General features: G+C 30.3%; 82 protein-coding genes and 3 pseudogenes (2 of these 85 running past the window's edge). 37 read left to right on the plus strand and 48 right to left on the minus strand.

Going from position 1 to position 92,530, the window contains the following annotated elements:
• The 13 genes from murG to cysN form a co-directional block, all read left to right on the plus strand.
• Positions 1-928: the 3' portion of an undecaprenyldiphospho-muramoylpentapeptide beta-N-acetylglucosaminyltransferase gene (murG, locus tag IPK18_07965; GenBank protein ID QQR96853.1), read on the plus strand. The gene continues 179 nt to the left of window position 1, outside the view; 928 of the gene's 1,107 nt are visible here — the last part of the coding sequence; its start codon lies off the left edge, out of view; its stop codon occupies positions 926-928.
• Between the two features lie 18 nt (positions 929-946).
• Positions 947-2,302, plus strand: a complete 1,356-nt coding sequence (locus IPK18_07970; protein ID QQR99314.1) for a UDP-N-acetylmuramate--L-alanine ligase — start codon at positions 947-949, stop codon at positions 2,300-2,302.
• Between the two features lie 18 nt (positions 2,303-2,320).
• Positions 2,321-3,085 carry a hypothetical protein gene (locus IPK18_07975; GenBank protein QQR96854.1) on the plus strand — a complete coding sequence of 255 codons (765 nt, stop codon included), beginning with the start codon at positions 2,321-2,323 and terminating at the stop codon, positions 3,083-3,085.
• Positions 3,086-3,096: 11 nt separating this feature from the next.
• On the plus strand, positions 3,097-4,542 hold the full coding sequence (ftsA, locus tag IPK18_07980) for a cell division protein FtsA (GenBank protein ID QQR96855.1): 1,446 nt from the start codon (positions 3,097-3,099) through the stop codon (positions 4,540-4,542).
• 27 nt (positions 4,543-4,569) lie between these two features.
• On the plus strand, positions 4,570-6,102 hold the full coding sequence (gene ftsZ / locus IPK18_07985) for a cell division protein FtsZ (protein ID QQR96856.1): 1,533 nt from the start codon (positions 4,570-4,572) through the stop codon (positions 6,100-6,102).
• 93 nt (positions 6,103-6,195) lie between these two features.
• Positions 6,196-6,729, plus strand: a complete 534-nt coding sequence (locus tag IPK18_07990) for a dCTP deaminase (protein ID QQR96857.1) — start codon at positions 6,196-6,198, stop codon at positions 6,727-6,729.
• Between the two features lie 79 nt (positions 6,730-6,808).
• A complete protein-coding gene (locus IPK18_07995) occupies positions 6,809-8,194 on the plus strand; it encodes a S41 family peptidase (protein QQR96858.1) in 1,386 nt (461 codons plus the stop codon).
• Entirely contained in the window at positions 8,175-8,477 is a 303-nt protein-coding gene (locus IPK18_08000) for a hypothetical protein (protein QQR96859.1), read from the plus strand. Before IPK18_07995 ends, IPK18_08000 begins: the two co-directional genes overlap by 20 nt.
• Positions 8,456-9,634, plus strand: a complete 1,179-nt coding sequence (locus tag IPK18_08005; GenBank protein ID QQR96860.1) for a cation:proton antiporter — start codon at positions 8,456-8,458, stop codon at positions 9,632-9,634. Before IPK18_08000 ends, IPK18_08005 begins: the two co-directional genes overlap by 22 nt.
• A gap of 65 nt (positions 9,635-9,699) precedes the next feature.
• Complete coding sequence (gene cysC / locus IPK18_08010; GenBank protein QQR96861.1) at positions 9,700-10,308, plus strand: adenylyl-sulfate kinase; 609 nt, start codon at positions 9,700-9,702, stop codon at positions 10,306-10,308.
• Between the two features lie 4 nt (positions 10,309-10,312).
• Positions 10,313-10,834, plus strand: a complete 522-nt coding sequence (locus tag IPK18_08015; protein QQR96862.1) for a ferritin-like domain-containing protein — start codon at positions 10,313-10,315, stop codon at positions 10,832-10,834.
• Positions 10,835-10,849: 15 nt separating this feature from the next.
• Entirely contained in the window at positions 10,850-11,755 is a 906-nt protein-coding gene (cysD, locus tag IPK18_08020; protein ID QQR96863.1) for a sulfate adenylyltransferase subunit CysD, read from the plus strand.
• Positions 11,756-11,809: 54 nt separating this feature from the next.
• The gene (gene cysN / locus IPK18_08025) at positions 11,810-13,102 is read left to right on the plus strand and encodes a sulfate adenylyltransferase subunit CysN (GenBank protein QQR96864.1); all 1,293 of its coding nucleotides are present in this window, start codon (positions 11,810-11,812) and stop codon (positions 13,100-13,102) included.
• Between the two features lie 2 nt (positions 13,103-13,104).
• Here the strand turns inward: cysN and IPK18_08030 are convergent, their stop codons facing one another.
• Genes IPK18_08030 through IPK18_08045 form a run of 4 tightly spaced genes read right to left on the minus strand, consistent with a single transcriptional unit; the run spans position 13,105 to position 16,183 of the window.
• On the minus strand, positions 13,105-13,692 hold the full coding sequence (locus IPK18_08030) for a Zn-dependent protease (GenBank protein ID QQR96865.1): 588 nt from the start codon (positions 13,690-13,692) through the stop codon (positions 13,105-13,107).
• A 48-nt stretch (positions 13,693-13,740) separates the two neighbouring features.
• Positions 13,741-14,247: a metallophosphoesterase family protein gene (locus IPK18_08035; GenBank protein QQR96866.1), complete on the minus strand. Its 507-nt coding sequence runs from the start codon at positions 14,245-14,247 to the stop codon at positions 13,741-13,743.
• Positions 14,244-15,152, minus strand: coding sequence for a tRNA (adenosine(37)-N6)-dimethylallyltransferase MiaA (miaA, locus tag IPK18_08040; GenBank protein ID QQR96867.1), 909 nt, complete (start codon positions 15,150-15,152; stop codon positions 14,244-14,246). The genes IPK18_08035 and miaA overlap by 4 nt, the downstream gene beginning before the upstream one ends.
• The gene (locus IPK18_08045) at positions 15,149-16,183 is read right to left on the minus strand and encodes an SPASM domain-containing protein (protein QQR96868.1); all 1,035 of its coding nucleotides are present in this window, start codon (positions 16,181-16,183) and stop codon (positions 15,149-15,151) included. Before IPK18_08045 ends, miaA begins: the two co-directional genes overlap by 4 nt.
• 80 nt (positions 16,184-16,263) lie before the next feature.
• Between IPK18_08045 and IPK18_08050 the strand changes: the two genes are divergently transcribed.
• Complete coding sequence (locus IPK18_08050) at positions 16,264-17,343, plus strand: glycosyltransferase (protein ID QQR96869.1); 1,080 nt, start codon at positions 16,264-16,266, stop codon at positions 17,341-17,343.
• A gap of 19 nt (positions 17,344-17,362) precedes the next feature.
• On the opposite strand, the gene IPK18_08055 is transcribed toward IPK18_08050, so the two are convergent.
• The 4 genes from IPK18_08055 to recG form a co-directional block, all read right to left on the minus strand.
• Complete coding sequence (locus IPK18_08055; GenBank protein ID QQR96870.1) at positions 17,363-17,746, minus strand: PIN domain-containing protein; 384 nt, start codon at positions 17,744-17,746, stop codon at positions 17,363-17,365.
• A complete protein-coding gene (locus tag IPK18_08060; protein ID QQR96871.1) occupies positions 17,731-17,946 on the minus strand; it encodes a hypothetical protein in 216 nt (71 codons plus the stop codon). Before IPK18_08060 ends, IPK18_08055 begins: the two co-directional genes overlap by 16 nt.
• Positions 17,947-18,048: 102 nt before the next feature.
• The gene (gene lon / locus IPK18_08065; protein ID QQR96872.1) at positions 18,049-20,433 is read right to left on the minus strand and encodes an endopeptidase La; all 2,385 of its coding nucleotides are present in this window, start codon (positions 20,431-20,433) and stop codon (positions 18,049-18,051) included.
• A gap of 124 nt (positions 20,434-20,557) precedes the next feature.
• Complete coding sequence (gene recG, locus IPK18_08070) at positions 20,558-22,675, minus strand: ATP-dependent DNA helicase RecG (protein ID QQR99315.1); 2,118 nt, start codon at positions 22,673-22,675, stop codon at positions 20,558-20,560.
• A 45-nt stretch (positions 22,676-22,720) separates the two neighbouring features.
• Between recG and IPK18_08075 the strand changes: the two genes are divergently transcribed.
• The 3 genes from IPK18_08075 to IPK18_08085 are packed head-to-tail and all read left to right on the plus strand — an operon-like array spanning position 22,721 to position 25,561.
• Positions 22,721-23,296 carry an N-acetyltransferase gene (locus IPK18_08075; GenBank protein QQR96873.1) on the plus strand — a complete coding sequence of 192 codons (576 nt, stop codon included), beginning with the start codon at positions 22,721-22,723 and terminating at the stop codon, positions 23,294-23,296.
• A 5-nt stretch (positions 23,297-23,301) separates the two neighbouring features.
• On the plus strand, positions 23,302-24,720 hold the full coding sequence (locus IPK18_08080; protein ID QQR96874.1) for an ATP-binding cassette domain-containing protein: 1,419 nt from the start codon (positions 23,302-23,304) through the stop codon (positions 24,718-24,720).
• Positions 24,713-25,561 (plus strand): Gfo/Idh/MocA family oxidoreductase, encoded by an 849-nt coding sequence (locus IPK18_08085; GenBank protein QQR96875.1) that lies wholly within the window; start codon positions 24,713-24,715, stop codon positions 25,559-25,561. Before IPK18_08080 ends, IPK18_08085 begins: the two co-directional genes overlap by 8 nt.
• Here the strand turns inward: IPK18_08085 and IPK18_08090 are convergent.
• The 3 genes from IPK18_08090 to uvrA are packed head-to-tail and all read right to left on the minus strand — an operon-like array spanning position 25,548 to position 29,313.
• Complete coding sequence (locus IPK18_08090) at positions 25,548-26,120, minus strand: bifunctional precorrin-2 dehydrogenase/sirohydrochlorin ferrochelatase (protein ID QQR96876.1); 573 nt, start codon at positions 26,118-26,120, stop codon at positions 25,548-25,550. The genes IPK18_08085 and IPK18_08090 overlap by 14 nt on opposite strands.
• Position 26,121: 1 nt before the next feature.
• Positions 26,122-26,538 carry an OsmC family protein gene (locus IPK18_08095; GenBank protein ID QQR96877.1) on the minus strand — a complete coding sequence of 139 codons (417 nt, stop codon included), beginning with the start codon at positions 26,536-26,538 and terminating at the stop codon, positions 26,122-26,124.
• Positions 26,539-26,541: 3 nt separating this feature from the next.
• Positions 26,542-29,313 carry an excinuclease ABC subunit UvrA gene (uvrA, locus tag IPK18_08100; GenBank protein QQR96878.1) on the minus strand — a complete coding sequence of 924 codons (2,772 nt, stop codon included), beginning with the start codon at positions 29,311-29,313 and terminating at the stop codon, positions 26,542-26,544.
• A gap of 140 nt (positions 29,314-29,453) precedes the next feature.
• Here uvrA and IPK18_08105 point away from each other — a divergent pair, with 140 nt between their 5' ends.
• Positions 29,454-30,035, plus strand: coding sequence for an RNA polymerase sigma factor (locus tag IPK18_08105; GenBank protein QQR96879.1), 582 nt, complete (start codon positions 29,454-29,456; stop codon positions 30,033-30,035).
• A 56-nt stretch (positions 30,036-30,091) separates the two neighbouring features.
• On the opposite strand, the pseudogene IPK18_08110 reads toward IPK18_08105, so the two are convergent.
• Positions 30,092-32,803 (minus strand): annotated as a pseudogene (locus tag IPK18_08110) (sodium-translocating pyrophosphatase).
• 196 nt (positions 32,804-32,999) lie between these two features.
• On the opposite strand from IPK18_08110, the gene dnaN reads away from it, so the two are divergent.
• On the plus strand, positions 33,000-34,118 hold the full coding sequence (gene dnaN, locus IPK18_08115; protein ID QQR96880.1) for a DNA polymerase III subunit beta: 1,119 nt from the start codon (positions 33,000-33,002) through the stop codon (positions 34,116-34,118).
• Between the two features lie 4 nt (positions 34,119-34,122).
• Here dnaN and IPK18_08120 read toward each other — a convergent pair whose 3' ends face one another.
• The 5 genes from IPK18_08120 to IPK18_08140 form a co-directional block, all read right to left on the minus strand.
• Positions 34,123-34,536, minus strand: coding sequence for an SPOR domain-containing protein (locus tag IPK18_08120; GenBank protein ID QQR96881.1), 414 nt, complete (start codon positions 34,534-34,536; stop codon positions 34,123-34,125).
• Positions 34,537-34,629: 93 nt separating this feature from the next.
• The gene (locus IPK18_08125) at positions 34,630-36,999 is read right to left on the minus strand and encodes a Smr/MutS family protein (GenBank protein QQR96882.1); all 2,370 of its coding nucleotides are present in this window, start codon (positions 36,997-36,999) and stop codon (positions 34,630-34,632) included.
• A gap of 23 nt (positions 37,000-37,022) precedes the next feature.
• Positions 37,023-37,712 (minus strand): hypothetical protein, encoded by a 690-nt coding sequence (locus IPK18_08130; protein ID QQR96883.1) that lies wholly within the window; start codon positions 37,710-37,712, stop codon positions 37,023-37,025.
• A 5-nt stretch (positions 37,713-37,717) separates the two neighbouring features.
• Complete coding sequence (gene floA / locus IPK18_08135) at positions 37,718-38,677, minus strand: flotillin-like protein FloA (protein ID QQR96884.1); 960 nt, start codon at positions 38,675-38,677, stop codon at positions 37,718-37,720.
• 11 nt (positions 38,678-38,688) lie between these two features.
• Positions 38,689-39,153 (minus strand): hypothetical protein, encoded by a 465-nt coding sequence (locus IPK18_08140; GenBank protein ID QQR96885.1) that lies wholly within the window; start codon positions 39,151-39,153, stop codon positions 38,689-38,691.
• A 60-nt stretch (positions 39,154-39,213) separates the two neighbouring features.
• On the opposite strand from IPK18_08140, the gene IPK18_08145 reads away from it, so the two are divergent.
• Entirely contained in the window at positions 39,214-39,681 is a 468-nt protein-coding gene (locus IPK18_08145) for a 23S rRNA (pseudouridine(1915)-N(3))-methyltransferase RlmH (protein ID QQR96886.1), read from the plus strand.
• Between the two features lie 183 nt (positions 39,682-39,864).
• A complete protein-coding gene (locus IPK18_08150; protein QQR96887.1) occupies positions 39,865-44,148 on the plus strand; it encodes a PKD domain-containing protein in 4,284 nt (1,427 codons plus the stop codon).
• Here IPK18_08150 and IPK18_08155 read toward each other — a convergent pair.
• Positions 44,137-44,730 carry a MarC family protein gene (locus tag IPK18_08155; protein ID QQR96888.1) on the minus strand — a complete coding sequence of 198 codons (594 nt, stop codon included), beginning with the start codon at positions 44,728-44,730 and terminating at the stop codon, positions 44,137-44,139. The genes IPK18_08150 and IPK18_08155 overlap by 12 nt on opposite strands.
• Positions 44,731-44,902: 172 nt before the next feature.
• On the opposite strand from IPK18_08155, the gene IPK18_08160 reads away from it, so the two are divergent.
• Positions 44,903-46,363 (plus strand): OmpA family protein, encoded by a 1,461-nt coding sequence (locus IPK18_08160; protein ID QQR96889.1) that lies wholly within the window; start codon positions 44,903-44,905, stop codon positions 46,361-46,363.
• Between the two features lie 81 nt (positions 46,364-46,444).
• Positions 46,445-47,350 carry a helix-hairpin-helix domain-containing protein gene (locus IPK18_08165; GenBank protein ID QQR96890.1) on the plus strand — a complete coding sequence of 302 codons (906 nt, stop codon included), beginning with the start codon at positions 46,445-46,447 and terminating at the stop codon, positions 47,348-47,350.
• On the opposite strand, the gene IPK18_08170 is transcribed toward IPK18_08165, so the two are convergent.
• From IPK18_08170 to leuB, 7 genes are all read right to left on the minus strand, one after another.
• Positions 47,342-48,586 (minus strand): HAD-IIIA family hydrolase, encoded by a 1,245-nt coding sequence (locus tag IPK18_08170; protein QQR96891.1) that lies wholly within the window; start codon positions 48,584-48,586, stop codon positions 47,342-47,344. The genes IPK18_08165 and IPK18_08170 overlap by 9 nt on opposite strands.
• On the minus strand, positions 48,586-49,161 hold the full coding sequence (locus tag IPK18_08175) for a D-sedoheptulose 7-phosphate isomerase (GenBank protein QQR96892.1): 576 nt from the start codon (positions 49,159-49,161) through the stop codon (positions 48,586-48,588). The genes IPK18_08170 and IPK18_08175 overlap by 1 nt, the downstream gene beginning before the upstream one ends.
• A gap of 2 nt (positions 49,162-49,163) precedes the next feature.
• Positions 49,164-49,892, minus strand: coding sequence for a class I SAM-dependent methyltransferase (locus tag IPK18_08180; protein QQR96893.1), 729 nt, complete (start codon positions 49,890-49,892; stop codon positions 49,164-49,166).
• Positions 49,893-49,908: 16 nt separating this feature from the next.
• On the minus strand, positions 49,909-50,931 hold the full coding sequence (locus IPK18_08185) for a dehydrogenase (GenBank protein ID QQR96894.1): 1,023 nt from the start codon (positions 50,929-50,931) through the stop codon (positions 49,909-49,911).
• Positions 50,932-50,948: 17 nt separating this feature from the next.
• Positions 50,949-52,073, minus strand: coding sequence for a glycosyltransferase (locus IPK18_08190; protein ID QQR96895.1), 1,125 nt, complete (start codon positions 52,071-52,073; stop codon positions 50,949-50,951).
• Positions 52,070-53,062 (minus strand): alkaline phosphatase family protein, encoded by a 993-nt coding sequence (locus IPK18_08195; GenBank protein QQR96896.1) that lies wholly within the window; start codon positions 53,060-53,062, stop codon positions 52,070-52,072. Before IPK18_08195 ends, IPK18_08190 begins: the two co-directional genes overlap by 4 nt.
• Positions 53,063-53,149: 87 nt before the next feature.
• Positions 53,150-54,211: a 3-isopropylmalate dehydrogenase gene (leuB, locus tag IPK18_08200; GenBank protein ID QQR96897.1), complete on the minus strand. Its 1,062-nt coding sequence runs from the start codon at positions 54,209-54,211 to the stop codon at positions 53,150-53,152.
• Positions 54,212-54,335: 124 nt separating this feature from the next.
• Here leuB and IPK18_08205 point away from each other — a divergent pair, with 124 nt between their 5' ends.
• The 4 genes from IPK18_08205 to IPK18_08220 are packed head-to-tail and all read left to right on the plus strand — an operon-like array spanning position 54,336 to position 59,392.
• Positions 54,336-55,643, plus strand: coding sequence for a tetratricopeptide repeat protein (locus tag IPK18_08205; protein ID QQR96898.1), 1,308 nt, complete (start codon positions 54,336-54,338; stop codon positions 55,641-55,643).
• Positions 55,630-57,276: a CHAT domain-containing protein gene (locus tag IPK18_08210; protein ID QQR96899.1), complete on the plus strand. Its 1,647-nt coding sequence runs from the start codon at positions 55,630-55,632 to the stop codon at positions 57,274-57,276. The genes IPK18_08205 and IPK18_08210 overlap by 14 nt, the downstream gene beginning before the upstream one ends.
• Positions 57,277-58,380: a hypothetical protein gene (locus IPK18_08215; GenBank protein QQR96900.1), complete on the plus strand. Its 1,104-nt coding sequence runs from the start codon at positions 57,277-57,279 to the stop codon at positions 58,378-58,380.
• Positions 58,373-59,392: an AI-2E family transporter gene (locus IPK18_08220; GenBank protein ID QQR96901.1), complete on the plus strand. Its 1,020-nt coding sequence runs from the start codon at positions 58,373-58,375 to the stop codon at positions 59,390-59,392. Before IPK18_08215 ends, IPK18_08220 begins: the two co-directional genes overlap by 8 nt.
• Here the strand turns inward: IPK18_08220 and IPK18_08225 are convergent.
• The 5 genes from IPK18_08225 to IPK18_08245 all read right to left on the minus strand — a co-directional run bounded on the left by IPK18_08225 (position 59,389) and on the right by IPK18_08245 (position 63,518).
• Positions 59,389-60,759: an oligosaccharide flippase family protein gene (locus tag IPK18_08225; protein ID QQR96902.1), complete on the minus strand. Its 1,371-nt coding sequence runs from the start codon at positions 60,757-60,759 to the stop codon at positions 59,389-59,391. The genes IPK18_08220 and IPK18_08225 overlap by 4 nt on opposite strands.
• 46 nt (positions 60,760-60,805) lie before the next feature.
• Positions 60,806-61,216 carry a hypothetical protein gene (locus IPK18_08230; GenBank protein ID QQR96903.1) on the minus strand — a complete coding sequence of 137 codons (411 nt, stop codon included), beginning with the start codon at positions 61,214-61,216 and terminating at the stop codon, positions 60,806-60,808.
• 4 nt (positions 61,217-61,220) lie between these two features.
• The gene (locus tag IPK18_08235) at positions 61,221-62,408 is read right to left on the minus strand and encodes an aspartate aminotransferase family protein (protein QQR96904.1); all 1,188 of its coding nucleotides are present in this window, start codon (positions 62,406-62,408) and stop codon (positions 61,221-61,223) included.
• 1 nt (position 62,409) lies between these two features.
• Positions 62,410-63,027 carry a peptidylprolyl isomerase gene (locus IPK18_08240; protein QQR99316.1) on the minus strand — a complete coding sequence of 206 codons (618 nt, stop codon included), beginning with the start codon at positions 63,025-63,027 and terminating at the stop codon, positions 62,410-62,412.
• Between the two features lie 143 nt (positions 63,028-63,170).
• Positions 63,171-63,518 (minus strand): hypothetical protein, encoded by a 348-nt coding sequence (locus tag IPK18_08245; GenBank protein QQR96905.1) that lies wholly within the window; start codon positions 63,516-63,518, stop codon positions 63,171-63,173.
• A gap of 206 nt (positions 63,519-63,724) precedes the next feature.
• Here IPK18_08245 and IPK18_08250 point away from each other — a divergent pair, with 206 nt between their 5' ends.
• From IPK18_08250 to IPK18_08260, 3 genes are read left to right on the plus strand one after another with little or no spacing between them, the layout of a single operon-like run.
• Positions 63,725-63,970 (plus strand): hypothetical protein, encoded by a 246-nt coding sequence (locus IPK18_08250; GenBank protein ID QQR96906.1) that lies wholly within the window; start codon positions 63,725-63,727, stop codon positions 63,968-63,970.
• Complete coding sequence (locus IPK18_08255) at positions 63,967-64,365, plus strand: PIN domain-containing protein (GenBank protein ID QQR96907.1); 399 nt, start codon at positions 63,967-63,969, stop codon at positions 64,363-64,365. The genes IPK18_08250 and IPK18_08255 overlap by 4 nt, the downstream gene beginning before the upstream one ends.
• Before the next feature lie 59 nt (positions 64,366-64,424).
• A complete protein-coding gene (locus IPK18_08260; GenBank protein QQR96908.1) occupies positions 64,425-65,570 on the plus strand; it encodes an NAD-dependent epimerase/dehydratase family protein in 1,146 nt (381 codons plus the stop codon).
• Between the two features lie 49 nt (positions 65,571-65,619).
• Here the strand turns inward: IPK18_08260 and IPK18_08265 are convergent, their stop codons facing one another.
• From IPK18_08265 to IPK18_08280, 4 genes and pseudogenes are all read right to left on the minus strand, one after another.
• Positions 65,620-66,027, minus strand: coding sequence for a hypothetical protein (locus IPK18_08265; protein QQR96909.1), 408 nt, complete (start codon positions 66,025-66,027; stop codon positions 65,620-65,622).
• 138 nt (positions 66,028-66,165) lie between these two features.
• A pseudogene (gene ligA, locus IPK18_08270) lies at positions 66,166-68,288 on the minus strand (NAD-dependent DNA ligase LigA).
• Positions 68,289-68,321: 33 nt separating this feature from the next.
• Positions 68,322-70,565, minus strand: coding sequence for an SEC-C domain-containing protein (locus tag IPK18_08275; GenBank protein ID QQR96910.1), 2,244 nt, complete (start codon positions 70,563-70,565; stop codon positions 68,322-68,324).
• A complete protein-coding gene (locus tag IPK18_08280) occupies positions 70,531-71,640 on the minus strand; it encodes a hypothetical protein (GenBank protein ID QQR96911.1) in 1,110 nt (369 codons plus the stop codon). Before IPK18_08280 ends, IPK18_08275 begins: the two co-directional genes overlap by 35 nt.
• 282 nt (positions 71,641-71,922) lie before the next feature.
• Between IPK18_08280 and IPK18_08285 the strand changes: the two genes are divergently transcribed.
• The 4 genes from IPK18_08285 to IPK18_08300 all read left to right on the plus strand — a co-directional run bounded on the left by IPK18_08285 (position 71,923) and on the right by IPK18_08300 (position 74,616).
• Positions 71,923-72,630, plus strand: a complete 708-nt coding sequence (locus tag IPK18_08285; GenBank protein QQR96912.1) for a hypothetical protein — start codon at positions 71,923-71,925, stop codon at positions 72,628-72,630.
• 131 nt (positions 72,631-72,761) lie between these two features.
• Positions 72,762-73,424 (plus strand): hypothetical protein, encoded by a 663-nt coding sequence (locus IPK18_08290; GenBank protein QQR96913.1) that lies wholly within the window; start codon positions 72,762-72,764, stop codon positions 73,422-73,424.
• Positions 73,425-73,550: 126 nt separating this feature from the next.
• A complete protein-coding gene (locus IPK18_08295; protein ID QQR96914.1) occupies positions 73,551-74,033 on the plus strand; it encodes a hypothetical protein in 483 nt (160 codons plus the stop codon).
• A 10-nt stretch (positions 74,034-74,043) separates the two neighbouring features.
• The gene (locus IPK18_08300; GenBank protein QQR96915.1) at positions 74,044-74,616 is read left to right on the plus strand and encodes a T9SS type A sorting domain-containing protein; all 573 of its coding nucleotides are present in this window, start codon (positions 74,044-74,046) and stop codon (positions 74,614-74,616) included.
• A gap of 44 nt (positions 74,617-74,660) precedes the next feature.
• On the opposite strand, the gene IPK18_08305 is transcribed toward IPK18_08300, so the two are convergent.
• The 7 genes and pseudogenes from IPK18_08305 to IPK18_08335 all read right to left on the minus strand — a co-directional run bounded on the left by IPK18_08305 (position 74,661) and on the right by IPK18_08335 (position 83,969).
• Entirely contained in the window at positions 74,661-75,830 is a 1,170-nt protein-coding gene (locus IPK18_08305; GenBank protein QQR96916.1) for a DUF1343 domain-containing protein, read from the minus strand.
• Between the two features lie 59 nt (positions 75,831-75,889).
• A pseudogene (locus IPK18_08310) lies at positions 75,890-78,999 on the minus strand (efflux RND transporter permease subunit).
• 8 nt (positions 79,000-79,007) lie between these two features.
• A complete protein-coding gene (locus tag IPK18_08315; GenBank protein QQR96917.1) occupies positions 79,008-80,063 on the minus strand; it encodes an efflux RND transporter periplasmic adaptor subunit in 1,056 nt (351 codons plus the stop codon).
• 1 nt (position 80,064) lies between these two features.
• Positions 80,065-81,384, minus strand: coding sequence for a TolC family protein (locus IPK18_08320; protein ID QQR96918.1), 1,320 nt, complete (start codon positions 81,382-81,384; stop codon positions 80,065-80,067).
• Entirely contained in the window at positions 81,381-82,034 is a 654-nt protein-coding gene (locus tag IPK18_08325) for a TetR/AcrR family transcriptional regulator (GenBank protein ID QQR96919.1), read from the minus strand. Before IPK18_08325 ends, IPK18_08320 begins: the two co-directional genes overlap by 4 nt.
• Positions 82,035-82,129: 95 nt before the next feature.
• Positions 82,130-82,570, minus strand: a complete 441-nt coding sequence (locus IPK18_08330) for a hypothetical protein (GenBank protein ID QQR96920.1) — start codon at positions 82,568-82,570, stop codon at positions 82,130-82,132.
• Between the two features lie 55 nt (positions 82,571-82,625).
• Positions 82,626-83,969: a cytochrome P450 gene (locus tag IPK18_08335; GenBank protein QQR96921.1), complete on the minus strand. Its 1,344-nt coding sequence runs from the start codon at positions 83,967-83,969 to the stop codon at positions 82,626-82,628.
• A 74-nt stretch (positions 83,970-84,043) separates the two neighbouring features.
• Here IPK18_08335 and mtgA point away from each other — a divergent pair, with 74 nt between their 5' ends.
• From mtgA to IPK18_08350, 3 genes are all read left to right on the plus strand, one after another.
• Positions 84,044-84,718, plus strand: a complete 675-nt coding sequence (gene mtgA, locus IPK18_08340) for a monofunctional biosynthetic peptidoglycan transglycosylase (protein ID QQR96922.1) — start codon at positions 84,044-84,046, stop codon at positions 84,716-84,718.
• 99 nt (positions 84,719-84,817) lie between these two features.
• Entirely contained in the window at positions 84,818-85,168 is a 351-nt protein-coding gene (locus IPK18_08345) for a hypothetical protein (GenBank protein QQR96923.1), read from the plus strand.
• A 229-nt stretch (positions 85,169-85,397) separates the two neighbouring features.
• On the plus strand, positions 85,398-86,384 hold the full coding sequence (locus tag IPK18_08350) for a sulfotransferase (GenBank protein QQR96924.1): 987 nt from the start codon (positions 85,398-85,400) through the stop codon (positions 86,382-86,384).
• Here the strand turns inward: IPK18_08350 and IPK18_08355 are convergent.
• From IPK18_08355 to IPK18_08385, 7 genes are all read right to left on the minus strand, one after another.
• Positions 86,381-86,833: a MarR family transcriptional regulator gene (locus tag IPK18_08355; GenBank protein ID QQR96925.1), complete on the minus strand. Its 453-nt coding sequence runs from the start codon at positions 86,831-86,833 to the stop codon at positions 86,381-86,383. The two genes, IPK18_08350 and IPK18_08355, sit on opposite strands and share 4 nt — an antisense overlap.
• Positions 86,834-86,915: 82 nt before the next feature.
• Positions 86,916-87,272, minus strand: coding sequence for a preprotein translocase subunit SecG (gene secG / locus IPK18_08360; protein ID QQR96926.1), 357 nt, complete (start codon positions 87,270-87,272; stop codon positions 86,916-86,918).
• 1 nt (position 87,273) lies between these two features.
• Complete coding sequence (locus tag IPK18_08365) at positions 87,274-88,884, minus strand: hypothetical protein (GenBank protein QQR96927.1); 1,611 nt, start codon at positions 88,882-88,884, stop codon at positions 87,274-87,276.
• Positions 88,881-89,441, minus strand: coding sequence for a hypothetical protein (locus IPK18_08370; protein ID QQR96928.1), 561 nt, complete (start codon positions 89,439-89,441; stop codon positions 88,881-88,883). The genes IPK18_08365 and IPK18_08370 overlap by 4 nt, the downstream gene beginning before the upstream one ends.
• Positions 89,425-90,681: a sigma-54-dependent Fis family transcriptional regulator gene (locus IPK18_08375; protein ID QQR99317.1), complete on the minus strand. Its 1,257-nt coding sequence runs from the start codon at positions 90,679-90,681 to the stop codon at positions 89,425-89,427. The genes IPK18_08370 and IPK18_08375 overlap by 17 nt, the downstream gene beginning before the upstream one ends.
• A gap of 446 nt (positions 90,682-91,127) precedes the next feature.
• Positions 91,128-92,363 (minus strand): hypothetical protein, encoded by a 1,236-nt coding sequence (locus IPK18_08380; protein ID QQR96929.1) that lies wholly within the window; start codon positions 92,361-92,363, stop codon positions 91,128-91,130.
• Positions 92,364-92,439: 76 nt separating this feature from the next.
• Positions 92,440-92,530, minus strand: partial view of an SPFH domain-containing protein gene (locus tag IPK18_08385; protein ID QQR96930.1) — the final stretch only. It continues 989 nt past the right edge of the window; the window shows 91 of its 1,080 coding nt (coding positions 990-1,080); its start codon lies beyond the right edge, outside the window; the stop codon is at positions 92,440-92,442.

The raw sequence follows: 92,530 nt of genomic DNA on the forward strand, positions 1-92,530 counted from the left end.
TGGCTTAGAAGTAATAGGAATTCAAAGAAGTCTTACACCAAAAAATCTAAGCGTACCTTTTAAATTATTTAAAAGTTTATTTCAGGCATTTAAAATTATCAAAGCACAAAAGCCTAAAGCATGCATTGGTGTTGGAGGCTATGCATCTTTTCCAATACTGTTTGTTGCCATTTTATTGCGTATTCCAATCTATATTCAAGAACAAAATTCATACCCAGGAATTGCCAATAAAATATTATCAAAATTTGCAAAAAATATATTTGTTGCCTATGATAATCTAAGTCAATTCTTCAATCCTAATAAAATTATATTAACAGGAAATCCAGTTAGAAAAGACATTGCAAGCACACTTCCAGAAAAAATGAGCGCATTACAATTTTTTAGTTTAGAAGACAATAAACAAACAATATTGGTTGTTGGAGGAAGTTTAGGTGCAAGAACAATAAATCAAGCAGTAGAAAAAAATCTTTCATTAATTATCGAAAATAATTATCAATTGTTATGGCAAACAGGAAAAGGATATTATGATGATATTATTGAAAAGACAGAAAATGTAACAAACCAAAATATAAAAATTCATCAGTTTATTAAAGAAATGAATATGGCGTATGCATCAGCAGATGTAATAATTTCTAGAGCAGGAGCATTATCAATATCAGAATTGTGCATTATTGGTAAGCCATGTATTTTTATACCATCACCAAATGTTACAGAAGACCACCAAACAAAAAATGCAATGGCATTAGTAAATAAAAATGCAGCATTAATTATAAAAGACAGTGAAGCAAACGAAAAACTAGGTAATGTATTACTAGAATTATTGAACGATAAAATAAAACAAACAGAACTTAGTAACAACATCAAAGCATTAGCAAAAACTAATGCTGCGAACGAAATAGCAATTAAAATATTAAGCAATAACCAATAAGATATGCACAATACGAACATACAGATATCAAGTATAAAAAAAGTATATTTCTTAGGAATAGGAGGAATAGGTATGAGTGCATTAGCCAGATATTTTAATTTCCATGGCGTAATTGTAAAAGGATATGATAAAACAGCAACAGTATTAACACAGGAATTAGAAAAAGAAGGAATTGAAATTACATTCAATGATAGTGTTGATACATTAATGAAAGACGTAGATTTAGTAGTACTTACGCCAGCCATTCCAAAAGATAGTATTCAATTAGATTATTACAAACAAAGCAATATTCCATTGCTAAAACGTGCAGAAGTATTAGGATTAATAGCAAATAGTAGTTTTAATATTTCTATCGCTGGTTCTCACGGAAAAACATCAACATCATCTATTACAGCACACATTCTACATAGTGCACAAAAAAATGTAGCAGCATTTTTAGGTGGAATAGCATTAAACTATAATTCAAATTTTATCAATGGTACAGAATATGCCATAGCAGAAGCAGATGAATTTGATCGTTCTTTTTTAAATCTTTCACCAAATATTGCATTAATAACATCAGTAGATACAGACCACTTAGATATATATGGCAACCTTAGTGCTATTGAAGATGCATTTCATCAATTTTGTAATAAAATACAAAACGACGGAATTTGCATAGCGCACCAATCAGTAAAAGAGAATATTCTAAATCATAAAGTAAGAAATTTAAGATACAGTTTAGCAAATCAACAGAGTGATTACTATACAAAAAACTTAAGAATAGAAAATCAATCATACATTTTTGATGTTGTGCATCCAAATGGAATTGTTGAAAATGTAGTATCATATTATGGTGGAAAACACAATGTTGAAAATGCAGTAGGTGCCATCGCAATAGCATTAAATATTGGCATATCAGACAATGATATAAAACAAGCAATAGGTACTTTCAAAGGCGTAAAACGTAGATTTGAAACACATGTAAAAAATGATAAGTATGTATATATTGATGATTATGCACACCATCCAAGAGAGTTAGATGCAACAATTTCTGCGGCAAAAGAACTTTATCCAGATAAAAAAATTACAGTTGTATTTCAACCACATTTATTTTCTAGAACAAAAGATTTGGCAGAAGAATTTGCCACATCATTATCAAAAGTAGATGAGTTAATATTATTAGATATTTATCCAGCACGCGAAAAACCAATTGAAGGCGTAACAAGCAAAATTATTTTTGATAACGTTAGCTTGAACAACAAATACTTATTGTCAAAAGATGATTTAATAGCATTTATTGATAAAAATAAAAATAGCATAGAAGTAATACTTACAGTTGGCGCAGGAGATATTGATACAAAAATAACAGATATAAAAAGAATTCTAAACTAAGAATTATAAATAAGATAAATGAACAGAACCACAAAAAATATTATTCTAAATGTGTTGATGCTACTAATTATAGTAGTATTTGTGGTATTTGTTATATATGCAAAACAAAAAAGAAACGATTTTAAACCAAAAAGTATTAGTATAAATATTGATGAGTTAGAAGATAATTATCTTATTTCTAAAGATGATATATATTATTTAGTTACAAAGTATTTTACTTTAAATAATCAAGCAATTGATGATAATACACTTAGAAGTATTGAAAAAACTATATGCAATATTCCAGTTGTCGAAAGCGCAAATGCATATATAAATAATAAACAAATATTAAATATAGATGTAAAACAACGAAAACCATTATTTCGTGTGTACAATTCTTCTAATCAAAATTTTTATGTAGACTATGATGGCGTAAAATTTTTTCCTAAAAAAAATACAAGCATTAAAGTGCCAATAGTAACAGGAAATATAAGCGAGAAAAAAGTAAATAATGATACAATACAAACTGCAATACTAAATCAAGTATTGAACTTTTGTAAATACACGCAAAAAGTAGATGAATGGAAAGATAGCTTCGGACAAATAAATATCAACGATGCAAATGAAATAGAATTAATTCCACGTATAGGAAATAGTACCATTTTATTAGGTAATACTGATGTTATAGAAGAAAAAATGAATAAACTAAAAGTGTTTTACACGGAAGTTTTAGATAAGATAGGATGGGAAAGATATAGAGTTATCAACATAATGTACAAAGATCAGATTATTTGTTTAAAATAAATTTAAGAAATATGCATAATTTATTGGATGTAAAAATGGACGAGAATGTAATTGACATGGAAAAAGTTGTTTGTGCCATAGATATTGGTACATCAAAAGTGGCTGCACTAGTAGGCAAAAGAAATCAATTTGGTAAAATTGAAATCTTAGGTATAGGTATATGCTCATCATTTGGTGTGCAACGTGGAGTAGTTGTAAGTATTACTAAAACAGTAGACTCAATTAGAAAGGCAGTACAAAAAGCAGAAGAGCAATCTGGTGTTACTTTCACAAAAGTACATGTAGGTATTGCCGGACAACATATCAAAAGTATACAAAACAGAAGTCAAATCAATAGAGTTGATACCGACAGTTGGATTACACACGAAGATGTAAGAAAGTTAAAAAATGAATCATACAAAATAGCACTACCTCCAGGCGATAAAATTTTACACGTTTTACAACAAGAGTTTATCATCGATAATGAACCAGGAATACAAGATCCAGTTGGAATGATGGGCGTAAAAATGGAAGGCAATTTTCACATCATCACAGGCGGAGATAGCCATATCCAAAATATTGAAAGATGTGTGAGAGTAGCAGGACTGGAAGTTGCAAGTATAGAGTTAGAACCATTAGCATCAGCAGATGCCGTATTAAGCAAACAAGAACTAGAAGCAGGAGTTGCATTAGTAGATATTGGTGGAGGAACAACAGATATTGCAATCTTTGAAAATTATATAATCAGACACACAGCCGTTATTCCTTTGGGTGGCAATATTATTACTGAAGATTTGCAAGACTTTAGAATTCTAAAAGAGCAAGCAGAAGAAGTAAAAGTAAAGTTAGGTTCTGCAATTCCTACACAAGATTTAAGAAACCAACATGTAACGCTAAACGGAATACAACCTGGAGTAAAAAGAGATCTTAACTTAATGAGTATTGCAAAGGTAATTAGCGCAAGAATGATAGAAATCTTAGCTAATGTAGAACACCAAATAAAAATATCTGGATATTCAAAAAAATTAATTGGTGGTATTGTTCTAACTGGTGGAGGTTCTCAATTAAAGCACTTAGTACAACTTACAGAATTAGAAACAGGACAAAATGCTAGAATTGGATTACCACGTCAGCACTTAGCACCTACTAAAATTCACAATATTGATAGCCCAATTTTCGCAACAGGCATTGGTCTTCTAATCAGAGCATTCAAACTGCAAGATGAAGAAGAATTGATTGAAAAAGAACGCATAGAAAAATTAAGCATAAATTCAATCCAATCTCAGAAAGATGTACAAAATGTCAATCAACCAACTGTAACAGAAACAACAATTATTGAAGAAGAAAAATTGGAATCTGAATTTTCTAAAACAGAAGAGAAGAAACAACCAGCAACAAAAAAACCTTCTATTGTTTCTAGTTGGATGGAAAAAATAGGAAAATGGGCAAAAGAAGATAATGACTTCACAGATATATAAAGAATATAAAAATAATAATTATAATATATGGAATTTGAAATTTTTAATGAGAACAACTCTATTATCAAAGTACTAGGAGTTGGTGGCGGTGGTTGCAATGCAATCAATCACATGTTTTCAAGTGGAATTGCAGGAGTTAATTTTGCAGTATGCAATACAGACTATCAAGATTTACAAAAAAGTCCTGTGCCTACAAAAATACAATTAGGAAAAGAACTATTAGAAGGATTAGGAGCAGGTGCTGACCCAGAAGAAGGAAGAAGAGCAGCATTAGAAGCAGAAGAAGAAATTAGAATGTACCTTTCTAACAATACCAAGATGGTGTTTGTTACAGCTGGAATGGGTGGTGGTACAGGAACAGGTGGCGCACCAGTTATAGCAAAAATCTCAAAAGATTTAGGCATACTTACAGTAGGTATTGTTACAATTCCATTTTCTAACGAAGGAAAACCAAAAAGAGATAAGGCAGATAAAGGTATACAAAGCTTAAAAGAAAACGTAGATGCATTAATCGTTATATCAAATAATAAATTATACGAGTATTATCCAGATTTAGGTATTAGAGAAGCATTTTCCAAAGCTGATGATATTTTATCTACTGCAGCAAGAGGCGTAACTGAAATTATTACCAAAACAGGTGATATGAACGTAGACTTTAATGACGTTAAAAGAGTAATGAACAGCAGTGGCGTAGCGATTATAGGAATAGGAAACGGTTCTGGTAGCAAACGAGCAGAAGATGCTATTCTTTCAGCTATAAACTCACCATTACTAGAAGATGCAGATATATTAGGCGCAAAAGGTGTTGTACTAAATATTGCTTATGGCGATGATTTTAAAATGAAAGAATTAGATTTAATTATCAAGACAGTACAAGAGCAAACACAAACAGACTGCGAAGTAATTTGGGGTGTATGTAAAGATGATAGCTTAGGAGAAGATATAGCAATCACACTAATTGCTACTGGTTTTGAGTCTGGCGAAGGCAAGCAAGAAAAAAGAAGAATTGTTCAACAACAACAGAATAAAATTGTACATACACTAGATAATATCTCAACAAACAGACAACAAATAAACACATCTACAGATACTAAGAAAGATGAAAATAAATCAGTAAATAATGTAGAATATAAATCTAATATTGAAGCAAAAGAGATAGAATTAGAAATACAAGACTTATCAAAAGAAATAGACGATACATTCGAAATTAAGATAGTAGATAAACCAAGATTTTCTATCGATAATCACAATATATCAAACAATGCAAATAGCCAATTCAACTTATTTTCAATAGAAGATGTAGAAAAAAATAAATTAGCTGACGATCAACACCTAGAAAGAGATTTAATAAAAAAACGTGTTTCATTAGAAATGCAAAAAAATGAGATAAATCTTAATGAAATAGAAAAAGAGCCAGCTTACAAAAGATATGGTATTAATTTAGATGATGATATTCCAGCAGATAAATCAAATATATCTAATTATGTTTTTCAGTACAATGCAGAAGAAAATAAAACAGAAATCAAGCCAAATGCAATGAAAGACATTGGCCTAGATTAAGAATTACTTACTAACTTTTTTAATGACTGTCTTTTTAGGCAGTCATTTTTATTTTTGTCAATTAATTTGTTAATTTAGTGAAAAATATATTTAATGATACTTTCAGATACCGAGATATTAAACGAAATTCAAAAAAAGAATATCATCATTGAACCCTATGATAGAAAATTCTTAGGAACAAATTCTTACGATGTGCATCTATCAAAATATCTGGCAGTATATGAAGATGAGATTCTAGATGCAAAAAAGCATAATAAAATAAAAGAAATCATCATCCCAGAAGAAGGATTTGTATTACAACCAGGCACATTATATCTTGGCTCTACACTAGAATATACCGAAACACATGCACATGTTCCTTTCTTGGAAGGCAAATCAAGTATGGGAAGATTAGGCATAGATATACATGCAACAGCAGGAAAAGGAGATGTAGGTTTTTGCAATTACTGGACTTTAGAAATATCTTGCATCATACCAGTTCGTGTATATGCAGGAATGCCAGTTGGTCAGCTTATCTATTTTGAAGTGAGAGGAAGCATAGAAAATGCATATAATACCAAGCAAAACGCCAAATACAACGTGCGTTCGCCAAAACCAACAGAAAGCATGATGTGGAAGAATTTCTAGCATGTATTTTAACAACTTTTATAATTTACCTAACAAAATTGGTGCTTATTTTGTAATAATCATTCTTTAAATAAAACATATGAGAAAATTTCTTCTACTCATCATTACGCTAATATATTTTGGAAATAATTTAGATGCACAAACAAATCAGCAGAAAATGTCTGTATTTCTAAATCTATTAGAAAATTACTATGTAGAAAAAATAAATATGGATTCTATAGTTGAAATAGGCATTACACATATGCTCAAACAATTAGATCCACATTCTGTCTACTACTCAAAAGAAGAATATAAAAAAGCAAATGAGCCACTTGAAGGAAATTTTGAAGGCGTAGGTATTCAATTCCAAATTTTTGAAGATACTTTGATGGTCGTACACGTTATTCATGGTGGACCATCACAAAAAGTTGGCATCCAAGATGGCGATAAAATTATTTATGTAGATACAGCAAAAGTTGCAGGAATAGGATTGAAAAACGATGATGTTTTTAAATACCTAAGAGGCAAAAAAGGAACAAAAGTTAATGTAAAAATTAAAAGATTTGGGGAATCACAATTGTTAGATTTTGAAATCATAAGAGATAAAATTCCTATATATGCGATAGAAGCACAATATATGGCAACACCAGAAATTGGATATGTAAAGCTAAGTAGATTTTCTGCCACTGCAACAGAAGAAGTGACAGCAGCCATAGATTCATTAAAAAAATTAGGTGCAAAAAAATTAATTTTAGATTTAACAGGAAATGGTGGCGGATACTTAAATCAAGCACATGCATTGTCAGATATTTTTCTTCCAACAAACAAATTAGTGGTGTACTCAGAAGGACGCTCACAACCAAGAATAGATTTAGAATCTACTATAGAAGGAAATTTTGAAAATGGCGATGTTGTAATTATGGTAGACCAAAGCTCAGCATCAGCATCAGAAATAGTGGCAGGTGCTATACAAGATTGGGACAGAGGTTTGATTATTGGAAGAAGAACTTTTGGAAAAGGATTGGTACAAAAAGGATACAACTTGCCTGATGGTGCTGTGGTTAGACTAACAATGGCACACTATTATACACCAAGTGGAAGAAATATCCAAAAACCATTTGAAAAAGGCAAAGAAGAATACTACGAAGACATCAATGAACGATACGAAAGTGGCGAATTGTTTGATGAAGCTAAAACAAAAATTATAGATTCTACAAAATTCTATACTCAAAATAAAAGAATTGTATATGGTGGTGGAGGCATTATGCCAGATATTTTTGTTCCATTAGATACAAGTTGGACATCTAAATTTTATAGCAAATTAATACGTTCTGGTTCATTCAACCAATTTGCACTCAACTTTGTAGATAACAAAAGACAAGAATTTGCACAAAAATATCCAACAGAAAAAGCATTTATACAAAACTTCAAAATAGATGATGCATTGTTAGATGAATTTATAAATTTTGCAAAAGAAAAAAGCTGAACCAGATTCTGCTGAAGTGTACACAAACTCAATTCCAACAATAAAAAACCAACTAAAAGGTTTAATTGGTCAAAATTTATTTAATTATAATATCTATTACCAAATTACAAATCCACAGAATCCAATATATGCTAAAGCATTAGCAGATTTTCTGATGGTAGCTTTAAAAAATTCGGAATATTACAACCAGCAGAAATTAGAATCAATAATTCTAAAAGCCAAACCAAAGCACCAAAAACAAAAAAATAGTATATTAGTGCAATGTCTACAAACTTTGCACTAATAATTTTAAGTAGCATCATTATATTTTCTTACTTATTAGAGATAATATCTAAGAAAATTAGATTGCCATCAGTTATTCTACTATTAGTATCAGGTATTATTGCAAAGGTTATCTTGCAATCCTATCAAGTTGATATCTCATTCTTAGATAAATTTCTGCCAATTTTAGGAACCATTGGATTAATACTCATTGTTTTTGAAGGCGCATTAGAACTCAAATACGATAAGTCAAAAAATAAAATGATACTAAGTGCATTTTTTTCAGCAATAACTATTCTTTTATTTACTGTACTCACCATTGGGCTAATATTACACTATATTACATATTTGCCACTTCGTCTTTGTATTATCAATGCAATTCCATTTGGCATTATTAGTTCAGCAGTAGCCATACCATCAGCACAACTTTTCGGTAGCTACCACAAAGAATTTGTTGTCTACGAATCATCATTCTCAGATATTTTAGGAATTGTATTGTTTAATTTCTTTATTTATAATGATACAGTTTCTACAAACTCATTTTTAAATCTTGGTGCAGAAATATTAATTGTTTTGGTGCTTTCTCTTTCCTTTTGTTTTTTATTATTATTTATATTGCGCAATCTTAAGTTACAAGTAAGGTTTATATTAATCATTGCTGTACTATTTTTAATCTATGCATTAGGCAAAAACTATCATTTGTCATCACTTATTATTGTATTGTTTTTTGGTTTGTTTTTATCAAATATTGAGAAAATTAATGTTGGCTGGATACAAAAGCATTTTCTATATCCAAGTTTTGGTAATGATTTTACTCAACTACACCAAATCTCATTGGAAGGTGCATTCTTAATCAGAACATTCTTTTTTATCATCTTTGGTTTATCCATCAATATCGAAGACTTATATTCTATTAGGTTGATACAATTTGCCATCATCATCACAATTTCAATCGTTCTCATACGCTTTATATATCTGAAATTTATTACAAGAACAGACCTAAGTCCATTATTATACATGGCACCACGTGGGTTAATAAGTATTCTATTATACTTTAGCATTCCAGAGCAATACAAAATCTATGATTTAGAGAAAGGAATACTATTTTTGGTAGTATTAAGTACTTGTCTTTTTATGACATTTGGCATTCTAACATACAAAAATGATAAAAATACTTAAGAGTACTCTATAAAGTCAATATACTATTGGTGGATTAAAAAAAATGATTATCTTTGTCAATTCAAATGGCAGAAAATCATATACATCCAATATTTGATAAAATCTTAGCAAGAAAAGATAAAGAACAGTTGTTGCATCAAAATGCATTATGTATTTGGATGACAGGCTTGTCTGGCTCAGGAAAATCTACTATTGCGCAAGGCTTAGAACGCAAGCTACACGAGCAAGGAATTTTATGTATGATACTTGATGGCGATAACGTACGCACAGGCATCAATAACAACCTTGGATTTTCTGATGAAGATAGAATCGAAAATATTAGAAGAATAGCAGAAATTAATAAATTATTTCTAAGCTGTGGCATTGTAACTATCAATTCATTTGTATCACCTACAATTGAAATAAGAGAACAAGCAAAAAATATAATCGGGCAAAATGATTTTTACGAAGTATATGTAAATGCAAGTTTTGAAGAATGTGCCAAACGCGATGTAAAAGGATTGTATGCCAAAGCCATTAAAGGAGAAATTAAAAACTTTACAGGACTTGATGCACCATTCGAAGCACCAATAAATCCATTTTTAGAAATAAAAACAGCAGAACAAACTATTGAAGAAAGCATCAATACTATAACACAAACATTCTTAGAAAAAATAAAATCTTCAAATAAATAATACCATGCAATTGATACCAGAGTTGTCCAATCTTTTACAATTAGCCTATTCAGGCGAAAGAGCGGCGTCGTTTGCGTATCAAGGTCATGCTGCTGCAGTAAGTCTAAAAGAAGAAAAAGAAAGCATTAGACAGATAGAAATTGATGAATGGGAACACAGAGCAGAAGTATTAAAGATAATGCAACAATACAATATCAAACCATCAGCTTATTATGAAGCAAGATATTTTATTATTGGTAAAATTATTTGCTATAGTTGTTATATCATTGGTTGGTTTATTCCAATGTATTTTGCAGGCAGATTAGAAAGTGGCAATGTAAACGAATATTTTAGAATGAAAGAACTATTTAATTCAATCAACATATTTGAACATGATAGCATTTTAGAAGAAATGGGAATAAAAGAAAAAGAACATGAAATTTATTTTCTAAATAAAATAGCACAACACAAGTGGTTGCCTTTGTTTGAGAAAATTTTCTCATGGGGAAACAACAAAAGCTTTAATAATATTAATATCAATAAATAATACAATAAAAAATATATGACAGACTATCACTTAAATCACTTACGTGAACTCGAATCAGAATCAATCTATGTGCTAAGAGAAGTAGCAGCACAATTTGAGAATCCATGTATATTATTTTCAGGCGGAAAAGATTCTATTGTAGTTACACACTTAGCAATAAAAGCATTTTATCCAGCAGCAGTACCATTCACATTATTGCATGTAGATACTGGACACAATTTCCAAGAAGCATTAGACTATCGTGATAAATTGGTGCAAAAAAATAACTTACGTTTGCTAATTGGCTCAGTACAAGAAGCAATAGACAAAGGTTTGGTAAGAGAAGAAAAAGGCTATAACGCATCTCGAAATGCATTGCAAACAGTACCATTATTAGAAGCAATTGAAAATAATAAGTTTGATTGTGCAATTGGTGGCGCACGTCGTGATGAAGAAAAAGCACGTGCCAAAGAAAGATTTTTCTCACATAGAGATGAATTTGGACAATGGGATCCAAAAAATCAAAGGCCAGAATTGTGGAATATCTTTAATGGTAGAAAACACATGGGCGAACATTTTAGAGTATTTCCTATTTCAAATTGGACAGAAATGGATGTTTGGCAATATATATATCAAGAGCAAATAGAAATGCCAAGTTTATACTTTTCACACAAAAGAAAAGTATTTGAAAGAGATGGTGTTTGGTACACTGACAATGATATTATGCTTAGAAAAGAAAATGAAATTGCAGAAGAAAAAGTAGTAAGATTCAGAACTATTGGAGATATTACTTGTACAGGCGCAGTATTTTCTACAGCAGCAACATTAGAAGATATAATACAAGAAGTAGCAGCAAGCAGAACAACAGAGCGTGGCACACGTGCTGATGACAAACGCAGCGAAGCAGCAATGGAAGACAGAAAAAAAGCAGGATATTTTTAATTAAACAATTCATCAATTAGCTAATTAGCTAATTATTTCATTAACTAATTTAACATGACAACAACAACAGAAGAAACTTTCGACAGTAAAGCATACCTTGATATGGAACTTTTACGTTTTACTACTGCAGGTAGTGTAGACGATGGAAAATCTACTTTAATTGGTCGATTATTATATGATAGCAAATCTATTTTCGAAGATCAATTAGAAGCTATTGAATCGGCTTCGGAAAAACGTGGCGAAGAATACGTGAACTTAGCATTATTAACTGATGGTTTGCGTGCAGAACGTGAACAAGGCATTACAATTGATGTGGCGTATAGATATTTTTCTACACCAAAAAGAAAATTCATCATTGCAGATACACCAGGACATATTCAATACACAAGAAACATGGTTACTGGTGCGTCTACAGCCAATTTGGCAATTATCTTAGTAGATGCAAGAAAAGGAATTATAGAACAAACTTATCGTCACTCTTTCATTGCTTCATTATTGCAAATTCCACATATTGTTGTATGTATCAATAAAATGGATTTGGTAGATTGGGATGAAAAAACTTTTGAAAAAATAGTACACGATTACAAAGCATTTGCTTCAAAATTAGATATTCAAGATGTGCATTTTATTCCAATTTCTGCATTAGCTGGAGACAATGTAGTTGAGCGTAGCAAAAACATGACTTGGTACAATGGTCCAACTTTATTATATCTTTTAGAAAATATACATATTGGTTCAGACTTAAATCATATTGATGCACGTTTTCCTGTTCAGTATGTAATCAGACCAATGAAGAATGATTATCATGACTATCGTGGCTATGCAGGAAGAATTGCTGGTGGCGTGTTGCGTGTTGGCGATAGAGTAAAAGCATTGCCAAGTGGTTTTTCTTCTAAGATAAAAGCAATAAAAATAATGGATGATGATTTGCAAGAAGCATTTGCACCACAAAGCGTTACTATTTTATTAGAAGATGAAATTGATATTTCACGTGGCGATATGATTGTAAGAGAAAATAACTTACCAGAAGTAGAACAAGAATTTGATGTGATGATTTGCTGGATGAATGATAAAAAATTAATTCCACGTGGAAAATATATTTTAAGACATACATCAAAAGAATGTAAATGCTTAATTAAAGAAATAAAATACAAATTAGACATCAATACTTTAAACAGAATAGAAGGCGCAGATGTAGAAATAGGATTGAATGATATTGGTAGAATAACAATTAGAACAACAGTGCCATTATTCTTTGATAGTTATAGAAAAAACAGACAAACAGGAAGCATCATTTTAGTAGACGAAGCTACCAACGAAACTATAGCATCAGGAATGATAGTATAAGTTTAGTTGATTTTCTGACTACAATCTGAACATATATTTAATTTTGCATTGTCAATGGTCTTGATGCTTTTTTCAGCATCAGTCATTAAGCAATTTTTGTTAGGGCAATGTTTTAGTCCAAAGTTATGTCCAACTTCATGTAGACTAATTTTTAATAGACGACTAATAAAAACAGAATTATCTTGATGTTTTATTCTATGAGTTGATACAATACAACTTTTTCCTGGACAATAACCTAATCCAAAAATTCCAAAATCTTTTTGTTGGTGTACAGTTGTAGAAATGTCTTTGTTTGTAATACCTAAAATGTATTTTGCTTCTTTAGGTTTAATGCTTTTTAAGTATGCTAATAATTTGTCTGCTCTATATCTATTTCTTGGCTTGTAGTAGCACGTTTCTGGCAATTCTATATTATCCAAAATAATAGTTTCGATATTGTATTTTTCTTCTAACTTTTTTGCAATTGTGTTTAATAATGTGGTGTCTATATTTTCAAATGGCTGTATGGCAATCGTAGTTTTTGTAGATACAATACTTGAGCAAGCAAATGCACTCAATGTAATAGCAACATAGAAAATAGATTTTATCATATACAAGTATAATGAAAATTGATATTGATAAATAAAAACTAATATTATTTAACTAATTGCTGCTCTGCTACCCAATTCTATCAATTCCATATTTTGTGGTTTTCCATCATTTAGCTCAAATCTTAAGATAGTGCGCATTTTATGAAATCCATGTTTGCCAGCTGCACCAGTATTTATGTACAACAAATTATATTTTTGGTCGAATGCAATTTTTACAATATGGCTATGTCCACAAACTAAAATATCTGGCTTGTGTTCTAAAATTAATTTCTTTGTCTCGTCATTATATTTTCCAAATGCACCAGCAATATGAATCATCAATATAATACAACCTTCTATTTGTATAATTTCATGTTTTGGGAAAACTGCTCTTACTACGTGGCTATCTATATTTCCAAACACAGCACGTAGTTTTTTATGTTTCTCTATTTCGTTTGTCAATTCTAAATTGCCAATGTCGCCAGCATGCCAAATTTCATCAACATCTTTAAAATATTGAAAAACTTGTTGGTCTAAAAAGCTATGCGTATCTGAGATAATGCCAATTTTTTTCAATCTTTAGATTTTATATAGTCAATAATTTCATTCGTTTGCTCAGGCTCAAACCAAGTATAGTCTTTGTTTTTGTTGAAGAATGTCATCTGTCTTTTTGCATATTGTCTGGTGTGCAATTTTATCAATTCTATAGCTTCTTCCAAATTTGTATTTCCATCAAAATAGTCAAACAATTCTTTGTAGCCAACAGTTTGCAACGCATTATTTTTTCTATAGTTGTATAATTGCTGTGCTTCTGCCACAAATCCTTGCTTTATCATTTCATCTACACGATGGTTGATTTGTGCATGCAATTTTTCTTTAGGCAAATTCAATCCAATTTTTATTGGAATAAAATTTCTATTAATTTCTTTCTTTTGTTTAAATGATGAAAATGGAGCACCAGTACCAATGCAAACTTCTAAAGCTCTGATAACTCTTTGCGTATTGTTGATGTCCATGTTGTTGTATGTGTCAATATCCAATTCTTTTAGTTGTTCTTGTAGATGTATGATGCCTTTCTCATTGTACACATGAATTAGTTTTTCTCTTACTTGTTGTTCAATTTCTGGTATCGTATCAAAACCATACAGCACAGCATTGATGTAAAAACCAGTGCCACCACACAAAATCACAACATCATTTTTTTGAAATAAATTGTCCAAGATTTCCAACACTTCTTTTTCGTAAGTGCCAGCAGAAACATACTCTTCAATACTTTTATTGGCAATGAAATGATGTTTAGCCATTTCAAGCTCTTCAATACTTGGTCTAGCAACACCAATATTTAGTTCTTGATAGATTTGTCTTGAATCAGCAGAAATAATTTCTGTATTAAAATATTTTGCTAATGTTATTGCTGTCTTAGTTTTTCCAACAGCAGTTGGGCCGACCAATACAATCAAATATTTACGATTTGTTGTCAATCTATTTCTACATTAAAATTTACCTTACAACCTTCTGAGCAATTGCTACAGATGTCTATTTCTTTTCTACTTTTTGTCAGTAGTTTTCTAAATTGTTGGTAGGCATCACCACGCCAAATAGATTTAAAATCGTTGGTTTGTATATTGCCCAATTGATGCTGTGCATCTTTATCAAAACAACATGGAACAACAATGCCATTCCAAGTAATAACACAACTATGCCACAATTTCCAACATGCATTTTCTAAATTGTTTTTTATGGTATAAGTTCCATCACTTTGTTTTTTATACCTTGAGTATTTTTCATTTTTTGGTATCAAATCATTTCCATTTTTGTAATCGTACACTTGTGCAGTTTTTAGAATTACTTCATCTACACCAATCGTTTGAGCAATATTTTTTAAATCATCAATTTGATGTTCATTATGCCTAACAACTAAAAACTGAAAAATAACATATGGTGATTTGCTGTTTAGCTTTTGCTTCCATTCAATGATTTTTTTAGTACCATCTAATACTTTGTCTAGCTGACCACCAATTCTGTATTGTTCGTAAGTATCTTGTGTTGTGCCATCAATAGAAATAATTAGTCTGTCTAACCCAGATTCAATGGTGTTTTTTGCATTTTCATCATTCAAATAATGTGCATTGGTAGATGTTGATGTGTAGATTTTATTTTTCTTTGCAATAGCTACCATTTTTAAAAAATCTTTATTGAGATATGGCTCGCCTTGAAAATAAAATGTAAGGTAGACTAAGTGTGATTTGAGTTCTGAAATTATCTTCTCAAAAAAAACAGGATTGAGCATGCCTATGTTTCTTGTAAAAGAACGCAAACCACTTGGACATTCTGGGCAACGTAAATTGCAAGATGTTGTTGGTTCTATAGAAATTGAAAATGGTAAGCCAAATTGGATAGGTTTTCTTAGAAATTTACTTAAATAGAATGAAAAATACACAAGGCACATATTCCATATCTTACGCACAGATAGAACATTTATAATAGAAACAATATGTTGCCAAGATTTCATTGAATACGAAAATACGAATTTATGTTTATGTAATTTTTAGAAATATTGTATTTTACTGTTGAATACCATATGCAAATCATTTGAATGATAAACATTATATATTAGTTGCCTTTTTAGATTGGGGTTTAGGTCATGCTACACGTTGCATGCCAATTATAGATACATTATTAGCAAAACAATATGCTGTAATATTAGCAGGAAACGGGAAATCACTTCAATTTATGCAACAACAATATCCTAATCTTAAAACGTATGAATTGCCTGATTATAATATTCAATATGATGCAAATAAACATGCAGCTTGGCAAATACTGTGGCAATCTACCAAGATATACGATGCTATAAACAAAGAGTATGAATGTGTGAAAAATATTGTTGCACAAGAAAATATACAAACAATTATTTCTGACAATAGATATGGTGTGCATCACGAAAAATGTAAAAATATATTTGTAAGTCATCAAATAGCTATTCAAGCACCAAAACCTTTTAAGTTTGTTGAGCCATTTTTATTAAATAGATTATTGAAATTGATACATAAATTTGATGAGCTTTGGATTCCAGATATAGAAGAAATTGAGATAAGCTTAACAGGAAAATTATCACATAATTTTTCAACTAAAATCAGCAAAAAATATATTGGCATCTTATCAAGATTTACTAAAAATATACATTCATCGTATTATGACGATGAAAAATTTGATGTTGTTGCAATAATATCTGGAGTAGAACCACAGCGTACGCATTTTGAAGCAACATTGTTAGAAAAATTAAAACAAACAAATAAAAAATGCCTATTGATTTGTGGTAGAGTAGAAAATGAAATGACAAAGATTGTAGATGACAATGTAACAATCATTAATTTTTTGCATTCAGATGCATTGATGTATTATTTACAACAAGCAAAGGTTATTGTATGTCGTTCAGGTTATAGTACCATCATGGATTTGGTGGCATTAAACAAAAAAGCTATTCTGATACCTACACCAGGACAAACAGAACAAGAATATTTGGCAAAAATGCTATCAGAAAAAAAAATGACTATTATGCAAACGCAAGATAAAATTGACTTAGTACTTGCACTGCAACAAACTGAATCAATACAAGGTTTTAGTAATGTTTATACGAAAGATTTGAGTAAGGAAATTAGCTTACACTAAAGCAATATCCAACAAATTATTATAAGTTATTTGGATTAATGACTTCTAATCCTTCAATATTATTGAAATCATTATCACATGTAATCAAGATATAATTATGAATGATGGCAGTTGCAGCAATAATAGCATCAGGTGTTTTAATTTTTCTTGCACGTCTAATGCTAACACATTGTTTAACTATTGAAGATGAAATTGAAATAATATTTGCATCATTAATAAAATTAGATACAACAAGTTCTTTGCTCTTATCTGGATTTACCCATGATAGAGCTTCTATTTGCGTAATGACAGATATATTTGGAATTCTATCAATAACATCAGATAAAAATAGATTGGCACTTTTAGATATGCGACCAGAAAAGTATAATGAAATAATATTATTATCTATTAAATATTGTTCCATTCTTTACGCATATTCTGAGTATGTTCATCAAAACTCAAGGCATCTTCTTTAGAAAACACATTCTTATATTTTTCAGAAAGTTTAATATTCTCAACAGAAACATTGTCATCTATGACTTTGATTAAATCTAACTCTTCCATGTCACGTATTAGTTGTGCCGCTTTTTTATTAGTTAATTGTATGAGAATTGTATCTTGCATGATGTTTTTTGAATTAGATTATACACTATAAATGTATTCTACTCTTTATCTAAGTTAATGCATTTTATTCATTTTTACAAATATCATTATAGCATACATCATTTACACTAAAGCAATATCCAAAACTTCATTCATGTTTTCTACATAATGAAATTTCAATCCTTTGATAAATTCTGCTTGAATTTCTTCAACATCTTTTTCATTCTGAGCACACAAAATTATCTCTTTAATTCCCGCACGTTTTGCAGCTAATATTTTTTCTTTTATTCCACCAACTGGTAACACTTTGCCACGCAATGTAATTTCGCCACTTAATGCTGTGTATGCTTTTATTTTTTTGTTTGTGTATAATGATGCCAATGCTGTAAGCAGTGCAATTCCTGCAGATGGACCATCTTTTGGAATGGCACCTTCTGGTACATGAATATGCAAATTATTTTCTTCAAATATATTTTGGTCTAAATGTAGTTCATTAGCAATAGACTGTAAATAAGTTAATGCAGTTGTTGCAGATTCTTTCATTACATTGCCCAAATTTCCTGTTAATGTTAGTTTGCCTTTGCCTTTAGATAGTGTAGTCTCTAAGAATAAAATATCGCCACCCATTGGTGTCCAAGCCAAGCCAATAGCAACACCACAAGGTAGATTTTTTGTATATAAATCGTGGTTGTATTTTGGTTTTCCTAATATTTTACTTAAATCTTCTGTGCTAATATTGCTATTGTATTCTTCTTCTAGTGAAACAGATTTTGCAATGTTTCGCATGATAGATGCTAGCACTCTATCTAATTCTCTAACGCCACTTTCGTAAGTATATTTTGTAATAACTTGTTGTAATATAGTTGGAGAAATTTTTACTTGATTGGCTTTTAAACCATGTGCTTCTCTTTGTTTTTGCACTAAGTGTTTTTTTGCAATCTCTATTTTTTCTTCTACAGAATATCCACTCAATTGTATAATTTCCATTCTATCTCTGAGTGGTGGTGCTATTTCGCCAATATTGTTTGCAGTAGCAATAAACAATACTTTAGACAAATCAAATTCTTGTTCTAAGTAATTGTCATAGAAAGTGCTGTTTTGCTCTGGATCTAAAACTTCTAACAATGCTGAACTTGGATCGCCTCTATGGTCTTTTCCCAGTTTGTCTATTTCATCTAAGATAAAAACAGGATTTGCACTTTGTACTTTTTTTAATGATTGAATAATTCTGCCTGGCAACGCACCAATATATGTTTTTCTGTGTCCACGAATCTCACTTTCATCATGCAAGCCACCCAATGCCATACGCACATATTTTCTATCCAATGCTTTGGCAATACTCTTACCTAATGATGTTTTTCCAACACCTGGAGGACCAACAAAACAAAGAATCGGAGACTTTAAATCGCCTTTAAGTTTTAATACAGCTAAGTATTCTATAATTCTATCCTTAATTTTGTCTAATCCAAAATGGTCTTCATCTAATACTGTTTTTGCATGTTTTAGATTGAAGTTATCTTGTGTGTATTCATTCCAAGGAAGTTCTGCCATCCAGTCTAAATAATTTAGAATGACAGAATATTCTGCTGCTGCTGGATTGATGCGTTGTAGTTTGCCTATTTCTTTTTCAAAATGTTTGGCAACCACTTCGTTCCATTTTTTTTCTTTTGCTTTTTCTTTTAGTCTATTGATTTCTTCTTGGTACATGTCGCCACCCAATTCTTCTTGGATAGCTTTTATTTGTTGGTTAAGAAAATATTCACGTTGTTGTTTGTCAATATCAGTTCTTGTTTTTGTATGTATATTTGCTTTAATTTCTTGTACTTGCATTTCTTGTTGCAAATACTTTATCACTTGTTGTATAGACTGAACGATATCATTATTTTCTAAAAGTTCTTGCTTTAAGTTTGCTTCAATATTTAGATTTGATGTAATGAAATGTGCTAAATATTTTGGATTGTTGATATTGTTTAATACAATTTTTGCTTCATTTGGAATTTGAGGCGATAGCTCAATTATCTTATTGGCTAATTCCTTCATGGTATCCATTAATGCTTTTTCTTCTTGCACATCTGTGATAGTAGTATCTTCTATATATTCTATGTCAGATTCTATAAAAGGTTCTTCTTGTGTGCAATTGGTTATCTTTATTTTTCGTACACCTTGTAGTATTACAGTAATGCCACCATCAGGCATATTGATAAGTTTGATAACGCGAGCAATGGTACCAAAGTGGTATAAATCTTTAAATTCTGGTTCGTCATTATTTGTATCTCTTTGAGCAACTACACCAATAAATTTATCAGATTTATTTGCTTTTTTTATTGCCTTCATAGATTTTTCTCTGCCTACAGAAATTGGAATAACAACGCCTGGAAACAAAACATTATTTCTTAATGGAAGAATTGGTAATACTTTTGGTAGCAATTCTGTTTTTACAGAATCATCTTCATCTATAGATAAAATTGGTATCATCTCTACTTGGTCATCAGAAAACATATTACTCATTTAGTTTATATTAAATAAAAAATGCCAAATTGGCATTTCGGTGCCAATCATATTGCAATATACTATAAATGCAATTCATGTGCCGAAAAATAATATTGTTGAATGTATGAAAAAATGGCACTTTTTAGCTCACATTGCTCCATTTTCCGCTCCTATTTGTCCTATTATACAAGTACTGTTTGATGTTTTGATGTTGTGGCAACTGTAGTTGTTCGTCGTCTTCTAAAATTTTTAGAGCAACATTCCTAGCTTCTTCTAATATTCTTCCATCAGTGGCAAGATTTGCAATTAGCAAGTTTATATTTCCACTTTGTTGGGTACCTTCTAAGTTTCCTGGACCACGCAATTGCAAATCTACTTCAGAAATTTTAAAACCAGCATTTGTATCACACATTGTTTTTATTCGAGTTCTGGCATCATTAGAAAGTTTAAAATCTGTCATCAGAATACAGTAAGAGTGTTCTGCACCACGCCCAACTCTGCCACGCAATTGATGTAATTGTGATAATCCAAATCTGTCAGCATTTTCTATTATCATCACACTTGCATTTGGTACATTCACGCCAACTTCAATGACTGTGGTAGCAACCATAATTTGTGTTTCTCCTTTTACAAATCTTTCCATCTCAAAATTTTTGGCTTCAGCTTTCATCTTTCCATGTACAATACTTACATGGTATTCTGGTGTTGGAAACGCTCTGCAAATACTTTCGTAGCCATTGTTTAAGTCAATTAAATCTAATTTTTCACTTTCTTCAATCAATGGATAAACAATATAAATTTGCCTACCTTTTTTTATTTCATCTTTTATAAATTCAAAAACAGCCAATCTGTGTGTTTCTAAACGATGTACTGTTTTAATCTCTTTTCTTCCTGGTGGCAATTCATCAATGATAGAAATATCCAAATCACCATATAAAGTCATGGCAAGCGTTCTTGGTATTGGTGTTGCTGTCATTACCAAAATATGTGGTGCTATTGTGTTCTTCATCCAGAGTTTTGCTCTTTGTGCTACACCAAAACGATGTTGTTCATCAATAATAGCAATGCCCAAATTATTAAATTTTACTTCATCTTCTAATAATGCATGTGTACCAATGATTATTTTTAATGTACCAGCTTCTAAGTCATTTAGTATTGCCTTTCTTTGTTTAGATTTTGTAGAGCCAGTTAATAATTCTACTGAAATGTCTGAGCTAGACAATAATTCTTTGATATTGATAAAATGCTGCTGTGCTAATATTTCAGTAGGTGCCATTAAGGTTGCTTGGTAACCATTGTCTAATGCCATAAGCATAGAAAGCAATGCAATAATAGTTTTTCCAGAACCTACATCACCTTGCAATAGTCTGTTCATTTGCAAATATGAAAGCGTATCTTTTCTTATTTCTTTAAGTACTCTTTTTTGTGCATTTGTCAACTCAAATGGTAAGTTGTGATTATAGAATTGATTGAAATACGCTGAGACTTTTTCGAAAAATATGCCTTTGTTTTTTTTTCTGATGATTTTATTCTGTATCAATGATAATTGCACATAAAATAACTCTTCAAATTTTAATCTTTTTATGGCTGCATCTTGTATTGTTGAGTCTTTAGGTTGATGAATATTCTTATAGGCATCGTACCTTGAAACTAATTTATATTGTTGTAAAACAGTACTTGGAATATTTTCAAATATATGTGATGAATTGAGTTGAGCAATCAGATTTGAAATAAGTTTGGAAATTCCTTTGCTATCCAAGCCTTTATTCTTCATTTTTTCTGAAGTATTATATAGTGCTTTAAAACTTCCCAATTCAGCATTATTATAAGTACTTAGTAATTCTAATTCAGGATGTGGAATATTTAATTTCCCATTAAACCAATTTGGTTTTCCATACAACACATAAGTTTCATTAGGTTTGATGCCTGTTTTTATCCATTTTATGCCTTTAAACCAAACTAATTCAATATCACCATCATTATCATAGAATGTGGCTACAAGTCTTTTGCCTCTATTTTCGCCAAGTTCATGCAAGTCTTTTACTTTTCCTTTGAGCTGTATGTAGTTTGTAGAACTATCTATATGTTGCGTAGAGTAAAATTGAGTTCTATCAATATATTTGTAAGGAAATAGCTTTAGTAAATCGCCAAATGTATAAATATTTGCTTCATTCTTTAAGATAACAGCACGTTCTGGTCCAACACCTTTTAAATACTCTATAGGTGTTTGTAAGAAATCTTGATTATTTGGCAATGGCATCACAACAAAAATATAATTTTTATTACTTTTATGTAGATTGAATTTATGGAAAATTATTTTATACACGAAAGTGCTATTGTTGATGAAGGTGCGCAAATTGGAGAAAATACGAAAGTGTGGCATTTTTCTCATATCATGAAGTCTGCAATAGTTGGAGAAAATTGCATAATAGGACAAAATGTTTTTATTGCATCGAATGTGATAATTGCTAACAATGTAAAAATCCAAAATAATGTGTCTGTGTACGAAGGCGTGGAAATTGAAGACAATGTTTTTGTTGGACCAAGTGTTGTTTTTACCAATGTTATTAATCCACGAAGTTTTATAGAAAGAAAAGATGAGTATAAAAAAACAATTATTAAACATGGAGCAAGTATTGGTGCTAATGCAACAATAGTTTGTGGAAATTCTATTGGCGAATTTGCAATGGTTGGTGCTGGTTCTGTAATAACAAAAAATGTATTAGCGCATGCTTTGGTTGTCGGCAATCCTGGAAAACAAATTGCTTGGGTTTGCAAATGTGGTAATAAATTACATTTTGACGAAAATGGAAACGCAACTTGTACAATAGAAAATACACAGTATGTGCTTGAAAATAATATTGTTTCAATAAAAAAATAATTACTGTGTTATTATATCTAAAAATTCATCAATTTATAAAAGGAAAAGAATTGCTATTTAAAAATTTTGAATGGCAAATAGAAAAGAATGAGAGTTGGGCAATTGTTGGCAATATTGGAACTGGAAAAACAACTTTATTGAAATTAATTGCAGGTACAGAATATTTGCCATTGCATGATGGAAAATTAATTCTTGAAAATTCTCTATCTACAAATGAAATAGAATTTGTTTCTTTTTTAGATGAGAAAAAATGGATAGTTAGAAAAGATTTTTATTACCAACAACGATATTATACTTCATTTACTGATGAAGAAATGAAGCTAAAGGATTTTTTTGAATTATATACAATTGATAAAACTAAATATGAAAATATAATTCAACTCACGCAAAAATATAAATTAGATGTGTTGTATGATGTGCCATTCATTCAGCTATCAAACGGACAAAAAAACAAATCTATTCTAATAAAATCTATGCAATTAGATTGTAAGATGTTGTTGCTTGATAATCCATTTGTTGGTATTGATACAGAAAGTAGAATAGAAATTTTTAAGTTGATTGATGAAATTATAAGTAATAATAAGTTTGTTATTTATAGTACCAATTATCCAATTTTTACAACATCAACTACACATGTTTTAGAACTAAAAAATCAAGAAACATATAATTTGTATTTAAAAGAAGATTTTCCTAAAAAGACAAATTCTAATAAGAAATATGCTAATAATAGAACAGCAATAAAATCAAAAAGAAAAGTAATAGAACTAAATGATGTAAATATTAGTTATCATGAAAAGTCTATTCTGGAAAATATAAATTGGACAGTTTTTGAAGCTGAGAAATGGGCAGTTTTAGGAGAAAATGGCTCAGGGAAATCTACATTGCTGAGTTTGTTATACGCAGACCATCCACACGCATATAAAAATAATATTTTGTTGTTTGATGAACCACGCAACAATAAAAGTATTTGGGAAATAAAATCAAGGATTGGATATTTATCATCAGAGTTTCATTTGCACTTTATAGAACCACTTAATGTTTTTCAAACTGTTGCAACTGGTTTTACAGATACATTATACTTTTCTAATAATTTATCAGCAGCACAAAACAATAAAATTGAAGAATGTTTGAAAATTTTCAAAATAGAAAAATTAAAGGATAGATTGTTTTTAAATTTATCTTTTGGCGAACAACGTTTGGTATTGTTTGTGCGCGCTATCATTAAAAAACCAGAATTATTGATTTTAGATGAAGCATATCAAGGATTTGATAAGGCTACGATTGAGTTGTGCAATCATTATCTTAATAATATTTTGCCAGCAAGTACAACACTTATTTTTACAACGCATTATAAAGAAGAAATGCCAGAATGTATTGATAAATACTTATATTTAGAAAAAGGAAAAATTATAATGCATGACTAATTTTGCTATTATTGGAGTTGCTGGTTTTGTAGCACCAAAGCATTTGCAAGCCATAAAAAATATTGGTGGCAAAGTTGTATTAGCGCATGATGTTTCTGATGCTGTTGGAGTATTAGATTCTTATTTTCCTGAATGTTTTTTTTATACTAATCTTCAAGATTTTAGCACAGCAATACAACAACATAGTATAGATTTTTTAGTAGTATGCACGCCAAATTTTTTGCATGTTGAGCATTGTATTTTTGGCTTAATGCACAATCTTAATGTTATTTGCGAAAAACCATTAGTGTTGAATACAGAAGAAATTATTTTATTAAAAGAAAGAGAATTAGAGTATAATAAAAAAATATATACAATATTGCAATTGAGATTGCATGAGCAAGTTCAGTACATTAAAAATAGTATAGATAATGAAAAATACTATGTAGGACAATTAAGCTACTTTACGCCACGAGGAAATTGGTATCATCAAAGTTGGAAAGGAATAGAAACAAAATCTGGTGGCATAGCAACGAATATTGGCGTACATTTTTTTGATATGTTGTGTTGGTTTTTTGGCAAAATAAAACATATAGAATTGATTGAAAAAAATGATACAACATCAAAAGGAATGCTGCATTTTGAGAAAGCAAAAATACATTGGCATTTGTGTATAGATAGAAATTTAGAACCAACAAGAAAAATTATACTCAACGATGAAGAATATATTTTTACTGATGGATTCCATCATTTGCACACACAATGCTATAAAAATATTTTAGAAGGAAATGGATTTGGCATTGATGAAAATTATGCAGCAACACAAGTGATATATGAAATTAGAAATTCTAATCAGCCTTAAAATTCTTAGTAAGCTCATTGAGTTGATTGACTTTTTCTTCAAAATTTCCTTTTAGTTGTTGCCTATAATTTTGTAAGTTTTGCAATAGTTCATCAATATTTTCTGGTAAAATATTTTCAAACATTTCTCTTATTCTTTTTGCTAAGGTTGGCGATTTTCCATTGGTAGAAATAGCAATTTTCAAATCACCTTTGGTAACAATAGAACCTAAATAAAAATCGCATAAATCTGGTGTGTCGGCAACATTTATAAGTATGTTTTTAGATTTTGCAACATCGTAGATTGCCTTGTTTAATGTCTTGTCATTTGTTGCAGCAATAATGATTTGATGTTTTTGTACATCATCTGGCTCAAATTTTTTTTCTTGTATAATGATGTTTTTGTTGCTACTTGCGTATGCTTTTATTTCATCAGCAATATGTAGTGCAATAATGGTAATTTTTGCATCTGGTGAATTTTTTAGAATAAATGATAACTTTTCTGTGCCAACTATTCCTGCACCAACCATAAGTATATGTATGTTTTCGAGTTTTAGGAAAATTGGATAAAGCGTATTCATGTTATTCGTTAATTACTTCGTATGTGTGTGTTATTGTTGCTGTTTTGTTGAGAATATGCGTAGCACTACAATATTTTTCCATAGATAGATTTATTGCTTTCTCTATGTTTGCCGTTTTTATATCACCTTCAAAAATAAAATGAATATGAATTTTTGTAAATACCATGGGGTGTTCTTTTGCTCTTTCTGCATCAACCAATACTTTATACGATTTTACATCTTCACGCATTTTTTTGAGCATAGATAGAATATCCATAGATGTGCAACCACCCAAACCCATGAGTAATAATTGCATTGGTCGTGCGCCCAAATTTTGTCCACCAATTTCTGGCGAACCATCCATTTTTATTACGATGCCTTGTTCGTTTGTTGCTTCCAAATACACTGCATCGTTTTTTCTTTCTATTTCAACTTTCATTTTCTATTTCTTTAATTTCGATTTTAAATATTTTGCTGTAATGCTTTCTTTCGCATTTACAATATCATCAGTTACACCTTGAAAAATTAATTTGCCACCTTCTGCGCCACCTTTTGGGCCTAAGTCTATCAGCCAATCTGCACATTTTATCACATCTACATTGTGTTCTATTACTATGATGCTATGCCCATTATCAATTAATGCATTAAACGCAGCCATTAGTTTGTGAATATCATGAAAATGCAATCCTGTTGTTGGCTCATCAAAAATAAATAAGATATTGCCTTTGTTGTTTCCTCTTCCTAAAAACGATGCCAATTTTACGCGCTGTGCTTCGCCACCAGAAAGTGTAGATGAACTTTGTCCTAATTGAATATAACCTAAGCCAACATCTTGTAATGGTTTTATTTTGTTTATAATATCTTTGTTGTGCTCAAAAAATTCCATTGCAGTATCTACACTCATACTCAAAATTTCTGCAATGTTTTTGTCTTTATAAGTCACTTCTAATATTTCTGATTTGAATCTTGTGCCGTTGCATGACTCACATTTTAAATGCACATCTGCCAAGAATTGCATTTCAATAACTTGTTCGCCTTCACCTTCACAAGCATCGCATCTTCCACCATCTACATTAAATGAAAAATGCTTTGGTTGGTAGCCGCGTATTTTAGATAAGTTTTGCTTGCTATACAAATCTCTGATGGCATCATAGGCTTTGATATATGTAATTGGATTAGAACGTGAACTTCTTCCAATAGGATTTTGGTCTATAAATTCTATTTGAGTCAGGTTGTTTTTATAGCCAGAAACTGATTTGTACAAGCCACCTTTAGTTGGCAAATTTTCTACTAAAGATTTTAGTGCTGGATAAATTACATGTTTTATTAGCGTTGTTTTTCCTGAGCCACTTACGCCAGTTACTGCAGTAATAGCTTGCAAAGGAATCTTTATATCAATATTTTTGATATTGTGATGGTATATTCCTTTAAACTCAATATAGTTAATTGCCTTTCTTCTTGTTTTTGGTAATTCAATATTTAATTCATGGTTCAAATATTTTGCAGTAAGACTTTTTTTATCTTTTATAATTTTATCATAACTGCCTGCAAAAATAATTTCTCCACCAAGATAGCCAGCAAATGGACCAACATCGACAATATAATCTGCCTGATGCATAATTTCTTCTTCATGCTCAACCACAATTACTGTATTGCCTAAGTCTCTTAGATATTTTAAAATATTGATTAATTTACTTGAATCATGTGGATGCAAACCAACACTTGGCTCATCTAAAATATACAAAGAATCTGTTAGGTTACTGCCCAAACTTCTTGTCAAGTTGATGCGTTGAGCTTCGCCACCAGAAAGTGTATTGCTAAATCTATTTAATGTGAGATATTCCAATCCAACATCAGTCATAAATTGCAATCTATTTTTTATTTCAATTAAAATTCGTTTTGCAATAATTGCTTCTTTCGTATTTAGTTCTAAATTATCAAAAAAATATTTTAGTTCACGAATAGATAAGCTCAGTAATTCTCCAATATCTTTTCGTTGAATTTTTACATAGTTGGTATCTGGTCTTAGTCTGCTTCCATGGCATGATGTGCATGTAGCACGTCCTCTGTATTTTGATAATAATACTCTGTATTGTATTTTGTAAGTTTGATTTTCAATATCTTTGAAAAAATCACTGATGCCCATAAATCCATTGCCACCATTCCAAAGTAAATTGTATTGTTCTTTATCTAATTCGATGATTGGTCTGTGAATAGGAAAATTATAAGCTGAACTTCCTTTGATGAATTGTTTTTTCCAAGGTTTGAAATTGTCAGATTTCCAACAGACTACTGCATCTTCGTAGAATGATAGTGTTTTGTCTGGAATTACCAAATCATGGTCGATGCCTAAGATAGTACCAAAGCCTTCACATGTTGGACAAGCACCATATGGTGAATTAAAATTAAAGAAACTTACAGATGGGATTTCAAATTGAATACCATCTGAATCAAAAGAATTTGAAAAGTGTTTTTGTTCAATGCTAGGAACATCAATTGTACAATTTCCATTTCCAATACTAAATGCAAATTGCACTGAGTCTGCAATTCTATGCAAATTATCTTCTGAGCTATCTGCTGTTAATCTATCTATAATTGTATATGTATTTTGTGTTGCATCTAAAGTATCAATATCATCAATAGATACAACATCATTGTTGATGTATAGCCTTTGTATTCTTTCAGATCTTAGGTTAGTTATTGTGTTTTGGTTGATGTTTTTTATTGGCGCAAGTATCTGTATTTTTTGTTCAGATGGCAATGTTTTTATATAATTAATAACATCATCTACATCATGTTTTATAACTTCATTGCCTGTGATAGGTGAGTAGGTTCTTCCAATTTTTGCATACAATAGTTTTAGGTAATCATATATTTCTGTAAGTGTGCCTACAGTACTTCTAGTTGTGCCTGTTGTTGTTTTTTGTTCAATAGCAATTGCTGGTGATAAGCCTTTGATGTAGTCTACATCTGGCTTGTCCATACGCGCCATAAATTGTCTAGCATAAGAAGATAATGACTCAACATATCTTCTTTGACCTTCTGCATAGATAGTATCGATAGTTAGAGACGATTTACCACTTCCGCTCACACCTGTAATTACAATTAATTTGTTTCTTGGAATTTCAACATCTATATTTTTGAGGTTGTGCATGCGTGCACCTTTTACAATTATGCGCTGCAATTCATTAGGTTTAGTTAATTTTTGTTGCATCTTGTGCAATTTAATAATTATTTAGGTTAATGAATGTTAAACAATTTACAACTATAAAATAGATTTAATAAAATTGGAAAATAAAAAAATATACAATATCGAAAAGAACTTTTACATAATCAGATTTAAATTAAAACATTATGAAAGAAGTATCTTTTTCAGACGAGCAACTCATACAGCTATACGTTCTTGGCAATAAAAATGCAATAAGTATTTTATATAATAGATACTCTAAAAAAGTAATATTGTATATATATTTTAAGATAAGAGATAGACAACAAGCGGAAGATATTTTTCATGAATCATTTATTAAAATGGTTAAATATATTGATGAAGGAAAATATATTAATAATGGAAAGATGTATAATTTATTAATTAGAATTTCGAGAAATACATGTATTGACTACATTAGGTCTAAAAATATCAAACCAATAATTGTAGATATAGAAGTTGCCAAAGGATTAAAGTATGAAATTAATGATATAAATATTTCAGAGATAAACAGAAATGAAATATTTGTTGAAAGAGTAATTAGGTTATTAGATTTGTTGCCAAAAGATGAAAGAGAAATTGTAATTCTAAAGCATTACGCAGGACTTACATTTAAAGAAATAGCAGACACATTAGATATGAATATCAATACTGCATTAAGCAGAATGAGAAGCGCCTTGAAAAGATTAAAATATCATGCAGAACAACGTGGACTAGAACCTCCGAAATAAAATAAAAAAAGGATAGCATTAAGCTATCCTTTTTTTTAATATAAAGTAGTAAAGTATTACTTAGCTTTTACTCTTACAGAAACACGTCTGTTTTGTGCTCTTCCTTCTGGTGTTGCATTGTCTGCCACTGGATGTTTATCTCCATATCCTTCAGCACTTTCGAATTGAGTGTTGTTGCCACCTAATTCTACTATTTTAGCTAATACAATTTCAGCTCTTTTTTGTGATAATTCTAAGTTTTTATTTGCATCACCTGTGTTGTCTGTATAGCCACCAATTTTGAACACTGATGCAGGAAATGCTTTAGAAATTGCTATTAAATTTTTTAATTGTACCATAGATTCTTCAAGAATTTCAGAGCTACCTGTTTTAAATTTTACATTTGTAAAATCAAACCAATTGCCTTTTTCCTCATCTATTTTTGCATTTGCATCTGATAAGAATGCTATTAAGTTAGCTTCAGTTGCGCTTTCTCCAGCTTCAATCGTTGTTTGATTTGGTAAGTTAAATGCTTTTGATGCACCACTGTTAAAAATCCACTCATCAGCAGTAGCATCATAAGTACCTAAATTCATGTTTTTAGATTTGCAACATGCCTCATCTTTCTTTTCTTCAGTATAAGTTGTTTGTTTTTTACAACATGCATCTTTATCTCCATTAACATTTAATAATCCACCAATAGTTAAATACGGAGCAATAACTAAAGAAACGATAGACATTAATTTGATTAAGATATTCATAGATGGTCCTGATGTATCTTTAAATGGATCACCAACAGTATCACCAGTTACCGCAGCTTTATGTGGCTCTGATTTTTTGTAGAATGTTTCACCATTAATATCTACACCTTTCTCAAATGATTTTTTTGCGTTATCCCAAGCACCACCTGCGTTTGATTGAAACATACCCATTAAAACACCAGAAACTGTAACACCAGCTAATACACCACCTAATACTTCTGGACCAAATAAGAACCCAATAACAATTGGTGTAATTAATGCGATAGCACCTGGCAACATCATCTCACGAATAGATGCTTCTGTAGAAATAGCTACGCATTTTTCATATTCTGGTTTAGCTTTGTATTCCATAATACCTGGAATTTCACGGAACTGGCGACGAACTTCATTCACCATATCCATTGCTGCACGACCTACTGCTGAAATTGCTAATGCTGAGAAAATAAATGGAATCATACCACCAATAAACAAACCAGCTAAAACTGGCGCTTTGTAAATATCGATAGCTGAAATGCCAGATACACCAACGAAAGCAGCAAATAATGCTAACGATGTTAATGCAGCAGAAGCAATAGCAAAACCTTTTCCTGTAGCCGCTGTAGTATTACCTACTGCATCTAAGATATCTGTTCTTCCACGTACTTCTTCTGGTAATTGACTCATTTCTGCGATACCACCTGCGTTGTCTGCTATTGGACCAAATGCATCAATTGCTAATTGCATAGCTGTAGTTGCCATCATACCAGCTGCAGCAATAGCCACACCATATAAACCAGCACACAAATATGAACCAAAAATACCAGCTGCTAATACGATGATTGGCAATACTGTAGATTCCATTCCAATTGCTAAACCACCAATAATGTTAGTAGCATGACCAGTTGAAGATTGACGAACAATTGATAAAACTGGACGTTTGCCCATTGCTGTATAGTATTCTGTAATGATTGACATTAACGCACCTACTACTAAACCAACCATGATTGCACCAAATACACCCATTGATGTGAATGCGAAACCACGTAATTCCATAGTTTCTGGTAAAATATATTTTACTAAGAAGAAAGAAGCAATACCTGTTAATACGATAGAACCCCAGTTTCCTAAATTTAAAGCACCTTGTACGTCACCATTATCATCTTTAACAGAAACAAAGAAAGTTCCTATCCAAGAGAAGATAATACCTACACCAGCAATTACCATTGGCAATAAGATTGGAGCCATACCACCAAAATTATCTACAGATTTTGTTTCTTGACCAAGTACCATTGTTGCTAATACAGTAGCTACATAAGAACCAAATAAGTCTGCGCCCATACCAGCAACGTCACCAACGTTGTCACCTACGTTATCTGCAATAGTAGCTGGATTTCTAACATCATCTTCAGGAATACCTGCTTCTACTTTACCTACTAAGTCAGCACCAACGTCAGCAGCTTTAGTATAAATACCACCACCAACACGAGCAAATAAAGCGATAGACTCAGCTCCTAAAGAGAAACCTGTTAATACTTCGATTGCTCTTTTTACATTAATTGGGTCAGCTGCGCCATTAAATATTACATAAAAAGCAATAAACAAGCCACCTAAGCCAAATACTGCTAAACCTGCAACGCCTAAGCCCATTACTGTACCGCCAGTAAAAGATACTTTTAATGCTTGTGCTAAGCTAGTACGTGCTGCTTGTGTTGTACGTACGTTAGCTAAAGTTGCTACTTTCATACCTACATAACCAGCAAATGCTGAGAAAACTGCACCAATAATAAATGCTACTGCAATTATTGGAGAAGATTCTTCGCCACCTTTCCAGCCTAAGAATGCTAATAAGATTGCAGCGATAATTCCGAAATAAGTTAAGATTTTCTATTCTGCTTTTAAGAATGCAATTGCACCATTAGCAATGTATCCTGCTAATTCCTGCATGTTAGCATCACCAGCATCTTGTTTTTTTACCCAAGCATACTTGATTGCAGTAATTACTAATCCGAAAATTCCTAAGAAAGGAATGACATAAAATAAACTATTCATTTGTATAAAATTTTGATTTATAAAGCGGTGCGAAATTACAACAATATTTTTGATTATTTAACTTTTTGAGTTATCTTTTGCTTAAATTCAATTCTGCTCATATTCAATAAATTGTGTATAAATCAGTATTTTGTTTATTATTAATCTGTGCTGGATAAAAAAAAATGCTTAATTTCGCTTAAAATTTAGCTATATTATGAGATTTATTGTTTCGTCTGCTCAGTTGTTAAAAAATTTACAGAAAATTAGTGGTGTGATTAGTTCGAATACTGTGTTGCCTATTCTTGAAGATTTTTTATTTGACATAAAAAATGGAAAACTATTGGCAACTGCTACAGATTTGGATACTACTATGAGCGTTGAAATGGAGGTTGATGCTAAAGAAAACTTTAAAATAGCCATTCCAGCAAAGATATTATTAGACAGTTTAAAGGCATTGCCAGAGCAACCAATTACTATTGCTATAGATGAGCAAACAAATGCTATTGAGATGACTACTGATAATGGTAAATACAAATTATCAGGTGAAAATAGTTCTGATTTTCCTAAAGAACCAGTGGCTGATGATACTGAACAAATTATAGTTACATCTAGTGTGTTGAGTAATGGTATTCAAAAAACATTGTTTGCTGTAAGTAGTGATGAGCTTAGAATTGCTATGACTGGTGTTTATTTTCAGTTAGATGAAAATGGAATGATATTAGTTGCTACTGATGCTCATAAATTAGTTAAGTATAGTAGAAGTGATATTAAAGCTGCCAATGCGAGCACGTTTATTGTGCCTAAAAAAGCATTAAACTTATTAAAATCTATCTTATCTAATAATGAAACTGAGGTTAATATTCAATATAATAAATCCAATGCATTCTTTAGTTTTGAGAATATTAAATTGATTTGTAGATTGATTGATGCAAAATATCCTGACTACAATGCAGTTATTCCGAAGGATAATCCAAATTTATTATCTTTAAATAAAGATGACTTGCATGCGTCATTAAAAAGAACATCTATTTTCTCTAATAAAACAACACATCAAGTTGTATTAAAATTGGCTGGCTCAGAAATGAGTGTTTCTGCACAGGATTTAGATTTCTCGAACGAAGCATCTGAAAAATTGGTGTGTGAATATCATGGAAATCCTATGGAAATTGGTTTTAATGCTAAGTTTTTAATTGAAATGTTGGCTACATTAGATATTCAAGATATTGTAATTGAATTGTCTACACCAAATCGTGCTGGAATTATAAAACCAATGGATAAAACTGAAAACGAAGATTTATTGATGTTGGTAATGCCAGTAATGATAAATAATTAATCGTTTACTTACCTGGAGCTTTCCCTTGATTTTCTTCAATCACAAAGCTTGATTGAAAGTGAGGCTTTACTTGTTTTAAGAAATTCTGCGCTTCTTTCGTATTTGCAAATTCTCCAGCTCTAAGCTTGAAATTTGGTGCTTGATAGCTTACAAATGTTGGTATGCCTGGAAATTTCTTAGAAAATTCTGCTTTTGCATTGAATACAGCATCTCTGTTGGTAGCTTGAAATACATGTACTCTGATGCTTTTGTCTATTTCTTTCTTTTTATAAGTATATATTTTCTCTAATACATCAATTCTTGGATCTTTAAAGAATAGAATACTTCCATTTTGGCTAGTACTATCATTTTTAGTGTCTGAAAAAGCAAACTTAAATGCAAGTGTGAAGATTATAGTAAATAGGAATATATTTTTCATTATGGTACAAAGATAATTATTTTGGAAATAAATTTAAGTTGATGTTGTGTAATGTATTTTTTATAATAAGAATATCAAATTATGCGCCAAAAGTTAATTTAACTCGACAATAGTGATACCATTTCCACCAAACTCTTCCTTTTCAAAATAATATTTTTTAGTGTATGGATATTTTTTAGGAATTCTCGCATAATTTCTAAGTGCGCCAGTGCCACGTCCGTGCAAAATTCTTACTTGATGTAAATTATATATCATGGCTTTGTCGAAGAAGTTTTCTAGAGTTTGCAATGCTTCTTCTACTAAAAGACCACGAATATCTAAAGTATTCTCAAATGAAGATTTTTCGATGATAGTTTTGCTGTTTCTTTCTATTTTATAAACTTTCTTTTCCTGTTCAGTACTATGGTTTTCAAGTTGGTGTAGTGGAACAGTTGTTCTAATATTTCCAAATGCAACAGTTGCTTTCTTATTGCTAATAGCTAATACTTCGCCAGTTTCGCTGCCATTTATCATGGTGACTTTGCTGCCAATATTTATGGAATTGTTTAAAACTTGTTTCTTTTCTTTCTCAATAATTTTTTGTTCTATCTGTTCTCTTTGTTCGTCAATATTTTTTCTAATTTTTATAAAATCTTCTTTCTTGCTTTGGCTTTCTTTCCAAAGACGCATTTCGTTTTCTAATTTTCTACTTTGCTCATTATAAAATTGCAGTAGTTTTTCTTCATAAGATTTTTGTAATTGCTTCTTATTCTTTTCTAATTCTTTTTTGAGCTTTTCATAATCTTGAACAATATTGCTGAGTTGACTTTCTTTCTGCTGCACATTTTTTCTCAAACCTTTGATGTAGTGTTTTTCAATTTGCACATCATTCAATGTTTGGTCTAATGCTTTTTGGTTTTCTCCTGTTTTTTGTTGTGCAAGTGTAATTACAGCTTTGGGTAATCCAACTTTTTCTGCAATTTCAAAGGTAAATGAGCTGCCTGGTTGTCCAATTTGTAATTCATATTTTGGACTCAATTTTTGTTTGTCAAATGCCATTGCTGCACTTTGCATACCTTTTGTTTGTGCTGCATAGATTTTTAAATTGTTGTAATGTGTAGTAACAATGCCTAATACTAATTTCTCATGCAAAAAGCTAAGTATTGCTTCAGCCATTGCGCCACCTAATGTTGGATCTGTTCCTACACCAATTTCATCTATCAGAATAAGCGAATTTGCATCAGCATTTTCAAGTAAATATTTCATTTTCAAAAGATGTGCAGAGTAAGTACTTACATCATTTTCTATAGATTGTTCATCACCAATATCAATAAAAATATTTTTGAAAGTAGACATCATCGAGCCTTCTTCAACTGGTACAAGCATGCCAAATTGTAGCATACATTGTATTAATCCAACAGATTTTAAAACTACAGATTTTCCGCCAGCATTTGGTCCACTGATAACCAAAATTCTGTTGTTTGTATCAAGATGCAAAGTGTTGCAAACAATTCTTTGGTTGTTTTTTCGTAGATGCTTTTCTAGTAAAATATTCCTAAAATCTTTTAGATAGATTATTTTTTCTTTTGATAAAATTGGCTGAGTGCAATTGTGTTCAATAGCAAAATATGCTTTAGCTTGCCACGTGTCAAATCTTGTCAGGAACTGTTGTATAGATTTAATTTCATTTTGATATGGCCTAACTGAATTGGCTAATGAAATTAATATTTTTTCTATTTCTCTTTTTTCTTCAATAAGTAATGATGTAAGTTCATTGTTGAGTAATATAGTTTCTTCTGGTTCTATAAATGTGATATTGCCATTTGAAGATTCATCAACAATAATTCCTCTAACTGTGCGTTTGTATTCACTCAATACAGAAAGTACTTTTCTATTATTTCTTATAGATTCTTCTGTTTCGTGTAGATAGTTTTTTTGTTTATAATTTTGAACTATTCTTTTGAATGACGCATAAATTTGTTGTTGAACAATTGCTTGTTGCTTCTTTATTTCTTGAAGTGTTTTAGATACTTTCTCATTGATAATTTCCTGTTCAATAAGAATTGTATGTTGTATCTTTTGTATAACATCTTCTGGAATATTGATGGCTTTTACTATATCAACTAAATCTAAAAAGTTATCAGTATCAGATTTTAGAAATGATTTTTTTATTGTTGATGCAGTTTTTAGATTGTGATAGAGTTGGATGAAGTCTTCAATCTGAATGAAATAATTTTCTATATTAAGCTTATCTAAAAATAGTAATTGATTAAATCCATGATTTGGAAAAGAATGCCCACTTTCTATCCAACTTTTTAATTGATGGACAATATTTATTTCTTTTTGTAATAAATCATAATCAGAAATAAAATTTTGATGTTCGATATAATTTTGTCCTAAACTGCCAAGGCATTTGTTTTTTACCAATTGTTTGATTTGGTAAAAGTTTAATTTATCTAAAGTATTTTCAGAAAATAGTTGCATTGCACACAAAAATACAAAATATTTTAGGCTATGTCTTCAAGTTTATTTCTTTGTAATATATGCTTCTGACAACCAATGGATAAGAACATCAAAGAAAATATCAATAGATATACAATTATTTTTTGTGCAACAGTTTGAAGGTAAGTATTTTTATCTGCTGTTGGTCCAAAGAATAAAATAAAAATATAGATTAATAGTGCCACGCTTACAGACAACATAAATATGGCATATTTGTTTTTTAGTATTTTATCTTTATAAACTAGATAACTCATGCAAGTACACATTGGCAACATCATCAAAAAACATAATTTAGATGTTACACCATGCCAAAGATTAAGTTTATCATATGGAGTGAGTACTACACCACATAGCAGTAGTGCGAACAAGATTGCACAAACTTTTGTTGCTCTTTTTGTTCCTTGATATTTATTTGGTACAACATCTTTAAGAAATTGAAATACAAAAATTACAACTACAAGAGCCAAGGTAAACATAGCAATAGCAAATAATATAAGTGATGCAAACTTATATTCTCCTAAAAATGTCTTATATCTTCCTAAATCACTAAAGAAATTTGTTAGAAAAGAATAGTGATTGGTATAGTGGTCATTTGTAGTTCCGCCAGGATACACCAACATTGCTATTGCTGTAAGTACAACAAAATTAACAGTACCAAAAAAAAGTAATTGGTAAGCGTTGGTCTTTTTTAGCACAGCTACTATTTTTTGTCTCCACCACCAATTGAGTCTCTCATTTTGGTGTCTGCTTTAATGTTTTCTAATTTATAGTAGTCCATTAAGCCTAAGTTGCCTTCCTTTAATGCTTCTGCTACAGCTAATGGAATTTGAGCTTCAGCTTCAATTACTTTTGCTCTTGCTTCCTGTGCTTTTGCAATCATCTCTTGTTCTAATGCAACAGCCATAGCTCTTCTTTCTTCAGCTTTTGCTTGTGCAATATTCTTATCAGCATTAGCTTGGTCCATTTGTAAAATTGCACCAATATTTTTACCTATATCAATATCAGCAATATCAATTGATAAGATTTCAAATGCTGTACCACTGTCTAAGCCTTTGTTTAATACTACTTTAGAAATAGAATCTGGATTTTCTAATACTTGTTTGTGGTCAAGCGCACTACCAATACTTGTAACGATGCCTTCGCCCACACGTGCTAATATTGTTTCTTCACCAGCACCACCTACTAACTGTCTAATGTTTGCACGAACTGTAACTCTTGCTTTAGCTATTAACTGGATACCATCTTTCGCAACTGCAGTTACTGGAGGAGATTCAATCACTTTTGGATTTACAGAAAGTTGTACTGCTTCTAGTACATCACGACCAGCTAAGTCAATTGCAGTTGCTTCTTTAAAATTTAAGGATATATTTGCTTTGTCAGCAGATATAAGTGCATTTACTACTTTAATAATATTTCCACCTGCTAGGTAGTGTGCTTCTAATTCATCTCTTCCAACTGGAATGCCTGCTTTAGTAGCAGTAATCATTGAGTTTACTAATGTTGCTGGCGGCACTTTTCTAAGTTGCATTACAAATAGTTGAATTAGTCCAATGTTTACATTTGATAGTCTTGCAGAAATCCATAGACTTATGTATCTCATAAACGCAAAAACGAATATCAGGATAAAGACTAAAATAATAATAGAAATAACTGTTAGCATAATATTGATTTTTAAATTGTTTTTACAAATATTTTATTGTCTTGAATTTGATGAATGGAAACTGGAGTTAATGCTTCGATAAAGCCATCATATGCCCAAACAGTCACTTTTTTGTCATTAAATTCTGCTTTGCCTTCTGGTCTTAAATCAGTTACTGCAATACCTTCATCATTTATTTTTAATCCATAATCATCAAATAGATTTACTTTACCATCTATAACTTCTCGTACAGCAATCTTACTATTAGAAATTCTATCCATTCCATAGTAAAGAAGCAATCCATTCACTACAATGGTTGCCAACACACAAACACTACCTACGACAGCACCTAACTCGTAGAATGCAACAGCAAGTCCTAATATAGTAACAACAAATGCAATTTTACCAACTACTAATGTAGGTAAAAAGAACACCTCAACTATAAATAGTATAGTTCCAAATACAAGAATTCCTATAATAATTAGTAATGGTGACATCTAATGACAAATGTAATTAAAATATACAAATAATTTATAATATTGTAAGAAAAAATAAATATGAAAATTGAATTCTGGGTTATTGGCAAAACAAGTGATAAATTTATTGATGAAGGAATTCAATTTTATACAAAAAAGATAAAGTATTTTGTAGACTTACAGCTTATTGTATTTCAAGATATTAAGCATATAAAGAATGATGTATTGCTAAAAGCTAAAGAAGCAGAAAAGTATTTAGAAAAAATAAAAGACGATGATTTTGTGATATTATTAGATGAGAATGGCAAAGAATACAATAGTAGAATGTTTGCAAACTTTATAGAGCAAAGACAAAATCAGTCGATAAAAAGATTGATATTTATTGTTGGTGGTGCATTTGGCTTTGATGAGAAATTATACGCAAGAGCCAATATGAAAATAGCATTATCAAAGATGACTTTCTCGCATCAATTAGTTAGAATCATATTTTTAGAACAAATGTATAGAGCCTATAGTATTATTCATAATTTCCCATACCATAACGATTAAATTTTAAAATACTAGTTATTTGTGAAAAATATCCTAAAAGATAGAAGTATTTATCAATCAAATCTTTCATTTATTAGTATCTAAATTCTTTTTTGTTAATTTTGATGTATGTACAAGTATTTCAATTTTCTATGTAGTCCAATATTGTTTTTTATAATTACTTTATTAATAGTAAATACTGAATTGAACGCACAGAATTGTAATGCAGGTGTTACCATTACACCAAATAAAGCTAGTTACTGTGCAGGAGAAGATATTACTGTTAGAATAAATAATCCATCAAATAATTTTACATACAGAATGATTATCAATGGTATTACTTATGCAGATACTGTAGCAACATTTACATTGCCAGGAGCTACAACAAGTAAAAATTACGATATAAATGTTCAGTTTAAGGGAATTATTGGAAATTTTGCATCTTGCTTATTACCAGCATTAAGACCAATGATTACAGTAAATCCTTCACCCGATCCAACAATTTCAGATATAAGTACTGATGTAGGTACACTTCCTTTTACTAAATGTGGAGGCAATTCACCATATGTATTAAATATTCAAAATAGCTCGGCTACTCAAACAAATTATACTCAAACGTATAATATTGATTGGGGAGATGGTACAAATACTGGAGATATTACAAGTTTTACAACATTATCTCATAGCTATACCCAAGCTAGAGATTACAAGATAAAGGTAACTGTAAAAACAATAGGTTTGTCATCTTGTAATACAGTAACTAAAGAATATGATGCTTATTTTGGTGGTATTCCCGTTAATCCAGGGATTGGAAAAGCAACACCAAGTATTGGTTGTATACCAGAAAATACAGAATTTATTTTAAATGGTTTATTAATAAATCAGAATACTTTAGGTACATTCTATGATATATATATATCAAATAAATTAGATACTACATTCACTCATCCAGCACCAACAAGTTATTTTCATTATTTTGATAAAACCTCTTGTGGCGAAGGGACATGTTCACAGCCTGATGCATATGAAGTAAAAATAATAGCAAGAAATATGTGTGCTTCGTCTCCTTCCGCAACAGTATGTTATCAAGTCAATGAGAAACCAAATCCTAAAATCCAGTTACCAGATACTGTTTGTATTAATGATCCAACACCACACATTAATCAAACAATTGAAAAGCAAGTACCAAGTATAGGTGGCGTATGTAAGCAAGTAGAAACAGCATGGCAGATTACACCAAACACAGGCTGGACATTGAATAGCGGAAATATGAATACTTCGCCAACTATTAATGTAACATACACACAGTTAGGTAGTTTTAAAGTTGATATGACTGTAAAATCAAATTCATGTGGCGATAGTACAATATCTAAAAATGTATATGTTGTTCCCAAACCTACTGCATCATTAGTACTTAGTCAAAATAAAGTTTGTGGAGGCAATGTTGTTACTGCAACAAATACTTCAGTTAATGATCCAATTGTAAAGTATCAATGGATTATAACACCAGCAACAGGATGGGTGCTTACGTCTGGAACATTAACTTCCAATAGCATAGATATTAGATTTAATAATAAAGGAAACTATAATGTAAAATTACGTGCATATGTTGCATTGTGTGATGATGAAGCAAGTCAGAATGTTGCAGTAACAACTGTACCCACTATTGATACCAATGCAATTCCAGTAGTCTGTACACTACCATATATATTCAATAATACAAAAGGCACTGTTTCAGATACAGACGATTATTTTATTTTTGATAATGGCAATGATAATGCAGCAACTTACACATGGGCTTTTGATAATGGCACACCATCATCTTCTGGAATTAGGAATCCAGGGAATATAGCATATAATACAATTGGAACTTATGGAATATTCGCACAGATTACAAATCAATGTGGATTAGATTCAATAACACTTCCAATAACATTATTCAATTTCCCAAAACCTGATGCAGGTCCAGATTTCAATATTTGTATTGATGCAACTCCTGTAATGCTTACTGGCAATTCACCTACAGGTGGCGTTTGGTCTGGGCAAGGAATTACAGATTCAATTAATGGTGTGTTCTCACCAGCTTCAGCAAGCGGTTCAGGAATCAAAACAATTACATACACAATAAATCCAACTTCAGTTTGTCCAACATCAGATAATTTAGATGTTAATATTATAGAAATTGTAGGACTTACAGCTGGTCCAGACCAATCTATTTGTAAAGGCACAGGCACACTTCAGTTAATTGGTGACCCAAATTACACAGGTGGTAATTGGACAGGCACAGGTGTAGCAAGTTCTGTATTAGGTATATTTGACCCAACAGGATTAACACCAGGTTATTATAAAGTTGGGTACATTATTCAAGACGCAACAGGCTCATGTAGAGATACAGCATTTAAAGATATTTTGGTAAAAGATAGTGTGCATTTTGTATTGCCACCAGATTTGTGCGTAAATCAGTCATTCAATTTTGGTTCTTTATCAGATAATATTAAATCACCTACATCATGGAATTTTGGTGATGGTAGCCCACCATCTTTTTTAGTTGGACCAAATATTCCAACACATACTTATACTACGACTGGTGTAAAAAATCTAACATTACAGGCTACTACAGATAGTGGATGCGTGAACACAATTAATTTCTCTCTAAATGTAAGACAAAATCCTGCATTGAGTTTTAATGTGACACCAGATTCTAGTTGCGATGGGAATATCATGATATATTTACCACCTACACATGTAGAACTTGCAAGCCAATATACATGGTATTATAATAATCAGAATCAAGTTAAAACTGATTCAAGTAGATTTTTAATTACTTTGCCAAAACCTGTACTTGCAGATTCTTTGTATCAAATTAATTTAATAGCAAAATATCATTGCGGAGACATTACTGCGCAAAAAACAGTAAAAATAAAATCAAACCCTATTGCTGGCTTTAGTGTAACACCAATTGGTTGCGCACCATTCAATCCATTATTAATAAATAATGCATATGGTAGTCCAACTACTTATTATTGGAATTTTGGCATTGCTGGACAAACATCAGTGACTGCAAGTCCAACACCACCTACGTATCAAAATCCACACAGAAACGATACTACTCATTCAATATTACAAATTGTCTCAAATGCTTGTGGTGTAGATAGTGTGAGGAAAAATATTGTGGTAAGAGCTAATAATACCTATGCAAATATTGCACCACATATTACTCAAGGTTGTGCGCCATTAGGTGTAGAGTTTCAAAGTGTATCTTCAGATGGAAGTATAGAATGGTCATTCGGAGATGGTACTTCAGGGTTTGCAGCATTTGAGCCAAAACAATATTTGAATGCAGGAGTATTTCCTGTAAAGTTACTAGTTGTTGGTTCATGTGGTAGAGATTCAGCATATTCATCTGTTACTGTATATCCGCAGCCAACAGTAAATTTTTCAGCAAGTAACCAATGCTTAGGAACTCAAACACAATTTACTTCTGTAGTTACTAGTGCGGTATCAGGAACTTGGAGTTTTGGCGATAATCCAGAAACGTTCTCAAGTCTTCAAAATCCAACAAAAGCATATTCTGCTGTTGGAAATTACAATGTGAAATTAGTTGCTTATTCTAATAGAGGATGTAAAGATTCTTTAGAAAAAATAATTACTATTAATAATCAACCAATAGCAAATTTTGAAGTAGATAAATCAAAAATATGTCTAGGAGAAACAGTAACCTTTGTAAATACTACTGCGACTCAAGGATCAGCAAATTATACATGGATATTTGGAGATGGTAATACATCTAATATTGGTATTCCAGCACCTTATTCATATGCTAATGCTGGAACATATACAGTCTCATTAATAGCAGAAGATGGAGATTGCAAAAGCACCAAAACAATACCAAGTGCAGTTCGCGTATTTCCAAATCCAACAGCTGATTTTGATTTTACTATAGATGAAACTCAGAAATTTAAAGCACCGGTATTGTATAATAATTTGAGTGCATTAGCAAACGACTATCTATGGGTGTTTAGAGCAGGAGATTCTTCAATACTGAAAGACCCATCATTCTTATATGGTGGAGTTGGCCCATACAAAACTACATTATATGTGAAAAATAGTAACGATTGTAGAGATACAATTACTAAAATTTTAGCTGTTGATTTTGAAGGTGCAGTATATACACCTAATGCATTTGCTCCAGAGCTAGGAGATGGAAATAATGAGTCAAGTTTATTCAAACCTAAAGGTGTTGATTTAGTAGAATACCATGTACAAGTTTTCTCTACATACGGGCAACTATTATGGGAAAGTACAGCATTAGCAGATGGTAGACCAACAGAAGCCTGGGATGGCAGATACAAAGGTGAACTAATGCCACAAGATGTATATGTATGGAAAATTAGAGCTATATTTAAAAGTGGAAAAGCTTGGGAAGGTATGCTTGATGAGAAAACAGGCAGAAAAACAACAATGGGTACAGTACTTCTATTGAGGTAGATTTGTATTGATAATAGACAAATTGCTGATGAATATTTTTACTGAGATTGATAGTAAAACAAAACCAAATACTTTTCTGAGAATACTAATGCCAGTTTCGCCAAGAAAATGTTCAATTCTTGGCAAAAATCTGATTACATAATATACAACTAACAAATTTATAAGTACGCCAATTAATATTTCAAGAATATTGTATTGAGAACGTAAGGAAAGAAGTGTTGTAAGTGTACCAGCGCCGGCAATCATTGGGAATGCAATAGGCATTACTGTCGAACCTTTTGGGCTTGAAATATGTGGTTTAAAAATATCTCTGTTTAATGTCATTTCTAAACCTATTAGAAATATAACAATTGCGCCTGCTAGAGAAAATGATACAATATCTATTCCTATTACTTTTAATACATATTTTCCAGCAAAAAGGAATGTTATCATAATTCCACCTGATACAAAAGTTGCGAACTTAGCATCTATCTCACCAATCTTATTTTTAATATCTAATAATATAGGAATAGTACCTAGAATATCTATGATAGCAAATAATACTAAACTAATAGTTATGACATTGTTAAATTCAATTGACATGGCACAAAATTAATTGATTATTTTAATATTTACATAACACAAAATCAGTTTTTTGGCATGTGGATTGTTTCAATAAAAAAGTTATAAAAAGTTATCATGCATGAGATTTTTTTTATTAACTTTGCGGTGTTATTTTTTAACTCAAAAAAATTAAGTATAAATTAAGTATTTTATGAAAAAAAGAAATTTATTATTAGCAATATTATTTGTGGCATCGTTTGCTACCTTTGCTAAAGGAGACGGTACTAAGAAGGAGGCAAGAATTGCCAAAATGAATTCTAGAAGTGCTGTTGGTAATGCAAAATGGTCATTAGGACTAGGTATGGAAGTAGCAGACTTCTATTCTCCAAAGTTGAAAGAGTTTAAAATGTTTAAAACCCCTGTGGCTTTTGGTCCAAGAGTAGGATTTTGGAGAAATTTTAACCCTTCTATTGCTTTAGGATTAGACTTAGCAACTTATGCATTTTCATCTAAAAACACAGATGGCACATTGCCAAATGTAAACACTTATAACTTATTATATGCAGGTACTGCAGCTTATAAGTTTAATAACGGTTACATCTTAAAAGAAAACTTTCCAGTAGCACCTTATATTTTTGCAAAATTACAAGGTACTTGGGCTGAAGAAGCTGTGACGGGTAATAAGTTAAATGGCTTTGGCGTTCCAATTGGAGCTGGTATTAACTGGAAATTAGCAAACAATGTAGCATTAAATACATATGGTGGTTATAATTTTGGTATCAAAAATAATGAAGATCATATTTTCTTTGGTGCTGGTTTAATGGTTGATTTAGGTAAAGATAAATCAGTTGTAGAACCAAAACCAGTTGATGAAGTAGTTGCACCAATCGATACAGATGGTGATGGTATTGCTGATATCGATGATGACTGTCCTGAAATAGCTGGTATAGCACAATTTAATGGTTGTCCTGATACAGATGGTGATGGTATAGCTGATAAAGATGATGAGTGTCCTACTGTAGCTGGTATTGTTGAGTTCAATGGTTGTCCTGATACAGACGGTGATGGTATTGCTGACATAAAAGATGCTTGTCCTACAGTAAAAGGTGAAGCTAAATTTGGTGGTTGCCCTAACCCTGATACAGATGGTGATGGTATAGTAGATGCTAAAGACAATTGCCCTACAGTTCCTGGTCCAATCAGTGCAATAGGTTGTCCTGATCAAGATGGAGATGGTGTAGCTGATAAGGATGATAAATGTCCTACAGTACCTGGTCCAAGATCAACACAAGGTTGTCCTGAAGATCAAATCATAAATGAACTTAACTTTAACTTGAAAAATGTATTATTTGATTTAGGTAAATCTACAATCAGACCAGAATCTTATGCAATATTAGATAATGCTGCAAAAGTAATGAACGAGCAATTACCTCATGCTACTTTCTATGTAGATGGTCATACAGATTCTAAAGGTTCTGCTGCTGCAAATAAAACATTATCTGCTGCAAGAGCTAAATCAGTATTAGAATATTTAGTTTCTAAAGGAGTTGATAAATCAAGATTAACTTCAAGAGGATTTGGAGAAGAACAATTAAAAGTTTCTCCAGAAAAAACAGAAGCTGATTATCAAGCAAACAGAAGAGTTGAGTTAGTTTTAAGAAAAACAAACTAATATATAAACTTTTTTAAATACTTAAATCCCGCAATTTATTTGCGGGATTTTTTTTATATTTATTCTACAAATTTTTTGTAATTGAAATTTATAGAATATACAAGAAGTGAACGAAATGCGATAGTAGTATTACTACTTATATTATTGTTATTACTTGTATTAAAACAACCAATTGTACTAAGATTATTTAGTAATCGAACTAATACAAAAGAAGATAGTACAAGGTATTTATCATTAATAAACGAAATCCAACAAGCAGAAGATGATAATGAATATTCGTACACTGGAAACACCTATGAGAAAAAGTATGTGAATAATGATAAGTATAATTATCAGGATAAAAATTTTATAATCGATATTAATAAAGCCAATGCAGAAGAATTTGAGAAATTATATGGTATAGGCAAAGTGTACTCAGAACGAATTGTAAAATATAGAAACAAAATTGGTGGTTTTGAATCAATAGAACAATTGAAAGAAGTATATGGTATTCATGATACTGTATATCAAAAGTTTAAACACCAACTTGTTTTATCAAATCCTAACAAACAAATAAACAATCAAAATCAGCAGAAAAAAGAAATAAAAATAGAACTGAACAGTGCAACACATGATGAACTTGTGCAACTCAACGGTATTGGAAATGTATATGCAAAAAGAATTGTTGAGTTTCGTGATAAGTTAGGTGGTTTTTATAATATTGAACAAGTAAAAGATGTATATGGTATTCATGATACAGTGTTTCAAAAAATTAAACCAAATATTTATTTGAAACCTGCAACAATTCTTAAATTGAATATTAATAACGCAACTTTGGAAGAACTTACTGCAAATCCATATTTTTTTACAACACTTGCCAAACAAATTATTGGTTATAGAACAAAGGTAAAGTCATTTTCAAATATTGAAGACTTAAAGAAACTCTACTATATCAGAGACAATCCAGAATATTATGAAAAGATATTGCCTTATGTTCGTTTAGAATAAATCGTTTGTAAAAGCTTGTAGGCTATCGTAAGTTTTATCTATATCAATATTCCATTCTGGCTTTGGATTTTTGATGGTTGTTTTAACAAAAATAGAATACATACCTGCATTTTTTGCAAATTGCATATCACTATAATTGTTGCCTACCATAATTGATTTATTTAAATCTATCTCTTGAAAATCATGCTTTGCGAGCAATGCCATTCCTGGATTTGGCTTTCTGTGAAAATCTTTGCTATCAATATTAGGTGCATAATATATTGCATCTATTTTTCCGTTAGCAGCTTCAATTTCGTTTTTCATATTCTGATGAATTGCATCTAAATCATTTATGCTCATTAGTTGTTTGCCGATGCCACGTTGATTAGTTACAATTATAATTCGCCCGAAGATATTGCTACATTTTTGTATTGCATTTAGAACACCTTCTAAAAATTCAAATTCAGCATAATTAAAAATATAACTTCCATCTTTGTCTTTATTGATTACACCATCTCTATCTAAAAATAAAGTCCATGTTTTGTCTATTAACGTATAATCAAGTGTCGATTGTTTTAATTCAGTTTGTGCTCTATAATAATCTTCTGGAATGCCAATGTCAATAAAATAATTGTTTTGAATAGTTGCATAAAAAGCTTTATTTGAAACAAATTTCTCAAGATAATCTTTTTCAAAAGAAAATTTTATTGGCAAATTATTATTTAAAAATCCATATTTATTAATAATATATACACCTACATTGATTAATCCAGTTTGGAAATATTTTTTTTCAGTAAATGATAGGATACATGAATTGTTGTCTAATTCTACAACACCATATCTATCAAAATCATACATTTGTTTGAGCGCAAGTGTACATGCTGATTTTTTCATTAAATGAAATTGATATAATTCTTGCAAATCAGACTTAAATAAGGTATCGCCATTCACTACAATTACATCATTTTCTTTGGTCTTTTCTAATGCTAATTGAATTGCACCGCCTGTGCCTAATTGTTCCTTCTCGACACAAACATCATAGTTTAAAGTAGAAAAATTTTCGGCTAAATAGTTTGTGATGCTTTCGTGTTTATAACCAAGGCTAAAAATTATTCTTTGTACATTTTGCATTCTAAGATGCTGAATTACGTAGAATAAAAATGGTTTTCCTGCAACATCAGCCATGCATTTCGGCAAATCATTTACAATAGATTGTAATCTAGTGCCAAGTCCGCCAGCTAGTATTATTGCTTCCATTAGTTGAAATAATTCTCCTCAACTAGCTGACAAATAATATGACCAACAGTAATATGTGCTTCTTGTATTCTTGGCGTCTCTGTTGATGGAATATTGATGAGACACTCAGATAATTCTTTCATTTTTCCTCCAGATTCTCCTGTGAAACCAATTGTTATCATCTGTCTTTCGTTTGCTACTTGAAATGCATTGATTATGTTTTGAGAATTTCCAGATGTTGAAATGCCAATAAGCACATCACCTTTTCTTCCTTTTGCTTTCACCAATCTTGAATATACTTCGTTGTAAGAATAATCATTTGCCACTGCAGTAAGATAAGAAGTGTTAACATGAAGTGCTTCTGCAAAAAGTGGTTCTCTATCATGATAAAATCTGCCTGAAAATTCTGCGGCTAAATGTTGTGCATCTGCTGCTGACCCACCATTTCCACATAATAGAAGTTTATTGTCATCTTTAAAACATTTGGTAATTACATCAGCAACTTCAGCTATAGTATTGATAAGTATTTTATCTTCAACTATTTTATTCTTTGTGTTGATGCTATCTTGTAATATATGTGCAATTTTGTTATTCATAATTATTCTATTTTGAATGCAGCAAAGTAATAGTTGTTTTGAGCAGCAATTAGTTTAAATTCTTTATAATATACATTTATAAATTCATGGAATGCCATAAACTCATGAGAAGGAACTCCAAATTCATCAAAAATTACAATATCTCCTTTTTTTAATAATGGTGCTATTGTGGTTAATACATATAATGTTGAAGAATATAAATCTGAATCTAAGTGTATTACTTTCTTTTTATCATCATTAAAAGATTCTAAAAATTTTGGTAATGTAACTTGGAATAGCCCTTGATGAAATTTTGTTCTAATATCATTGTATTCAGGAATTTTGTTACTCGTACTCATGTCACCTTTTTTGAACGGTCCCCAATCTTCTGGTAATCCTTCAAAAGTATCAAATCCATTAAATGTAGAATTAGAATTTTTATGATGGTTAATCCACCATTCAAAAGATTTTCCACTACAAACTCCAAATTCTAAGTAATTAATATCTGTATTCTTTACATAATTATCTATGATGTATTTGTATGCAATTTCTCTTCTGTCATATTTAAAATCTAAAACAAGAAAATCATTAAGTGCATCACTATTTTTATTTTGGTGAGCAAATCTTGACATCTTTGACACATATGCCAAATTGATGAAGATATTCTCGAATGGTGAAAGGAAAATGTGTATTCTAAACATCAACATTAATCTTTTCCCAAACCTTGCTATTTGTATTTTAATTTCTCTCATTGTGTATTATTTCCTATTAAATTTTCCATGTTGTTAAGCCATGTTTTGTAAATTGGTATGTTTTAGCTTCACCACCAAAATTTTCTAATGCTTTTCTTACTATATGTTTTGTGTTGTTTGGGCAATAAAAGATCATAAATCCACCGCCGCCTGCACCACTAATTTTTCCGCCAGTTGCACCTGCTTTTTTGGCTGTGTTGTAGATATCATCAATTAGAGAATTATTTATTCCTTTTGCCATTAATCTTTTCTGTTCAAAGCCAATGTCTAAGATTTTTCCAATTTCGTTTGTATTGCCTTTTAATAATGCTTCTTTCATTAAAACAGATTGTTGTTTCAATTGATGCATTGCTTCAATAGATTGATTGTTTTTTTCTTTTACGTTTTTGCTCTGTTCTTCTATAATTTTTGCAGATTCTCTACTTGTAGACGTGTAATATAATAATAGATTGTGTTCTAATTCATTTAGGTATTCTTGTCTGATGCGCAATGGATTTACTATAACTTTATCATCTTTATAAAACTCCATATAATTTACACCACCAAATGTTGCAGCATATTGGTCTTGTCTTCCTCCAGCTAATTTTAAGTCATTTCTTTCTATATCATAAGCGTAATGAGCAATATCGTATTCCCCAAATGGCAGTTGTAGCATTTCTACAAATGCGCCTACAATAGATACAACCAATGTTGATGATGTGCCTAAGCCTGAACCAGAAGGTGCATCTACAAATGTGCTTATTTTTATACCTTTTTTAGTGAATGGATAGTCTTTTTGAATACGATTGTAAACACCTTTTAATAAGTCTAACTTTCCATTTATTGGTAGATTGGTTTGCCAATTATATACTTCAATTTCATCTCTATCCATTCCATGTAGAATTATTTTATTCTCTTCTAATAACTCAATGTTGGTATATGCATATAATGAAATTGTTGCATTTAGAATTGCGCCATTGTATTCATCGCAATATGGACTCACATCTGTACCACCACCTGCTAAGCCAATTCTCAAGGGAGCTTTGCTTCTGAATATCATACTTAATAATTACTTTGTTATTTATTTGATAAAGATAATATATTATCTGCAATATTCTTCCAGCTAAACTTTTGTTGTTCATTTCTTATAAATGGAATAAAATGAGCTTCGCCTATATTGAAAAATTCTTCTATTCCTTTTGCTATGTCTTTTGGGTTTGGCTCTACAATGATACCACATTTTTTGTCTGGTACTAATGCCGGCAACCCACCAACATTTGTAACAATCATAGGCTTTTCAAAATAGTATGCAAGCGGCGTAACGCCACTTTGAGTTGCATTTTTATAAGGTTGAACTAATACATCTGCGGAACATAGATAATATTTTACCTCACTGTCTGCAATAAAATTTGTATGTAGTATTATCTTATCTTCTAAGTTATATTGTTTAATTAATTGAAGATATTGTTCTTCGTCTTCATAAAATTCGCCAGCAATAAGTAATTTTATGTTTGTGTTTTTTTTATTTAGCTCATGCATTGCTTCTATCAACAAGTCTAAGCCTTTGTATTTTCTAATAAACCCAAAGAATAATACAATTTTTTCATCTTGTGGTATGTTTAAATATGCTCTAGCGTCGTATTTAGATACAATATTCCCAAAATTATCATATAATGGATGTTCTACAATTTGTGTAGCTTTATTATTATCAAATGTTCTTAAGTCTTTCATTACCTTTTCGCTCATAGTAATAAAAGCATCACAAGATTTTAGAAAGTATTTTGTAAATATCTTATCTCCAATTCTCTTTTCATGTGGAATAACATTGTCAGCAATGCAGACAACTTTTGTTTTTTTGTTTCTTTTTAAAATTCTAATTATAGTACCTAAAGCTGGCCCCATAAATGGTAGCCAATATCTTACAATAACTATATCTAATTCTTGTTTTTTTAATTTATTTCCAACTTTTATCCAACTTAAAGGATTAATAGAGTTTATTTCTGAGATAATGTTGATATTATTAGGTGCTGGCTCATCGCTATATTGTGTTTTTCCTGGAAATAATATTGATGGATATTGTAATGAAAATGACCAAATGGTACATTCATGACCTAAATCTATAAATTCTTTTGCCAATCTGTGATTAAATGTAGAAAGTCCACCTCTTAATGGATATGCTGGACCAATAATTGCTATTCTCATGGTTTGAAACTAATTTCATCTAAGGTAATAAGATGTTGAAATAATACTTCATTATTTATGGTGTAAATTTTATATTCAATGGAAATTGGATTGCTTTCCCAATTGATATTTAAATTTCCATAATTAATTTTTGAAACTGCATTGTCTAATCTATATTTATTTTTTCTTGGATTGTATTCAATGTTTGTAATACCACTTGATGTGCAATCATAAAATGGATAAGTATTGTTGAAAGTTTGCTTGCTCAACTCAGCATAATGTACATCACCACTAATAAAAATAACACCATTAGCTTTTGTTGAAGCAATTAAATCTGCCATTTTTTGTTGTTCTTTTGGAAAATTTGCCCATGCTTCCCAACCATTGTGTTCTATACCAAATTGAGTACTCGACGCAATAATTCTAACCTTTGCTGGCTTTAGTAGCTCTGCTTCTAACCATTTCCATTGTTCATCACCCAACATAGTTTTGTTAATAGAATAGTCTGGTGTGTATGAATTCCGCCCACCTTTTAGACTACTTCTAAATGTTCTTGTGTCTAGTAAGATTACTTGAACTTTATGATTGTCATCTCCAAAATATTTACTGTTGTATATTCCTTCATGTTTGTATCTGTCAGAATCTTTCGGCTCATTCCAGAATTTTAGAAAAATATGTTTTGATTGTGTTTTTAAATTATATTCTATTCCACCATCATTTTTTCCATAATCATGGTCGTCCCAAGTTGCAATTGTTGGAATTTGTGCTACTAGATTTTTAAACTCTTGCTTGCAAGCCAATTTAGAATATGATTTAAAAAAATCAGAACATTTGTTTGCATCAGCATAAATATTATCACCTAAATAGATAAATAAATCTGGTTTTAGGTTAACAACATCACTTAAAATTGGCTGTGCTGAATTTTCATCTGAACAAGAACCAAAAGATATAGAACTAATATTTGAATCATTTTGTATTGTTGCAAATGTTGGATTGCAATCAAATTCCATTGATAGATAGTCATTGCATTTGTGGCAATTTATAAACAAGAACCAAATAAATAAAATAAATAATATATTTATTTTGTTCATTATAGCTTAATTTAAGATAAATTCTACAATATAATCTCCAACATCACTTGTAGAGTATTTGCCATGGTTGATGTCTTCTGTTACATAATTATCTGTCAATGCTTTATCTACTGCATCTACAATTGCTTTGCTTTCATCTGTTAGTCCAAAACTATATTCTAATAACATTGCAGCAGACAAGATGGTAGCCATTGGATTTGCAATATTTTTTCCTTTTGCTTGTGGATACGAACCATGTATTGGTTCATACAAAGCAGTTTTTTCGCCCATTGATGCTGATGGTAGCATGCCTAAGCTACCACCAATTACTGATGCTTCATCTGAAATAATATCACCAAACAAATTTTCTGTTAGTATAACATCAAACTTAGATGGTTTTGTAATGACTTCCATTGCTGCACTATCAATAAAATTGCATTCAAGTTCTATATCTGGAAATTGTTTCGCATACTCAGTTACTACTTCTCTCCACAATCTTGATGTAGCTAATACATTTGCTTTATCTAATAAGGTAACTTTCTTTCTTCTGTTTTTTGCAAATTCAAATGCTTTTGCTGTAATTCTTAATATCTCATCGCGTGTATAGACACAAGTGTCGTATGCAATATTTTGATCTTCGCTTCTGCCACGTGGTTTTCCAAAATATATTCCAGAGATTAATTCTCTAACGACTACGAAATCTACACCTTTTATTCTTTCAGTCTTAAGAGGTGATGCCTCAAGCAATGCATCATAGCTTTTTACAGGACGAATGTTTGCATATAAGCCAAGTGCAGCTCTCATTTTTAGTAAGCCTTGTTCTGGTCTTATTTTTGCTGATGGATCATTGTCATACTTTGGATCGCCAATTGCACCAAATAATATAGCATCAGCATTTAAACATAGTTGATGTGTTTCATCTGGATAAGGATTTCCAACTTTGTCAATTGCATCAGCACCAATCAAGCCATATTCGTACTCGAATTGATGGTTGAATTTTTGTTCAATTGCTTTTAATACTTTTATTGCTTCTGTAATTATTTCTGGTCCAATGCCATCACCAGACAAAACTGCAATTTTCTTTTTCATGATGCAAAGATAGCTTATTGTGTTAATATCCTGAGATTTCCTAATAAAAAAAATGTATTTTTATTGTATGTGTCTGCCAAATAAAATATATTTTATTTTGTTATTGTCATGTTTGTGTTTTTGTTTGCTATATTCATCAGACAACTTACAGCAAGCACAAGAATGGATAGAAACAGAAAGATATAAAGAAGCATTAGATGCATACGCTACAATGAGCCCAAGTGCAGGAAGAGATCTAGGTATTTTAATTTGTAAATTTGAATTAAAGAAATATGATAATATAGAATCAGAAATTAAGACGCTTATAGATAACGTAAATAAATCTGAACCACATCTATATGTTGCGGCACAAATGTTATATGCAAAATATTTGGTAAATACATCAAGGTATGAAGATGCATTGAAAATTATCAATAAAATTAAAACTAATGATAATTATTATTTAGGTGAGAAGTATAATTTACTTGCATTAATGGAAATGAATGAAAATAAATTTGAACTTTCTAATCAATATTATGCTCAAGCTCTAAAATATTTATCTATATCAAAAGAAAGAAAATATGTGATAAAAAAAGGCCTTGTATATAACAACAAAGCTGCAAGTTATTTTTATCAATCAGATTTTGACAATGCTGAGCAATGGTACCAAAAAGCATTACATGAGTATGAGAAATTTCCGACAGCATGCAGAGCAAAAATTGCAAAGACAAACTATAATCTAGCTATTATTTTGTATGAAAAAAATCAAAATTATGAGTCATTAAAACTATTAGAGAAAGCATTGGCTATATATAAATCAGTGTATGGTGAGCAGCATTCAACTGTAGCAGAATGTTATGGAATGTTGGGTAGTGTTTATTTATATTTTAATCAATTGGATAAGGCAATTGATTATTTTAATAAAGACAGAAATATTTGTATTAATATCTATGGTGAGCAAAATTTGAACGTAGCATTTTCGTACTTAGATTGTGGAATGGTCTATAATCAATTAAAAGATTATCAATTAGCAAAACAAAATTTAGAAAAATCTTTGTCTATACGAAGAGCTTTTTTAGATGAAAATCATGAAGATATTGTAGAAAACTATCTTGAATTAATCAACGCATATATTGGCTTGAATGATATAAATCAAGCAAAAGTATTGTGTAATAAAGTACTAAGTATTGAACAGAAACTACAAGAAAACGTATCTATTCGCAAGGCAGAAGTGTATATGTATTTAGGTATGATATCTAAAAATGAAAAAAAATACACAGAAGCAATTAATTATATCAAAAAGTCTGATGCTTTATTTATACAATTACTTGGAAAAAATCACAAATACCATAACACACTATATTTATTGCTTTCAGAAATTGAATTTGAACAAGAAAATATAAGTCAAGCTATAAACTATGCAGTTGCTTCATTTCCATATGATAAAAAATGATTTGTTTGAAAATATATTATCAAAGCTACAAGTGTATCAATTGCAGTTTTACAAAAACAAATATTCAAATCAATATTGGGACAATGTTTTAGATACTTTGAAACAAAAAATAAATGTATTAAGAAAAGAAAATAATTTCTATTTCGGAGAGAAGTCATCATTGAATAAAGCTGATATTATTTCAAAGGTTTGTCTTTTTGCAACTGAGTTGACATTCAATTTATTTCAAAACAGTTATAAGAAAAAATACATAGATGACGCATTCTTTTTTATAGAATACAATAAAGCAAACGCACTATTGCAAAAACAAGAATTTGTTACAAACAAACAGATTGATAAGAATAGTTTAAAAATACTAAATGATATTTTGAATAAAACAAGCGAACTAAATCAATTGGATAAGAACTTAGCATCAAATAAAAAGAAGTATGCAAACTTGGAACATGAACTAATTCAACTAAAAGAAAAGTATGAACTAATACAACAAAAGAATGAAACAAAATCAGAAAAAATAAATCAAAATATTTCTATAGCCAAATTACAGCAAAAACTAAAACGCGATGAAGTGTATATCACATATTTAGAGAACGAAGCAGCAATTTTTAGAATTGCAGTAAGCAAAAATGATATGTTGTTTTCTAAATTAATTGATAAACAAAAAATTAATAAGTATGTAACAGAATTAAACAATAGCATACAATCTAAGAATGTAAATACAAAACTTGCACAACTATTGTATGACGTAATTCTGCCAAATAAAATCATAGAAGACAAAAAACAAATTATTTTTTCTGCTGATGGCTTTCTACATCAACTACCATTTGATGTATTGCAGAATAAAGAAAAAAAATACTTGATAGAAAACTACAGCACAAAATATACATTCTCATCAAACATATATTTTAATGAATATAATACACATAAGTTTATTTACAATAATAATGTATTGGCTATTGCACCGGAATATGATAATACGAAATATGCAACATTACAGAATGTTGAGGAAATAAATGCAATTAAAAAATATTTTACCACCAAGCCATTGTTGAAACAAGATGCAACAAAGAACAATTATTACAAGTTTGCAAAAGCATACAGAAACATACATTTAGCTGCACATACTTATATAGATAGTATTGTGCCATTGCAATCTTCTATTGTATTGTACGATGCTAAAAGCGCAGATAAGTGTTGTTATCTTAATTTAGAAGATTTAATGAGAAATCAAATTTGTGCAGATTTGGTTGTGCTAAGTGCATGTGATGGTAGTTTTGGAAAACAAAATAAAGGTGAAGGTGTACTTAATTTTGCTTGGGCAATTCATTATGCTGGCGCAAATAATGTATTAATATCACAGTGGAAAGCAGCAGATAAAGCAACACAAACTTTGATGCAGAAATTTTATGAGAGATTGAGTAAGAATATTCCGATTTCTGATGCATTGCAACAAACAAAGCTAGACTATATGAAAAACGCAGACGCAATTGGAAGAGAACCATATTATTGGTCGAATTTTATTGTATATGCCACCATGAATACTTATAAATTTAATTTCAGATATTTATATTTCGCTTTATCTTTACTGTTGATAGTGTTTATTATAATTTACATTGTCAAAACTAAACGTAAATAAATGCACGCTCCAGTAGAATATCATTTTTTAGAACATCCAATTGAAGATGTAAAACTAGATGATATGCTTGCTGATGGATATTTTAGAACAGGCAATTACCTACTAAAAACAAGAGTATTGCTGTACAATCAAGATATATATAATCTATTTCATATTAGGTACGAAATGGATAAATATGATTTTCCTAAAAGCATGAAAAAGTTGCTGCGAAAAAATAAAGAGAAATTCTATTCAGAAATAAAGAAATTTAAAAATACAAAAGAAAAAGAAGTGCTCTTTTGGCATCATAAAGAAAGATTTGTTGGTTCAAGCACCATGTCATTAGAACAATATCTTTTTGATTATGATGAAACAAGAAAATTCAACACACACGAAATAAATATATATGACAAAGATACAGATGAATTAGTAGCATACAGTATTTTTGATATAGGAAAAAATAGTATTGCAAGTATTTTAGGTATTTTCAACAAAGATTATTCAAAATATAGTTTGGGTTTGTATTCTATGTTGTTAGAAGTTGAGTTTGCAAAAGAAAATAATTTTACATATTACTATCCAGGCTACATTGCAGATAAACCTTCACCATTTAATTATAAAATAAGGTTGGGCAATGACGTAGATTACTGTGATTGGTTTTCGCTCACTTGGAAAAAACTAAACAATACAGATGAACTCTATAAAATGTGTGATTATTATAGAGAACAATTAGGCAGAGCAGAAAATTGGCTACAGCAACATAAAATTCCATATAGAAAAACCAAGCATCCATATTATTATATGAAGTATTACTATCCACAAAGTAATTGCTTATCATCAATAGAACAATTGCTGATTGAGGATTTTACGACACCAAATACATATATTATTGTAGAGTATCATGCAGTGTTTGATAAAATTGTTTTATCTGCTGTGGAGCCACACTATTTAGAACAACAAGTCAATATTGATTTTAAAGATATTTTAGTTGATGATGTATGGCAAAATCTATTGTTATACATTTATCCAAACTATTATATAGAAGATGAATACGAGTTGTTAGAAGTCTTTTTGCAAACAAAATATAAATTAATAACACATAAAAACAAGAAAAATAATGAGTAATACTTTCCAAGATAACTTTAAGCAAATTGTTTTCTTTATCATAATTATATGTTTGTCTATTTTACTATTCATTCCACTTAAGGTCATCTTTGCAGGATTTTTAGGCGCAGTTACATTATATATAATCAATATCGGATTTCTACAAAAATTAAACCTAAAAATAAAAAATATATATGTATCAAGTATTATTGTGCTTGTTGTAAATGTTGTGGTAATGATTGTTCCTTTAATACTTGCATCAATAATTATAATACCAAAGTTGAGTGGAATTATCAATCAATCAGGAGAATTTATTACAGGTATCAAAAAAATATTACACGAAGTTGAAACAAGATTCTCAATTGAGATTCTATCAACAAAGAATTTTGAGAAAATCCCAAGCATAGTTTCAGATACACTTCCAGATATTTTAGGCAGTGTAAGTTCCTTTGTATTAAACATTGGAACCATGTTTTTTATATTATATTTTATGTTAATTAACTCAAAAAATTTAGGCAGAAGCATAAAAAGACTAATACCATTAAAACCAACAAATATTAATACAATTACAACTGAAACAAAGAGCATCATCAAATCATATGCAATTGGTATTCCAGTTATTTCAGCATGTCAAGGTGTTATTGCATCTATTGGTTATTGTATTTTCGATGTACCAGATTTCATTTTTTGGGGTTTTCTTACTGCAATTGTTGCCGTTATTCCATTTGTAGGTACATCATTAATTGCAGTACCAATGATTGCTTATCTATTTTCAATTGGTGAAATAAATAATGGAATTGGACTATCACTATATTATGTATTATTAGTAATGAACGTAGATAATCTATTGCGATTGGTTTTGCTCAAAGCATTTGCCAATATACATCCATTGGTTACCATGCTTGGCGTTATTGTTGGTCTTAAATTATTCGGATTTATTGGACTAATTTTTGGCCCATTATTAGTATCGTACTTTATTCTACTAATAAAAATTTATAATATTGAGTTTTCAGAAATTCCAAGAAGAAGTTAGCGAATGCCTGTTTCTAGCGTAAGTAAATCTTTATTAATTATTCCAAAAATTATGGCGCTAATGCCTACAATAACCAAATAAAATGAGCTTCTTAAAGCAATGCTAAAAAATGAAGGATCATTAAATTTATAATTCAAGTACAATATCGAAAATATTGATAATGCAATAAATAACATCATTTTAATTACTTTTATATAATTAATTTTTAGTGCTAAGTTTTTAAATATATAAATACTGTAAACAAACAATACAAACAGTTGAGTGAAGAGTGTAGCTTGTGCAGCACCAACAGCACCAGACTTTTTAATCAATACATAATTAAAAATAATATTGAGTAATACAGCAATGGCAAGTGTTGGCAGCATTACTCTAAAACTTTCTTTTGCAGTAAGTAATGTGCCTAAAACATACAACAAACCAATAGGAATAAAATTTAGAATAAGCCAAGAAAATACTTTTGCAGAATATGCTTGGTTGCTATGGTATAATAACTTCATAATATCATCAGCCTGAAAATAAAACAAACCAACAACAGCAACTATAATGACTAATATAATGTTTAATGAAGGAAACAGAATTTCTTTCAAATTTTTATATTGAGCAATATAGTATGAAAATATAGGAAGTAAAATTACACTAAACAAATAGCCAATATTATTAATAGATTCAATAATACGATAACCTTGAGCATAAATTCCAGTTTCAGTTCTACCACTCATTTGCTCAAGCATTACACCATCAATTCTATAGTATGTTGTCATTAAGAAATAAGCAATAGCATATGGTGCACTTGTTTTAATTATAGAGAATAATTTGTCTATAGAAATTGTGAATTTTAATTTATCACCTAAGCGTAGCGAAATAATTAAGCATATAATAAATGTAATGGCATATGCAAATAACTGAGCTAATGTAAAATTTAGAATGGTAAGTTCTATATTCGTTTTGCCCCAAATTAATAAAGCACAAAAGAATATCATCAATAATTTATCTAACACAGATAATAAACTATCAGTAACAAAATATTGATGCGCAGATACATTAGAACGAAGGTATATTATAAACGACAATAAAAAATGATTGATGATAATAACATACAAAAATGAAAAGTTTGTATAGCCTAATGGATATGCAAAACTAACACATGCTATGATGTATAAAACAAATAAAATAGTTTTGAATAATAAGATATTTGGCAACAAATCATTGAGTTTACGCACATCAGTAGCAACATTTCTTGCATTGTAATTTTGCAAACCAAAATCTAATAAAATCTGAAAAAGATAGGTAAAATTAAATACAGCAAAATAAATTCCATACTCACTTTCGTGTAATTTATTTTGAACGCTTCTGTCGATACCAAACACCCAACATGGCCTCACCTAAAAATTGACAAATACAAGAAAGATGACATTAAAGAGAAATGATTTTCTCAAAATTTGAATATATTTTTAGTTGCAACAAACCATCTGGCATAAAATAATTGATGTAAGTTTTATTATCAATTTTAAATAAAATATACGATTGCTTGTCTTTAAAATAGACATCACCATTTATTTCACTACCATCTTTTAAGTACCATTTGTAATAAACTGGATTATTCGCACCAACAATTGGCGTAGCAATACTATCTTTTATATAACCAAAAAATTGTTGGTATTTGCCAACAGGCAAATCTACATGGGCAAATTGTGTACTACTATTTAGAATAAACATATCTGTTTGCGTTACAATTTTTTCGATAATATTATAAGGCAGTTTTTGTTGTGCCATTCCACCAAAAACGAAAAACAGAAGTAATATTGAAAATATTATATGTTTCATGTTGCTAATATACGTTATTTAATGCATCTAAAATGATGCCACAACTTACTCTAATTTCAGCTTCTGTAATAATTAATGGTGGTGCAATTCTCATGCAATTATTGGCGAATAAAAACCAGTCAGTTATCAACCCATTATTCAAACAATGTTGAATTACTTTCTGTAAATTATCAAAGTTATCTAAATGTACAGCCATCATCAAGCCAGAATGTGTTATCTTATTGATAGCATGGTGTTGCAATAATTCTAAAAATAAGTTTGCTTTTTCATTCGCTAAACGATATAGTTTTTCTTGCTCTATCGTTTGTACGCATGCCAATGCAGCAGCACAACAAACGGCATTTCCACCAAATGTAGTAATATGTCCAAGAACAGGCTCATGTGTCAAACTATGCATGATATTTTTATTAGCAATAAAACATCCAATTGGCATGCCACCACCTAAGCCTTTTGCAAGCAATAGTATATCTGGAATAATATCTAACTGTTCAAAAGCAAAAAATGTTCCTGTGCGACCACAACCAGTTTGTATCTCATCAATAACTAATAATGTTTTTGTTTCATCGCACTTTTTCCTTAGTGCTTGCATATACATTTTATCTGGTACAGTTATTCCACTTTCAGCCTGGACAGGTTCCATAAATATTGCTGCAGTTTTTTCTGTAATCAGATTTAAGTCATCAATATTATTGTATCTTATTTTTTTTGTATTGGGTAATAATGGTCTGAATGCTGCGCTAAAATATTCATCGCCAATCAACGATAAAGCACCTTGTGTACTACCATGATAGCTATTGTAGCAAGACATTATCTCATACTTTCCAGTATATCTTTTGGCTAATTTCATAGCACCTTCAGTAGCTTCTGTACCACTATTTGTAAAGTACACATTGTTTAATGTATTAGGCAACAGTTGCGTAAGAAAATTTGCCAATGCCACTTGTGGTGCTTGTATGTATTCGCCATAGACCATAGTATGCATATAGGTTTGTGCTTGCTCTTGAATAGCACTGACTACGTTTGGGTGGCAATGTCCTAAATTGCTTACCGAAATACCAGCAATTAAATCAATATATTTTTTTCCAGCTGTGTCATAGATGTATATACCATTGGCTTTTGCTACTTCAATACCCAAAGGTTGCTCTGATGTTTGAGCAACATGTTGTAGAAATAGCTGGCGTTGTGTTGGCATATTATTCTTCTATAATGCTTACTTTAAGCATTCTTATGTCTGTAGTTGGTCTATCGTATGGGTCACGTGGCGCATTGACAATCTTTTCTACAATATCCAAGCCTTCTACTGTTTCTCCAAATACTGTGTATTGCATGTCTAACATTGGTGTGCCACCTATTTCAGTATACACTTTTCTTTGTTCATCAGTCCAAGAGTTGCTTGTTCTGCTACCTAAAGTATTTAATTCTACGTCATTAAATTTTTTACCTACTACAATGTAAAATTGTGTACTCGATGATGCTTTTTGTGGATTTCCATCTCTTGCAGCTGCCAACGCACCTTTTTTGTGAATGATGTCTTTGCTAAATTCTGCTGGTACTTTGTATGGTAAGCCACCCATGCCTAATCTTTGTCCTGGCACAGCATTTTTAGATTGTGGGTCGCCACCTTGTATCATAAATTCAGGAATTACTCTATGAAATAGTGTGCTATCTAAAACGCCGTCTTTTACTATTTTTATAAAGTTTTCTTTGTGCAATGGTGTTTCATTGTATAATTTCAATTTGATGTTGCCCATTGTTGTTTCTATAAGTACATAAGTGTTCTCTGGTGCTTTTTTTATTTCTGGTGCTTCCATTTTTGGTGTATTTTCAATTTGTTGATTAGTAATTGCCGTTGTTTTTGTTTTTACTTTTTTTGATTTTGTCTTTTTCCCTTTTGCATAGCTAACATTTAGAATAAGCATAGCTATAATTAATAGTGTACTAATTTTTTTCATAATCAGATATTTTTAATGTAATCAATAATGCATTTTTTTAATAATATTTCTTGTTGCTCGTGTGTAAGTTTGGGCATACTTCTATTGTATTCGAAGTGTAACCAACCATCAGCATCTTTTCCTGTTGGTGTATAATAATTTTCTTTGCTTAGTAAAGAACATACGCCAACATGTATAATGTCTTGTTTTTGTTCTTTTGAAAATTTTGTTTCATTAAATCCTAATTCTCTATGTCCAATGATGAAAAGCATAGAAGATAAATCTGGTATTTTTTGAAATTTATTTTCGAAAAAAGCAGTTACATCTTTCCAAGCAATTTCATCAAATTGCAAATCCAATACATTCTCCATACTTACAAAAATAAAAAAATAAATATAATAAGGCTTTACGTTATAAATAATTAACTAAACTAAAAAAATTAGCATAGGATGAGTAAAATGATATTTTAATAATGCATAAATATTAGTAAAAGAGTGATGAAATTAGTTATATAGTTTATTGATTATTTGTGTTGTCTGATTTTTTATGTAATTTTATACTTATCTAAACTATATTTATGAAAATTGCAGATAACGATAATACATTAATAGATAGTTATTATTCTCTGATAAAAAATTTGAGTGCAGATAACAAACTAGAATTAATTGCTAAACTTTCAAAATCGTTAAGAAGTACAGAAAAGTTAAATAAATCTTCATGGAAATCCTTATATGGTTCTATGGAATTAGATGAACCTATTGAAGATTTTATTACTGAGTTAAAAAAAGATAGAAGTTTTATTAAGAAAGCTATTAAGTTTTGAAAAAATATTTATTAGATACAAATATTTGTATTTATTTCTTAAATGGGAAATACAATCTTATTCATAAAATAGAAGAAGTTGGAATAGAGAATTGCATTGTATCTGAAATTACAATTGCAGAATTAAAATATGGTGTAGAAAAGAGTACACATAAAGAAAAGAATAAGAAGATACTTGAACTTTTCTTATTAAAATTTAATATAATGCCAATTTTCCCTGCATTAGATTTATATGCAAAAGAGAAGGTGCGTTTAAAAACTAAAGGTAAGACCTTAGATGATTTTGACTTATTAATTGGCACAACTGCTGTATATAATGAATTGATTCTGGTAACAAAGAATATAACTGACTTTGAAAGAATAGAAAACATAAACATTGAAGATTGGACTATATAATTACTATATTGTCTGGTGAATCATATACTTATCGTATTTTTAGATAAAAATTAAATCATTTGAAAAATATATTAATTACTGGTGGTGCTGGTTTTATTGGTTCCAATTTGTCTCTGAAATTAATAGAGAAAGGTTATAACATCACAATTGTAGATAGTCTTTTGCCACAAATACATGGAGAACAACCAGAAATTAGTTCGCCATTGTATGTGTCTATCAAGAATAAAGTGAATTTTATCCATGCTGATGTAGCAATCGTAGATGATAGTTTTTGGCTAGATGTGCTAAAAAATCAAGATATTATTGTGCATTTTGCTGCTGAAACGGGCACAGGACAAAGTATGTATCAGTTGAATAGATACAACCAAACAAATGTGATGGGCACCAGCAAATTACTTCAAGCGCTGCAAAATAAAAACCATCAAATACAAAAAGTGGTGGTGGCTTCATCAAGAGCTGTGTATGGTGAAGGAAAATATTTTTCTGAATCTATACAACAATTTGTGTATCCAAAGCACCGCGCTGAAATTGATATGCTACATGGTGATTTTGAATGTAAATGCCCAATAACTAATCAATCAGTAACACTTTGTGCAACGACAGAAGATAGCATGATACAACCTAATTCTATCTATGGTTTGAATAAATATGAGCAAGAAAAATCAATAGAAATTATTTGTTCATCAATGGATATTCCTTTTGTGGCTTTTAGATATCAGAATGTATACGGTGTTGGTCAATCGTTGAGTAATCCATACACAGGAATTTTGGCAGTTTTTTCTAATAGAATTAGAGCCAATCAGCCAATTTTAATTTTTGAAGATGGACAAGAAAGTAGAGATTTTGTATATATTGATGATGTGGTAGATGCTACGATATTAGGTATTGAAAGTGACAGTGCAAACAATCAAGTTTTTAATGTAGGTAATGGTGTGGCAACTTCTGTGATAGATGTAGCTCAAAGTCTGATTAAGAATTTTGAAATTGAAGTGCCAATAGAAATTACTGGAAAATTTAGGAAAGGTGATATAAGACATAATTTCGCAGATATCAGTAAAATAAAAAAACTACTTGGATTTGAACCTAAAATTGATTTTAGCAAAGGCATGAAAAAATATGTAGATTGGGTAAAAACACAAGCTAATCCTGAAAATAATTTTGAGCAATCTTTGGCAGAAATGAGCGCCAAAGGTTTGTATAAATAAAAAAGGCTAACTAAATAATAGTTAGCCTTGAACTTAATCTAAATAAAAATTATTGTCCAGCTAATTTCATAGCTAAATCCTTAATTTCATTAGCTTTAGCCGTTGTGTAGTCAGTAAATTTCTTAACATCGTCTCCTGTTAATTTACTCATTGCTTCTTGACCTTTAGTAGCTAATTCTTGACCTTTAGTAGCTAATTCTTGCATTTTAGTCATGTCTTTTTTGTCTACTGCTTCTTTATAAAGATTGATATACTCTTCATAAGAATTTACATAAGCTTGAACATCAGCATTGCTAAATGTTGGTACACCAGCACTTGCTTGAGTTGTTTCAGCAGGAATTTCTTCTGTTACTACTTCCTCAGTTGCTACTTCTTCAGTTGCTTCTGGAGTTGATTTACATGCTTGAACACCTACAAATAATGTAGCTGCAGCAAATAAAATAAATAATTTTTTCATTTCTTTTTTTATTTTTAATTTTAAATGTGTGCAAAGATAATTAAATAAAAATAATCTTTTATAAAAATTATATCATTTTGATATAGAAAAATCACATATTGTATTTATGTGCAATGTATATGATTGATAGATATATAGTTATTCAATCATTTTTAGAAATTCAAATTCGTCAATAATTTTTATAGTTGGAATTTTTTGCGCTTTAGTTAATTTACTTCCAGCTTTTTCGCCTGCTACCAAGTAATCTAAATTTGCAGAAACTGCACTTAAGTTTTTGCCACCATTTTTTTCTACTAATATTTTAGCTTCATCTCTAGAAAATTGTGTGAGTGCGCCTGTGAATAAAAATGTTTTATTGGCTAATTTATCTGAATCAAAAACTGTGTTTGTTTTATTTAGATTGATACCCAATGATTGTAATTCTTGTAATAAGCTTACATTGCTTTCGTCGGCAAAAAATTGTTGTAATGATTGAGCTACTTTTGGTCCTACGTCTTCTAATTGCATGAATTTTTCTGCATTCCAAGATGCAAAATCTAAAAGATTATCTACTTGTTTTGAAAGCATTTTGGCTGTTGTTGTACCAATATGTCTGATGCCCAAGCCAACCAACAATCTCCAATTTTCATTTTGTTTTGATGTCTCAATTCCTTCCATTAGATTTTGTATAGATTTCTCTTTCCAACCATCTAATTTTCTTACGTCATCATAATTTATTTTATAAATTGAAACGATATTTCCAATAATATTATTTTTTAAAAAGGTGCGTACATTTTCTTCTCCAAATCCAAAAATATTCATGGCATCTTTTGAAACAAAATGTATTAAGTGTTCTTCTAATTGTGCAGGACAATTTGTATTGATGCATCTCCAAGCACTTTCATCTTCTTGTTTTACTAAATGATGATTGCATGACGGACAATTTTTAGGAAATTCTATATCTACTTCATTGCCATTTCTATTTTCTTTTATACTTCCAACAATGTATGGAATTACATCGCCAGCACGTTCTACAATTACAGTGTCATTTATTTTGATATCTTTTTCTGTAATGAAATCTTCGTTGTGTAGTGAAATGGAACTAATCTCAACGCCCATCAATTGCACTGGTTTTATTTTTGCAACTGGTGTTATTTGTCCAGTTCTTCCTATCTGAAAATCTACATTTAATAAAGTGGAAAATGCTTGTTTTGGCTTAAACTTAAATGCTATTGCCCATTTTGGATGATGTGATGTTCTGCCAATAGATTGTTGCAATTTTGTATCATCTACTTTTATAACCATGCCATCAATATCAATTGGATAGTTGTCTCGTTCATCTTGCCAATGCAAACATTGTTGCATAACATCTTCTATTGTATAGCTTATTTTTTTCTCTTGATCAGGTGTTTTAAAACCTAATTGATGTAGCATTTCTAAGTTTTTGAAATGTGAGGCAAAAATATCTGAGTTTGTGATATTGTTTCCTTGCGTGTCTGTTGCATATCCAACTTGATACATAATTGCATCTAATCTTCTAGCTGCAACTTCTGCACTATCTTTTAGTCTTAAACTTCCTGCTGCTGTATTTCTTGCATTCTTGAATAATTCTAATTCTTTTTTATTTTCTGATTTTAATAGCTCGTTTTGTTTTTTCTTTCTTCATTTATTTGCTTGAAAATCTCAAGTTCTATAATAACTTCTCCACGCAATTCTATTTTAGAAATACCATATTGTGAAAAATTTGCTTTTAAAGGAATACTTCTGATTGTTTTTGCATTGTTTGTAATGTCATCGCCTTCAATTCCATTTCCTCTTGTAGCTGCACGTACTAAAATATCATTTTCGTATACTAATGCAATTGAAGAACCATCAAATTTTGGCTCGCAGCAATAGCTTATTGTAGCACTTTCTGTTATGGCATCTTTTACTCTTTTGTCAAAATCTTTTAAGTCTTCAATATTGTATGCGTTTTCCAAACTTAGCATAGGTACTAGATGTGCTACTGTAGGAAAATCTTGATTTAAGCCTTTGGCAATTCTTTGTGTTGGAGAATCTGGTGTGATGTACTGTGGATACTGTTCTTCTAAGTTTTTTAACCATTTGAAAAGCTGGTCATAGTCAAAATCAGAAATTTGTTGCGTAGCATCAACATAATATTTTTTGTCGTGGTAATTGATTACCATTCTTAGTTGCTCAATATGTTTTTCTATAGCTTTTTCTGTTATTGGAAGATTAATAGCATCTAATAATAATTGTGTTAGCTGCAAATGATCAGACATATATTTTTGTTTTGAAAATAAATCCACGCAAAATTATTTTCCGTGGCATTGTTTGTATTTTTTTCCACTTCCACATGGACATGGGTCGTTTCTACCTATTTTTTGTTCAGTTCTTACGTAAGTTTGTACTTTTTGTTCGGCTTCTTGTGTGTTGGTTTGCGCACCTTCATTTTCGTTGCCCAACTCATTATTGCTTCTTGATTCTTTTGTTTTTTCTGCGACTCTTCTTCCTTGATATTGTTTTACATTGTTAGAATCATCTACTTGAATTCTTCCTTTTAATAAGAATGAAGTTACTTCTTTGTTGATGTGACTAAGCATGTGTTTGAATAACTGGAATGCTTCTAGTTTATAAATAATCAGTGGATCTTTTTGTTCGTGAACAGCCATTTGTACAGATTGTTTCAAATCATCCATTTGTCTTAGATGTTCTTTCCAACTTTGGTCTATAAATGCTAGAATGATATTTTGTTCAAAAGTTTTGATTAGCTCTTTTCCTTCTGATTTATATGTTTTTTCTAGGTTTGTGATGATGTTGATAGATTTGTGACCATCAGAGAAAGGAATAACAATATTTGCAAATTCTTTGCCTCTATTTAGATATACATCTTTTACAATAGGGTAGGTGTTTTGCATTATAGTTTTTGATTTCTCATTATAGCTTTTATTGACTTCTTGGTATAATTTGTTTGCTAATTCTGGAAACTTTCTATTTTTTAAATCATCTTGTGTGATTGAAGATTCCAATCCAAAATATTTTATGCAATCTAATTTGAATTGGTCGTAGTCTAATGTGTTTTTTGCATGTTCTACAACTTCTTCAGCTAGATCATAAAACATATTGATTAAATCAAATGAAATACGTTCGCCACCTAATGCATGGTTTCTTTTTTTGTAGATAACCTCACGCTGTGCATTCATTACATCGTCATATTCTAATAATCTTTTTCTGATGCCAAAGTTATTTTCTTCTACTTTTTTCTGTGCTCTTTCTACTGAATTGGAAACCCACGAATGTTGAATAACATCACCTTCTTTAAATCCAATTTTATCCATCATGCCTGATAGTTTCTCAGAACCGAATAGACGCATTAGATTGTCTTCTAATGAAATATAGAATTGTGAGCTACCTGGGTCGCCTTGTCTTCCTGCTCTACCACGCAACTGTCTGTCTACCCTTCTTGAGTCATGTCTTTCAGAACCAATAATTGCTAAACCACCAGCTTTTTTTACTTCATCAGTCAGTTTAATATCTGTTCCTCTACCAGCCATATTTGTAGCAATTGTAATCTGTCCACTTCGTCCTGCTTCTGCCACTATATCTGCTTCTCTCTGATGTTGTTTTGCATTCAATACATTGTGTGGTATTTTTCTCATGTCTAATAATCTACTTATTAGTTCAGATACTTCTACATTTGTAGTACCAACAAGTACTGGTCTTCCTTGTTCTTTTAAACTGATGATTTCTTCTATAATTGCATTGTACTTTTCTTTTTTTGTTTTATAGATTAGGTCATCTTTATCTACTCTTGATATTGCTCTATTTGTTGGAATTACAACAGTATCTAGTTTATAGATTTCCCAAAACTCTGTAGCTTCAGTTTCTGCTGTACCAGTCATACCACCTAATTTATGGTACATTCTAAAGAAATTTTGTAATGTAATGGTTGCAAAGGTTTGACTAGCTGATTCTACTTTTACATTTTCTTTAGCTTCAATAGCTTGATGTAAACCATCTGAGTATCTTCTACCTTCCATGATACGTCCAGTTTGTTCATCAACTATTTTTACTTTGTCTTCTATTACAACATATTCAATGTCTTTATCAAATAAACAATATGCTTTTAATAGTTGGTCTATTGTGTGTACTCTTTCTGCTTTTTGCGAGTATATTTGGATTGCATCATCTTTTTGTTTTATTTTTTCTGATGCAGATAGTTCTGTGTTGTTTTCAATATCAGCAAGCTCAGAACCTAAGTCTGGTAAAACGAAGAAATCTTGCTCTTCTCCAGAAGTTGTAATTAGCTCAATACCTCTTTCTGTTAATTCTATTTGATTGTTTTTTTCATCAATAGTGAAGTATAATCCAGCATCTACAATTGGCATATTTTTTTGTTGCTCTTGTAGATAGTGGTTTTCTGTTTTTAGAAGAATTTGTTTGATGCCTGTTTCGCTAAGATATTTGATTAATGCTGTGTTTTTAGGTAAACCACGATGTGCTCTTAATAATGCAAAACCACCTTCACCTTCTTTTACGCCTGTGTTTCCCTGCTGCAATTAGTTTTTTTGCTTCAATTAAATATTCTGTTGTGATTTTTTTCTGAACATCAACTAATTTTTCTATTCTTGGTTTTAATTGATAATACATTTGCTCATCGCCTTTTGGTACTGGACCAGAAATGATGAGTGGTGTTCTTGCATCATCTATTAATACGCTATCTACCTCATCCACAATAGCAAAGTGTAGTTTGTGTTGTACTTGCTCATCTATGCTACGTACCATGTTGTCTCTTAGGTAGTCGAAGCCAAATTCGTTGTTTGTACCATAGGTAATATCTGCTAAATATGCTTTTTTTCTACCTTCTGAATGTGACTCGTGTTTGTCTATACAATCTACAGTTAGTCCTAAAAAGTTGAATATTGGTGCATTCCATTCGCTATCACGTTTTGCAAGATAGTCATTCACTGTAACTAAATGGACGCCACAACCAGCCAATGCATTTAGATAGATTGGTAATGTAGAAACTAGTGTTTTACCTTCACCTGTTGCCATCTCAGCAATTTTACCTTGATGTAGCACAATACCACCAATTAGCTGTACATCGTAGTGTACCATGTTCCATACTATTTCGCTTCCAGCTGCCATCCAAGAATTTTGATAAACTACTTGATTGCCATTGATATTTATGTGTTGATGTTTTACTGATAAATCTTTATCTAAATCTGTTGCTGTTGCAATTATTTCTTTGTTTTCAGTAAATCTTCGTGAAGTTTCTTTTACCACAGCAAATGCTTCTGGAAGAATTTCTAATAGGATTTCTTCAATAGCTTCATTTCTGCCTTTTTTTAGTTTGTCTATTTCGTTGAATAGCACTTCTTTTTCGTTGATTTCAATGTTTTCTTCTTCAGCTTTTTCACTTAGTTCATTGATTTTTGCATCAAATTCTGATAGATATTTGTGTATTCTATTTTTAAACTCATATGTTTTGCCTCTTAATTCATCATTTGATAATGATTTTAGTTGTTCAAATGCAGCATTGATTTGTGATACAATTGGTTGAATAGATTTAATGTCTCTGTTTGATTTGCTACCAAATATTTTGGATAATCCTTTGTTGATGATGTTTAACATGTAATACAAAAATTAAAAGGGTAAATTTACAACATAATTGCTAAACAGATATCATAAAAAATATGAAATAAGCTAATGAGGAAATTTAATAATGTGATAATTTAACAATACAGCACTTATTTCACAGAACATGTTGGTTAGAAAATCAGAACCTATAAAAATATTAGAACAACAAAAGAATGATAAAATATATGGAATATTATGGATTGAATAAAATTGTAATAATTGGTGGTCGACAAAATAGTTTTACTTTTATAAAACCTTAAAAATATATCAAAAAATATGTACGAAGAATCTCCATTAAAAAAAATATCAGCAACTGTAAAAACAGAAAGAATAAAAGAATGGAATACAGCTTTTCCAATCTTAAGAAGATATGGTTCAAATAAGCTATTAAGAATCGTTGATGGGTTTGCAATTGGAGTGGAATTATGTTGGGGCAGGTTTGATACATCAGAATACAATCCATATATATGTATTGATTGTATATTTAGTAAATATAAACCATACGCCTTTTTCCCATATTATGAAAGGATAGAACACATAACACATAAGCCATTAGTATGTCCTACTAATAATAAGATTGAGAATATTGAAGAAGAATTAAAGAATTTATCGAATAGTCATGTTATAAATACAATAAAACATAAAGAGATTTCAGTTTCAGAGCTTATAAATATACTTGAAAAACATGCTACATCTGATAGAACAGTTTTTGGTTATTTATTTAGTACATATAGAGCAATATTATATCTATACTCAATAGCGAATATATCAGAGCAAGATAAAGAATATAAATATAATTACTATATGAATGAGATTAATAAAAATGAAGAAGGTTTTGGTAGGATATACAAAGACGAATATTTATTACTAAAACAAGAAATTGATTTGTATTTTATAGAACCAGAAAAAATAAAACAAATTATAGAAAATAATATAAATATTAAAAAATTTGATAAATTAAATAAAACAGATCTAATTCTATAAATATTTAAGAAACCATTCTTCATAAGTGTGTTGAACGAATGGTAAATGCTAAATCTATTTTCCAACTTCAATTAATATAGCAAAAGAATATGGTTTTGAAATTTTTATTAACAATATAAAACAATAGAAAGATGGAATTTTATATAAAAAAAGAAAAAAGCTTTGATAATATGAGCAATACAGAAGCAGATGAATATATGCATTGGTACGTAGAGAATATTGATTTGGGCATTAAATATTTAGAAACAATAGTTAATAGAACTATTAAATGGAGTGCTGATTATTCAGACGAATCATTTCTTATGCTAAGCAAGTGGTGGCTACCCAATATTATAAAAGAAATAATACCATTAGAAACTGTGCAAAAAACAATAGAAACCCAACAATTACCCGCTCATATTGCTAATGCAATATTAACCAATAGAGAACAGCCATCTCCTCTAATTACAAAAGAAATGTATACAATAGGTATGTATTTTGCAAAATCAATCATTGTTAACTTATCAGATTTTCAATTTGAGTGGAAAATTCTACATAGGAGTAAAAAAAATATAGAATATAATATACCAAAACTATGTAAAATAGATCCTCCTTCAGTAATAGCATTAGATGCGCAATCTGTTGTAGCAAATACAACAAGTAGAATGCATAGAGAACAAAATGAACTTGGACTATATAGTATTTATATACGTTGGAAAACAATGTTTATAGATGATGGAAAAAGTGCAAGAGAAGAAGCAGAAAGTAAAATGCTATATCCTAAAAAGAGTCGAGCTAAAAAACTATCAAAATGAAAAAGATATACTGCATACTTATATTATTATTTATTTTTTCTTGCAAAAAAGAAGAGAATATAGAATCTGTAAAAATAAAAATTGTAAATAACAAGGTATGTTTTTAATGAAAAAAATACAAATAAAATGATAATAAGACAAACATTTACATCTGAAAAAATTCCTAATGTAACTTTTAGGATAGAGCAAAATATATTTACAGGGAAAATAAAATTATTTGCAAATGACAAACTATTGGAACAAGCTAAAAATCAAGCTAAAACATTTATCTATGCAGATAGATTATACAATGAATCTACCATTACAATAAAACCACATTTTCTTGCAATAGGATTTAAAGTATATATTAATGAAGATGAAATGGAAATACCATCATCTGCAAAAAAACTAAAATGGTATGATTATTTATTAATTACTCTACCGTATGTGCTCTTATTCTTTGGCGGAGCATTAGGTGGTAGTATAGGTGTCGCTACATCGTTGTATAATTATAAAACCTTGTCAAACGAGCAAAATAATAAATACGCTAAAGTAATAGCAGCCATTATCTTATCATATGCAGTATATTTTATAATAGCCATACAAGTTTTAAAATTAATTAAAGAATAAACTCTTAGATATGAAATCTTTTATATTATCGCTTATTTTATTCGTATTTAGCGTAAAAGAAGCAAAAGCACAACAACAACAACAAATACAACCTACTCAGATAAATCAAATATCAAGTACAAACTGTATTTGTTATTCTGATTTTTATTTTAGTTATGATGAAAATGGGAATAGGATACAAAGAAGTTATATTAGAGTATGTACAGTTCCAAACTGTGGTACTATATCTCCCAATACAAGATTGTTAGCTGACTCAATTTTTGAAGCAGATATATCTGATACAACATTAAACTATATGTTAAATAAAGAGCAAATTGCAAATCAAAATAATGATGAGAGTAACAATATTAAATCTGTTTATCCCAACCCAACGAAAGGAAATTTTATAGTAAGTTTAAGTAATTATTCAGATAATGCATATATTTTGTTATTTGATTTAAATGGTAACAAGATAATAGAAACAAATATGTCTGGTTCAGAACTACATATAAATATTGAAGAACTAAGCATAGGTACTTATATTCTGTTAGTAAAACTACCAAACTCAAAAGAAAATAAAAGCTATAAAATTATGAAAATATAATATATACAAGAAGTAAATAGAGTTGTAACATTAGCAAAAAAATATCATTCAAAATCTTTGTAGAGTAAATATTTTTTTCTGATGGTTTTGAATTTTTGAAGACCTTGTTGCCAAGTTTTTCTTATTTCAGCTTCGGTCATCTTATTTTTTAATTGTGTAGAAAGATTTCCTTTTCCATATAGTTTTACAAAAAATGTATTGAAAAATGTTGTTTTGTTGTTTGTTAATTGATACGCATTGATGAAATATTTTAATGTGAACTTATTTTTTTGCAGTTCAGTTAAGCTAATTTCTGAAAGATTGTATCCAAAGCATTGTTGATTGAGTTGTGGTGGCGTTTTTGCACCAGGCAAAGACTGTGGTGTAAATTGGTAGTTGAGTGTTTTTGGGAAACTTGGACTGCCATAAATTTGGAATGGTAGTGTTGTGCCTCTTCCTAAGCTTACATGGTCTGTGCCTTCGAATAAGCAAAGACTTGGATACAAATAGATGCTTTGCATATTTGGAAGATTTGGAGATGGCTTGATTGGTAATTGATAAAATGTTTTGTGGTCGTAGTTTCTACATGGAATAATGGTAATGTTGCATTGTAATTTATTACTCAACCATTTTTCGCCATTGAGCATTTTTGCATATTCACCTACTGTCATTCCATGTACAATAGGAATTTGCTGCATGCCTACAAAACTTCTGTATTGTGTGTCTAAAATTGGACCATCTACATAATGTCCATTAGGATTTGGTCTGTCTAAAATAATTAGTTTCTTCTTGTTTTCTGCACAAGCTTCCATTACATATTGCAATGTAGAAATGTATGTGTAAAATCGTACACCTATATCTTGAATATCAAAGATTAGAATGTCTAAGTCTTTTATTTGTTCTGCTTTAGGTTTTTTATTATTTCCATATAATGAAATAATTGGTGTGTTTGTACTTGGGTCGATTCCATTTTTTACATGCTCGCCAGCATCAGCTACGCCTCTGAATCCGTGTTCTGGTGCAAATACTTTTTTTACTTTAATATTTAATTTTAATAAAGTATCTAATAAATGTGTTTGCCCAATGGTAGATGTCTGATTAACTACTAAGCCTATATTTTTATTTTGAAGTAATGGTAAATATTGGTTGAGTTGTGCTGCACCTACTTCTATATTTTGTGCAAAGCTATTGAGTTGTATGATTGTTATAAGGAAAAATATTTGTAAATATCTCATTGTATTTCTTTTGTTTGATGCTACAATGAGATAAATCTACAAAAATTGTGCTACATTATCTATGCAACAACTTGTTTCTTGCTTTTTCTATTCTGAAACTTATCTTTTAGTGTTTCAATGATGTAGTACATAGTTGGCACTACAAACAGTGTAAGCATTAATGAACTTGATAGACCACCAATGATTACCCATGCCATAGACTTTTTAAACTCAGAACCTGGCCCATTTGATAATGCAATTGGTAGCATACCAAATACCATCGCTAATGTGGTCATTAAGATAGGTCTTAATCTTTCTCTTCCTGCTTCTACTAATGATTCTTTTAGAGAAAGTCCTGTACTCTTTAGATGGTTGGTAAAGTCTACTAATAGAATACCATTTTTGGCAACTAAACCCATTAACATGATAAAACCAATGATACCAAAAATACTTAAACTTTCCATAGTAAGTGCTAATGCTAATATTGCACCAATTAACGCAACTGGTATTGAGAATAATACCACAAATGGATATAATGTACTTTCATATAATGCTACCATTACTAAGTACACTAATAAAATTCCAATTCCCATTGCAATTCCTAAGCTACCAAATGAGTCTGCTTGGTTTTTCTCTTCACCTAAGTAATCAATTTTTGTTCCTGCTGGGAAATTAGCTTTTTCAATTTCTTTTTCACATCTACCATTACAGAACCTGTTGGTCTACCTACTGTAGATGCTAGTACTTGTAATGAATTTAGCCTATTATATCTTTCTAATTTTTCTTGTGTGTCTGCTTCTTTTACATCCGCTACATCTCCTAATTTGATGATAGCACCATTTGGTGTTTGTATTGTTGTATTGATAATACTATAAATGTCTTTTTTGTCAGACTTATCGTACATTACATTGATGTCATATTCTTCTCCATCTTCTTTAAATTTAGATTGGTCGCTTCCTCTAAATGCAAGTTGAACTGCATTTCCTACCATTGGAATGCTTAATCCTAATTTTGCAATTTTATCTCTGTTTAATGTGATTTGAACTTCTTTTTTAGATGCTTTAGAGCTGTATTCTACATAATCGGTACCTGGTGTTTTCTTTAAAATATCATGTATGATTTTTGCAGCTTTCCATAACTCATCTTTGTCTGTATTCATTACTACAATTTGTATTTGAGATTGGTTGTTACCTGTGATTTGTGTCGGTTTCATTGAGAATTTTACACCAGGAATACTATCAAATCTATTTCTTAGCATAGTACAAAATTCTTCAGTAGACATGGTTCTTTCTTTTTTGTCTACCAACGATGCTGTGATGTCTGCTTGGTTTGGTGTAGATACGTTTTCTCCCATCATTGTTCCTACTGCACCTACTTTTGTAAATACTTTGTCAGTTTCTGGATAGGATAATATTATATCTTCCATTTTTTTTGCAATCTTATTGGTTTGATATAAGGTTGCTTGTGGTTCTAATTCTACAATAAGGTTAAACTCACCTCTATCTCCATTTCCTGCAAATGAACTACCAATAAATCCTAAGCCTGCTAAGCTGAATACGCCTGCAAATAATAATATTACTCCAATAACTACATATCTTTTGTGTGATAATGCCCAGCTTAGTGCACTTGTATATTTTGAAATAATTCCATCAATAAATTTATCTAGTTTTAGATTGATATTTCCCCATAATGTATTTTCATCTAAATGCTCCAATTTTCCCCAACGTGAAGTTAATAATGGTGTAAGTGTAAATGATACCAATAAACTCATTAATGTAGAAAATACAACTACTAAGGAGAATTCTCTTAGAATGTTACCAATTAATCCACCTGCCATTGCTAATGGCACGAATACCACAACGTCTACTAATGTAATTGCTAATGCTGTAAAGCCAATTTCTGCTCTACCTTCGATAGATGCTTTTAATTTGTCTTTACCCATTTCCATATGTCTGTATACGTTCTCTAAGATTACGATACTATCATCTACTAATATACCTACAACTAATGATAGTGCTAAGAGTGTCATTAGGTTGAGTGAAAAGCCCATTAGATACATCATCATGAATGTTGGTATCATGGCTGATGGTAATGCTACTAATACGAAGAATGAACTTCTAAAACTATGTAAGAAGAATAGCATTACAATTGCAACAATTACAATTGCTAACATTAAATCGTGTTGAACAGATGTAGCTGCTTCTAATGTATATTTTGATTGGTCTACAGCAATCTCATAATTTAATTCTAAATCTGTGTATTGGCTTACAAGTGTGTCTAGCTTCTCTTTTACTAATTTACTAACTTCTACAGCATTGGCATCAGTTTGTTTGTTAATTTCTACACCTAATCCAACTTTTCCATTAATTCTGTTGATTGTTGTTGGTTCTATAGTGCCATCTGAAACTGTTGCAATATCGCTTAGCAAAATCTTGCTACCCATTTTGTTTTCTCTAATTATTAAGTTTCTAAGCTCTGCAACATTTGTAAGTTTTGCATCCAATCTGATGTTATATCTGTTGTCATTGTTTTCAATACTACCAGCAGGAAAGGATAAGTTGCTACTTGAGATAACCTGATATACTTGTCTTTGCTGACATATTGTAAGCGTTTAGTTTTTCATTATCAAGTTTTACAGAAATCTCTCTTTTGCTTCCACCAATTAATGAAATTTGTCCAACGCCTTCTGTATTTAATAAAATTGGTTTTATTGTTTGGTCTACAAAATTATATAATGCAGCATCACTCATATTTTCTGCAAACATGGTTAGTCTGAGTACAGGCAAATCACTAGAACTAAATTTTGATATAGTTGGATTGTCTGCACCATCTGGTAAATCATTTTTATATTGTTGATTTTTCTTTCAACTTCTTGTTGTGCCAAAGTAACATCTACTTTTTGTTTTAGTTGAAGTACAACAATGGATACGTTTTCTTGTGATGTAGATGATACAATATCTAGTCCTTCAACTGTTGATGCTGCATCTTCTATTTTTTTTGTAACACTGCTTTGTACTTCATCTGCTGAGGCACCTCGATATACAGTTTGTACAGAGAGTATTGGAGCTTCAAACTTTGGTAGTAAATTATAGTTGAGTTGATTGTAGCCCATAAACCCTGCAAGTATTAATACTAAGAATAATACTGAGATGAGTAATGGTCTTTTAATGGCTAGTTCGGTAATAGACATGTTATTTTTTATTTAGCATTTACAATTTGAATCTTACTTTTGTTGTCAATATTTATTTGTCCAGAAGTGATTACTTTGTCGCCAACATTTAATCCACTTCTTACAACAATATTTTCTCCAACTTCTTCTCCAATGTCAATTTTCTTAGTAATTACATTATTGCCATTTGCTACGAATACATATGGATTTTTTGTACCTTCTACTAATGCAATTTTAGGTATTTGCATAGCATCAGCTGGTTTTTTGAATGCAAATTTTACTGAAATATATGTGCCTGCTTTGTAGCCAGAATTTGGAATGTGTACTTCTACTCTATAATTGTGATTTTCATCACCTTTTGGACTTATGTATTTTATTACTCCAATAACTTTTTTATCAGGATAAATTGAAGATGTAACTTGTGCACTTTGTCCAACTTTTAAATCATATACATTGTTTTCACTAACAAATACTACTGCTTTTAATGTTGCAATATCCATAATAGTTGCGATTGCAGTACCTGGATTTACAAACTCACCTTCGTTAAGATTTTTTTGTGTTATGATTCCACTGATTGGTGCGTATATATTGTTGTCTGCAATTTGTTGTTTGATATTTTCTTTCTGTATTTTTTGACTTTCTAGATTGTAGTTTATATCCAAAATACTAGTAGCTGGTGCAGCATCACCTTTAATCAAATCTTCAGTTCTTTGTGCATCTGTTTCTAATTTTTTGATGGTGACATCAGTAGATTTTAATGCTATTTCTTTTAATCTAGTATCTACTTTGCCTACCAACTGTCCTTTTGATACATGTTGCCCTATTTCTAAATTTAAAGAAACAATTTTACCTGGACTTACTGCATTGATATTTGCTACTTTATTTTGTTCAAGTATGCCTGGCAATGCATAATCTGTGCTAACTGGAAAATAATTTGCCTCAAATGCAGTAACTGATATTGGAACATTGCTTCTGTCAATTGGCTGTTCGTTTTTATTAATTACCTTTTTGTTTTGTACTAGTTTGTATCCTGCTAGTCCTAATATGGCAAGTACAATAATTCCAATGATAATGTTATTCTTCATGTTATTTATATATATTTAAATTGTTATTTGATTTGTCTAAGTCTAGTTTTGAGCTTAAGTATTTTACTAATGATTGCATATAGTTTGATTCTGCTTCTCTGTATGAAAATTCTGCTGAGATTACTTCAGAATATGCAATGACACCTTTTTGATATTGTGTTGTTGTAACGTCTAATATATTTTTTGCTAGTTCTAGGTTTTGTTTGTTGATGTCTAGGTTTTTTATAGAATTTGAGATGTTTGTATTTGCATTTAACATTTGTAGTTTAAATGCTTCTTGAGTTTGCGCAATATCTAATTTTATATTTTCATTTTTAAGTGACATTTGTTTTAATGTACTTGAGTTTCTCAATCCATCAAAAATTGGGATATTTACTTGCAATCCGATAGATGCTAATTGTGTCCATTTTGTAAATGATTCAGAGAATTTATTTCCAAATGCATTGCCTGCATATTTTGCATAAAATCCTACAGTTGGATAATAACTTGCTTTTTGTCTATTGTAATTAATTTGATTTAAAACAAGACTTTGTTTTAATATTTTAATTTCAATTCTATCATCTGCATCATTAATAGTGTTGCTAAAATCAACTATTTCTTTAGAGTAATTTGTGTCTATCTGTATCATAGAATCTAAAGGCATTCCCATATTGTATTTCAGGTTGTTTAGTGCAACATCTTTGTTGATGCTTAATATCTCTTTATTTGCTAGGATGTTATTTAAGTTTACTTGTATTCTATCCACATCAATTTTTCTAGCTACACCTTTTTCATATTGTAATTTTACAATTGGTAATGTTTTTTCAATTCTTGCTTTACTTTCATTTAGCAACTTCTCATTTTCTTGCAACAAATAGATTTGATAGTATGCTGCAACTGTATTATAAATAACTTCTTCTTCTGATTTAACTATTTTTAGTTTGTTTAATTCTTCATTTGGTTTTAATGCACGTATACCTTCGATATAAGACATGTTAAACAAGGTTTGATCTAATTGGATACCAGCAATAGTGTTGTATTGATTTCCGATTTGAATTCTCTGTTCTGGTGTTCCAGGTCCAAATGTTCCAGCTGGAAGTACGGTAGTTTGTAAGATAAGATTATCATCCCATTTAATTTGTCCGTTTACTTGTGGCAAGTAACCAGAGCGACCTTCATTCTTTTTTGCAATTGCAGATTGAAAATCATTCTTAGACATCTTAATATTGTTGTGATTGTTTAGTGCATATTGCACACATTCACTTATGGTATAAGTGCTTTGTGCTTCAGTATATTGTACTGCAAAAAATAGTGTTGCGAAAAGTACTAATGTTTTTCTCATTTTAATTCTAAAAATTTATTGATTTGATTGATTATTTTTTTGTCTGATGTGTTGGCAATAATTCCATGAAGATGATAGATAAAAAATTCTTTAAATACATTTGAGTATGTGTATGCTTCTTCAGGAAATATTTGCATATCTATGCAATTATCTGTTCCATAAATAAAAAACTTGGCATACATATCAGTATTGATGTCTTTTCTATATATACCTTGTTCTATGCCTTTTTTTAAGTTGTCTTCTATTATTTTTTTTGTAAAATTTTCTTTGTGTTTAGTTATCAACTGCCATGATTCTGGATAGAATTTCATCAAATCATGTACTACAGAAATTTTATATCTACCAATTGATACAAAGATTTGAGTGCCAATTTTTAGCATTTCATCCAAAGCATCATTTGAGTTTTTTTGAAGTTGTAAAATTTCTTCTTCTTTTCTACTAATATCAAACAATAGGCATTTGTGTATCAAATCAGCTTTATTGTCTATTGTTTTGTATAATGTTTTTTTTGAGATACCTAATTCTCTTGCCAAATCATCCATAGTGGTATTTCTAATACCTACATTGATAAACAAATATTCTGCTTTACAAAAGATTTGTTCAATTAGTGTATCTTTATTTTGCTGTATGTCTTTGGTATGTAGTTGCATAATAACACTGCAAAGATACACATGCAAAAACTTTGGAAACTACACAAGTGTTTAAAGTTTCCTATAATTTAATGTTAAGGAATTGGTGTAGTATATTAAGCAATATTTTCTTTTTCCAATAGAGAATTAAAATTATTTACCAAAGGTTTGATAAGATTATCTACTTGTGATTTTAAAATACTTTTTGGCATCAAAGCAAATGGCCCTAGTTTTACATCTATGATGAGTCCACATTTGCAATAGCCATCAAATGCCTCTACTGTCACATCTACTTTAGGATAGAATGGTGGCATAAGGCATCTAGATCTTAATTTTTTAAATGGATGATATTCTATTACTTCGTAATTAATATTTAATGGAATGCCGAGAAATATTTCTTTCTCTTGATATTTGCTTCCTACCCAACCTTCTTTAAAGTCTGTAAAGTAACATTTTTCCATAAATGGTACCCAGTCTGGTCTTCGATCAATTTCAGTAATTAGTTTCCAAGCAGCTTCTTTTGTACATTTTACATCACTATAGTATTCAAATATCATATTTAAAATTTTTGCTAAAAATAATTTTTAATTAGGAATTGCTACTTTACATTTGTTAGTTTCTACTTCTAATTGTTGCAAAAAGTTTATTTTTTTGTCGTAGAGTTACTAATGGTTCTAGTTCAGGTGTGAATTTGTCGCTTATTTCTACTGTATATTTTTTTAGAATCATGGTTAATGCGATTTGCATTTCTTGTATTGCAAAATTGTTGCCTATACATAATCTTGGTCCACCACCAAACGGAAAATAAGCATACTTATGTTTGTCTTTTATATTTTCTGGTAAAAATCTTTCTGGTATAAATTCATCAGGATTTTCCCAAATATTTGCATCATGGTGTACAAGGTAAATTGGCATAATGACATTCTCATCTTTAGAAATTTTATGACCTAAAATATCATCATCATGTATAGCTCTTCTGCCTACAATCCAAGCTGGCGGAAAAATTCGCATACTTTCATCTATAACTAATTTTAGATAAGTCATTTTTCGTAGAACCTCTGGTTTTACATCATCATCTGTTTTTATGTTATTGTCAATTTCTTGGAGTAAAACTTTTAACTTGTCTGGGTTTTTGTACAACAAATAGAATGTCCAAGCTAAAGCAATATTTGTAGTTTCGTGCCCAGCTACAAATATGGTTAATATCTCATCTCTTAGTTGTTTGTCATTCATTTGCTCGTTAGTTTCTTCATCCACAGCATCCATAAACATAGAAAGCAAGTCTTCCTGTTTTACGTCTTCAGCTCTTCTTCTTTGTATGATGTCATAGAATAATGCATCCATTTCTTCTACTGTCTTTTGCTCTGCAATATTTTTCGCTGTAGGCACCCAATCTGGAAATCGAATTGGATTTTCTATCCTATCTGATATAAATTCACTGCCTTTAGAAACTAATTCGTACACTTTATCTTTTGTGCTTTGCACTTCATTATAGAATAAGGTTCTGTTTACAATGTTTAATGTAAGTGTGTATAATACATCATTAAAATTTATTTCTTCATCTTTGTTGGCATATTTTTGTAAATCGTTTATTGTAGATTTTGTTTCTTCAATCATGTTCTGAAACATTAAATCTAATTTTTGTTTGTGAAAAGCTGGCTGTGCTAAGCGTCTTTGTTTTTTCCAAAATTCGCCTTCTGATGTAAGTAAACCATTGCCCAAAAATAATTTTATAATATCATAGGCAAAACTTTTGTTGTAGTTTTTATTATTATCAACTAGTATATGCTTAATGCCTTCTGGATGCGAGCAAACAAGTATTTTTCTGTCTATGACTTGAAATTTAAAAAAGTATCCAAACTTATCTTTATTTTCTTTTAAGAAATCAATTTTTATCTCTCGTTTTTTTAGAAGTATATCAAATATTGAGATATTTACTTTAGGTGTAGTTTGCATAAAGATATTTTAAATTATGATGTTTGTTTATCTTTGAGAATCTAAAACTAATTAAAATATTTTTATTACTGAATATGTTAGCAAAAAGACTTCTTAATATTTTTAAAAAATGCATATTATATTTCTTTGCAATTAGTATTGCATCAACAATCATCTTTCGTTTTGTGCCTATTCCTTGTACACCATTGATGATATTGAGAACAATTGAATATGCATTTAATGGAGATTTTATAGGCATACATTATCAATGGAGGTCAAAAGATGAAATTTCTGACTATATGAGACAAGCTGTAGTTGCTGCAGAAGACCAAAAATTCTTTGAGCATAATGGTTTTGATATTGAGGCAATAAAAAAAGCCATAAAACATAATAAAAACTCTACAACCAAGCTAAAAGGCGGAAGTACCATTAGCCAACAATGTGCTAAAAATGTATTTCTTTGGCAAGGAAGAAATTGGATTCGTAAAGGTCTTGAGGTTTATTTTACTATTTTAATAGAATTGTTTTGGAGCAAGGAACGCATTTTAGAAGTATATCTAAATGTAATTGAAATGGGAATTGGTGTATATGGTACAGAATCTGCAGCACATTATTACTATAAAAAAGATGCTATACAATTATCAAAATCTGAGTCAGCACTTCTGGCATCAATTTTGCCTAATCCAAGAAAGTGGGATCCAAAAAATCCAAGTTCTTATATCAACAGAAGGAAAAATTGGATTTTGAGGCAAATGAACAATTTATACTAATAAATAAGGATTGACAAAAACAAAGAATTTGAATAATTTTCAAAATTAAATGTATATACAAATAAAATGAAACATAAAAAACCCTTCTTATTTTTCATAGTGTTTTCAATACTAGGTATTGTACATGGTGGCAACATTGTTTTGTGCAAGAGCACAAAATATGGAATTCCAAAAGAGAGTATACAAGTTTGGAACTTAGAATACAACAAGAAAATCTGTGTGTTTTATCAGCATGACTATATCTATAATTCAAACACACAATATAGAATTTCTATTAGTAAGCAGACAAATGGTGTATATATTCGTACAGAAAATAAATATTTTCCTGTACAAAAAGGACAAAAAACATCTATAGTTTATTTAGATATTAAAGAAGCTGGAAATTATATTATCTCAATTATTGATGAAAAAGGTTTTATTACCAGCGAGCAGAATTATACAGTGATATAAATTGTATTTTGGTAGTAAGAATATTTTATTATCTTAGACACATATATTACTTTAAGTTTGCATGTCTATATTTGATGCGTCTATATTTTATGTAAGAGTAAGAACACACCTCAAGTTTGTGTACTTGATGTGCATTAAGCATTTCAGTATTAAAAATTTTATTATTGGGTTATTGTATGCAATTATTATTGGCATAATAGTGCCAATTGTAAATATAATTTTCAGAATATTGGATGAGATTCTATTTCCAAATTACAGAGACATAGAAATCAAACAGCCAGTATTTATTATCAGCAATCCAAGAAGTGGAACTACATTTCTACATAGATTGATGTGTATGGATGATCAGAAATTTGTATATATTTTATTATATCATACAATTATTCCATCCATTACTTTTTTTAAAATTATTGGTTTCTTTGGTGCCATTGATAGAAAAATAGGTAGACCAATGCGCAAGACTGTAGATTTTATAGATAGCAAAATGTTTGGTGCTTGGGAAGATATTCATGCAACAAGTTTTAATAAATCTGAAGAAGACGAAGGATTACATTTCGTCTCTGGTATTTCTCCAAGTATTGGGTTAGTTACACCATTTCTAAAAAATTTTGAAGAACTATTTATTCCAGATAAACTGAGCAAAAGAGAAGTAGTTAGTATACAAAAATATTATAAAGCAACAATACAAAGGTGGATGTATGCATTAGGCGCAGATAAAGTTTTTTTGTGTAAAACTGTGATGAGTACAGGTCGTTTGGAAATATTGAAAAATATTTTCCCAGATGTAAAAATAATTTTTCTAATCAGAAATCCATACGAAGCAATACCATCATTTACAAGCATGTTTGCAGAACCATGGAAATCATTATATCCAAATATTAATGAAAATTCTGAAGCATACAGAGAATGGGGAAATTTAGGTACTGCATACTATCAATATTTTTATGAAGAAAAAAATAAGTTTAAGAAAGAAAACTTTGTAACCATACCTTATTTAGATTTAGTGAATAATACTAAGGCTGTAGTGATGAAAATATATCAGCAATTGGAATTAGATATGAGTGAAGATTTTCTAAATAAACTAAATCTTGAAACACAAAAATCAAGAGCATATAGTAGCAAACATACTTACTCTTTAGAGCAATATGGTTTTGATAAACAAAAAATATATAAAGATTTGTCTTTTATTTTTGATGAATTAAAGATAGAAGCCTAACCTCTGATTCTGTCTAAAAAACTATTTAGTAATTCTAGTTCTTTAGTATCAAACATACCAAATGTATTAGTTACTTCTACAATTATTGTATCATCTATGATTTTTAACAATTCTAGTCCACTATCATTGATGCATATATCAATATGTCTTCTGTCATCTCTATTTTGGTTGTATTTAACTAACTTCTTGGTTGCTAGTTTTGCTATTAATCTTGTTGCGTTAGATTGTTTATCTATCATCCTTTCTGTAATATAAGCTAGATTAGCACATTTTGGATGTATTCCTCTTAATATCCTAAGAACATTATATTGTTGTGGCGATAAATCATATTGCTTAAAAAATATTTTGCTTTTGTATTCTATGTATGCTGATGTATATAAAAAATTGACTTGAGTTTTCGTGAACTCACTAATAGGTTTGGTCTGCTTTATTTCATCTTCTATTTTCATAAGAAATTATGGGTAAAATAAAGATATAAAAAAAAAGCCACCAAAAATGGTGGCTTTTTCTTATAATTTTGTTAAAAGTTTATTATGGTTGTGTTGGATTATTTAGTGGCGAAGGTGCTGTTGGTGCTGTAGTAGGTGTCGTTGTTGGCGTAGTTACAGGTGTTGTTTTTGCTGCTTCCTCCGTTTGTGTTTTTATTTTATTGTTTTGGCTGGTTTTTGGCAATGTAGCAACAGTAAGTATGCATAAAAGCAATAAAACAACTGCTCCACCCCAAGTTCCTTTTTCTAGAATATCGCCAGCTCTTTGTACACCAATTACATTTGATGCAGCTCCAGTAAATCCGCCAGCCATTCCATTTCCCTTAGGATTTTGGACAATTACAATAAGTACGATAATGATACTTACTAATATGATTAAAATAGATAGAAATGTGAACATTTTATATTAATTTTTTTATTTTTTCAATTTGGGTAGCAAATTTACTACTTTTTTCTGGATATTTTAATATTAATTTTTCGTACACCTGAATGGCTTTATCATATTTCTCTTGCTTTGTAAAAATTATTGCCAAAGTTTCTGTTGCCAATTCATTTTTAAAAGAAATACTTTCATCAGCCAGCTTGTTTACATTCTCATCAATTTCATCCAAAGTATCTGTTTCGCCTTCCAAAATATTTTGGGTATATTCTTTCTTATTCTCTTGAATAAATTGATTTTCGTAAGATGTTGTTGTGCCAAGAATTGGACTCGTGCTTAGAATATTTTTCTCAAAATTGTGGTCTACAATATTCAACCACTCTAAAAATGTGTGCATTTCTTCTTTTTTAGAAGTTACATCATCATTATTTAGAATTGGCAATTGCTCAGTTATTGTATTTATTTCCGCTGTTAGTTTTGGCGTTTCTTCTATCGTTATTTGCGCTAGTTCAGATTCTTGGATACTTTCTTCATCATCTACTATTGTATTATTGTTCTCTATTACAGTATTTTCTTCTATAGCAAGTTTAATTTCTTCTGAAGTTATCTGTTCTGCTAAATTTCCAACAACATCACTCGTTGTAGGTACTATGTCTGTTGTATTTTTTTGTACTAATTCAATTTCATGCTCAGCGTTTATGTTCACTTGCTCATTATCAATTGTATAAAGTTGTTTTCTACTTTGTTTAATTTGTTGTATTTCTTCTAAAATCTGGTCGGCAACACTTTTTCCTGTATCATTATCATCATTATCTACTAAATTATTAGTATTAGATGTATTGATTTCTTGGTCAATACTAATATGTTGAATTATATTTGAATTGTCATCTGTTTTCTTGATGTCAATTGCAGAATTATCATTATTGGATACAAAATCCACATTCGGAATGTACAAATCAACTTCTGGTTCTAATATAATTGTTGGTTTTGGCTCAGTTGCTACAACTTCATCTATAATAAGTTCTTCATTTATCGAATCAACCAATTTAGTTTTAGAATTAATAGATTCACTAATGGAAATAATTTGACTTTCCTGTCGCCTTTCTTTTTTTAGTTGTTCAATTTCTTGAAGTATAATGTCAGCAATAGACAGTTTATTTTCAGTAGGCGTTGGTATTGCTGTTGATAGTTTTTTTTCTACAACAATGTTTTCTTCAATTGTCGTATTTTTAGATTCTATTAATACTAATGGTTCTTCAGTAGTTGTAATCGTATGTGTAATTTCATCTTCTTTATTAGCTATGTTGTCAATTTGTGCTAAAATATTATCTGACTCATTGTTTGCATCAGTTCTATTTGCTTCAACTATTGATGATTTAATATCTGTATCAGTACTATTTACTTCTATTGATGTTTCTTTGTTTGAGTAATCTAGTTGATACAAAATATGTCTATTTACTAAATAGAAACTTGTTTGTGCTAGTTGCGCATCATTTTTATTTTTTTTGTACTTCTCAAGTCTGAAAAGCGCCACTGTCGGATGCAATTGAATCAGCTTATCTAACTCATGCTCGCTAACATCAGCAAGCAATTTTGGATTTTGGATAATATTTGACAATTGAAATTGCATCACCAGTTTGAGAATGATTTATTAAATATTTGTTGCACTATTCTGTCGTATATAGTATTTATTAAGTTACTTTCTATGATGCTAAAATTATCTTGAGCAGAATAGTTTTCGCCATCTCTAAAGTTTTGTGTATAAGATTTCTTATCATCTTGTTTGTTTACACATTCTACTTTTACACTAATATTTAGTCTGTTTTGTGCCAATGTTTGAGTATTGGTAATAGCTATTGGCTCAATATTGTATTCAATAATAGTACAAGTATATTCTATGTCGCCATCTTGTCTTATCAGTGCCATTCTTGTTTCTCTAATAAATTTTTCTTTCAATTTATCTGTAAACAAGGGTGCAGCATTTGCATTCTGAAATGTTGCCACATTACTTGTCGGATTAATGGTAAATGTTTTTAAATTTGGGTCTACACTTGCATCCGAAAAACGATATATTTTACATGATGAAACAAAGATACTTAGAATAGTAAATAGTATAATATAGATTATATTGTATGAGCATCTAATGCTGAGAATTGGATATTTGGCAATAATTTTATTTCTCCAATTCATATTCTTTAATTTTTCTGTATAATGTTCTTTCAGAAATACCCAAATCCAATGCAAGATCTTTTCTTTTGTTTTTGTGTTTTTCTAAAGCTCTAACAATCATATTTTTCTCCATTTCTGCTAAGGAATAATTTTGGTCAATATGCTCACCTACTTCATATTGCTCAGGTTGCTTTATGATGATGGTAGATGTAGGATTGTTTGCCTTGTTATCTATATTTGGTTCAGAATAAGATGCTGATTTGTCCATCAATATTTTTTCATTATTATCCAGCATCACATCACTAAAATCAATATTAGATTGTTGGGCTTGCCCATTAGTAGCATTCCATACAAATCTTTTCAATTCATTCAAGTCATTTTTGATATCAAAAATCATTTTGTACAAAATCTCTCTGTCTGACAATGAAGTGCCATCTTGTTGTTTAGAAATTACAGGAAGCGTATTTAATTCATTATTAGGTAAAAAATGAATAATTTCTTCCCTATTTACATTTCTACTTTTAGATAAAATAGATATTTGTTCTGCAATATTTTTCAATTCGCGTACATTGCCCGGAAATCTATAATTCACCAATGTCTGTATTGCTTCTTCATCAAGATGTATGGCAGGCATTCTATATTTTTCAGCAATATCTGATGCAAATTTTCTAAATAAAATAGGAATATCATCCTTTCTTTCTCTCAATGCAGGCACAAGAATCGGAACAGTATTCAGCCTATAATACAAATCTTCTCTAAATTTTCCAGCTCTTACCAATTTTGGCAAATCTACATTTGTGGCTGCTATTACTCTTACATCAGTTTTTTGTACCACAGAAGAACCTACTTTTATAAATTCTCCACTTTCTAATAGTCTTAATAATCTTGCTTGTGTGCCTATAGGCATTTCACCAATTTCATCTAAAAAGATAGTACCACCATTTACAGTTTCAAAATATCCTTTTCTTTTATCATGCGCGCCTGTAAATGCACCTTTCTCATGTCCAAATAGCTCAGAATCTATTGTGCCTTCTGGTATTGCACCACAATTTACAGCAATAAAATGTTCATGTTTTCTAGAAGATAACTGATGAATGATTTGTGAAAATACTTCCTTGCCAACACCACTTTCTCCAGTTATTAAAACAGACAAATTAGTAGGAGCTACGCGTATAGCAATATCTAATGCAGTATTTAAGGATACTGAGTTGCCAATAATTCCAAATCTTAGTTTTATACTTTGTAAATCTGCCAAAATAATTATTTAGATACAAAAATAAATAAATATATAGTGCAAAACGAATTTTATTGCTTTGATTTTAAAACTAAACGCCAATTATTTCTAAAAAAATACCCAAGTAAAATATAGATTTTGTAGTCAATTCTTATATTTTACTATCAAATTCATTCCTTTTTGTGTAGATGGTAAAATACAATGTACAAATTTTAATGGAAAAATCCATATATATTTACTCGTTTCAAACAGTGTATCACAAGTTTATCATCCAAAAAAATACCACCAAGAAGAATGAAAATCAAACGATTTCCTCAAAAAATAAAAAACGTTCAAGCATCAGCACTCAGCTGACTGCAATGGCATCAGAAAATAACATCATGAAAATAAGTAAATACAATATTTGTACCAAGCCAAAGAAGGTAAATTACACTACACATATTTAATTATTACAATGATATAAATAAGACTATCTATAAGGTTTTGTTTTTTTCTTTCATTGCCTTAATATCATTCAAAGCAGTAAATAATTCAGAATTTATTCTAAAATCTTTTTTCCACCATCCAATAAAAGCTGAAATTATTATTAATTCGAAAATTCCAACAGCAAAATAGCTATCGCCACCAATTAATGATGTTATTCCTATACCACTACCAATTAATGATATTAAAAATATTGCAACTTTTATCTTACTAATTGGTCGTTGTCCATCAACTTTCCCATTTCTTCCATTTACAATAAATCTGTAAGCAGTGTCATTATATCTATAGGCGCTTATCCAAATTGGAAATAAGGCATGCTTAAAAGTTATATCTCGATAAACTGGATTCATCTCTGTAATTCGCTGTCTGTCTCCACCAATATCCTCGCGAATTGTTGCTCTTATTTCTGCTTCCATAATTTGTTTAGCGATAGGTAAGCCATCTTTTACATCAATTTGATAACATTCAGTTTGAAATCCACTCAAATATGCTTCATTAAAAGCTTGTAGGTTGTTACTATCCCAAGGCTCAAGTCTACGTGTGTTTTCTTGTGGCAATGAATGACTTGCTAATACACATATATCATCAAATATATTAGAGACACGACCAGAAACGTCTGTCCATCTTGTTTTTGTAGTTGTATTTCCTTTAGAATCTCTTGTCTCATAATCATCGCCACGTTCACCTTGGTATGTACAGGATGATTTTGCATCATAAGTCCAATATGGCATATATAAACCATTTATTTTTTCAGAAATAGCGCTTCGTTTTACAATATCATTAGGTGCAAACCATAGCGATTTCAGCCATTTATCAAAAGCTTCGTTAGCCTTATTTTGTTCAATTTTAAATGGTAATATGTATTTTGGTTTTATAATAGTTGATGTTGTACCATCTTTAATAACCAATGGAGATGCGCAAAAAACACAATTGTCAGATATGATATTTGGTTTTAATGTAGTATTTGCGCCACAATTATTGCATTTTACAGTTGAGATAGTTTGTTTCTCTTCAGTATTAATTTGGTTGGCAATAAATTGCTCAAAATCAATTTCTTCAACTTTAAAAGAAGTATTGTCTTTAATAGTAATTTCATTCTGAGCACCACAATATTTACAAACTAATTTTTGAGCACCTGGTGCAAAATGCAATAAAGCACCACAATCTTTGCAATTTAATTCATGACTAATATCTTTAATATTATCATCTACATAAAAATCACTCATTGTTTTTCATTTTAAGTAATACCATGCTGAAGATTATATACTAATCTTCAGCATGGATATGGTTTATTTTAAGAAATTATAATTGTGGTGGAGCAATTGGAGGTGGAACAGAATTAAGAATTGCAGACAATTCTGTTACTGTAGATGCTGTTGCCCAAGCTGCCATT

The sequence above is a fragment of the Sphingobacteriales bacterium genome (genome assembly GCA_016699615.1).
In the GTDB taxonomy this organism is placed as follows: Bacteria; Bacteroidota; Bacteroidia; order Chitinophagales; family JADIYW01; genus JADJSS01.

Excerpts from the sequence above, each read along its gene's own strand:
- IPK18_07975 (QQR96854.1), top strand. The coding sequence starts at position 2,321 with ATGAACAGAACCACAAAAAATATTATTCTAAATGTGTTGATGCTACTA.
- ftsA (QQR96855.1), top strand. The coding sequence starts at position 3,097 with ATGCATAATTTATTGGATGTAAAAATGGACGAGAATGTAATTGACATG.
- ftsZ (QQR96856.1), top strand. The coding sequence starts at position 4,570 with ATGGAATTTGAAATTTTTAATGAGAACAACTCTATTATCAAAGTACTA.
- IPK18_07990 (QQR96857.1), top strand. The coding sequence starts at position 6,196 with ATGATACTTTCAGATACCGAGATATTAAACGAAATTCAAAAAAAGAAT.
- IPK18_07995 (QQR96858.1), top strand. The coding sequence starts at position 6,809 with ATGAGAAAATTTCTTCTACTCATCATTACGCTAATATATTTTGGAAAT.
- IPK18_08005 (QQR96860.1), top strand. The coding sequence starts at position 8,456 with ATGTCTACAAACTTTGCACTAATAATTTTAAGTAGCATCATTATATTT.
- cysC (QQR96861.1), top strand. The coding sequence starts at position 9,700 with ATGGCAGAAAATCATATACATCCAATATTTGATAAAATCTTAGCAAGA.
- IPK18_08015 (QQR96862.1), top strand. The coding sequence starts at position 10,313 with ATGCAATTGATACCAGAGTTGTCCAATCTTTTACAATTAGCCTATTCA.
- cysD (QQR96863.1), top strand. The coding sequence starts at position 10,850 with ATGACAGACTATCACTTAAATCACTTACGTGAACTCGAATCAGAATCA.
- cysN (QQR96864.1), top strand. The coding sequence starts at position 11,810 with ATGACAACAACAACAGAAGAAACTTTCGACAGTAAAGCATACCTTGAT.
- IPK18_08030 (QQR96865.1), bottom strand. The coding sequence starts at position 13,692 with ATGATAAAATCTATTTTCTATGTTGCTATTACATTGAGTGCATTTGCT.
- IPK18_08045 (QQR96868.1), bottom strand. The coding sequence starts at position 16,183 with ATGAAATCTTGGCAACATATTGTTTCTATTATAAATGTTCTATCTGTG.
- IPK18_08055 (QQR96870.1), bottom strand. The coding sequence starts at position 17,746 with ATGGAACAATATTTAATAGATAATAATATTATTTCATTATACTTTTCT.
- IPK18_08060 (QQR96871.1), bottom strand. The coding sequence starts at position 17,946 with ATGCAAGATACAATTCTCATACAATTAACTAATAAAAAAGCGGCACAA.
- lon (QQR96872.1), bottom strand. The coding sequence starts at position 20,433 with ATGAGTAATATGTTTTCTGATGACCAAGTAGAGATGATACCAATTTTA.
- recG (QQR99315.1), bottom strand. The coding sequence starts at position 22,675 with ATGCCATTGCCAAATAATCAAGATTTCTTACAAACACCTATAGAGTAT.
- IPK18_08075 (QQR96873.1), top strand. The coding sequence starts at position 22,721 with ATGGAAAATTATTTTATACACGAAAGTGCTATTGTTGATGAAGGTGCG.
- IPK18_08085 (QQR96875.1), top strand. The coding sequence starts at position 24,713 with ATGACTAATTTTGCTATTATTGGAGTTGCTGGTTTTGTAGCACCAAAG.
- IPK18_08090 (QQR96876.1), bottom strand. The coding sequence starts at position 26,120 with ATGAATACGCTTTATCCAATTTTCCTAAAACTCGAAAACATACATATA.
- IPK18_08095 (QQR96877.1), bottom strand. The coding sequence starts at position 26,538 with ATGAAAGTTGAAATAGAAAGAAAAAACGATGCAGTGTATTTGGAAGCA.
- uvrA (QQR96878.1), bottom strand. The coding sequence starts at position 29,313 with ATGCAACAAAAATTAACTAAACCTAATGAATTGCAGCGCATAATTGTA.
- IPK18_08105 (QQR96879.1), top strand. The coding sequence starts at position 29,454 with ATGAAAGAAGTATCTTTTTCAGACGAGCAACTCATACAGCTATACGTT.
- dnaN (QQR96880.1), top strand. The coding sequence starts at position 33,000 with ATGAGATTTATTGTTTCGTCTGCTCAGTTGTTAAAAAATTTACAGAAA.
- IPK18_08120 (QQR96881.1), bottom strand. The coding sequence starts at position 34,536 with ATGAAAAATATATTCCTATTTACTATAATCTTCACACTTGCATTTAAG.
- IPK18_08125 (QQR96882.1), bottom strand. The coding sequence starts at position 36,999 with ATGCAACTATTTTCTGAAAATACTTTAGATAAATTAAACTTTTACCAA.
- floA (QQR96884.1), bottom strand. The coding sequence starts at position 38,677 with ATGCTAACAGTTATTTCTATTATTATTTTAGTCTTTATCCTGATATTC.
- IPK18_08140 (QQR96885.1), bottom strand. The coding sequence starts at position 39,153 with ATGTCACCATTACTAATTATTATAGGAATTCTTGTATTTGGAACTATA.
- IPK18_08145 (QQR96886.1), top strand. The coding sequence starts at position 39,214 with ATGAAAATTGAATTCTGGGTTATTGGCAAAACAAGTGATAAATTTATT.
- IPK18_08155 (QQR96888.1), bottom strand. The coding sequence starts at position 44,730 with ATGTCAATTGAATTTAACAATGTCATAACTATTAGTTTAGTATTATTT.
- IPK18_08160 (QQR96889.1), top strand. The coding sequence starts at position 44,903 with ATGAAAAAAAGAAATTTATTATTAGCAATATTATTTGTGGCATCGTTT.
- IPK18_08170 (QQR96891.1), bottom strand. The coding sequence starts at position 48,586 with ATGGAAGCAATAATACTAGCTGGCGGACTTGGCACTAGATTACAATCT.
- IPK18_08175 (QQR96892.1), bottom strand. The coding sequence starts at position 49,161 with ATGAATAACAAAATTGCACATATATTACAAGATAGCATCAACACAAAG.
- IPK18_08180 (QQR96893.1), bottom strand. The coding sequence starts at position 49,892 with ATGAGAGAAATTAAAATACAAATAGCAAGGTTTGGGAAAAGATTAATG.
- IPK18_08185 (QQR96894.1), bottom strand. The coding sequence starts at position 50,931 with ATGATATTCAGAAGCAAAGCTCCCTTGAGAATTGGCTTAGCAGGTGGT.
- IPK18_08190 (QQR96895.1), bottom strand. The coding sequence starts at position 52,073 with ATGAGAATAGCAATTATTGGTCCAGCATATCCATTAAGAGGTGGACTT.
- IPK18_08195 (QQR96896.1), bottom strand. The coding sequence starts at position 53,062 with ATGGAATTTGATTGCAATCCAACATTTGCAACAATACAAAATGATTCA.
- leuB (QQR96897.1), bottom strand. The coding sequence starts at position 54,211 with ATGAAAAAGAAAATTGCAGTTTTGTCTGGTGATGGCATTGGACCAGAA.
- IPK18_08210 (QQR96899.1), top strand. The coding sequence starts at position 55,630 with ATGATAAAAAATGATTTGTTTGAAAATATATTATCAAAGCTACAAGTG.
- IPK18_08215 (QQR96900.1), top strand. The coding sequence starts at position 57,277 with ATGCACGCTCCAGTAGAATATCATTTTTTAGAACATCCAATTGAAGAT.
- IPK18_08220 (QQR96901.1), top strand. The coding sequence starts at position 58,373 with ATGAGTAATACTTTCCAAGATAACTTTAAGCAAATTGTTTTCTTTATC.
- IPK18_08230 (QQR96903.1), bottom strand. The coding sequence starts at position 61,216 with ATGAAACATATAATATTTTCAATATTACTTCTGTTTTTCGTTTTTGGT.
- IPK18_08235 (QQR96904.1), bottom strand. The coding sequence starts at position 62,408 with ATGCCAACACAACGCCAGCTATTTCTACAACATGTTGCTCAAACATCA.
- IPK18_08240 (QQR99316.1), bottom strand. The coding sequence starts at position 63,027 with ATGGAAGCACCAGAAATAAAAAAAGCACCAGAGAACACTTATGTACTT.
- IPK18_08245 (QQR96905.1), bottom strand. The coding sequence starts at position 63,518 with ATGGAGAATGTATTGGATTTGCAATTTGATGAAATTGCTTGGAAAGAT.
- IPK18_08250 (QQR96906.1), top strand. The coding sequence starts at position 63,725 with ATGAAAATTGCAGATAACGATAATACATTAATAGATAGTTATTATTCT.
- IPK18_08265 (QQR96909.1), bottom strand. The coding sequence starts at position 66,027 with ATGAAAAAATTATTTATTTTATTTGCTGCAGCTACATTATTTGTAGGT.
- IPK18_08280 (QQR96911.1), bottom strand. The coding sequence starts at position 71,640 with ATGTTAAACATCATCAACAAAGGATTATCCAAAATATTTGGTAGCAAA.
- IPK18_08285 (QQR96912.1), top strand. The coding sequence starts at position 71,923 with ATGTACGAAGAATCTCCATTAAAAAAAATATCAGCAACTGTAAAAACA.
- IPK18_08290 (QQR96913.1), top strand. The coding sequence starts at position 72,762 with ATGGAATTTTATATAAAAAAAGAAAAAAGCTTTGATAATATGAGCAAT.
- IPK18_08295 (QQR96914.1), top strand. The coding sequence starts at position 73,551 with ATGATAATAAGACAAACATTTACATCTGAAAAAATTCCTAATGTAACT.
- IPK18_08300 (QQR96915.1), top strand. The coding sequence starts at position 74,044 with ATGAAATCTTTTATATTATCGCTTATTTTATTCGTATTTAGCGTAAAA.
- IPK18_08305 (QQR96916.1), bottom strand. The coding sequence starts at position 75,830 with ATGAGATATTTACAAATATTTTTCCTTATAACAATCATACAACTCAAT.
- IPK18_08315 (QQR96917.1), bottom strand. The coding sequence starts at position 80,063 with ATGAAGAATAACATTATCATTGGAATTATTGTACTTGCCATATTAGGA.
- IPK18_08320 (QQR96918.1), bottom strand. The coding sequence starts at position 81,384 with ATGAGAAAAACATTAGTACTTTTCGCAACACTATTTTTTGCAGTACAA.
- IPK18_08325 (QQR96919.1), bottom strand. The coding sequence starts at position 82,034 with ATGCAACTACATACCAAAGACATACAGCAAAATAAAGATACACTAATT.
- IPK18_08330 (QQR96920.1), bottom strand. The coding sequence starts at position 82,570 with ATGATATTTGAATACTATAGTGATGTAAAATGTACAAAAGAAGCTGCT.
- IPK18_08335 (QQR96921.1), bottom strand. The coding sequence starts at position 83,969 with ATGCAAACTACACCTAAAGTAAATATCTCAATATTTGATATACTTCTA.
- mtgA (QQR96922.1), top strand. The coding sequence starts at position 84,044 with ATGTTAGCAAAAAGACTTCTTAATATTTTTAAAAAATGCATATTATAT.
- IPK18_08355 (QQR96925.1), bottom strand. The coding sequence starts at position 86,833 with ATGAAAATAGAAGATGAAATAAAGCAGACCAAACCTATTAGTGAGTTC.
- secG (QQR96926.1), bottom strand. The coding sequence starts at position 87,272 with ATGTTCACATTTCTATCTATTTTAATCATATTAGTAAGTATCATTATC.
- IPK18_08370 (QQR96928.1), bottom strand. The coding sequence starts at position 89,441 with ATGAATTGGAGAAATAAAATTATTGCCAAATATCCAATTCTCAGCATT.
- IPK18_08380 (QQR96929.1), bottom strand. The coding sequence starts at position 92,363 with ATGAGTGATTTTTATGTAGATGATAATATTAAAGATATTAGTCATGAA.